The sequence below is a fragment of the Ignavibacteriota bacterium genome, from assembly GCA_019637995.1.
In the GTDB taxonomy this organism is placed as follows: Bacteria; Bacteroidota; Ignavibacteria; order Kapaibacteriales; family UBA2268; genus JANJTB01.
Window position 1 is genome coordinate 1,211,100 of the sequence record JAHBUQ010000001.1, and the last position, 115,343, is coordinate 1,326,442.

At 34.4% G+C, this 115,343-nt stretch carries 88 protein-coding genes, 1 tRNA gene and 4 pseudogenes (2 of these 93 cut by a window edge); 50 read left to right on the forward strand and 43 right to left on the reverse strand.

Features of this window, described 5'->3' with window-relative positions:
• The 3 genes in view from KF896_04720 to KF896_04730 are tightly spaced (at most 14 nt apart) and all read right to left on the reverse strand, a layout consistent with a single transcriptional unit that may run on beyond the window.
• Window positions 1–417, reverse strand: partial view of a gamma-glutamyl-gamma-aminobutyrate hydrolase family protein gene (locus tag KF896_04720; protein ID MBX3043003.1) — the 5' portion only. The gene continues 363 nt to the left of window position 1, outside the view; only the first 417 of its 780 coding nucleotides appear in the window; it begins with the start codon at window positions 415–417; its stop codon lies beyond the left edge, outside the window.
• A gap of 14 nt (window positions 418–431) precedes the next feature.
• On the reverse strand, window positions 432–1,001 hold the full coding sequence (locus KF896_04725; GenBank protein ID MBX3043004.1) for a hypothetical protein: 570 nt from the start codon (window positions 999–1,001) through the stop codon (window positions 432–434).
• Between the two features lie 5 nt (window positions 1,002–1,006).
• Window positions 1,007–1,576, reverse strand: a complete 570-nt coding sequence (locus tag KF896_04730) for a TIGR00730 family Rossman fold protein (GenBank protein ID MBX3043005.1) — start codon at window positions 1,574–1,576, stop codon at window positions 1,007–1,009.
• Window positions 1,577–1,742: 166 nt separating this feature from the next.
• Between KF896_04730 and KF896_04735 the strand changes: the two genes are divergently transcribed.
• Together KF896_04735 and KF896_04740 are read left to right on the forward strand one after the other, a co-directional pair.
• The gene (locus KF896_04735; protein ID MBX3043006.1) at window positions 1,743–2,033 is read left to right on the forward strand and encodes a hypothetical protein; all 291 of its coding nucleotides are present in this window, start codon (window positions 1,743–1,745) and stop codon (window positions 2,031–2,033) included.
• Between the two features lie 60 nt (window positions 2,034–2,093).
• Window positions 2,094–2,178: transfer RNA gene (locus KF896_04740), tRNA-Leu, on the forward strand.
• Between the two features lie 140 nt (window positions 2,179–2,318).
• On the opposite strand, the gene KF896_04745 is transcribed toward KF896_04740, so the two are convergent.
• The 3 genes from KF896_04745 to KF896_04755 form a co-directional block, all read right to left on the reverse strand.
• Window positions 2,319–2,711, reverse strand: coding sequence for a YeeE/YedE family protein (locus tag KF896_04745; GenBank protein MBX3043007.1), 393 nt, complete (start codon window positions 2,709–2,711; stop codon window positions 2,319–2,321).
• 80 nt (window positions 2,712–2,791) lie between these two features.
• Window positions 2,792–4,954 (reverse strand): TonB-dependent receptor, encoded by a 2,163-nt coding sequence (locus KF896_04750; GenBank protein MBX3043008.1) that lies wholly within the window; start codon window positions 4,952–4,954, stop codon window positions 2,792–2,794.
• 158 nt (window positions 4,955–5,112) lie between these two features.
• The gene (locus KF896_04755; GenBank protein MBX3043009.1) at window positions 5,113–5,643 is read right to left on the reverse strand and encodes an NYN domain-containing protein; all 531 of its coding nucleotides are present in this window, start codon (window positions 5,641–5,643) and stop codon (window positions 5,113–5,115) included.
• On the opposite strand from KF896_04755, the gene KF896_04760 reads away from it, so the two are divergent.
• Window positions 5,634–7,598, forward strand: a complete 1,965-nt coding sequence (locus tag KF896_04760; protein MBX3043010.1) for a hypothetical protein — start codon at window positions 5,634–5,636, stop codon at window positions 7,596–7,598. The two genes, KF896_04755 and KF896_04760, sit on opposite strands and share 10 nt — an antisense overlap.
• A gap of 97 nt (window positions 7,599–7,695) precedes the next feature.
• A complete protein-coding gene (locus KF896_04765; GenBank protein ID MBX3043011.1) occupies window positions 7,696–8,697 on the forward strand; it encodes a Gfo/Idh/MocA family oxidoreductase in 1,002 nt (333 codons plus the stop codon).
• 163 nt (window positions 8,698–8,860) lie between these two features.
• On the opposite strand, the gene KF896_04770 is transcribed toward KF896_04765, so the two are convergent.
• Both KF896_04770 and KF896_04775 read right to left on the reverse strand, forming a co-directional pair.
• Window positions 8,861–9,415 carry a hypothetical protein gene (locus KF896_04770; protein ID MBX3043012.1) on the reverse strand — a complete coding sequence of 185 codons (555 nt, stop codon included), beginning with the start codon at window positions 9,413–9,415 and terminating at the stop codon, window positions 8,861–8,863.
• Window positions 9,416–9,455: 40 nt separating this feature from the next.
• Complete coding sequence (locus tag KF896_04775) at window positions 9,456–12,347, reverse strand: S8 family serine peptidase (protein ID MBX3043013.1); 2,892 nt, start codon at window positions 12,345–12,347, stop codon at window positions 9,456–9,458.
• Window positions 12,348–12,604: 257 nt separating this feature from the next.
• On the opposite strand from KF896_04775, the gene KF896_04780 reads away from it, so the two are divergent.
• On the forward strand, window positions 12,605–15,412 hold the full coding sequence (locus tag KF896_04780; GenBank protein MBX3043014.1) for a hypothetical protein: 2,808 nt from the start codon (window positions 12,605–12,607) through the stop codon (window positions 15,410–15,412).
• A gap of 20 nt (window positions 15,413–15,432) precedes the next feature.
• Window positions 15,433–15,906 (forward strand): IPTL-CTERM sorting domain-containing protein, encoded by a 474-nt coding sequence (locus tag KF896_04785; protein MBX3043015.1) that lies wholly within the window; start codon window positions 15,433–15,435, stop codon window positions 15,904–15,906.
• 261 nt (window positions 15,907–16,167) lie between these two features.
• Here KF896_04785 and KF896_04790 read toward each other — a convergent pair whose 3' ends face one another.
• A complete protein-coding gene (locus KF896_04790) occupies window positions 16,168–16,722 on the reverse strand; it encodes a hypothetical protein (GenBank protein ID MBX3043016.1) in 555 nt (184 codons plus the stop codon).
• Window positions 16,723–16,840: 118 nt separating this feature from the next.
• Window positions 16,841–18,535 carry a TlpA family protein disulfide reductase gene (locus tag KF896_04795; protein MBX3043017.1) on the reverse strand — a complete coding sequence of 565 codons (1,695 nt, stop codon included), beginning with the start codon at window positions 18,533–18,535 and terminating at the stop codon, window positions 16,841–16,843.
• A 205-nt stretch (window positions 18,536–18,740) separates the two neighbouring features.
• Here KF896_04795 and KF896_04800 point away from each other — a divergent pair, with 205 nt between their 5' ends.
• The 4 genes from KF896_04800 to KF896_04815 all read left to right on the forward strand — a co-directional run bounded on the left by KF896_04800 (window position 18,741) and on the right by KF896_04815 (window position 23,022).
• Entirely contained in the window at window positions 18,741–19,085 is a 345-nt protein-coding gene (locus KF896_04800; GenBank protein MBX3043018.1) for an STAS domain-containing protein, read from the forward strand.
• 65 nt (window positions 19,086–19,150) lie between these two features.
• Entirely contained in the window at window positions 19,151–20,461 is a 1,311-nt protein-coding gene (locus tag KF896_04805) for an AAA family ATPase (protein MBX3043019.1), read from the forward strand.
• A gap of 51 nt (window positions 20,462–20,512) precedes the next feature.
• Window positions 20,513–21,826: a glycosyltransferase gene (locus tag KF896_04810; GenBank protein MBX3043020.1), complete on the forward strand. Its 1,314-nt coding sequence runs from the start codon at window positions 20,513–20,515 to the stop codon at window positions 21,824–21,826.
• Window positions 21,827–21,864: 38 nt separating this feature from the next.
• Window positions 21,865–23,022 (forward strand): aminotransferase class I/II-fold pyridoxal phosphate-dependent enzyme, encoded by a 1,158-nt coding sequence (locus KF896_04815; GenBank protein ID MBX3043021.1) that lies wholly within the window; start codon window positions 21,865–21,867, stop codon window positions 23,020–23,022.
• 102 nt (window positions 23,023–23,124) lie between these two features.
• Here the strand turns inward: KF896_04815 and KF896_04820 are convergent, their stop codons facing one another.
• Window positions 23,125–23,775 (reverse strand): peroxiredoxin, encoded by a 651-nt coding sequence (locus KF896_04820; protein ID MBX3043022.1) that lies wholly within the window; start codon window positions 23,773–23,775, stop codon window positions 23,125–23,127.
• A 144-nt stretch (window positions 23,776–23,919) separates the two neighbouring features.
• Here KF896_04820 and KF896_04825 point away from each other — a divergent pair, with 144 nt between their 5' ends.
• Window positions 23,920–24,423, forward strand: a complete 504-nt coding sequence (locus KF896_04825) for a hypothetical protein (protein ID MBX3043023.1) — start codon at window positions 23,920–23,922, stop codon at window positions 24,421–24,423.
• Window positions 24,424–24,615: 192 nt separating this feature from the next.
• Window positions 24,616–26,808, forward strand: a complete 2,193-nt coding sequence (locus KF896_04830; GenBank protein ID MBX3043024.1) for an SBBP repeat-containing protein — start codon at window positions 24,616–24,618, stop codon at window positions 26,806–26,808.
• Between the two features lie 181 nt (window positions 26,809–26,989).
• Here the strand turns inward: KF896_04830 and hppD are convergent, their stop codons facing one another.
• The 12 genes and pseudogenes from hppD to KF896_04890 form a co-directional block, all read right to left on the reverse strand.
• Window positions 26,990–28,120 carry a 4-hydroxyphenylpyruvate dioxygenase gene (gene hppD / locus KF896_04835; protein ID MBX3043025.1) on the reverse strand — a complete coding sequence of 377 codons (1,131 nt, stop codon included), beginning with the start codon at window positions 28,118–28,120 and terminating at the stop codon, window positions 26,990–26,992.
• Window positions 28,121–28,476: 356 nt separating this feature from the next.
• Window positions 28,477–32,997 (reverse strand): Cache 3/Cache 2 fusion domain-containing protein, encoded by a 4,521-nt coding sequence (locus tag KF896_04840; GenBank protein ID MBX3043026.1) that lies wholly within the window; start codon window positions 32,995–32,997, stop codon window positions 28,477–28,479.
• A 303-nt stretch (window positions 32,998–33,300) separates the two neighbouring features.
• Entirely contained in the window at window positions 33,301–35,313 is a 2,013-nt protein-coding gene (locus tag KF896_04845) for a PAS domain-containing protein (protein ID MBX3043027.1), read from the reverse strand.
• Between the two features lie 126 nt (window positions 35,314–35,439).
• Window positions 35,440–35,883 (reverse strand): annotated as a pseudogene (locus KF896_04850) (chemotaxis protein).
• A gap of 108 nt (window positions 35,884–35,991) precedes the next feature.
• Window positions 35,992–37,455 (reverse strand): annotated as a pseudogene (locus tag KF896_04855) (PAS domain-containing protein).
• A gap of 78 nt (window positions 37,456–37,533) precedes the next feature.
• Window positions 37,534–37,911 (reverse strand): annotated as a pseudogene (locus KF896_04860) (CZB domain-containing protein).
• Between the two features lie 606 nt (window positions 37,912–38,517).
• On the reverse strand, window positions 38,518–39,156 hold the full coding sequence (locus KF896_04865; GenBank protein ID MBX3043028.1) for a YbhB/YbcL family Raf kinase inhibitor-like protein: 639 nt from the start codon (window positions 39,154–39,156) through the stop codon (window positions 38,518–38,520).
• A gap of 145 nt (window positions 39,157–39,301) precedes the next feature.
• On the reverse strand, window positions 39,302–40,651 hold the full coding sequence (mgtE, locus tag KF896_04870; protein MBX3043029.1) for a magnesium transporter: 1,350 nt from the start codon (window positions 40,649–40,651) through the stop codon (window positions 39,302–39,304).
• 150 nt (window positions 40,652–40,801) lie between these two features.
• Window positions 40,802–42,046 (reverse strand): glycine C-acetyltransferase, encoded by a 1,245-nt coding sequence (gene kbl / locus KF896_04875; GenBank protein MBX3043030.1) that lies wholly within the window; start codon window positions 42,044–42,046, stop codon window positions 40,802–40,804.
• A 166-nt stretch (window positions 42,047–42,212) separates the two neighbouring features.
• Window positions 42,213–43,487: an NADH-quinone oxidoreductase subunit D gene (locus KF896_04880; protein ID MBX3043031.1), complete on the reverse strand. Its 1,275-nt coding sequence runs from the start codon at window positions 43,485–43,487 to the stop codon at window positions 42,213–42,215.
• A 111-nt stretch (window positions 43,488–43,598) separates the two neighbouring features.
• The gene (locus KF896_04885; protein MBX3043032.1) at window positions 43,599–44,495 is read right to left on the reverse strand and encodes a cation transporter; all 897 of its coding nucleotides are present in this window, start codon (window positions 44,493–44,495) and stop codon (window positions 43,599–43,601) included.
• On the reverse strand, window positions 44,492–45,295 hold the full coding sequence (locus KF896_04890; protein ID MBX3043033.1) for a hypothetical protein: 804 nt from the start codon (window positions 45,293–45,295) through the stop codon (window positions 44,492–44,494). The genes KF896_04885 and KF896_04890 overlap by 4 nt, the downstream gene beginning before the upstream one ends.
• A gap of 152 nt (window positions 45,296–45,447) precedes the next feature.
• Here KF896_04890 and rlmN point away from each other — a divergent pair, with 152 nt between their 5' ends.
• Together rlmN and KF896_04900 are read left to right on the forward strand one after the other, a co-directional pair.
• Window positions 45,448–46,515: a 23S rRNA (adenine(2503)-C(2))-methyltransferase RlmN gene (gene rlmN / locus KF896_04895; GenBank protein MBX3043034.1), complete on the forward strand. Its 1,068-nt coding sequence runs from the start codon at window positions 45,448–45,450 to the stop codon at window positions 46,513–46,515.
• A 16-nt stretch (window positions 46,516–46,531) separates the two neighbouring features.
• Window positions 46,532–47,437, forward strand: a complete 906-nt coding sequence (locus KF896_04900; protein MBX3043035.1) for a hypothetical protein — start codon at window positions 46,532–46,534, stop codon at window positions 47,435–47,437.
• A 201-nt stretch (window positions 47,438–47,638) separates the two neighbouring features.
• Here the strand turns inward: KF896_04900 and KF896_04905 are convergent, their stop codons facing one another.
• A complete protein-coding gene (locus KF896_04905) occupies window positions 47,639–49,072 on the reverse strand; it encodes a tetratricopeptide repeat protein (GenBank protein ID MBX3043036.1) in 1,434 nt (477 codons plus the stop codon).
• Window positions 49,073–49,243: 171 nt separating this feature from the next.
• Here KF896_04905 and KF896_04910 point away from each other — a divergent pair, with 171 nt between their 5' ends.
• Window positions 49,244–50,341, forward strand: a complete 1,098-nt coding sequence (locus KF896_04910) for a DegT/DnrJ/EryC1/StrS family aminotransferase (GenBank protein MBX3043037.1) — start codon at window positions 49,244–49,246, stop codon at window positions 50,339–50,341.
• A gap of 63 nt (window positions 50,342–50,404) precedes the next feature.
• On the opposite strand, the gene KF896_04915 is transcribed toward KF896_04910, so the two are convergent.
• The gene (locus tag KF896_04915) at window positions 50,405–51,019 is read right to left on the reverse strand and encodes a thioredoxin family protein (protein MBX3043038.1); all 615 of its coding nucleotides are present in this window, start codon (window positions 51,017–51,019) and stop codon (window positions 50,405–50,407) included.
• Between the two features lie 28 nt (window positions 51,020–51,047).
• Window positions 51,048–51,881: a hypothetical protein gene (locus KF896_04920; protein MBX3043039.1), complete on the reverse strand. Its 834-nt coding sequence runs from the start codon at window positions 51,879–51,881 to the stop codon at window positions 51,048–51,050.
• An 81-nt stretch (window positions 51,882–51,962) separates the two neighbouring features.
• On the opposite strand from KF896_04920, the gene KF896_04925 reads away from it, so the two are divergent.
• Window positions 51,963–53,861, forward strand: a complete 1,899-nt coding sequence (locus tag KF896_04925; protein MBX3043040.1) for an alpha-amylase — start codon at window positions 51,963–51,965, stop codon at window positions 53,859–53,861.
• A 175-nt stretch (window positions 53,862–54,036) separates the two neighbouring features.
• Here the strand turns inward: KF896_04925 and KF896_04930 are convergent, their stop codons facing one another.
• Window positions 54,037–55,113 carry a mannose-1-phosphate guanylyltransferase gene (locus KF896_04930; GenBank protein MBX3043041.1) on the reverse strand — a complete coding sequence of 359 codons (1,077 nt, stop codon included), beginning with the start codon at window positions 55,111–55,113 and terminating at the stop codon, window positions 54,037–54,039.
• A 220-nt stretch (window positions 55,114–55,333) separates the two neighbouring features.
• Here KF896_04930 and KF896_04935 point away from each other — a divergent pair, with 220 nt between their 5' ends.
• From KF896_04935 to KF896_04985, 11 genes are all read left to right on the forward strand, one after another.
• Window positions 55,334–55,747 (forward strand): hypothetical protein, encoded by a 414-nt coding sequence (locus KF896_04935; GenBank protein MBX3043042.1) that lies wholly within the window; start codon window positions 55,334–55,336, stop codon window positions 55,745–55,747.
• 14 nt (window positions 55,748–55,761) lie between these two features.
• Window positions 55,762–57,636 carry a hypothetical protein gene (locus KF896_04940; protein MBX3043043.1) on the forward strand — a complete coding sequence of 625 codons (1,875 nt, stop codon included), beginning with the start codon at window positions 55,762–55,764 and terminating at the stop codon, window positions 57,634–57,636.
• An 8-nt stretch (window positions 57,637–57,644) separates the two neighbouring features.
• Window positions 57,645–58,748 (forward strand): hypothetical protein, encoded by a 1,104-nt coding sequence (locus tag KF896_04945; GenBank protein ID MBX3043044.1) that lies wholly within the window; start codon window positions 57,645–57,647, stop codon window positions 58,746–58,748.
• 40 nt (window positions 58,749–58,788) lie between these two features.
• Window positions 58,789–59,922 (forward strand): hypothetical protein, encoded by a 1,134-nt coding sequence (locus tag KF896_04950; GenBank protein MBX3043045.1) that lies wholly within the window; start codon window positions 58,789–58,791, stop codon window positions 59,920–59,922.
• A 32-nt stretch (window positions 59,923–59,954) separates the two neighbouring features.
• Complete coding sequence (locus tag KF896_04955; GenBank protein MBX3043046.1) at window positions 59,955–61,103, forward strand: hypothetical protein; 1,149 nt, start codon at window positions 59,955–59,957, stop codon at window positions 61,101–61,103.
• 15 nt (window positions 61,104–61,118) lie between these two features.
• Window positions 61,119–62,222, forward strand: a complete 1,104-nt coding sequence (locus KF896_04960) for a hypothetical protein (protein MBX3043047.1) — start codon at window positions 61,119–61,121, stop codon at window positions 62,220–62,222.
• 303 nt (window positions 62,223–62,525) lie between these two features.
• Window positions 62,526–66,128, forward strand: a complete 3,603-nt coding sequence (locus KF896_04965; GenBank protein MBX3043048.1) for a tail fiber domain-containing protein — start codon at window positions 62,526–62,528, stop codon at window positions 66,126–66,128.
• Window positions 66,129–66,140: 12 nt separating this feature from the next.
• On the forward strand, window positions 66,141–67,694 hold the full coding sequence (locus tag KF896_04970) for a tail fiber domain-containing protein (GenBank protein MBX3043049.1): 1,554 nt from the start codon (window positions 66,141–66,143) through the stop codon (window positions 67,692–67,694).
• Window positions 67,695–67,706: 12 nt separating this feature from the next.
• Window positions 67,707–69,962 (forward strand): tail fiber domain-containing protein, encoded by a 2,256-nt coding sequence (locus tag KF896_04975; GenBank protein ID MBX3043050.1) that lies wholly within the window; start codon window positions 67,707–67,709, stop codon window positions 69,960–69,962.
• Window positions 69,963–69,971: 9 nt separating this feature from the next.
• Entirely contained in the window at window positions 69,972–71,366 is a 1,395-nt protein-coding gene (locus tag KF896_04980) for a T9SS type A sorting domain-containing protein (protein MBX3043051.1), read from the forward strand.
• 335 nt (window positions 71,367–71,701) lie between these two features.
• Window positions 71,702–73,009 (forward strand): T9SS type A sorting domain-containing protein, encoded by a 1,308-nt coding sequence (locus KF896_04985; GenBank protein ID MBX3043052.1) that lies wholly within the window; start codon window positions 71,702–71,704, stop codon window positions 73,007–73,009.
• A gap of 82 nt (window positions 73,010–73,091) precedes the next feature.
• On the opposite strand, the gene KF896_04990 is transcribed toward KF896_04985, so the two are convergent.
• A complete protein-coding gene (locus KF896_04990; protein ID MBX3043053.1) occupies window positions 73,092–73,340 on the reverse strand; it encodes a 3-oxoacyl-ACP synthase in 249 nt (82 codons plus the stop codon).
• A complete protein-coding gene (locus KF896_04995) occupies window positions 73,318–73,596 on the reverse strand; it encodes a BrnT family toxin (protein MBX3043054.1) in 279 nt (92 codons plus the stop codon). The genes KF896_04990 and KF896_04995 overlap by 23 nt, the downstream gene beginning before the upstream one ends.
• Window positions 73,597–73,742: 146 nt before the next feature.
• Here KF896_04995 and KF896_05000 point away from each other — a divergent pair, with 146 nt between their 5' ends.
• The 3 genes from KF896_05000 (at window position 73,743) to KF896_05010 (ending at window position 75,686) form a co-directional block, all read left to right on the forward strand.
• Window positions 73,743–73,946, forward strand: a complete 204-nt coding sequence (locus tag KF896_05000; GenBank protein MBX3043055.1) for a hypothetical protein — start codon at window positions 73,743–73,745, stop codon at window positions 73,944–73,946.
• Window positions 73,924–74,253 carry a type II toxin-antitoxin system PemK/MazF family toxin gene (locus KF896_05005; protein MBX3043056.1) on the forward strand — a complete coding sequence of 110 codons (330 nt, stop codon included), beginning with the start codon at window positions 73,924–73,926 and terminating at the stop codon, window positions 74,251–74,253. Before KF896_05000 ends, KF896_05005 begins: the two co-directional genes overlap by 23 nt.
• 128 nt (window positions 74,254–74,381) lie before the next feature.
• Complete coding sequence (locus tag KF896_05010) at window positions 74,382–75,686, forward strand: T9SS type A sorting domain-containing protein (protein ID MBX3043057.1); 1,305 nt, start codon at window positions 74,382–74,384, stop codon at window positions 75,684–75,686.
• Window positions 75,687–75,693: 7 nt separating this feature from the next.
• Here the strand turns inward: KF896_05010 and KF896_05015 are convergent, their stop codons facing one another.
• Both KF896_05015 and KF896_05020 read right to left on the reverse strand, forming a co-directional pair.
• Window positions 75,694–76,011 carry a nucleotidyltransferase domain-containing protein gene (locus tag KF896_05015; GenBank protein MBX3043058.1) on the reverse strand — a complete coding sequence of 106 codons (318 nt, stop codon included), beginning with the start codon at window positions 76,009–76,011 and terminating at the stop codon, window positions 75,694–75,696.
• 345 nt (window positions 76,012–76,356) lie between these two features.
• On the reverse strand, window positions 76,357–78,234 hold the full coding sequence (locus KF896_05020) for a 5'-nucleotidase C-terminal domain-containing protein (protein ID MBX3043059.1): 1,878 nt from the start codon (window positions 78,232–78,234) through the stop codon (window positions 76,357–76,359).
• Window positions 78,235–78,405: 171 nt separating this feature from the next.
• On the opposite strand from KF896_05020, the gene KF896_05025 reads away from it, so the two are divergent.
• The 11 genes from KF896_05025 (at window position 78,406) to KF896_05075 (ending at window position 90,186) form a co-directional block, all read left to right on the forward strand.
• Window positions 78,406–80,829, forward strand: a complete 2,424-nt coding sequence (locus KF896_05025; GenBank protein ID MBX3043060.1) for a hypothetical protein — start codon at window positions 78,406–78,408, stop codon at window positions 80,827–80,829.
• Between the two features lie 3 nt (window positions 80,830–80,832).
• Complete coding sequence (locus KF896_05030) at window positions 80,833–81,342, forward strand: response regulator transcription factor (GenBank protein ID MBX3043061.1); 510 nt, start codon at window positions 80,833–80,835, stop codon at window positions 81,340–81,342.
• 27 nt (window positions 81,343–81,369) lie between these two features.
• Window positions 81,370–81,525, forward strand: a complete 156-nt coding sequence (locus KF896_05035; GenBank protein ID MBX3043062.1) for a winged helix-turn-helix domain-containing protein — start codon at window positions 81,370–81,372, stop codon at window positions 81,523–81,525.
• Between the two features lie 107 nt (window positions 81,526–81,632).
• Window positions 81,633–82,256 carry a hypothetical protein gene (locus KF896_05040; GenBank protein ID MBX3043063.1) on the forward strand — a complete coding sequence of 208 codons (624 nt, stop codon included), beginning with the start codon at window positions 81,633–81,635 and terminating at the stop codon, window positions 82,254–82,256.
• Between the two features lie 66 nt (window positions 82,257–82,322).
• On the forward strand, window positions 82,323–82,883 hold the full coding sequence (locus KF896_05045; GenBank protein ID MBX3043064.1) for a hypothetical protein: 561 nt from the start codon (window positions 82,323–82,325) through the stop codon (window positions 82,881–82,883).
• A gap of 285 nt (window positions 82,884–83,168) precedes the next feature.
• Window positions 83,169–84,395 (forward strand): peptidase C1, encoded by a 1,227-nt coding sequence (locus KF896_05050; protein ID MBX3043065.1) that lies wholly within the window; start codon window positions 83,169–83,171, stop codon window positions 84,393–84,395.
• Window positions 84,396–84,470: 75 nt separating this feature from the next.
• Window positions 84,471–86,033: an acyl-CoA carboxylase subunit beta gene (locus KF896_05055; protein ID MBX3043066.1), complete on the forward strand. Its 1,563-nt coding sequence runs from the start codon at window positions 84,471–84,473 to the stop codon at window positions 86,031–86,033.
• Complete coding sequence (locus KF896_05060; protein MBX3043067.1) at window positions 86,014–86,679, forward strand: hypothetical protein; 666 nt, start codon at window positions 86,014–86,016, stop codon at window positions 86,677–86,679. The genes KF896_05055 and KF896_05060 overlap by 20 nt, the downstream gene beginning before the upstream one ends.
• Before the next feature lies 1 nt (window position 86,680).
• Entirely contained in the window at window positions 86,681–87,349 is a 669-nt protein-coding gene (locus tag KF896_05065) for a hypothetical protein (protein ID MBX3043068.1), read from the forward strand.
• 273 nt (window positions 87,350–87,622) lie between these two features.
• A complete protein-coding gene (locus KF896_05070; GenBank protein MBX3043069.1) occupies window positions 87,623–88,987 on the forward strand; it encodes a hypothetical protein in 1,365 nt (454 codons plus the stop codon).
• Window positions 88,988–89,118: 131 nt separating this feature from the next.
• Window positions 89,119–90,186, forward strand: coding sequence for a WG repeat-containing protein (locus KF896_05075; GenBank protein MBX3043070.1), 1,068 nt, complete (start codon window positions 89,119–89,121; stop codon window positions 90,184–90,186).
• On the opposite strand, the gene KF896_05080 is transcribed toward KF896_05075, so the two are convergent.
• On the reverse strand, window positions 90,187–92,526 hold the full coding sequence (locus KF896_05080) for a BamA/TamA family outer membrane protein (protein MBX3043071.1): 2,340 nt from the start codon (window positions 92,524–92,526) through the stop codon (window positions 90,187–90,189).
• A gap of 56 nt (window positions 92,527–92,582) precedes the next feature.
• Window positions 92,583–92,822, reverse strand: coding sequence for a DUF2795 domain-containing protein (locus KF896_05085; protein MBX3043072.1), 240 nt, complete (start codon window positions 92,820–92,822; stop codon window positions 92,583–92,585).
• Window positions 92,823–93,148: 326 nt separating this feature from the next.
• Here KF896_05085 and KF896_05090 point away from each other — a divergent pair, with 326 nt between their 5' ends.
• The 4 genes from KF896_05090 to KF896_05105 all read left to right on the forward strand — a co-directional run bounded on the left by KF896_05090 (window position 93,149) and on the right by KF896_05105 (window position 99,652).
• On the forward strand, window positions 93,149–95,782 hold the full coding sequence (locus KF896_05090) for a T9SS type A sorting domain-containing protein (GenBank protein MBX3043073.1): 2,634 nt from the start codon (window positions 93,149–93,151) through the stop codon (window positions 95,780–95,782).
• A 162-nt stretch (window positions 95,783–95,944) separates the two neighbouring features.
• Window positions 95,945–96,748: a TIGR00282 family metallophosphoesterase gene (locus KF896_05095; protein ID MBX3043074.1), complete on the forward strand. Its 804-nt coding sequence runs from the start codon at window positions 95,945–95,947 to the stop codon at window positions 96,746–96,748.
• Complete coding sequence (locus KF896_05100) at window positions 96,735–97,736, forward strand: aspartate-semialdehyde dehydrogenase (GenBank protein ID MBX3043075.1); 1,002 nt, start codon at window positions 96,735–96,737, stop codon at window positions 97,734–97,736. Before KF896_05095 ends, KF896_05100 begins: the two co-directional genes overlap by 14 nt.
• Before the next feature lie 32 nt (window positions 97,737–97,768).
• Window positions 97,769–99,652 carry a tetratricopeptide repeat-containing sensor histidine kinase gene (locus KF896_05105; GenBank protein MBX3043076.1) on the forward strand — a complete coding sequence of 628 codons (1,884 nt, stop codon included), beginning with the start codon at window positions 97,769–97,771 and terminating at the stop codon, window positions 99,650–99,652.
• A 4-nt stretch (window positions 99,653–99,656) separates the two neighbouring features.
• On the opposite strand, the gene KF896_05110 is transcribed toward KF896_05105, so the two are convergent.
• Genes KF896_05110 through KF896_05120 form a run of 3 tightly spaced genes read right to left on the reverse strand, consistent with a single transcriptional unit; the run spans window position 99,657 to window position 102,913 of the window.
• Window positions 99,657–100,844 (reverse strand): T9SS type A sorting domain-containing protein, encoded by a 1,188-nt coding sequence (locus tag KF896_05110; protein MBX3043077.1) that lies wholly within the window; start codon window positions 100,842–100,844, stop codon window positions 99,657–99,659.
• 41 nt (window positions 100,845–100,885) lie between these two features.
• Window positions 100,886–101,404 carry an acetyl-CoA carboxylase biotin carboxyl carrier protein subunit gene (locus KF896_05115; protein ID MBX3043078.1) on the reverse strand — a complete coding sequence of 173 codons (519 nt, stop codon included), beginning with the start codon at window positions 101,402–101,404 and terminating at the stop codon, window positions 100,886–100,888.
• A gap of 9 nt (window positions 101,405–101,413) precedes the next feature.
• On the reverse strand, window positions 101,414–102,913 hold the full coding sequence (locus KF896_05120) for an acetyl-CoA carboxylase biotin carboxylase subunit (GenBank protein MBX3043079.1): 1,500 nt from the start codon (window positions 102,911–102,913) through the stop codon (window positions 101,414–101,416).
• Between the two features lie 303 nt (window positions 102,914–103,216).
• Between KF896_05120 and KF896_05125 the strand changes: the two genes are divergently transcribed.
• From KF896_05125 to KF896_05140, 4 genes are all read left to right on the forward strand, one after another.
• Complete coding sequence (locus KF896_05125) at window positions 103,217–104,452, forward strand: threonine ammonia-lyase (GenBank protein MBX3043080.1); 1,236 nt, start codon at window positions 103,217–103,219, stop codon at window positions 104,450–104,452.
• A gap of 123 nt (window positions 104,453–104,575) precedes the next feature.
• The gene (locus KF896_05130) at window positions 104,576–105,766 is read left to right on the forward strand and encodes a DUF3883 domain-containing protein (protein ID MBX3043081.1); all 1,191 of its coding nucleotides are present in this window, start codon (window positions 104,576–104,578) and stop codon (window positions 105,764–105,766) included.
• A 178-nt stretch (window positions 105,767–105,944) separates the two neighbouring features.
• Window positions 105,945–107,327: an ADP-ribosylglycohydrolase family protein gene (locus KF896_05135; GenBank protein ID MBX3043082.1), complete on the forward strand. Its 1,383-nt coding sequence runs from the start codon at window positions 105,945–105,947 to the stop codon at window positions 107,325–107,327.
• 259 nt (window positions 107,328–107,586) lie between these two features.
• Entirely contained in the window at window positions 107,587–108,123 is a 537-nt protein-coding gene (locus tag KF896_05140) for an SRPBCC family protein (GenBank protein MBX3043083.1), read from the forward strand.
• 3 nt (window positions 108,124–108,126) lie between these two features.
• Here the strand turns inward: KF896_05140 and KF896_05145 are convergent, their stop codons facing one another.
• The 7 genes and pseudogenes from KF896_05145 to groES all read right to left on the reverse strand — a co-directional run bounded on the left by KF896_05145 (window position 108,127) and on the right by groES (window position 114,265).
• Complete coding sequence (locus KF896_05145; GenBank protein MBX3043084.1) at window positions 108,127–109,464, reverse strand: ABC transporter permease; 1,338 nt, start codon at window positions 109,462–109,464, stop codon at window positions 108,127–108,129.
• Window positions 109,461–110,729: an HlyD family efflux transporter periplasmic adaptor subunit gene (locus KF896_05150; GenBank protein ID MBX3043085.1), complete on the reverse strand. Its 1,269-nt coding sequence runs from the start codon at window positions 110,727–110,729 to the stop codon at window positions 109,461–109,463. Before KF896_05150 ends, KF896_05145 begins: the two co-directional genes overlap by 4 nt.
• A gap of 291 nt (window positions 110,730–111,020) precedes the next feature.
• Window positions 111,021–111,200, reverse strand: a complete 180-nt coding sequence (locus KF896_05155; protein ID MBX3043086.1) for a hypothetical protein — start codon at window positions 111,198–111,200, stop codon at window positions 111,021–111,023.
• A gap of 264 nt (window positions 111,201–111,464) precedes the next feature.
• Window positions 111,465–111,785 carry a nucleotidyltransferase domain-containing protein gene (locus KF896_05160; GenBank protein MBX3043087.1) on the reverse strand — a complete coding sequence of 107 codons (321 nt, stop codon included), beginning with the start codon at window positions 111,783–111,785 and terminating at the stop codon, window positions 111,465–111,467.
• Window positions 111,736–112,131: pseudogene (locus KF896_05165) on the reverse strand (HEPN domain-containing protein). Before KF896_05165 ends, KF896_05160 begins: the two are co-directional and overlap by 50 nt.
• 170 nt (window positions 112,132–112,301) lie before the next feature.
• The gene (groL, locus tag KF896_05170; protein ID MBX3043088.1) at window positions 112,302–113,939 is read right to left on the reverse strand and encodes a chaperonin GroEL; all 1,638 of its coding nucleotides are present in this window, start codon (window positions 113,937–113,939) and stop codon (window positions 112,302–112,304) included.
• Window positions 113,940–113,977: 38 nt separating this feature from the next.
• The gene (gene groES / locus KF896_05175) at window positions 113,978–114,265 is read right to left on the reverse strand and encodes a co-chaperone GroES (protein MBX3043089.1); all 288 of its coding nucleotides are present in this window, start codon (window positions 114,263–114,265) and stop codon (window positions 113,978–113,980) included.
• A 393-nt stretch (window positions 114,266–114,658) separates the two neighbouring features.
• On the opposite strand from groES, the gene KF896_05180 reads away from it, so the two are divergent.
• Window positions 114,659–115,343, forward strand: the 5' portion of a protein-coding gene (locus KF896_05180) for an acyl-CoA dehydrogenase family protein (protein MBX3043090.1). 458 nt of this gene lie beyond the right edge of the window; the window shows 685 of its 1,143 coding nt (coding positions 1–685); the start codon lies at window positions 114,659–114,661; the stop codon falls past the right edge of the window.

Below are 115,343 nucleotides of genomic sequence, written 5' to 3' on the forward strand. Positions count from 1 at the left end.
AATAAGAGAACCACCATAAGCAACATTGAAAATCTGAGCACCACGACAAACGCCCAATACCGGCATTTTCAATTCCTCAGCGACGCGAATCAGAGCAAATTCCAAAGTATCACGGTAATTATCAATACTGCAACGAGAGGAATCTTCTTCACGTCCGAAGAAAACAGGATGAACATCAGGACCACCTGTTAAAACGAGTCCATCGCACTGCTTAAGCATCTCAACAGCATCATCAGGAGTTAATCCATATAAGTTTATTATTTCAATTTTTTCATTCTGTGAATTAAGCCATTTACTATATAATTCATAACTTGCAGAGCCTGCTCCTTTAGACAAAGCAATTTTAAGAGCTTCGTCCTTAGAACAAGAGCATATTATAAATGAAAATACTATAAGAAGTATGACCTTATTTTTCAATTCTCAAAGTCCATTTAAAACCATAAATAAGTCAATCGAATAACTGCACCTCTTTGAGTATGGAAACCGGCGCCGACATTTAAATTATCCTGCAACACATACTCTGCACCAACACCGAAACATAAACCTGATTGAGGTTCATTTCTGTAAATATATCTTGAGCCTGTATCAATATTTTTAGCAAGAATACTATCATTTTTTGAATAGAAACCAACCGATGCATTTAAACTTAGTGTCTCGAAAAAGTCGAAGTAAAACATAGCATCAACATTAATCATCATTGACATAAATTTTTCTTCCGTATATCCAACAGGTAATGGTTCATTACGATTTATAGTAACTCCTGGAGGATATTGTAAAGCATAGGTAGGGCTATTATTGAGGATTCCTGTGAGTCCAAGATTTAAACCAAACATCATATATCTGCCACCGGCTCCAATACCAAATCCGTCACTACCAACACTGACATCGGCAAATGCACCTTTGATTGGCATAAAAGGATCCCATTTGTAGTCCTGAGCTACAGAAACCGTTGTTATGCTAAAAACCGATAATATAAGCAGTAGGGCTGTAAACTTTTTCATACTAATCACGCTATATCAAATGGAACAAAACTATTTTTTTCATGTAAAGTTCTGACTGCAGAATCTATATCATCAACAACAGTCCACAGTTCAAAATGTTCTTTACGCATAAATCCCTCGTCTATTGCTTTATTCAGTGCAAAAATTAAAGTATCAAAATAATTATTGATGTTGATAATAATAATCGGTATAATAATTCTCCCTAATCTCTTCCAGGTAACAGCCTCAAAAAGCTCTACAAAAGTACCTGAACCTCCAGGCAGTACAAATATTGAATCAGCCAAATCCATCATCTTTCTTTGCCTCTCGTGCAAGTCTTTTGTAATGATTAGCTTGCTCACTCCGCTATGTCCAAGCTCTAAATCCATAAGAAAATCCGGTATGATTCCAGTCACTTTTCCACCTTTTCTCAAAGCTCCGTCAGCAAGTTTCCCCATCAATCCAACCTTGCCACCACCATAGACAACTTCGTGTCCACTGAGAGCAATCATTTCTCCAAGTTTGGATGCAGATTCTAAATATATTTCATTAATATTGCTGCTTGAAGCGCAATAAACTGTTATTTTTTTTTTCATAGAAAAAATTATTTTGATTTAAATTATTAATTTCGTATTTTTACAAAGGTTATTTAATCATTTTATAAAAAAGCATAAAAACGTTTCTCAAATATATAAAGAAAAATTGTTTTGCAGTTAGATGTATTTAATTTATCCCAATAATTTAATTTAAAGAGTAAAAATTGTGACAAAAAGTCCTGCAAAAAAGAAAATTAAGCAAAATCATATTATCAAGCATCAGAAGTTAGAACCACGCGATTTTGATATTTTAAAATCTTTACGTAATGGTTCACTGGATGTTATAAATATTCATGAAAAATTATCCCAATATTCGGATCAGGAAATATCATTGACTTTGTCCTCGCTCGAAACCAAAAATTATATTAAAAAGATTCGGTTTACTCATCCTTCAGGCGTTCAAACAGTATCATACCAATTGGACTCATTGGGACGGGATTTAATTTACAAGAAATAAGTTTTTTTTGATTATTAAGTTTTTTTTGCTATTTTTGTATTCTTTTTTAAGCCAATAATTGCAGAAGTGGCGGAATTGGCAGACGCGCTGGACTCAAAATCCAGTGGGCTCAACACCCGTGCGGGTTCGACTCCCGCCTTCTGTACTTGAAAAATCAGCATTTAGCTAATTTTTTTTATAGACTCGAAATCCTCAACGGAAACTATACAACATATATCTTAGTGTTTTCCTGTAAGTTAATATGTAAGCACTTTCCGAGTAGTATTATAAATTTTTGAAATCACTTCAAGAATTTTTATAATACAATCTACCTACACTAAGGAATGATACAAATACAAAAATCGCAAATATGTAACTGCTGACTGCAAACTGCAAACCGCCGGAAATTACATGACCGCTTGTGCACCCGCCAGCTAATCTTGCACCAAATAAAAGTAAAAATCCACCAATAAATGACCAAACCACTCTTGAAATATTTGAGTTGTTTTTCATTTTTGACCAATTATCATGAATTAATATGGGTTTAAATTCTTTTCTGATGGCAGAATAAATTATAGCAGACAGGAATGCACCCAACAGAAACCATACTTCAAATTTCCCGGATTTTTGTACTTCTAGAAAATAAGAATTACTTGTATTGCCTGCAAATATATTGGAAGGATACGAATAAATAGATATTGATTTTTAAGAATTATTTAGTAAAAAAAACTCCGGAATACAATTAGTAATCCGGAGTTAAAGTATAATAATTTTCAATTTTATAGATGATAATCTATACCAAATGTTATCAGCCTTGGTATTCCGGCTCTTATTCCCTGAGGTCTTCTTGTAGCTATATAACGCTCGTCAGTAAGATTTTTTACAGATATAAACAAATCTGATTTAGGATTTAATTCATAAGAAATTGTAAAATCAACAAGATAATATTCAGGCATAAGTCCAATTGTACCATCAGAACTTGGAATGAGAGTGTTCAATTCATCGGTAAATTGTTGCCCAACATAAGTAGCATTAAGATTCATTCCAATGCCGAAATTTGTTTTGTACTGAATCATTGATGAAATCGTATATTCCGGCGCATAAGGAAGCCTATTTCCATTAATATTTTGGGGATTATCACCCCCACCAATAAACCTGTCAGAATTAAACTTTGCATCCGTATAAGTGCCATTCAGACTAAAAATAATTGAGTTGTTATGATTTAATGCTCTGCCAATATCAGTCATCAACGAAAATTCTAAACCTCTATGCATTGTGCTGCCACCATTTACCAAACCAAATCCTAAGCCACCGGCAGACTCAGCAACTGGAATAACCTGATTTGAAAAATCCAGCATGTATGCAGTTAATTCAACATAAACATAATTTGATAATGATGAGCGAAGACCAAGTTCGTAGTTCCAGCTTAATTCAGCAGCTAAATCAAGAGCTGCTCCTTGGTTTGTAATAGCATCTTTGGTTCTTGGAGGAGCAAAGCCTCTGTGAGTACCGGCAAATAGTGTAATTCTATCGTTGAAATTATAATTTATACCGAGTCCGGGTATGAACTCTCCAAGTGATTGATTAGCAATAATTGATGTATCCTTACTTGAGATACGGCTTATATCACGTTCATAGTTGAAATGCTCAAATCTTATACCCGGAGTTACAACAAGTTTATCACTGAGATGAATTCTATCTTGAATAAATGCACTCAGAGCGACGCCGGTCCTGATTTCATCATCTACCAAATTACCTGAAGTTGCTCTGAAATTTGTGCCGTTAATTCTTTGTTCAAAGGCTTTTTCAATTAAAAATCTTGCACCAATATTTACTTCGTTTTCAATACCGAACAAATTGACATTCGAAATTAATTGAGGCTGTATCCCGAAAACATCAAAAGCTCTGTCACGATTACCTGTAGAATTACGCATATAAATTGCACCACCTGCAACCGATGTATCTCCAAATATTGTACCGGTTTGATTTGAAGCTGTAGAATTACGTGAGAAATCCTGCCTTCTCCAAAATCTTGAAGTACTGTAAGCAAATACAGATGTATTAAAAACCATAGATTCACTCAGTACAGACTGATAATTCAAACTTGCCGAGTAGCGTCTGATGTTCAATTCATCATTGGGAGCAATAATTTGGAAATAATTTCCTGCGTCATACATATTCTGAGTCAAGCCTACATAAGTAGAGTTAGAAGATTCATCATATACGCCAAGCTTAGCACTTACAGAACTTCTTTCATTAATAGTAAATTTAGCTTTTGCCATAAAATCATAAATATTATAATTTGTGATTCCAATCCTATCAGCTCTTTTATGGTGCATTTCAGCCATAAATCCGGTTGCTCCCTGACTTGCTCCATATCCGACTTTAGCATTCAGTAGTCCGCCGCCTCCGGCAGTAAAATGGAAATCAGTTTCAGGTGCAATTGGAGGATCACTTGTGATGTAATTGAGAACTCCGCCGATAGTTTGAGGGCCATATATAATTGAGCCACTACCTTTCAGAACTTCTATCCCACTCATTCTGTCAATTGAAGGAGTATAATACAATTCAGGCTCCCCATATGGGGCAAGAGCCACAGGAATACCGTCTTCAAGAACAAGTAATGCGCGGCTTCTATCGGGGTCAAGCCCTCGAATACCCATATTCATTCTAAGCCCGGCTCCTTCCTCGTCAACGACATTTATACCTGTCATAGTGCGTAATATTTGATTACCACTTATACTTCTCATTGAGCGTAGTTGCTCCTGATCTATAATTACCGCAGAACCGGGGATATTTCCTAATACTGCACTTCTGTCACTTATTATACTTATACCTGATGTTTCATATTTTTTCAAAGTATCACTTTCCTGTGAAAATGTTTGTTCTGAAAATATAACTAAAGCAAACAATATTAATAAGTATTTTTTAGATCTTATCATTTTAAACCTCGAATATTTTATTTATAACTAAACAATTATTTATTTTATATATTTATCTTATTAGTTATTCAAAAATATTCAAATATTAATTATTAACAAAATAAATTTGATATTTTGTATCATAAATGTGGGTCGTAGAATTCTAAATCTATGTTATACTAATTGAATAAATCTTCCAATTCACCAAAATCAAAATCTTCTTTAAAAAGAGATTTCAACTCATTTATTTCTTTTTTTGAAGCATTACTTGGTTTTTCTTTGTTTTTATTCTTTTTAGTTTGCCGGGAATTTACTATTTTTGATTTATGTGGCTGTGTAATGAGGCTTAAAAAGTTTTCTGAAGTCATTGCATCAGTTGCATTTGCTCTTGCGAAGTTGTAAACTTCAGTATCTGAGCTGACTATAGTTAAATTTGACTTTTGTTTGTAATTACTAATTAGTTCTTTGATTTTCAAATCTGCTATAATATCAATAGAATTAATCAAGCTGATATTCGGACTGTATTTACTTAATTGTCCTGTGACTCCATCAATAACAAGTATCATTTTGTAGGACTTATAAGACAGAAGATAATCCGAAAGCATACTGCAAAAAGCCGATATACCAGCTTCTTTTGACTTGTTTAAAGCAGCTTTCAAATCAGAACTCTTGTTTATAATATTCAGGGCATCAAGTATAAATGTCTTCATTACGGGCTAAAATAATTATGATTATTATCTTCCTGACGATTAGGTCGGTATTTTATGCGCAGGAAGAAATTACAATCGAGAATTTGATTGAGAATATCGGAGAAGAAACTTATTCTGCACCGGATTTAGACATAATAGAATATTACCGCGATAATCCGATGAACCTTAGGAGCGTTTCTGCTGATGAGCTTGCACTGCTGCCCGGAATATCACTTATGAACGCTCAGATTATCCTGAAATTAGTAAAAGATGACCCAAAAATTAAAAATCACAAGATTGCAGATTTAATTGGGCTTAGTCCTGAAGGAGAAATTTTACTTGATATCTGTACTGTCAATCGTGAAGTCAAGGAAGTCAAAACAAGACAGGGATTTAACTCAAGGAGCAGACTTCGTAACCGATTCGAAGATGTCAGAGGCTTTTCTAATGAGCGATATATCGGAAGTAAGGATGATATTTATAACAGATTAATAGCATATTATTCAGATTTTGAAATCTGCGGAATAACAAATAAACACAGCGGGGAGCCGAATCTTAATGAATTTTCCTCCGGATATATAAAATACGATAATGGCAATAGCAGATTAATAGTTGGAGATTATTTCGCTGATTTTGGAATGGGCTCATTACTTTGGCGGCAATTTGCAGGTAGAAAAGGGTCGGAAGTTATTTCACCTGTAATAAATCTTGGCAATGGCATTTCACCATATCGGTCGACATTGGATTTTGCTCATTTTCGGGGAGTTTCGGCTCAGACAATTCAAAATTTAAGCAGCTCATTATCTTTGAGATTCTCGGGTTTTTACTCCGACAGAGATAAATCAGCCACACTTGACGATTTAACAAATGAAATTTCTTCGATGTATCTTTCAGGATATTATCGTACTGAGAATGAAATTAACAAAAAAAATGTCGTGAATGAAGAAGCAATCGGAGCAAATGCAGAAATTAAGTCAAGCTCCGGCTTTACTTTAGGATTTACTGGGCTAAGGCTGAATTACTCTCACATAATCAATTCAAAATCTTCAATTGCGTTCTCAGGCAAGGAGGGGAACTTACTGTCCGGATATTCTACTTTTCAATTTGACAAGAACTTATTAGCTACGGAATTATCCTTTGATGCAAATTCTAATCGTATGCTCAGAGCCGGATATGTTAGAAGCGATATAAATCTTGATTTCGCAATCTCTGCAAGATATATTGACCAAAATTTTCGCTCACCTTATGGTTATCACTTCGGAGAATTTTCATTCCCGGCAAATGAACAAGGGCTTTATGCCGGAATATTCATCAAGCCAAACCGGAATCTTCGAATATCATTCTTTGGTGATATATTTTCATCAATAGGCAGAACATACACTGTTCCCGGAATTGTAAGAGGTCTGGACCTTTTCTCTGAAATAAATTACTCGCCTGAGAGAAAATCCAATTACACTATTAGAATTAGAAGAGATTCCAAATCTGAGGCGTTTACAGTTGATAATTCCAATCGCCAAATCGGGATGGGAATTAAAAATTCAGTTCGAATAGAGCATACACGCGAAATTGTTAAGGAATTAACTTTAAGAATAAGAGCAGAATATACAGACTATAAAGACGAATTCTCAGTACGTGATGGTGATGGCATAATGGCTTTTATGGATCTTAAGTGGAATGCACTGAAAAATCTTAAGTTAGGCGGTAGATATACAGTATTTTCAACAGACAATTTCTCCTCTGCGATTTACCAGTATGAATATACAATGCCCGGAACTATGCGAACCACAGCACTTTTTGGTAGTGGCAGCCGGATTATACTCATTGCTGAATATATGCCTGCAAATTTTATGAAAATTTATGCAAACATATTTTCCACATTCAAAAATGATACTGATTTTCTTGGTACCGGCAATGAAATCATTGATGGCAATATAGACAGCAGAGCTATTATACAAGTCGAATTTTTCCTAAAATAAACATTTTGCAAATATTTCATCAAATCTTTATAATATTATTTCAATTATTACGATATAATAATTTTATTTTAAATACAGCTATTCAGGATAATTAAGCATGAGCACAGTCAATATTGGAGTAATCGGAGCAGGCGAAGTAGCACAAAATTTTCATCTGCCAATACATCATAGATTACCAAATGTGAATCTTTTTGCAATTTACGACCGAAACAAGTCTAAAGCCGGTCTGATTGCAGAAAAATATGGTATTCCGCATGTGTGTAATTCTGTTGAAGAAATGCTACTGCTTGATGGACTGCATGCTGTTGATATTTGTACTTCAACTGATGCCCACGCCGAAACTGCAATTTCTGCCATTGAAGCAGGCAAACATACTTTAATCGAAAAACCCGTAGCAAGAAATTACAAGGAAGCTATCAGCATCAAAGAAGCAGCTGATAAAACTGACCTGAAAGTTATGGTTGCTACTAATCAAAGATTCAGATATGATGCAAAAATGCTGAAAAGCTATGTCCAAAATGGTGACATCGGAAACATTTTCTATGTACAAGGAAGCTGGCTTCAGCAGAAACGCAGTAGTGAATGGAAACAACAAATCGAGAAATCAGGAGGCGGGGTACTGATTGACCTTGGTATATCTTTAATAGATTCACTTATGTGGATTTGTGATTTCCCTGAAATAAAGAGTGTTTCAGCCAATACTTTCTCGCATTTAACAAAGAAAGTTGAGGATGTGTGCGTTGCAAATATAAAGTTCCAAAACGGAAGTATTGCAACTATGGAAATGAGCTGGTCACTTTTCAGTTCAAGAAACAGTTTTGCATTTAACGTTTACGGAAGCAAAGGTGCTGCAAAAATCAATCCTGTAAAACTTTACAAAGTCAGCGGCGATGTTTATCAGCCTGTAACAAACACAGATTTACACTCAAATCTTGAAATTTTCAGGAAATCATTTGAAAGTGAAATCAAGCATTTCATAAATTCAGTTCAGGGCTTCTCACCTGTAGTATCAACTGTTTCAGAAGCTGTAATAATTATGAAAATCATAGATGCAATGTATAAATCTTCAATTTTAGGAACCGAAGTTGAGCTTGATTGATTATTCTTATTTCCGGAATGTCATATCAATGTAAAAACATAGCTTAAGCATTTTTTATAGTTATAAGATAAATCAAATCTATATAAATGAATAATCCTGAGGGCTTTAATCCTTCAGATGTTTTACATATTAATTATCGAAAACAAGTACTTAATTCACTTTTTTAAAATATTCTTTTAAATTTTCTTCCGTCAGGGTATTCGTAAGATAGAAATCCTGATTTTATGCTGTAAGCCATTTTTAGAATATTCAGCCCATCATAGTGAAGCAAATTATTCTGCCAGACATCATCAAAAATATTTCCATCCAAGTCATAGCTTCCTATAGAGTAGGTATGAAAATTATCGCAACTAAAACCATCCAACTCTAGTCTCGAACCTGATGGATTGATATTTATACCAGTACTGTAAACCGAGCTATTTTGTGATTTAGGGAATTTCTCAAAAAATAGGTCGTACATTTCATCTTCGACAAGGTCACAACTAAATTTTTCATGTCTAGGAACTGTATCATGAAACAACGACTGAACCAAAAAATACTCTTCTTCTCCCCCATCAGTTTTAAAAAACAGGGTATCGGTTTTGGAGTAAATCATATAGTCCCTTAAACTATCTTCGATAAAGTTAGTTTTTTTATCTTTTCCACCTAAACAACAGCCTGATATAACGAACAAAACTAATAATAAAAACGGTATCAACAAGTTTTTCATACTTTTCATGACAACCTCAAATCAGTTATAAAAATTTCAAATAATCTTTTTAATCAAGCTTGATTATTTGTTTATATATAACGCTATTATCATAATTATCTTTTAATTCTATATCTCCAAAAGTCTTAAATCCATCCGGAGCAACAAATATCGGATTTGTAGTTGAAAATTTGATTAAATTATCAGTTCCAGGATAAATTTTCATGTTTGGACTATCAAACTTTAGAGAATTACTCTCACTATAGTAATATTTTTCAGTTAGATTGAATATCCATGGTTCAGATTCAAACTTACTATGAGTAAATCCGGCTTCAAATTCAATTCTGTACGTTCCGGCTTTTGCTGCTCTGAAATTAATCTCGGCCGACTTTCTTCCTAACCCGCTGCTGACAATAGATTCGCCCTTTTCATCAAAAATATTAAATGAAATGTCAGTAGATTTGTTGTATTGCTCATCACTCATTTCAACAATAAATTTGCATTGTGAAATCTCGTTACCAATTTTAAATGTTTTTTTAAAAATCGAGCTGCCCGTGTGTTTAATCTCTTTCTCAATCATATAGCCCTCAATACTTCCGGAAAGAGTAGAGTTAATCAATCTACTTCCAAGATTCATTACAGAAAAGCTACCTGACGGCATACTTCCGGCAATATTCTCAAGTTTAGAGATAACCGGTTTATCGCTTTGAAGCATATAGAACTGAACAGAAAGGTCAAAATATGAATCATTTAAAGACTGATAATGAGAAGCCGGTATAATCTCCCAAATACCGTGAGTCATTTTTTCACTTGTGATAATTAACTCAATATCTTTTCGCATACTCTCATCAGTTGAAATGCCGGTTCCACTGTTCCTTCCGTCAGGATTATAAAGATATGCCATAAGTCCGAAATTTTTCCCATCTACGGGGCTTAGAGTTATTTTTGCAGTTGAGGCACCTGTCGGAGTTTCTATAAAAAACCGTTTGATATCACCAATTGATATTTTTTCGCCCTTAATTTTTAGAGAATAATGATTTTCCGAATTGAATTTATAAGGAATAATTATATTTGCCTGCACATCAAAATCAGCATATTTAGAGCCCGGCTCTGACTTCGGATATGCCGAAATTCTCCCACTGTAAAGCCCTGGTTTAGTAATTTTCGAACTATCGAAAATCATCCCGAACGAGCCACCAAGCTCACCTCTGAGATAAATTTCACTTTTATCGGTTTTTAGCCATGGTGAATCACTCACAAGATTATAAATTCTGTAGAAATTGTGTTTAGTTTCAGCCGGAAGTTCCTTATAAAATAATGGTTTTACTGCAACAGTCTGCTTTTCACTGCCGGTTGGGAAATATCCGGATGCCTTCCAGAATGCAGCTGAACCTTTTTTATCAGAATAATAACTATTAGCGGTTTCAATACTGTAATCAGCCGACTTATCAAACTCTCGGCGTTCATTCATTGCCGTGAGATAGTCAAAAGAATTTTGAATATTGATAAGCCCAATGCCCTGGTCAAGATGACTGTATCCAGCAAGTGGTTTGGCTCCGAATTTCAGTGCTTTTTTTAGCATTGCACCTGTAGTCTTAATATTGAAATGATTTGCAGCACTGAATAGAATCGCAGCTGCCCCTGCTGCCTGAGGACATGACATACTTGTACCCCAGAAGGCATCACCACGTTCGAATGCCGGAACAGAAGAAGACGCTCCGCCCGGAGCTATTACATCAGGCTTGCCTGATTCACCACCGCGTGAACTAAAATTGGTAACCCAAGGAGTATTTCTCAGAGAACCATATAAATTTTTGAGAACATCAACCGGTAGCATAGCGCCGACTGATAGAATATTATTAGCACCTGCAGGATTTCCTGTAGAATTTATTCCGGGACCATTGTTGCCATTTGACGTAATTACAATTACATTCTCGTGTTTGAGTGCAAATTCATTTAAATATTTTTCAATTTCGCTTCTGCCGGGTGTTTCTGATCCGATACCATAACTCATAGAGTAAACGCCATACTTGATTCCGGATTCTTTTAAAAAATCTATACCGTATTCATAGGCTTTTTTCATTGCTTCAGTTGTCGTAGCTCCACCTGAGAGTAAATTTGAACCGATTTTGAGAGATACAATAAATGCACCCGGAGCCACACCATTATTGCCTTTTTTATTGTAAATTTCATAACCACAGGCAATACCACCGCAATGAGTTCCGTGAGAACCGTCACAAGTATTAATGACCATTTTATGAGAATCCGAAGCAAGATTTGCTGACATCACAACCAGTGGACGCTTTCCTTTATCACCTGAGTAAAAATTGAAATAATCAAGATTATATTTATAAGTAAATCTCGGGATTTCGTCATCTATTGAACCATTACTGTTTTCATCAACATAGTAAACCCATTGCATCGAGCCGATTTCAGGCTTTACCATCCCTATAAATTCTCTAACGATAGACTCAGTAATTTTAATTTTAAAAGCAATCACTGCAAACTTGTCGTCCTTTCTGCCATTTGAGTTTAAATCACTGACCGGTGAATTCATAAAATGCTTTTTTTCATCAATTACACCATAGAAATATTTCTCATCAAAGGGTTTGAATTTCAATTTATCTGCACCAGAAATCATTATATCGCCAGCCATCAGGACCTGAAGGCTATTATTAGTTTCAAATTCAGCTTCTTTCAAATTCAGCACAAGTTGATTAGAGAAATCCTGCATATCAATGACTTTCGGTTTACTTGTTGAAGTAGAAATCATTCCGGGAATTGACGGGTCAACCGAGTTATCCAAAATGAAAATCACCACTCCCCTGCCGTCGCAATCAGGATTTTGTCTAATAAATTCGTGAGCTCCCATTGATTTTATATCCAAAAAAGGAAATGTATCTTCCTGTCCGATAACTAAGCTCATATTCAACATCAACAACACAAAAATAATTTTGTACATAAATTTTGACCAAATTTTAAAATATAAAATAATTATCTACAAAAGTATTAAAAAATATTCAGATTATCGCAAAATTGTATCATTATATTTTATATAATTTAGTAAAATATTTAAATTACTGGTATCCGAACAAATCTAAAAATTTTAATTATTTAAAGTATATATTAAATATATTTTAGGTAAATCTAATATATATTTGTATTTTTAAGAATTAATTTTTACAAAATATATTTTTATTATTTAAATAGGTATAATTTATGAGAATTATATTTCAAATTTTTTCAATAATGGCAATTCTATTCACAAGCTCATATGCTTTAAGAGCTCAGTATTCCGGTGGCACAGGCACTTCAGGCGACCCGTATCAAATCGCTACAACTGATGACTTAATCGAGCTATCAAACTCCTCTGGAGATTGGGATGATTACTTCATCCAAACAGCAGACATCACTTTTGATGAAAATGAGCAACTTGTTGATTGGGATGGCGACGGCACAGCTGATTGGGATGCCCAAGACCAACTCGGCTTCAGCCCAATTGGTAATGATGTAATTAGTTTCACTGGTGAATACGATGGGCAAGGACATACAATTAGTAATCTCTTTATCAACAGACCTGCACAGGAATATGTTGGTTTATTTAGAAGAACCAATAACTCTACAATTTCAAATATTGGTATCGTAGATTGCAATATCACTGGCTTTTTTGCTGTCGGAAGTTTGGTAGGACGATGTGATTCGAATAGTGAGATTATCAACTGTTATAGTACTGGAACTTTAACAGGAACAAATCTTATCGGAGGTTTGGTAGGTTCAACTTATGATACAGAAATTATTAACTGTTACAGTAATGTTACGGTGACTGGAGAAGATGTTGTCGGAGGTCTGGTAGGTCGTAATGAATGGACAAATTCAAAAATTAATAACAGCTATAGTACCGGTGATGTAAGTGGTGATGATATTGTCGGCGGTTTGGTAGGAGACAATACAAATTTAGCAGAAATCAATAACAGCTATAGTACAGGCAATGTAAATGCTGATTATCAAATCGGAGGTTTGGTAGGTGTGAATTCTACCGACGCTGTAATCAATAACAGCTACAGTACAGGCAGTGTAGATGGCAATGATGCTGTCGGCGGCTTGGTAGGATTCAATACTGCTATAGTTACCAACTCCTTCTGGAATACAGATGTTTACCCTACAAGTGCGGGTGGTACCGGCAAAACCACAGAAGAGATGCAAGACCTAGCTACATTTACAAGTGCAAGCTGGGATTTCGACGCAACTTGGATAATCGGCAATAACTTAAATAACGGTTATCCTGCTCTTTGGGATGGCTTTGAGGCGAGCTACGAACCAACAGATACAGACAACCCAACAGACGGAGTAATTAACATACGCAACATAGCTGAACTCCGCTGGGTTTCTGAAAATAGCAGTTCTTGGGGCGATGACTTCGAAATGGATAACGACATTAATGCCGTTGTTACAGAATACTGGAATGCCGGAGCCGGCTTCAGCCCAATAGGAAATCTTGCAACACCATTCGAAGGTGAGTATGATGGTCAGGGTAATGAAATTAGCAATCTCTACATCAATAGACCTTCTCAAGATGAAATCGGGCTTTTTGGTAGGACAAATGGTTCCACAATATCAAATATTGGAATTGTGGATTGCGATATCTCTGGTGATGAATTTGTCGGTGGCTTAGTGGGATATAATATTAGTAGTTCTGAATTCAACAATAGCTACAGCACTGGAAGTGTGGAAGGTATCAATTATGTCGGTGGCTTGGTGGGACTTAATAATGGAAGTTCTCAAATCAATAACAGCTACAGTACTGGAAGTGTGGAAGGTAATTTCTCGGTTGGTGGTTTGGTGGGATTGAATCAATCAAGTTCTGAAATCAATAACAGCTACAGCACAGGTAGTGTGGTAGGTTCTAATCGTGTCGGCGGATTGGTGGGTTTAAATGGTGGAAGTTCTCAAATCAATAATTGCTATAGCACTGGAAGTGTGGAAGGCACCTCCATTTATGTAGGCGGCTTGGTGGGATTGAATTCTAATAGTTCCCAAATCAATAATAGCTACAGCACCAGTAGCGTTGAAGGTGCTCAATGGGTTGGTGGCTTGGTAGGGTTAAATTATAACTCTTCCGAAATCAATAACAGCTATAGCACCAGTAGTGTGGCAGGCACCAGTAATATCGGAGGCTTGGTGGGAGAGAATAATTTATCAACTGTTAATAACTCTTTCTGGAACATTGATATCTACGCTACAGATAATGGAATTGGTACCGGCAAAACCACAGAGGAAATGAAAACATTAGGTACATTTACCGATGTTATGTGGGATTTTGTGCATATATGGCGTATTAATGCACCAACAAATGATGGTTACCCATACTTCGCAAGACAAGACCCCTGTCAATCTCAAACGTTTGTTGACGTAGCTTTTAATAGTTCTTCGCCCGGCTGGCAAGTAACTCAATTTGATAACCTAAATGATGCTTTAGACTTAGCTTGCGAAGATGCTACTATCAACATCTCAAACTACACTCACACCGGAAATATTGACATGACCGGATATAGTTACATCGTTGATGATGGAGACTTTTTACATGATGGTAATCTCAGCGACGGTCTTATCCAAACAACCGGTACCGGTCGCCTGATTCAGACTGCTGTACAGAATATACCTCGCACCTTCCCGATTACTGATGGTACAAACAACTTTACTGTAACTATTACTCCGACAAGCGGATCAACAAGCGGTGTGCTTGGCGTTAAACTCAATACAGGAAAAGAAGTAGAGGGAACGCTGGTCTCACCTATGACTTTCTGGGATATTTATGGCGAAGAAGACCTTGATGCTACAGTTATCCTAAGAATTGATAAAGCAGCATTGGGCACTACTTCAATTCCTGCAAACGGCATAATCCGTTTCTGGAATGGAAGCCGATATCAGCCAATTCCTACAGAAAGAGTAAGCATTGTTGAGCATGATACTTACTACATAATCACAATCACAAATATGAATTATTTCAATAATCCAATAATTGACTAAGCATAAGGAGAATAATAAAAATGAAAAAATATTTAATTTTAATTATAATAATTTTAGCATCTGCAGCAGTTTTGAAGTCGGATATGGGTCTTTTCGATGGCGTACTGACGACAACACCTGTGTTTAATATAAATCTTGACAACGCAACATCAGGCGGCTATGTTGAACTCACTAATGACGACCTTGACGTTACACAAAAAGGCATAGTTTGGAGCACAAGTACTGAGCCAACTCTATCTTCCAACACCGGCTTCACGCAGGAAGGTGCAGGTCCAAACTCGGGAGCCTCTGCAAATTTTACATCCGAAATGAGCAGTTTGGTCAATGGAACAACATATTACGTACGAGCATATATCACAAATGGTGATGGCACTTTCTACGGAAATGAGGTTAGTTTCGTCTCAGTTCCAACTCTCGGAGAGTGGGGTATGATTGCTCTGGCTACCTTACTTGCGGGCTTTGGTGGCTGGTTTGTATGGAGAAGAGTAGTTTAAATTTCCTCAATAAAATACTTGAAAAAATAGCCCATTGCTGAAAAGTAGTGGGCTATTTTTATTCTTCTCAACTATATTTAAACAATTACATCTGATTTAAAGTATATATTAAATGAGAATTATTCGTGTTTATGCTTATGGGAAAGCATCAATTTATTTTGCCGTTGATGTTTTTCAATAGTCACAATTATTTTGTTAAATAAATTGCAAAGGCATCCTTCGACAATTGATATTCAATGCATAAATCAGAAATGATTCTAATTAGTATTTGCTATTAAAAAAATCCAAAACTTCATTATGATTATATGTATCGAATTGAAATTTTCCATCTGAGAATACTATGTAATATCCATATCCAAGGTATAATTCGGTAAGAGATGAATACAAATCTAGAGCAAAATCATAATATCTCCTTTTGGCATTGATTAATCCGCCATTTGTTTTGTAAATATTATAGTCTATTTGATACACTTTTGAAGTGATTTGAAATTCGTCTATCATATTTTGTAAGGCTATTTCGTGGGATTTATCATTTGGAGAATCATTAACTATAAAAAAACTTATATTTGCGGAAAGCAGTATATTTTCAATAGCCTTAACTTGTGGCATAAATGTGCTTTTTCCGGGGCAGTTCACGCTAATAATTGCTACAACAAAATCATCAGAATTGGTTTTGATTTCATCAGCACTGATCCTGTCAAAAGTAGAAATATAATTTTTATTATCTTGATTTACAAAAACTTCAAATAAAAAAATAATTATGAATAGAATTATCACTGTATATGCAAAACTTTTGAGAAATAGATTTAACCTCATTTCATATACCAGTAATTGATTGTTATTACAATGTAGTAAATAGCTAAAGTGAAGCCTGTTCCGACAAGGATTCCTAAAATCGCAGTCAGTAATTTTTTGAACTTTTCCATTAAAACATTTATTTTATAAATTTCTCTAAAGTTTCCATAAGTAATTCACCTCTTAGTCCTTCAGTAGCGATAATTTTTCCTTCAGGGTCAATTAAGAAAGCTGTTGGGACACCAACTACTTCAAAAATGGAAACAATATCACTTTCCCAGCTTCCACCATAAGAATGTAGCCAAGGAAGATTAGTCTCGATTTGTTTTTCTTTTGGCAACCATGGCATTTTATTCTTACTATCCCTGAACTTTTTAACTTGTGATGCAGAAGCATCAATCGCCACACTATATATTGTAAAATTCATATCTTTGAATTTATTATATGCCTCAACCAAATGAGGAATCTCTAATAAACAAGGCATACACCAAGTGCCCCAAACATCAATTAGTACATACTTTCCACGAAGTTTTGCAGGTGAAATAGTCTCAGAATCATCGTCAAGATTTTTCAAACTGAAATCAGGTATTCTTTTTTCCAATACGATATTTTTATCTTTACCAAAATTTGCGCGTGTTCTTGCAGCTTCTTTTGTATCCGGAAATTGCTTCATCAACATATCATAATACTCATCTTTCAAATCTTCAAGCTCGTTATAATGACAATAAGTTACAAGAAGCGAAAGAATGCCTGCTTTCGTGTCGTTGGGTTGTTCAGAATCTATAATTTTCAACAAATACTCCGGTCTCTGAACTTTTCCCAAAAGTATCTCAGCAAATACTGCCTGATAATATTTTGAACCTTTGCTCCAGAGACTTGAAGAAGGGCTTACAGAATAAATTTCCTGAATCAATTTTTTATCAACTAAGTCTTCAACTCCTCTTACATTAACTCCGTCATGGGCAATGTGAAGATATTCCAAAATTCCCGTAATTCTTATGTTTGGATCACTTATTTGATTGGTTAATTCGCTCACACGACTCATATAGTCTTTCTTTAATTGGAGACTTTTTGCTGTTTTTTCTTCATTTGATAATTTCTGGTCTAAGAATACCATTGATCGATCGCCTAAATAGGCATCAAACTCACGAAGGATTTTGATATAGTTATTGTGCCAATCAGCATAATCTTCATTTTGAAAATCAACCAAAGAAAGAAATTCTCCTGAAGGAAAATATTTCGGGTCAAACTTTATCTCAAATTTGCGTGAAGGATTTATTATTACCGACCTGTAATCTCCGGCTCCATCATATTCATAACTATCTGACATCGAACCATTAAATGTACGGTTTGAAGGGCTTTTCAGAAATTTTGGATAAATTTGGTATTTCAGTGTGTCTGAATCATACTCAACAAGATACGAAAAAGTATTATCTTCATTTTTTCTCATTTCAACAGCTGTGTCAAAATCAAATCCGTTGAACGAACCTACCAGATAAATTGCTTCTAAATCATTATATATTTGATTAGGAATTAATTTTGCCATTAGGTTAATTGTATCGAGATTAATTGGAATAGGGAATTTTTGCGAAATACTAATATGGTCAACAGCAGAAAATGTAAGTTCTACAAAATATTCCGAGTCAACAAAAACTCTTATTATACCCTCATCATCAGGTTCATTTGATACCGTCTCACCCACTTTGTTAGTATAACTAACTAATGATTTTTTGGGAATTTTCTCATCTTGAGTTAAAATCTGACATTGGAAAAGCACTTTGCTTTCTGCTGAAAAAGCAGCTATCATGAACATGAATAGAATGAGTTTTTTCATAATTGAAAATAGTTAATAATAAAACTCTATAGACTGATAAAATACATAATAAGTGTTTTATACAGTTCATATTAAGACTTTAATAAACTTACATCAATCTGCACAGAACATAAATTACAAAATAAAAATTAATTATCATAAATTAAGCAAATAAACGTTTTTGTAGTAAATTTAAATACATTCAATATTAATAGGATTTTTATTTATGAAGAATATTCAGGTCGAAGTATTAGACACATATACCATTATGAGACTATCGGGACAATACACAGGCGGAACAGAGACAGATGATTTAGTAGTACAGTTTGAGAAAGTACTAGCCCAAAATCAACCAAGATTAGTGGTTGATTTCGAGAACACATCATACCTCAGCTCAATATTAATAGGTATATTGGTCAGAATGCACGCCAAATTCAGTGAAAAAGACGGCTTGCTAATTTTCTGCTCACTCAATACGACTCTTAGAAATGTTCTAAAAATGACCAAAGTTGATACTGTGCTTTATATAACTAATACATTTGATGAAGCAATAGAAAGAATAACCAGGTAAATCTTGACATATTTCATTAAAATTTATATTTTGTTAAATACGAGAAATTTTAGTGAGTCTTAAATATGAATTATCAGAAATTTACACTAAAAGCACAAGAAGCCTTAGAGACAGCTCAGGAAATAGCCGCAGGTTATAATAATCAGGCTATTGAACCTGTTCATCTTTTTGCCGCCATGATTCAAGACCAAAGCGGCTTAACACCTGAAATCATTCAGAAGATAGGTGCTAATTTATCAACTATAAAAATTTTAGTAAATAAGCAACTTGAATCATTGCCCAAAATAGCAGGCTCTACCGTAACAAATCAATATTTGTCAAATAATTTGTCGGCTATTTTGAATATTTCACTCACCGAAGCGGTAAATATGAAAGACGACTATGTAAGTCTCGAACATATTTTGCTTGTAATGTGCGAAGAAAAAGGCGATTTGGCTGAATTACTTGCCAAACAAGGTATTACAAAGCCGTTAGTTTTAAAAGTTTTGCAATCAATTCGAGGCGGATCACGTGTTACTGACCAGAATCCTGAAGATAAATATCAGGCACTCAAAAGATATGGCAGAAATTTGACTGATATGGCTCGCTCAGGCAAGCTTGACCCTGTAATTGGAAGAGAAGATGAAATCAGGCGTGTACTTCAGGTGCTTTCACGCAGAACAAAAAATAATCCTGTTCTGATCGGTGAACCGGGTGTCGGCAAAACTGCTGTCGTTGAAGGTATAGCTCAGCGAATTGTAAGTGGAGATGTACCCGAAATGTTGAAATCAAAGAATATTATTGTTCTCGATACAGCTACACTTGTTGCGGGAACCAGCTTCAGAGGTCAGTTCGAAGAAAGACTGAAATCATTAATCAAAGAAGTGAGTGATTCAAATGGAGAAATCATCTTGTTCATTGATGAGTTACACACTTTAATTGGAGCCGGAGCTACGAACGGAAGCATGGATGCTGCAAATATCCTTAAGCCGGCACTTGCCAGAGGTGAGCTTCATTGCATAGGTGCGACAACACTTGATGAATATCAGAAGCATATTGAGAAAGATGCAGCTCTCGAAAGAAGATTCCAAAAAGTATTGATTTCAGAACCTGATGTAGATGATACTATTTCTATCCTAAGAGGACTCAAGGAGAAATATGAAGTTCATCACGGCGTTAGAATCACTGATTCAGCAATAGTTGCTGCTGCAGAGCTTTCTAATCGCTACATAACTGACAGATTTCTACCTGATAAAGCTATTGACTTGATTGATGAATCGGCAAGCAAGCTGAGAATTGAGATTGATTCGATGCCTGAGGAAATAGATAGTCTTAACAGGAAAATCAGACAACTTGAAATTGAAAGAGAAGCTCTTAAACGTGAATTATCATCATAATTCCATATACTTGATTTTTAATATATTTTAATTATTAATACAAACAATCTGTTGAAAAATTTACTTGTTATAGCTTACTATTTCCCACCATCCGGCGGTCCGGGAGTACAGAGAGTACTCAAGCATATAAAATATCTACCCGAATTTGGTTGGAATCCAATAGTTTTAACTGTTTCTAATGGTGATTTTCCTGCGAGAGACGAATCTTTAATGCAACAAATACCGGAGAATATTAAAGTTATAAGAACTCATATTCACGAACCTTATGATATTTACAGATTCTTTACCGGCAAAAGCAAAGATACTGCAATTGATGTAAATGTAATAAAAAAAGAAGGTCAAAAAGTAACTTTAACGGAAAAAATTGCTGAATTTGTCCGTGCTACATTTTTCATACCAGACGCGAGAATCGGATGGTTTTTTACAGCTAAGAAAGCCATTGAAGAACTGATGAAATCAGAAAATATTGATGCTGTTTATAGCTCTTCACCACCTTATACCTGCTCATTAATCGCAAGATATGTCAAACGTAAATATAAACTACCTTGGGTGGCAGGATTTCGCGACCCATGGACTGAATTCATCTCATCTCCCAAAAGGTGGTTTATTCCCAGATCCATAGATAAGTCAATGGAATTTTCAGTTTTCAATGAAGCCGATTTTATTGAAGCAGCTTGGGAAGGTATTATAAAAGATGCTATTTTCAAGTATCCGAATCTTGATTCAAATAAATTCCACCATGTCCCTAATGGATTTGATTCGTCGGACTTTCCAACCGTCGAAGCTCAAGTAAATTCAAAATTTACAGTAACTTATACCGGCTCAATGTATGGAAGACGCAATCCTGCTGCACTATTTGAAGCGGTTGAGAAACTAATCTCTGAAAGTAAAGTTGATGCTTCAAAAATTAAATTCAGGTTCATTGGCAGATTTGGAGCAGAAATTCATGAGATGTTTGAAAAAGCAACTTTCAAAAGCAACATTGAAGTTATATCATATATGTCGCACAAGGAAAGTATTGAAAATTTGATGAAATCTGATTGCCTGCTGCTTGTAGTAGATGAATCAAAAGAAAGTGAAGAAATAGTGCCCGGCAAAGTTTATGAATATATTGGTGTCGGAAAGCCTGTAATTGCTGTCGGTCCTGTTTCAGGAGCTGTTGGAAGGCTTATACATGAAACCGAAGCCGGCGAGATTGCGCATCAGACTGACATAAGAAAAATTAGTCAAATTTATTTGAAATATTACCGTGAGTTTATTGGTAACGGCATAGTTTATAAACCCAAATCATCAGTTATAAGTCAATTTGAAAGAAGAAATTCAGCAAAAAAATTATCTGAGCTTCTAAATTCATCAATAATTTAAACAAATTTAATTTTGAAAATTAAAATCTGGAATAAAAAATGAAATACGAAATAGCAAACAGAATTGCATCAATGAGCACATCAATTTTTGCTACTATGGGCAAAATGGCAATCGAACATCAGGCGGTCAACCTTGGACAGGGCTTTCCTGATTTCGACGGACCTTCATGGCTAATGGACGAAGCTTATGGAGCAATGAAATCAGGTAAAAATCAATATGCACCTTCTCCCGGAATATTATCATTAAGAAAGCAAATTGCTGAAGTTCAGAATAAATATTATGGAATGGATTACGATTCAGAAACTGAAATTACAATAACTGCAGGTGCTACAGAAGCATTATTTGCTGCAATACATGCATTTATTAATCCGGGTGATGAAGTAATTCTTTTTGAGCCATTTTATGATGCATATCAGGCTGATGTTATTCATGCGGGTGGGGTTCCAAAATACATTACATTGCAGAAGCCTGATTTTTCTTTTGATATTGAGGAAATAAAAAAAGCTATATCTTCTAAAACCAAAATGATGATTTTAAACAGTCCTCATAATCCTACAGGCAAAGTATTTACAAATGATGAACTTACATCAATTGCCGGTCTTGCAATTGAGCATGATTTTTTGATTTTATCCGATGAAGCTTATGAATTTTTAACTTATGATAATGCCAAACATATACCAATCGCAACCCTTCCTGATATGAAAAAGCGAACTATAACAGTCAATTCAACCGGAAAAACATTTGGAATGACAGGCTGGAAAATAGGATATGCTACCGCTACTCAGCAAATTACTAATGCAATTCGAAAAGTCCATCAGTGGACAACTTTTGCTGTGAATACACCGATGCAACATGCTATGGCACATGGCTTCAAAGTACTTGATGATTATCTTCCTGAATTTCGCAATTTATATCAGGCAAAGAGAGATAAAGCATTGGAATTATTAAGCAATACAAACTTCTATCCTCATATACCGCTTGGGAGCTATTTCATAATGGTGGACATTCCCTCGGGAAAATTTAATGACGATGTTGATGCTGCTACGAGACTTGTTCGTGAATTTGGAGTTGCTACAATTCCACCATCGGTATTTTACTCACGCTCAGACGAAGGCAAAACTATGCTCAGACTCTGCTTTGCCAAAAGTGATGAAACACTTGAATCAGGCATCAAAATACTTGAGAATATTGTATAATTTCATAAATGACATCTCGTTTGCAGATGCACACCAATAAAAAGCTGTCTCAAACTAAAATACATTGAGACAGCTTAATTCTATTTCCAATACACTTCAGAATCACTCTTTAGAGCCCAATTCTCGATAACAAAACCACCAATCATAATTATCATACCGGCTTTGTTTGTATTTGGCAGATTTGATGTCCATTGCAGGCGGAACGATTACTTTATCGCCTATAAGCTCGTTATTGGGCCAGTTTGCCGGCATTGCTACATGTTCTTTATCCGCAATTTGTAGGGCTTTGACCATTCTAAGAATTTCATCGAAATTTCTACCAAGCTCTTGTGGATAGTACAGAATTGAACGTATTTTGGAATCTGGATCAACAAAAAAGACTGCTCTGACAGTATTTGTACCACGACCGGGATGAATGAAACCTAAAGTTTTTGATATATCTCCATTATCAGCAATAATTGGAAATTCGATATCAACATTTAGGTTATCATGAATCCAATCATGCCACTTGATATGTGAAAATACCTGATCAATACTCAGTCCGATAAGTTCACAATTAAGTTTTCTGAATTCTTCATATCTTTTTTGAAAAGCAACAAATTCTGTAGTACATACGGGTGTAAAATCTGCCGGATGGCTGAATAAAATGTACCATTTTCCTTTGAAATCATCTGGCAGGGTCATTTTTCCATGTGTTGTAACCACTTCCATTTGAGGAAATAAGTCACCGATTAATGGCATTCTTTGTTCCATTTTTTTAACTCCTTTTTTGAGTAAATATGTTATTAAAAGTGCATGAATACACAGCAATATGAAGTTCAAAATTGAATATTATTGTAATGATAATTAAATTGTTTCGTTTAGTATTTTATGTACAATGTTATAAAAATATTTTATATGATTAGAAAACTATTATTATCACTTGCCTTATTGTTATTACTTGGCTCTTCATTGCATGCTCAGGGACCAAGAAATAAAGATTTCGGATTCGGAATTATACTTGGTGACCCAACCGGTTTATCCGGCAAATACTGGCTTGACAGAGAGAATGCCATAGCCTTCAGTGTTGGCAACTCTTATTTTGGTGCCCTAAGGATTACAGGTGATTATCTTTGGCACTTTGACTCTTTTAAATCCAAAGCTCTCAAGCTTTATGCCGGACCAGGTCTGGTTCTTGGCATTGGTGAAAGCGGTGGCTGGATATATGAAAAAAAAGGCAATAAATATTGGGTCAGAAAAGATAATGAAATAGGGGTTGGGGTTAGAGGTATTTTTGGACTGAATATCATCCCCAAGAATGCACCACTTGAATTTTTTATAGAACTTGGTGCAATGGTAGGAATGGTACCGGCTTTTGGATCAAGCGCTGAAGGAGCTATTGGTGTAAGATTCTACCCATAATCAAATATCAGAATCAGTCTTTCATAAATCCATCTCAAAAATTCAAAATGAGATGGATTATTTTTTACAAAATTATTATTTTGTTATGAATAAATAAATAATAATTTTTCACTCATATAATAATTTGCTTATATCAACATCTTTATTATACAATTAAATATATTTTTCTTATTTTTTATAAAAGGAGTTTTTATGGTCAAATATTTATTTACCAACAAATTTACAAAATCGCTGACTTTAGCTGTTTTGTTTGTATTTTTCGGATTTTTAAGCAGTAATGACTTATCAGCACAGGATTTGTCTTGGGCAAAATCAGCCGGTGGATCTTCTACTGATGTGGGAAACGAAGTTGGAATAGATCCTGATGGTAACGTTATTATTGCAGGAACTGCTACTAACAATACAATAGTTCCACCTGTATTTGGTGAAGGAGAAGCAAATGAAACAACAATAAACAGACAAGGAAGAAATATATACATTGCAAAATACAATTCTAATGGTTCATTTATTAACTTATCTACAGTTTATGCATCAGGTACACTTGTTGATGTAAGAGATATGCACATTGATGATTCCGGTAATATTTATATAACTGGAGTTTTTAATAATACATTAATTTTTGATGAAGGGGAATTAAACGAAACTACTTTAACATCAGCTGGCAGTAATGACATTTACTTAGCAAAGTTTGCAAATAATGGTGATTTTATTTGGGCGAAAAGCGCCGGTGGAACAGGCTCTGACGCAGGAACAGGTATTGCAGTTGATGATAATGGCAATGTTTATGTTCATGGTGGAATAACAGCAAGTGCTGATTTTGATGGTACTATATTAACCTCAAATGGTGGTTTAGATATTTTCCTTGCAAAATATAATAGTAGCGGAGTTTTGTTGGATGCTAAATCATGGGGTGGAAATTCAAATGATATTGCATTTAAATTGGAAATTAAAAATAATAGCCTATTTGCAGTAGGATACCACTTATCAAATTCAATTGATTTTGATTCATTCCTACTTACAAAATCTACTGGAGCAAATGCTTATATTGTTAAATTTGACACAGACCTTTCTCCTGTTTGGGGAAAATCTTTCGGTTCATCATCAATGAATCAAGCAAGAGCTGTTGATTTTGATGGCTCCGGAAATATTTATGTTACAGGTTTGTTCCAAGGAAATACTACTTGGGGTGGTTTTAGTCTTGAAACTTTAGGTACAAGTGATGAAATTGTTGTCGCAAAATTAGACAGTAATGGTGATATAGTTTGGATTAAATCAGCTGGCGGTAATGGTGGCGAACTTGGTCAGGATATATCTGTAGATAATTTTTGCAATGTATATATTACTGGTAACTTCAGTGAAAGTGTTACTTTTGAATCAGGTGAAAGCAATGAGGTAACATTTACAAGTGAAGGTTTGTCAGATATATACCTTGCAAAGTATGATAATTCAGGTAATTTAGTTTGGGTGAAAGCTAACGGCTCAACAGATAATGATGGTGGAGCTGGTGTAGCAGTTGACAACAGTGGCAATATTTACAATACCGGACGATTCTCCAATACTATTACTTTTGGTACTGGTGAAACAAACGAAACTACATTTACTTCAAATGGTGCTTTTGATATTTATGTTAATAAATATGAAACTCCATGGGTTGAAAATGTTTGCCCAAGAAATTTTGCTTACTGGAAACATAACGAAGATGAATTCCCTTCATCTGTTATTCCAATGACACTTGGAAATAATAGTTATTCAGCTTCGCAACTTACCGGCTTATTAAATGCTCCAGTTAAGGGTGATGCAAGTATCTTACTTGCTCGCCAGCTAATATCTGCAAAACTTAATATCGCAAATGGTGCAGCGGTTCCAAGTGGTTTGCTTGATTTGATTTCTGATGCTGATAATGCAATTGGAAATGGATATTTACCAATGAATGTAAGGATGAACTCCTCTCTTGGTAAAAGTATGCAAAACTTAGCTATTGAATTAACTAAATTTAACAACGGTGCACTGACTGCGGGTTGCGAATCTGAAGATAATTCAATCCGCCTGATAGATGAATTTTCATCTTATGAAGAACATAAGATTGAAGGTGTTACTTCTGTAGATGACTTTGAAGCTGCAGGATTTAATTTGTCCCAGAATTATCCTAACCCGGCTGAAAATGTAACTGCTATTGATTTTTATCTACCGGAAGTCTCAAATGTCAAAATTGAAATTTACAGTATACTCGGCGAAAAGATTATGACTATCCTTGATGACAGTAATCTCGGTATCGGTAACTATATGATTAATTTACCTACGAATACTCTAGAAAGTGGTTCTTACATATATAGAATGACTACGAATAATTTGAGCAAAATTAAGGTAATGCAAGTAATCAAATAAATTATTTAGTTGAAATAAAAAATGAGCCGGCATCAAAAAATATGAAGCCGGCTTTATTTTTATGTTAATTTGTAACTATGGAAGAATTCGATTGATAATAATGATATTTATAACTCCAAATCCCCTGTTTGCAAAATTGAGATTTTCACTCTTTAAAATTCGTTAAATTTTGCATTATCAATTATAAATTACCTCGTCGCTCCTGATCTCGCTCAATAGCTTCGAAAAGTGCAAGGAAGTTGCCTTGCCCGAAACCGCTTGCACCCTTACGTCTCTGTATAATTTCGTAAAAGAATGTTGGGCGGTCAAAAAGCGGTTTTGTGAATAATTGCAATAAATATCCACCACTATCAACTTCAACATCACACAAAATACCAAGTCTTTGAAGTTCGGAAATATCTTCTGTTACTAATCCTCCTCTTTCCTCGCTCTTGCGTCTGATATCATCATAATATGTTTGTGGTGCCGGATCGAGAAATTCGACTCCATTTAATTTCATATTTTCAACTGTCTCGATTATATTAGTTGTCACAAGTGCTACATGCTGAATACCTGAGCCGTGATACTGCTCTGTAAACTCATCTATCTGAGATTTCCTGGCGCTTTCAAGAGGTTCATTGATTGGATTTTTAATGACACTATCCTTTGAACGAACAACTTTCGATAATAAAGCTGAATATTTTGTCGAAATGTCACCCGGACCAAATGATACAAAAGTCTCAAAATCAAGGGAAGTATTGATATAATTAGCCCAATAATCCATTTCATTTATGTGAACATTCCCTACAATATGGTCAATGATTTTCAATCCTGTTTCTTGTCTTGATATATTGATTTTTTGCACAGGAAATTCATAGCCGGGCTTGAAAAGCCCCTGATAATTATCATAATTAATAAAATTAATTTCAGTATCATCATAAAGTCTTATTGCGGCTTGCTCTACAAATCCGTCTTTATCTTCCAAACGATAAGGCTTCTTAACAGGTACGCCACCATTTTTCACTGCTTTTTCAAATGTTTCAGCAACGTTTACAACTTCAACTGTCCAGCGCTTAACGCCGTCGCCGTGCTTACTGACAAATGATTGTACCTCATAAGTTGTTGGTTGTAGTGCTGAAGTAATCACAATTTTTAGATTAGATTTTGTTGCTAAAAGGTATGATACTCTGTCTCTGTGCCCAGTTTCAGGTCCCATGTATGCAACTACATCAAGCCCCAAAGCTTTTTGATGCCAGAAAGCAACTTGCTTTGCTGAGCCAACATAGAATTCAACATAATCATAACCTCTGATGCCCATTGAATTTTGAGGTATTTTTGATGGAACGCCTCCGTAGCAAATATCCATATACATAATCGTAAGTCTCCTGTTTTAAAAAAATCAAATTTCATAACACTTTAATAAAGTATTTGTTTGAAACTTATTTTATAATTTTATAAGAAAAATTATTTAATCCCATCTTGTTAAATATTTAGTGGTTATTAAAAGTATAAAATATTATAAAAATTTTGGACTGTTGCAAAAATATCTATTTTTGTGTTCTTGCTTTAATGAATTGTTATGATATGTTATTTCAACAATTGTTTAAGTTCATGATTTTGATTAAACAAAAAAGGGCTGCAAAATTTTTTGCAACCCCTTAAATGATCAGGAATATAATACTTAATCAATTACCAAGCTGAAGTAAGCTGTTTGCCTTTATTTGTACCTAACATATTGCTTGAACTGCCGCTAAAGCCCTTTCGACCGTCATCTACTTTGAATGATGATATCAAATCTCTTAATTGCTCAGTCATTCTGGCGAGTTCATCAGAAGTCTTGGCTACATCTTCTACTCGTGATGTAGAATCTGCAGTTACCTTTGAAATAGCTATTACGTTCTTACTGATTTGCTCACTCGTTGCTGACTGCTCTTCACTTGCGGCTGCAATCTGATTTACCATGTCAAGCACTTCATGGGTAGATGTCAATATCTGTTTTAATGATTCACCTGCTAAATCTGCAAGTTCAATACCGCTTTGCACTTCTACAGTACCCTTGTTCATTGCGATTACCGCCTGCTCGGTTTCATGCTGAATACCTTTTATCATTTTAGCAATTTGCTTAGTTGCTTCAGTGGTGCGCTCTGCAAGTTTGCGGACTTCATCAGCAACAACCGCAAAACCACGACCCTGCTCACCGGCACGGGCTGCTTCGATAGCTGCATTAAGTGCAAGCAAGTTTGTCTGGTCTGCGATATCATCAATTACAGAAATTATCTCACCAATTTGCTTGCTTGATTCGCCAAGTTGTTCGATATTTGTTGCTGAATTTTTCACCACAGTTGCTATGTCTTTCATCTTGCTCACAGTTTGTTCAACTACTTTGCCGGATTCAGATGCCATCGAACTGTTTTTAGTTGCTACATCTGCGGTACGGCTGGCACTCATTGCATTCTCTGTAATCGTCCTGCTCATTGCCTCTACTGCATTTGCTACTTCATCTGCTTGTGCTGACTGCTCCTGAGATGCTGCAGCAAGTGATTCTGCTGTGCTGGATATTTCGTGGGCGGCACTGGCTGTATTTTGTATCGAATCACTTAGCTGAGTAATCAAATCGCTCAATGATTCTGCAAATGCATTGATATCGTTCTTTAATCTCGCAAAATCTCCCTGATATTCACTTAGAATTCGGGATGTAAGGTCGCCGGTTGCAAATATGGACATTACATTGCTCGTCTCTTCGATTGGTTCGACTACTAAATCAAGAGTTCTGTTGACTCCTTCTACTATTTTACGGAAATCTCCATGATGGTGGGTGACTTCGGCTCGCGTCTGAAGTGCGCCTGATTCTGCAGCTTCTACAAGCATTAATGCGTCTTTAACCAATGAATCTACGGCATCTATACAACCATTGAGATTATTCTTAATTTCGTTGAAATCACCGTTATAATTGTCAGTAATTTTTGGAGGTATATCACCTTTTGAAATGCGGTCAACATATTCTGCAGCAACATTCAATGGTCCAATTACGTTATCAAGTGTTTTATTTACACCATCTATTATCGAACGGAAATCACCATTGTGCTTAGTTGCATCTGCACGGGTATCAAGTTTGCCGTCTATTGCAGCGTTAGCAAGCATATTGGCATCTTTTACCAATTCTTTGATGTTTTCTCTAACTTTTTCAATTGTTTCATTGATAAATACTTTCTTGCCCGGGAATACTTCAATTTTGGCATCTAAATTACCATTACCGAATTCTTTGAAACAAGCCATAGCTTTCTTCTTAACCGAAATGTGACCATTGACCATATCATTCACGCCATGTGCCATTTCATTGTAAGCGCCTGTGAATTTATCAACATTAATTACAACATCAATATCACCTAAGTCATGTTGCTTAGACATGTAGTTCATTTCATTGATTAATCCATTAAGACTATCAATACACTGATTAAGATTATTCTTGATTTCGTTGAAATCACCGTTATAGTTATCTGTGATTTTCGGAGGTATATCGCCCTTCGCAATTCTGTCAACATATTCTGCTGCTACGTTCAGTGGTCCGATTACATTATCAAGTGTATCGTTTACACCTTGTACGATTGCTCTGAAATCGCCACCGTGTCTGGTTACATCTGCACGGGTATCAAGCTTACCTTCTACTGCTGCTTTTGAAAGCATTCCGGCATCAGCTACAAGTAAGTTTACGGCATCAATACATGTGTTAAGGTTGTTTTTAATTAAATTGAAATCACCATAGTATTCTTTGGTGATTTTCTCAGGTATATCACCTTTTGAAATTCTATCAACATACTCAGCGGCGACATTCAAGGGCCCAATTACATTATCAAGTGTATCGTTTACTCCCTGAACAATAGCTCTGAAATCACCCTGATGTTTTGTAACATCAGCACGTACATCAAGTTTACCTTGAAGAGCGGCTTGTGCAAGCATTTTTGTATCTGAAATCAAATTGATAATATTTTGTCTCAATAAGTTTATTCTTTCTGTAGCAATAATTTGTTTACCTGGCAATACAGGCATTTCATGAACTAAATTACCTTCAGAATATTCAAGTAAAAGATTTAACATACCAAAAATTGCATCTATATGAATTCGCATACCCTCGTTATAGCCGAATATTAATTCTTTATATGCTCCTTGGTATTTGTCAACATTTGCATAAGCTTCAATATCTCCTTCTTTTTGAAGTCTTGTCGTCAATGACATTTCGTCAATTAATCCGTTAAGACTGTCGATACAACCATTAAGATTATTCTTAATTTCGTTAAAATCTCCATTATAATTATCTGTAATTTTCGGTGGTATATCACCCTTTGAAATTCTGTCAACATATTCTGCTGCTACATTCAGTGGTCCGATTACATTATCAAGTGTATCGTTGACACCTTGGACGATTGCTCGGAAATCACCACCATGTCTTGTTGCATCGGCTCGAGTATCGAGTTTACCGTCTATTGCTGCAGTTGCCAACATCTTGGCATCGGCTACAAGTAAATCTACCGCATCGATACAGCCATTAAGATTATTCTTGATTTCGTTAAAATCGCCGTTGTAGTTATCAGTAATCTTAGGAGGTATATCACCTTTTGAAATTCTGTCAACATACTCAGCGGCTACATTGAGTGGTCCAATTACATTATCAAGTGTATCATTTACTCCTTGAACTATTGCACGGAAATCGCCACCATGTCTTGTTGCATCTGCACGGGTATCAAGTTTTCCTTCTAATGCGGCTGTTGACAACATCTTGGCGTCTTTTACAAGTAAATCTATAGCATCTATACAACCATTGAGATTATTCTTAATTTCATTGAAATCGCCGTTGTAGTTATCAGTTATCTTAGGAGGTATATCACCTTTAGAAATGCGGTCAACATATTCTGCTGCTACGTTCAGTGGTCCGATTACATTGTCAAGTGTGTCGTTCACACCCTGAATAATTGCACGGAAATCGCCCTGATGCTTAGTAGCATCAGCACGCGTGTCAAGCTTGCCCTGAAGAGCAGCTTGCGAAAGCATATTTGCGTCTGTTGATAATGCTTTTACAGAATTTACCATTTTCTTCATAGCATTAGCAAGTTGTCCTATTTCATCTTTCTGGTCAGTATCAATTGTGATATCCAGATTTCCAATTGAAACTTTTTCAGCGATGTTCAGACTGCTATTTATGCCTTTTACAACACTTCTAACAATTATGAATAAAACTAAAAGTACTATAAATAATGAAACAACAGTCGAAATGATAAGAACAAATCTTAATGTATTAAAAATACTGTTGTAATCTTCAGTGTACCAACCGACTGTAACATAACTGTCAATTGATTCCTGATATCTATAATATTGAGTCTTTTCTCTGCCTTCCCAATCATAAGTAACAACACCATTTTTCGATTGAGTCATTTCCTTGAAGAAATCATAATCGGCAATACTTTTACCAACTGTAGATGCGACGGCATGAGCTGTCACGATACCTTTTGAATCTACAATATACGGGTATCCTGAACCGAAGAAACTCTTTTTGCTGAAATAATCTGATAAGGAATTATAGTTAACATCAGGAACTCCGACATATATCATTCCTTTAATTATGCCATTTATTCTGATTGGTTCGTAAGCAGTAATAAACCATTTATCAACTACCCAAGCCCTACCTATAAAACGCTCACCTTTCTCAATAGATTGAACAACAGGGCTATCATAACCGAGTAAAGTACCTTCAGCTCTTTTACCTTCCAAGTTCATAACATTGGTTGATACCCTTAAGTAACCTTGGGGAACTTTTTGGAATATTGTTGAAGTCGTTATACCCATTCCCTTAATCGAATCAACAATATCATAATTTTGTTGTACTTGTTTTCCGTTTAGAGTCCACTTATTCACACTGTTACCATTAATTGAAACAGTTTCGTTAGCAGATTCAAAGATAGTTCCCATAGACTTTAAATAAGTAGAAGCAAGGTTAATACCTACTTCAATTCTACCTTTCTTTCCCTCAACTTCCAAATCTATCATTTTCTGATAGCTATCCAAATATTCAGTTATGCTTTCATCATAAACTCCATGCAATGTATCGCTAACGAAATTATTGATGTAGAAACTGAAAACTAGGAAAGAAAACAAAACTATTCCACCGACTAATATGTACAGCCGGTTTCCAATCTTCATATTGTTAATAAAACTCATATTTAAAACTCCGTAAATTAATATTAATTAATTGATTTTATTTTTTATTTTTGTATATTGCAAGTTGCAATATCAAAACAACAAATTTATAAATACGTTAAACACACAAACAAAATTAAGAAAATTTTCAATATTATTTCTGATTTATTTATAATTTTGTTGTTTTTTTTGATTTTTACGTACATATATTACAAAACCTAATATCAATTAATAATTTCAAAGTTCTTCAACACAAAAACAAAAAAGGGCTGCAAAATTTTTTTTGCAACCCCTTAAATGATCAGGAATATAATACTTAATCAATTACCAAGCTGAAGTAAGCTGTTTGCCTTTATTTGTACCTAACATATTGCTTGAACTGCCGCTAAAGCCCTTTCGACCGTCATCTACTTTGAATGATGATATCAAATCTCTTAATTGCTCAGTCATTCTGGCGAGTTCATCAGAAGTCTTGGCTACATCTTCTACTCGTGATGTAGAATCTGCAGTTACCTTTGAAATAGCTATTACGTTCTTACTGATTTGCTCACTCGTTGCTGACTGCTCTTCACTTGCGGCTGCAATCTGATTTACCATGTCAAGCACTTCATGGGTAGATGTCAATATCTGTTTTAATGATTCACCTGCTAAATCTGCAAGTTCAATACCGCTTTGCACTTCTACAGTACCCTTGTTCATTGCGATTACCGCCTGCTCGGTTTCATGCTGAATACCTTTTATCATTTTAGCAATTTGCTTAGTTGCTTCAGTGGTGCGCTCTGCAAGTTTGCGGACTTCATCAGCAACAACCGCAAAACCACGACCCTGCTCACCGGCACGGGCTGCTTCGATAGCTGCATTAAGTGCAAGCAAGTTTGTCTGGTCTGCGATATCATCAATTACAGAAATTATCTCACCAATTTGCTTGCTTGATTCGCCAAGTTGTTCGATATTTGTTGCTGAATTTTTCACCACAGTTGCTATGTCTTTCATCTTGCTCACAGTTTGTTCAACTACTTTGCCGGATTCAGATGCCATCGAACTGTTTTTAGTTGCTACATCTGCGGTACGGCTGGCACTCATTGCATTCTCTGTAATCGTCCTGCTCATTGCCTCTACTGCATTTGCTACTTCATCTGCTTGTGCTGACTGCTCCTGAGATGCTGCAGCAAGTGATTCTGCTGTGCTGGATATTTCGTGGGCGGCACTGGCTGTATTTTGTATCGAATCACTTAGCTGAGTAATCAAATCGCTCAATGATTCTGCAAATGCATTGATATCGTTCTTTAATCTCGCAAAATCTCCCTGATATTCACTTAGAATTCGGGATGTAAGGTCGCCGGTTGCAAATATGGACATTACATTGCTCGTCTCTTCGATTGGTTCGACTACTAAATCAAGAGTTCTGTTGACTCCTTCTACTATTTTACGGAAATCTCCATGATGGTGGGTGACTTCGGCTCGCGTCTGAAGTGCGCCTGATTCTGCAGCTTCTACAAGCATTAATGCGTCTTTAACCAATGAATCTACGGCATCTATACAACCATTGAGATTATTCTTAATTTCGTTGAAATCACCGTTATAATTGTCAGTAATTTTTGGAGGTATATCACCTTTTGAAATGCGGTCAACATATTCTGCAGCAACATTCAATGGTCCAATTACGTTATCAAGTGTTTTATTTACACCATCTATTATCGAACGGAAATCACCATTGTGCTTAGTTGCATCTGCACGGGTATCAAGTTTGCCGTCTATTGCAGCGTTAGCAAGCATATTGGCATCGTCACGTAAGGATTTAACAGCATTTACAAAAACATTTATGGCTGATTTTATTTCAAAAAGTGTTTTGTAAGCGAGTTTCGTATCGGCATCAGGTGTTGTAAAATCAACTTCTGCAGTTAAATCGCCACTTGCTAATTGTTTTAAACCGGCTACTAACTTTTTAGTTTCTCCATCCTGATACGAAGCTATCTTCTCTATCTTACGCATATTGTTCTTTATTTCGGTCTGATCCATAACCACTTCAAACGCTCCTATTGCTTTTCCGCTCTTATCACGGATTGGTATAGCAGAGTATTTGATTTCTAAGTCATGTCCACCAGGATGAGCGTCGGTTTCTTGAGTTACATTCTTATTGCTGTTCATTGTCATAGCACAAGCACAGTCTTTAGTTTGACACTGTGACGTTTTGAAATGATTGAAACATTTTGAACCTTCAAGTTCTTTGCCTTTTTTGTTATCAAGACTTGCACCAAGCTCATTCATGTAAAGTATATTGAAGTCATTATCAATTGCCATTGCCGGTATTGGAAGACTATCAATAAGGGTAGTCATTGAATCCATACTATCATTTATGCCTTCTATGATTTCGCGGAAATCACCACTGTGTCTGCTTGCTTCAGCTCTGTATCTCAACTTGCCAACTGCAATGTTTTTTCCTAAATCCTTTGTATCTTTTATCATTGAGTTCACGGCATCTATGCAACCATTGAGATTATTCTTAATTTCGTTAAAGTCTCCGTTATAGTTATCTGTAATTTTTGGTGGTATATCACCCTTTGAAATTCTGTCCACATATTCTGCTGCTACGTTAAGTGGACCGATTACATTGTCAAGTGTATCATTCACGCCTTGTACGATTGCTCGGAAATCGCCACCGTGTCTTGTTGCATCGGCTCGAGTATCGAGTTTACCGTCTATTGCCGCATTAGCAAGCATCTTGGCGTCTTTTACAAGTAAATCTACGGCATCTATACAGCCATTAAGATTATTCTTAATTTCGTTAAAATCTCCATTGTAATTATCTGTAATTTTCGGAGGTATATCACCCTTTGATATTCTGTCTATGTATTCAGCGGCTACATTTAAAGGACCTATAATGGCATTTAACAAGTCGTTTATACCTTGTCTTAGCTTCAAATAATCACCTTTCGCATTTCCAAGCTCAATACGTTGGTCAAGTTGACCTGCTTGGGCAGCAGCAATCAAATCAATTATTAAGAAGATAGTATTTTTCTGTGCAGTTATATCTGTAGCAAATTTTACTACTTTGAATACATTGCCGTTCTGGTCTTTTACTGGAGTATAAGATGCCTGTATCCATATTTCTTTGCCACCTTTGCCAAATCGCTGGAATTCTGCGGTTTGGGCTTCGCCACGTCTTAATGCTTCCCAGAATTGTTTATATTCAATTGAACTTGCAAATTCTTTATTCACAAAAATTGAATGATGCTTGCCTTGTACTTCTTCAAGAGCATAACCCACTGCACCCAAGAAATGATGATTTGCACGCAAGATGGTTCCATCCGGCTTAAATTCAATTACTGCCTGTGATTCATTAATACCGCTGATTTGTCCTTCGTAATCAGCATTCTTTAGTTTTTGAGCTGTGATGTCAGATGCATATTTAACTACTTTGAATACCTTACCACTCATATCTTTTATTGGAGTATATGATGCCTGTATCCAAATTTCATTACCGCCTTTTCCAAAACGCTGGAATTCACCGGCTTTTGTAATACCTGCTCTTAATTCTTCCCAGAACTGTTTATATTCATTTGAGTTTGCATAACTGTTATCAGCAAAAATTGAATGATGTTTACCTTGTACTTCTTCAAGAGAATAGCCGACAGTACCTAAGAAATGATGATTTGCACGAATAATTGTACCATCAGGTTGGAACTCGATGACCGCCTGAGATTGATTGATCCCGCGTATTTGTCCCTGATAATCAACATTTAAGTCAATATTGGCATTCAAATTATTCTTGATTTCATTAAAATCACCGAAATATTCATCAGTAATCTTTGGAGGAATATCACCTTTGGAAATTCTGTCAATATATTCTGCAGCTACGTTGAGTGGTCCAATTACGTTATCAAGTGTATCGTTTACTCCCTGAATAATAGCTCTAAAGTCACCACCGTGTCTTGTTGCATCTGAACGGGTATCAAGTTTACCAACACGTGCTGCATCAGATAACATTTTGGCATCTTTTACAAGTAAATCTACTGCATCAATACAGCCATTAAGATTGTTCTTAATTTCATTGAAATCGCCGTTGTAGTTATCAGTTATCTTAGGAGGTATATCACCCTTAGAAATGCGGTCAACATATTCTGCTGCTACGTTCAATGGTCCGATAACAGCATCAAGAGTTTGATTTATACCAACAACTATATCCCTAAACTGAGAATTAATTGTATCAGGATTGCCCCGTGTATCAAGTTTTCCTTCAACAGCAGCTTTTGAAAGTCTTTCAACTTCGTTAAGCATTGATTTAATTATGCTTAGAATTCTTTTTGTCATAAATACAACCAATAAAATAGCTCCTAGAATAGCAACAACAGTAATTATTATTATTGTTGTTGTTGTTGTTCTTGCGGAGTTTACCATAACTTCATCTGTTATTATATTTGCCTCTGTTGTCTTAATAATATCTGTAAGCAAATCTCCCACTCTTTCAAGTGATACCATTGTTTCATTTTCATATACATCAACAATTTTTTTAGATTTTTCTTCTTTTGTTAATGTATTATCCTCATGAATTTTGGCAATTTTTGTTGACGAACCATGAAGAGTTGTATGGTGCGATTCAATTTCCTCAAATATTGGCTTTAGCTGTGGAATGAATTCTTCCGCTTTCGTTCTGTCCTCGCTGTAATACCATTTACCAAAGTCACATAATCTATGGTCTTGTTGTACATTCATTACGTAATGTTCCTGGTCAATCACAAACTTAGCCAAATTAAGAGACCATTTTAAATGGTCAACATGTTTTTGAGTTGTAATTGCCTTCAAATCATTTCCACGCACAACTAAATCTGCATTAGTTACAATCTGGTTGATACCATATATTGCTATCAATGAATAAATAGTGAAAAATACAATCATCACTACAAAAGTGATTTGCATCTGTTTTGTTAACTTCATAGCACACTCCAATTTTATTGAACAAAAATTATTTCAAAAATCTTTTTTTTAAAATAACATTAACAAGAATTTAATATACAATAAATATTTTAATTTTTTGATTTATTATTTTTTTTTTGAAAATATAATATTCATTTTTTAAATATATTTATTTTTAAATAAGACTAATATATTTATTATGGTTACGATGATTATATTTTAAAATATAATCATCGTATTTTATTAATTATGAAATACAAAATTCCTGCTATGCTTAAATCATATATTAATGTTCACTTAATAAATTACAAATTAGATTAAATATAATCAATATATACTTCATAATTTAAGTGATTCAGAATTTATCAATTATAATAATAATTAACATGTATTTCAACTATATGAAGTTATTTATTATCAAAACAGTAGATTTGGGAAAGTTGATTACCAATTATTCAGGAAGTTTTCAATCAATTTAATATGAGCAATTTTTTCAACTATCATATCACAGTTTTATATAGCCATTCTGAGCGAAATCTAAGTATGTAAACAATTGATTAACATACGTTTCGACTTCGCTCAGTCTAACTATTAAAAAATGAAGATATTGAATTATAAAAAGTTTCTTTACCCAAGTAAAGAAATCAAATTTTTATTTAAAGTATATTGTCCGACCCACTGGGCTTCAGCTAAAACATGTCCCTGAATTGAACTTATCAGTTCTCTGCCTGTAAAATTACCACTTAGTCCTAAAGTTTCTACATCCAGAGCAAATACTTTAAAATGATAGTGATGTATTCTTTCGTCATTCCATGGAGGACAAGGACCATCATAACCGCCATAAAAACCTTTCATGTTTTCATCATTGGCAAACCAATTTGTATAATCATTAATACCTGTTATGCCACCATAATGAGTTTTTCCGGGTGTCTTGCCTCTTTCGGTTACTCCTGTAGAGTCAGCACCACTGTCAATTTTTGTGACAATAGCGGGAATATCGGCAAGGACCCAATGATAAAAGTCAACACGAGGTAAATCAGCAGGTACTGTTTTCCCTTCAACATTTACATCATCTCCAACTGAAGGGACATCAGGGTCAACGCAGACCAAAGCAAATGATTTAGTATTTGAAGGAAAATCAGACCAGTTAATAGCAGGATTAATATTATTTCCCATAGTAATGCCGCCATCAGCTGTAGGAACACATAGTGCATGTTTATACGAAACTCTTGCACCGTGTTCAAATGTTGGTATATGTACCTTCATCACATTCTCTCCTAAAATATTTTAACAAATTTTTGATTTATACTGATTTTTAGAAGATATAAACAAAGTAATATTGTATTAATAATGTTTATAATTGTCAAACTCATAAAATGACATGATAAACACAAATAAATATAAAATATAATTATAATCCTAAAATCCAAATAGAAAGATTGAAGTAAATAATCATTCCTGTAAAGTCAATCAATGTAGCCATAAATGGGCTAGAAATAACCGCAGGGTCAAATTTCATTTTGTTCAGAAATAGTGGCAGCAGACCACCGACGAGATTTGCCCATAGCACCATCACAACCATCGAAAGCCCTACAATTATTGCTATTTTATGACCCGGATCATCTATAAGATATCCTCTTAAAAATGCAATTGCTCCAAGTGTCAACCCCAGTAACAAACCTACCATAATCTCTTTTTTCATTACTTCAAACCAATGATCGAAATTAAGACCTTCAACTGCAATAGAACGGATAATGAGGGTAGCAGATTGAGTTCCCGAGTTTCCTGCTGTGCCAATAAGCATTGTAGGAAATAACGCCAAAGCAACCATTTGCATATAAACCCAGTCAAAATGCTCAATTGCTTGTACTGTTAAAAAGTTAGCAAACAAAAGAGCAATGAGCCATGGAACTCTTTTAAACCACAGTTTGAATACTCCGGCAGATTGGTAACTCTGCTCAACAGGATTCATACCACCGATTTTCTGGAAGTCTTCTGTTGTTTCTTCTTCAGATATGTCCATTACGTCATCAAAAGTAACAATTCCAACAAGCACTCCTAAAGAATCTACAATAGGAATAGCTATTAAGTCATACTTTTCCAGCATTTTTACAGCTTTTTCCTGGTCGTCAAATGCTGATAAAGAAACAACATTATAATCCATCAAATCTGATATTGAGGCATCTTCCTCAGCTAAGATTATTGAACGAAGCTTAATATCATCTAATAATTTTCCACTTTTATCTGTTACATAAACTCTGTTAATTGTTTCAGAATCTTTTCCAAATTTACGAATATGATGCAGCGCCTTATGAATTGTCCAATACGAACGAACTGCCACAAAATCAGGTGTCATTCTTCTGCCGACACTTTCCTCCGGATAGCCCAAAAGTTCGCGTGCTTCTTTCAAATCGTCCGGATCAAGAAGCGACATAAGTCTTCTGGTTACTTTGGAGGGTAGCTCTTCAAGAAGTTCAGTTCTATCATCAGGCGGAAGGTCGGCAAGCAAATTACGGGTCTCTTGATCAGTCAAATCCACAAGGAATGTATCTTTCTGATCGCCATCAAGATATGAAAAAACCTCAGCCGCTACTTCCCTTGGTAAGGCTCTGAAAATTAGAACACGATCTGTCTTTTCTACATCAAGAAACAGGTCAACTATCTCAGGAGGAGGCCATGAACATAGAATCTCCCTGAGATCTGTCCAATTTCTTGTATAAATCAGTTCGTGTATTTCTGGTTTTAACAATTCTTTAAGCATAAAATTTCTATTTGCTTTAACAGAAACATCTAAAATAACATCTATTTCTTAATATATGAAATTTTAATTTCATAATTAACAAAATCTTTTAATAAAAAATGGGTTCTAAATTTAAAAATTTAGAACCCTGTTCTTAATCCTTATCGAAAATTAAATCATTTTCAATTCTTTTCCAACTTTTATAAACGAAGCAATTGCTTTATCAAGATGATTGTCGTCATGAGCCGCTGAAATCTGCACCCTGATTCTATCTTTCCCGCGAGGGACGACAGGAAACGAAAATGCGATTACATAAATTCCTTCTTCAAGCATACGATTAGCAAATTCAACTGCTAAAGCAGAGCAATTATCATACTTACCGAACATTATCGGTGTGATTGGATGGTCACCCGGAATAATATCAAAACCCGCTTCAGTCATCTCTTTTCTAAATCTTTGTGTATTTCTTTCCAGTTTATCACGTAGTTCGGTGCTTGCAGTAAGAATTTCAAGACATTTTAGAGTTGCTCCGACTATCGCAGGCGCAAGTGTATTTGAGAATAAATAAGGTCTTGCTTTATTTCTCATCCATTGGATAATTTCTTTTCTACCTGAAATGCAACCACCCGATGCTCCACCCAATGCTTTTCCGAAAGTAGTTGTGATAATATCAATTCTGCCCATTACATTGCGATATTCATGTGTACCTCTGCCTGTTTTTCCAAGAAAGCCTGAAGCATGACATTCATCTATCATTACCAACGCATCATATTTTTCCGCCAAATCACAAATTTCATCAAGTTTGGCTATATCACCATCCATGGAGAAAACACCATCGGTAGCAATTACTTTAAATCTGCATCCCTTTTCATTAGCTTCTTTCAGGCATCTTTCCAATCCTTTAAGTTCTTTGCCGGAAGCAATATCCAATTCTTCAATATCACGCATATCAGCATGTTTATATACCCAACGTTGAGCTTTAGAAAGCCTTATACCATCAATAATTGATGCATGATTCAATGCATCAGTAATAATTGCATCATCAGTACCGAAAAGTGGCTCAAAAACTGCACCATTAGCATCGAATGCAGCACAGAAAAGGATAGTATCTTCAGTACCTAAAAATTCTGAAACCTTATGTTCGAGCTCTTTGTGAATATCCTGAGTGCCACAAATAAATCGCACTGATGAAAGTCCGAATCCTCTGTGATCAATCATTTCGTGAGCAGCTTTTATAAGTTCAGGATGTGATGACAAACCCAAGTAATTATTGGCACAGAAGTTTAATACAGTTTTTCCGTTAACAACTATTTCAGCTCCCTGAGGTGATTCAATAATTCTTTCATGTTTGTATAATTTTTGTTCTTCAAGTGACTTGAGTTCACTTGCAAGAAAGTCTTTCATTTTTCCGTACATTTTTTATCTCCGTACAAAATAGTTTTTTAAAATTGTAATTTTTAGCAAAAATAAAATTAAGCAATTTTCACAAATTATAAAAATTATATTTCTATTTAGAAAAAAAAACTGCTGTATTATTATTAAATACAACAGTCTTCAAATGGTTATCATTTTTTTGTAATTCTTATTTGTCAGCTTCGCCCATAACGGGGTCAATAGAGCCAATACAAGCAACAACATCAGAAAGCATTGAACCTTCAATCAAGTAAGGTAAAGCCTGTAAATTTGAGGAAGATGGGCTTTTGATTTTCATTTTCCATGGATGTCCTGTACCATCTGATACAATAAAGAATCCCAGCTCGCCTTTTGGTGATTCAATGGCTGTGTAGGTTTCACCCGGCTCGGGAGCTGCACCAAAATTTATCAGCATAAAGTCATGAATCAGCTCTTCCATCTTAGTGTAAACTTCAGCCTTTCTCGGAAGCACTTTTTGTGGCTCTTTCGCAAGGATAGGACCTTCAGGCATTTGGTCAAGTATTTGATTAATCATTTTAATACTTTCTTTCATTTCCTGAATTCTAACCATATATCTTGCCCAGCAATCACCTTCATTGTATGTAATAACATCGAAATCCAGTTTATCGTAAACAAGATAAGGCATATCTTTCCTTAAATCACGAGCTACACCTGAACCACGAAGGCACGGACCTGTAAATCCAAGCTGAATAGCTTTTTCCTTATCAATAACCCCAATACCCGCTACACGATTTATAAAAATTCTGTTTCTATGAACTAATTTTTCGGTTTTGGTTAATTGTGCCGGAAATTGAGCTGTCCAGTCACGAATCATTTGAAGTGTGCGATTATCAATATCATTAGCTACTCCACCAATACGTGTATAACTGGTTGTAAATCTCGCACCGCAAATCAATTCAAATATATCATACAGCTTTTCACGCTCGGTAAATGTCCAAAGCAGTACTGTCATAGCGCCGACATCCATACAAGTAGCACCCATTGCCATCAGATGTGATGATACACGAGCCATTTCTGCAACAAGTGTCCTTATCCATTTTGCCCTTTCAGGTATATCAATTCCCATAGCATTTTCGATTGCCATCGCAATTGCTACGTTATTAGACAAAGGTGATAAATAATCAAGCCTGTCAGTATGAGGTATAAATTCATGATAAGTAACATTTTCAGCTAATTTTTCATAACCGCGGTGAAGATATCCGAGCTCAGGCACACATTTCATTATTGTTTCACCGTCAAGTCTGAGTAAAACCCTTAGCACGCCGTGAGTAGCAGGGTGCTGGGGACCCATATTGAGTATCATATCATTTTCAATTGCATCTTCAAATGATACGGTTGTATCGCCATCCATTAATTCGCGATAGATTTTGTCCTGTCTTATCTCAGTTAGTCTTTCGACTGCTTCTTTAGTTCTTAAATTCATCTAGTTTTCTCCGACATCCAGAGCTTAATTATGATTTTTGAAATTATACTTTTTACAAATGTCAAATATATGATTTTTTGACGAAATATCCGCACTTTTGGTGATAAAAAATTAAAAGTAATTTGAATTTTTTAGATAAATGGAATTTAATCCCGGTTCTACATGTACTGTTGTTTTCATTTTCAATTGAAAATAAATTGATTTTTCCACAGCACTTGCTATTACATGAGCATCAAGTACACTCATTTCCGATGGCAGACGAATATCAATATTGAGCTCTTTGTGCTCACCGTAATTATGAAGCCTAAAATGATGTACGCTTGTAATCGCAGGATTTACATCCTTAGCAATACGCATAATTTTTTCTTTTAACTCATGATTCGGATTCTCTCCAAGCAAAGTATTTGCTGATGTACGAATAATTTGATAAGCAACCCAAAACAGCATCACCGAAACCATAAATGTCATTGCACTGTCGAGCCACCAAATACCGCCACCGAATATTGCCCCAATGACAATAATCACTGTTGATATCGCATCTGTTCTGTGATGCCAGCCATCAGCTATTAAAGACTCTGATTTAACTTTCTTTCCAACATAAATTGATGTTAATGCCATCAATTCCTTAATTACTATCGTAATTGAAAACATAATGACAGATGATGTGGAATAAGTGACTATCTTATATTCCTGAATTCGGACTACTGCATCTTTAATGAATTCAAATCCAATTACTCCCAGCAAAGTGGCAATCATTATAGCTACAACAGGCTCTGCCCTGCCGTGTCCGAAAGGATGTTCGTAATCTGCCGGTCTACTTGCATACCAATAGCCGAACAACACCAAAAATGAAGTTATGGAATCTGATAATGAATGCCATGCATCTGCAATCATTGCAAGTGAATCGGCTTCTATACCTGCATAATATTTAAATGCAAATATTATAACATTTAATATTATAGATGCCCATATTACAACAAAAGGTAATTTTTTTAAATCAAAAGTCAAAATTTCATTACCTTTGCGATTGTAATAATCAAATTCTCGGAAAACAGCTCATCCAAACTAACTGATTTATTCTTTCCTTTAGTTTTCACTTTGACTTTTGGTTTAGGAGGATTAACTATTAGTTCAGTAGAAATATTTACACTTTTTAAAGGTATATTGTGACTGGAAAGTATCTCTTCTAATGCCAGTTTTCTTTTGTCAAGCAAATCATTCAACTGAACTTCAGTTGTTACCGTTTTATCCCTAACTTTCTTTTTCCCTTTTTTGTCCAAATAATTTTCTTTAACCTTGTAAGACTTGAAATAAGAGTCAGCTGAGCTGATTTTTGCCTCAAGAATAATTCCCTTTTGGTGTTTAAGGAGTTTTTTTAATTCACTTACAACTTCATCAAAATTTGAATTAAATTTCTCAGAATTTTTTTCAAAAAAGGCTCCGGACGCAAGACTAATTCCTTGCTTTAATGGAGTGAGAAGGAATTCGTAGCCTAATTCTGAGTAAGAGTTGTAAACAGGAATATCAATTTTCTGAATATCTTTTTCCTGTAACCATCCTTCTATGATCACATCATATTTTTTTCCGGAAGGAACAACTATTTGAAAATCACCTTCACCGGAGTTTGATGATGATGTTATTTCTTTACCTTCATCATCAATAAATTTTATTTTGGTACCAATCGGCTTGTTGTTTGATTTATTAATCAACTTTCCCTGCACCAATACTACGGAATTCGAGTATAAGGGTAGCAGTGAAGTGATTGTAAAAAATACTATAACTAAATTTATAAAAGTGAAATTATACATATTTTAACCATAAGATTACACAATAACAATATGACGTATTACCCATAATTAATATTAATAGTATTTGATAAATAACGTATTTTCGTTCTGGAACGTCAATAAAATTCAAATCAAAACGCATTATAAATATATATAAATTAAGTATGATACAATTGAATAAAAGAAATAACATAAAAAATTACGATATTGAGGAACTCGAAAACTATTTAACTTCTAAAAATTTCGACAAATTCCGTGCAGCGCAGATATTTAACGGTATTTATTCGGAAAAATTTGAGAATTTTAATAAGATAACTACATTACCATTGCAATTAAAAAATCATCTGACTGAAAATTTTTCAATATGGTCCCTTAAAACAAAAAAAGTCCGAGAGTCAAGCGATGGCTCAATTAAATATCTTTTCGAACTGTTTGACGGTAAATCCGTCGAAGCAGTTTATATGCCTTGGTACGACGAAACAGACGGCGAAATTGAGCGTGTTACACTTTGCATTTCATCTATGGCAGGCTGTCCGGTGGAATGTGCTTTCTGTGCGACAGGAACAATGGGTTTTCAGAGGAATTTAGAGACTTCTGAAATTATTGACCAGATACTTTTCGTTGAAAAAGATTTAGGAAAAAAAATAACAAATATTGTTTTTATGGGTATGGGAGAACCACTTCTGAATTTCACGAATGTTGTCAGAACAATCAGCATTCTGACACATCCGGCAAATAAGTTACTGACAAGAAAAAAAATCACTCTTTCGACAGTCGGTATAACAGCAAAAATAAAGCATTTAGCATCCACGAAAAATCCCGTAAAACTTGCAATATCACTACATGCTACAACAAACGGTTTCAGGGAAAAAATCATTCCAATGGCAAAAGGTGTCAGACTTAACGAACTGATGGATGTGGTGGAATTTTACTACCGTAAAACCAAAATGCCAATTACTTATGAATATATACCATTTGAGAGTATGAACGATACAGACGAAGATGCAGTAAGGCTTGCCAGGATTCTAAAGCGTGTACCATCGAGAGTTAACATCATTCCGTTTAATGATATATCTTTCACTGGTGTAAGCGGATTTGCAGCATCACTTAAACCTACAAAAATGGAGAGAGTACTTGAATTTGGAGCTCTGGTACGTAGAAACGGGGGTGCTGTTACAATTCGGGACACCTTCGGAACAGATATTGAAGCCGCTTGTGGTCAATTAGCTTTAGCCGAATAATTAAGGGAGAAAATTTATGAAAACATTTTTTTTGAGCATATTACTTATTCTAATTTTTTGCGAAATCAAAGCCGATGTACTTGATAATTTTGTTGGAAACGCTAATACTATTTATGTTATAAGACTTAAAAACGGAGATTTACTAACAGGGCAGCTCATAGATATTATTGAAGACTCAGGCGAAATGGGCAGTTCAATCAAATTTCGAACTCAGATTGGTACAACAACAATTTATGGTTCGGAAATTATTGAAATTATCATAAAAGATGATTTAAACCGACATTCGCACAGAGCATTTATAATGCCAACGGCAGAACCTATTGGCAAGAACCATTTCGTAGGGAATTATATGATTGCTTTGTTTTATGCGGGATTCGGCATTTATGATTATGTTTCAGTAACCGCAGGAAGAAGTGTAATTCCAACTGTTCTGAGGCAGGACCAAATCTCTGTACTTAATGTTAAAGCTACTTTATATACCTTAGATTGGGAGTCAATGAAAGGTGGTATGAGCATAGCTATTGGAGGGAACCTTGCATTTATAAATGACAGAAACAGGTTTTCGCATCTTTTTACAAATATTACTTTTACAGGTGACAGAACTGATATCACAGGTATGGTTTTCATGAAAACAGGGCAGGATGAACTGTATGAATACCGTTTCGCAGAAAGAGTTTATAATTCATTTTATGCGAATAATTCATTCGGTATTGGAATGGGTTTGACAACTAAATTTTCTGAGAGGCATGATTTATATTTTGTTGGCGAGTTATGGAATACAGATATTGCAAAAATCACAAATACCGGACTCATAGGTGCTATCAGATTGCAAAACAGTTCATTTTCTGCTGATTTCGGATTAATGTATTTCACACCATTCACTCTTATTCCGGTAGTAAATTTTATATGGACTCCATTCTAAATTTACAAAATATTAACTTTTACTGTAACTATTTTAAAGTTTTAAACGTCTATATATATGAACATAATTATGAAAAAAAATAAAACGGTCATTGAATAGCCTTAAAAAATGAATTAGATCACTTGTTCTCTTCATAGCACTCCCTTTCTTAAGTTTAGTTCATAAAATTCAATGACCGTCCTTTTTTCAAAAATCTAAAATTTAAATCAATTTCTCAAGTTTTGCATGATAAGACAAAAATTCTTCGCAAATACTTGGAAAATCTTTTTTAAATTCATCATATTTAGTAGAATCAATTTTTATTGACTCTACAAGACACTTGAGAGATTTCTTGATATTATCTCTTTTGAGGTAAATCTTGGAAAGCAAATACCAGGCATCAGAATGTGAATATGATGAATCTAAGATTTTATTTAAATAAATTTCCGAATTTGCATAATCCTTTAATTCGTAATAAATATAGGCTACGTCATAAAGACTATGTTCGTCGTGGGGTGAAAGCTCAAGGGCTTGAATGTAAACACTTAATGAATCATAAATCCTGCCCATATTATAAAGTAAATCTGCTTTTGCCTGCAAAATATATTTAGAATTTGGTGTATATTTTAAGGCAAAATTGTAATCCTCAAGAGCTTTTTCGTAATTATCCAGAAAATCATAACAAAAACCCCTTGAATAATATGCCTGATAATATGACGGATCAAGTTCCAAAACTTTAGAATAAGATTCAATTGCACTTAAATACTGTTTATTATCTGTATATGTAGAACCAAGATTATAAATAGTATCTATGTCGTTGGGTGAATAATTTAATATTTCCGTATAAGCTTCAATCGCCTCAATCAAACGTCCTTCGACTGTGTACATAGTACCAAGATTAAAAAGTGCAGCAAGGAAATCATTTTTCAAAGCAAGACAATTCAAGTAACAGTCCATAGCTCTGTAGCTTGCACCTTTATTGCCAAACATTACACCAAGGTTGTACCAAATCAGATGATCCATTGGCTTTAAATCCAAAGCTTTAATATAATAATGTTCAGCTTCAGAATAATTTTCAAGTGATTGATAGCAATTAGCCAGTTCCTGCCAGATTTCATCAGGATTAAATGAAATATTATCTAAATATTTTAAAATATCAAGCGCTTCCCTGAAGCGACCTAAAGATTGCAAAAGTAACGACTTCCTAAAAAGTGCTTCTTCATTTCCCGGTTCTGTTGATAAAATATTATTCAGTAAATCCAAGCCTATTTTTGCATTACCGGTACGTTCAAGCACTAATGCCTTAGTCAATAACACCTCATTATCAGCAGGAGCTAATCTCTCAGCTTCATTAATACTTCTTAGAGCTTGCCCCGGGCTATTTAACTGGTAAAATATTACTGCCTTCTTATGGTGAGCTTCATAAGAATCAGGTAAATAATCTGTCCATATATTGCAGAACTCAAGAGCGTCCTTATACTTTTCAGTCGAAACACAGTAATCAACAAGAGTCTCGATAATATCAACTCCGGGCCATTCTCTCTTGCTCTTCGCAGGATTCCGGATAATTTTTTGATAATATTTTATCTTATCCTCTATATTGCGAAAGCCATCATTGTCATCATCTATAGAGTCGTTATATTCTAACCAATCCACTTTTTTAAATTTTGTAATAAAACATAATACAAAGATTAAAAATATTTCTGACATTTTCCAAATATTTTCAAAAAAATATCTGTATTTTTGTAAATATTTATTTTGTTAATAATTTTTTTAATGAAATTAGCTATAAAAAATAGTCCTATTATACTAACTAAGAAGAAAAAAATGGTAAAATTTCTTGATTTGAAAAAGCAGTACTTCTCAATAAAAGGAGAAATCAATAACGCAATCAATTCCGTAATCAACGATACAGCTTTCGTCGCAGGAAAATACGGCAAACAATTCGAAGAAGCATTCTCAGATTTTATTGGATCTAAGCATTGCATAGCTGTAGGCAATGGAACTGACGCCCTTGAGATTGCCTTGGAATCGCTCAATCTACCTGCTGACAGTGAAGTAATTGTACCGGCTAACTCATTTATAGCTTCTTCTGAAGCTGTTACAAGAGCCGGTCTTAAGGTAAGGTTTTGCGACCATAATCAATATTACACTATGGATATTGATGACCTGCAAAAACAGATTAATCAGAATTCATCAGCTATAATGCCTGTTCATCTATATGGACAACCTGCTATGATGGATGAAATAATAGCTATAGCAAAAAAACACAATCTGAAAATAATCGAAGACTGCGCGCAGGCTCATGGTGCTGAATACAAAGGTAAAAAAGTTGGTACTTTCGGAGATGTGGCTTGCTTTAGTTTTTATCCCGGGAAAAATCTCGGTGCTTATGGTGATGCAGGAGCTATTGTAACAAATAGTGATGAAATTGCAGAAAAATGCAGATTGATAAGCAATCACGGATCGAAGGTAAAATATCTTCATGAGTTTGAAGGGAGAAATTCAAGAATTGACGGCATTAATGCTGCAATTCTATATGTAAAGCTTAATCATTTGCCCAAATGGAATATGATTCGCAATACAGCTGCAAATTATTATATTGCTTCTATGAGGGATTTCAATGGTATTGTTCTGCCGGAAATTATGCCCGATGTATTTCATGTATTTCATCTTTTTGTCATCAGGCATCCTGAAAGAAATAAGCTTGCTGAACATTTAAAAAACTCAGGAATTGAGTCGGGAATTCATTATCCTGTAAGTCTCCCAAGACTTGATGCTTATAGTTATCTTAATCAATATACAAATCATATGAATGCGGTCAAATTCGATTCTCAATTGTTAAGTCTTCCTATGGGGGACCATCTTACAAATGCTGAATGTGATTTAGTGGTGGATTCGATAAAAGAGTTTTTAGTTAAATAACTTAACAACTAATGGGCTGCCTCAATTTTTTGCAATTAGAAGGCAGCCCTAAAATTTGTATTTTTAATTGCTATACTTAACTGAGCAACCGTAAGGCTGCGAAGTTGGGGTTGATACTTCCTTACCTAAAAGGAGTTCATCAAGAGCCGCCTTCACAAAATTCTTTGAATTTGGAATATCAGCTTTGTCTGTTGATTTTTTATCATCAATGCCACCCTGATAAACAAGTTTTCCATCCGGATTTATTATGTACATGTGAGGAGTAGTTCTTGCATCATAGAGCTTTCCAACTATGCCGATTTCATCAATCAGATAAGCTGTCATAGCTGATTTGCTGTCTTTGATACGTTTTTTGATTTCATCGTTATCGAAATGTCCCTGCTTTCCGGGTGCTGATGAGCAAATCGCAAGCCAGACTATGCCTTTTTCAATATACTCTCTTTGAAGATTCTGCATATTCTCACCACTGTAATGCTTAACTACAAAAGGACAATCGAAATTAATCCATTCAAGAACTACATACTTACCCTTAAAATCGTCCAAATTGTGCATCTTGCCATCAACATCACGTAATGAAAAACCAGGGGCGGATTTGCCAATTGCAGCGACATCCTGTGCAATTACACCGGCAGTCATTATAAGCACTGCTAATACCGATACAAAAAAATATTTCACCATATCAAGCCTCATACTAAATATAAAAAAATTACTCAATTTCAAAATTTAATTCAAAAGCATCTTTATTCTTTGCTTTAGAATTTTTGTTTATAATGATTCCAAAAATTTTCTCAGGATTTCCCTCTCTGTACTTGTCATATTTCAATTTTACTTCATATTTCGGATGCTTTATTAAATATTCCTGATCAGCTCCATTATCTAAAAATCCTGAATCATAAGGATAAAAAACCGGTATCTCAAGTGGTGAAATATCATCAGGAATTATAAAACTGATAGTAAGTCCATCATCAGACTTTTCTGTTATATTCCCTTTAGTTGCTATATTTTTTAGAGCTCTTTTAGATTCAGAATCTGCAAACAAGGGTAATGCTGAAGTATTTAGAACAGCGATATCACCAACCGGCAAACTAAATGTAATCCTTCTTGAGCCCGGAATACATTCTTCCTTACAAACAAGCCAAGAAATTTTTATTTGAATTGTAAGTACTGAATCCTTGAAATCTTTTCCGACTGTAATAGGAATTTCAAGCAAATGCCTATTCTTATAACCATAATTAGCCATTCCTGCAAAAGGAATTTTATCGGGAACTTCCCAAATAATTTCACCCGAACTAATATATTTCGGCAAAACTGCATCAATCACAGTTGGCAGTCCTGCATCACCCGGGTTAACCCAATAAGTGTGCCAATCGCTGTCAGGCACTATAATAATTCCTAATCTGAAAGTCATTCCCGGCTTTACTGACAAAAAGTCTGAGATAACTTCAGTTTTGACAAGTTTATTGCCATCATTATCGGTAGCAAAAGTCTGACTTGAAAAAATTGACAATATAAATATATATAAGATTATATATTTCTGCATTAATAATCTTTATTTAATAATTAATAGTTATCTTATAATTACGTTCATAAATAAATGATATTTTGTAAAAGCGGAAATAGTATGAAGAACTTAACATATTTTAATATCTTAAATGAAAGAATACAACAACTTAAAAAGAAAAAGTATAAGGATAGGTTTTCTGTACCGGGGCTTTGGCTTGAAAAGGAAGCAGTAGAAATAGAAATCAAACCATTTGATTTTTTCTCAAATAGAATTGAACGTATTAAAGACCTTTCAGCTGAAAAAGTCAGCCACAAGGAACCCAATGTGTATAACATGTTAGTCAGACTAACAGCTGCTTACGATCACAACAGCGATGGTAATCTTGAATTTAATTCAGGTAGAATCAGAAAGACAGGTACTTTTCTCAAAGCAATAGCACTGCTTCCATATATACACAGTTTGGGTGTAAATACTATTTACCTCCTCCCTGTTACAGCGATTGGTGAAGATGCAAAAAAGGGAAATCTCGGCTCTCCTTATGCTATACGAAACCCTTATAAACCTGATGAAAATTTGTCTGAACCAATGCTTGAACTTGATGTTGAAACAGAATTTAAAGCATTCTCGGAAGCTGTACATTTATTAGGTATGAAACTGGTTTGCGAATTTGTATTTAGAACTGCCAGTATTGACAGCGACTTGTCACTTGAGCATCCGGAGTGGTTTTACTGGATTAATTCTAAAACAAAAAATCGTGAAGCAGGCGAAAGTCAGGAATCAAGATATGGCTCTCCTATTTTTCTCAAAAGAGAACTTGATTTAATTAAACAAAAAGTTGAAGATGGAGACTTCGAAAATTTACCTGCTCCACACGAGCAGTTCAAAAAAATGTTTACTGAAGTTCCAAAAAAAGTTGCAAGAGTAGAAGGCAAAATCAGAGGGCTGCTTGCCGACAAAAAAACCGAAGTTCGTATTCCCGGAGCATTTGCTGACTGGCCTCCTGACGATAATCAACCTGCTTGGACTGATGTGACTTTTTTGAGAATGTATGACAGCAGTAAATTCAATTATATTGCTTACAATACTATCAGAATGTATGACAAAAATCTTGCAAAACCTGAGCTTAAAATTATTGAATTGTGGGAATACATCTCCGATATCATACCGCATTACATTGATAATTATGATATTGATGGCGTGATGATTGATATGGGACACGCTCTGCCATCTGACTTAAGACGAGAAATAGTAAACCGTGCTATCAGAAAAAGAAACGATTTTTTCTTCTGGGAAGAAAATTTCAGTTTGAGTGTTAAATCAGTTTTAGACGGCTACTCAGCTGTATTAGGATATCTGCCTTTTGATGCTCACAAGCCTGATAAATTAAGAAGCCTGATTGAAAGATTTGATAAGAAAGATATTCCTGTTAATTTCTTTGCAACTTCTGAAACTCACAATACACCGCGCTCTTTTTACAGAGTCACAAATCCTGATTATCTAAAGGCGATTTATGCATTCAACCTGTTTCTGCCTGCGATTTCTTATATTCATTCAGGTTTTGAACTTGCGGAAAGCAATCCTGTAAACACAGGTCTTGATTTTACAACTGAAGAGATTGAAAGATTTACTACTGATAAACTTGGTCTTTTTTCATCAGTTGCATTGAATTGGAATAACGAACAAAATATTGTCGGGTTCATTCAAAGATTAAGACTTTTAAAAAATGAAATCCTATTTGAAGCTGATGATATAAATACTTGCGAAATTCACTCGGTTATGGTAGACATTCCTGAAATTATCGGATTTATTAGACGAGAAAAATCAATCCGGAGAGAAATTCTTTTCATATCAAATTTTAGTGAAAAAGCAATTGATGAATGTTTTATTGATGTTTATGCCGGCATTTCTTGTTTGCGAAATTCTGTTTCAGGTGATATAATCATGACTGAAAACGGGAAATTTAATATAAGTTTCATGCCTTACGAATTTTACATATTTGAATTTATGATGATATAATTTTATTATTAGAATTCAAAAATGAATATTGCTGAGAAAACCAATAGTTTTCTTATAATTTTTAACTAAGAAAATTTGCAATTGACTTAATATTAAAATCAAAATAATATTATATCTGATTGCAACTTTGTAATGTTTTCACTTTAATCATATTAAAGTATTCCAAATATTGAATTTACAGGTATTTGTGAATATTTTTTCTCCGCATAAAATCTACAATTTCCTGTACATTTTCTGATTGCCCTCGTTTACAAATCAGCAGAGCTTCATCAGAGTCAATTACAATTACATCATCCATTCCCACTACTCCAATTAATTTTCCATCAGAAACAAGAAAAGAATTCTTATTGTGAATTGAAACAATATCTCCCATAATTACATTGTTATGAGCATCCTTCATTTGCAATCTAAATAGTTCATCCCAGTTTCCAAGATCGCTCCAGGTGAATGAAGCCCTGATACAATATACGTTATCAGCTTTTTCCAATATACCGTAGTCAAGCGACAAGCTGTTAATTTGTTTGTACATATAACGCAATTCTTCGATATACTCTTCTTTTCCAAAAAATTTATCTAAACTTTTAAATTTTGAATTATATTCTGGAAGGAATTTTTCAAAAGCATTTTGAATTACTTTGACTTTCCAGATAAAAATACCACTATTCCACATAAAATCACCTGACTCTATGAAACGTTCAGCAGTTCCTGCATCAGGCTTCTCAGCAAAAGTCATACAATAGCTCAAGTTTGAACCCGGATGGTCAGGATTATCAATCTGAATATAACCGAACTGAGTTTCAGGTCTTGTTGGTTCGATGCCAATGGTTAAGATAGAATCATTATCAGTAGCATACTCGAATGCTGTGTCCAAACTATTGTAAAACTCCCCAAGATTTGAAATAATATGGTCTGAAGGAAAAACAGCCATCAATGTATCTTCGTCATAACCTTTTTGGAGGAGATAATTTATAGATAATGCAGTACATGGAGCAGTATGTCTTCCAAATGGTTCAAAAATCAAATTTTCTTCAGGTATTCCGGGTAACTGCTTGATAGCAAGCAATCGGTGAGAATAATTGAGAACAATAAAAATATTCTCTCTTCCGAAGTAGCTGAGTAATCGGTTATAAGTATTTTGAAGCAAGGTTCCTTCACCAATCATGTGAGTGAACTGCTTAGGTTTATTTTCAGTACTCTTGGGCCAAAATTTTGAACCAAGTCCACCTGCCATTATCAATGCAACTTTTTTCATATTAATTTCGCTTCCTGATTCTATTCAGGTATTATGAATAAACTCTTTTCAAAATTAATCATTTTTATTGAAATATAAAAGAAAAATTGTATAAAATATGTAGATAAAAATAAATATTTCATTTTTTTTTTGAATACTCGTAATTTTATTATTTTTATTTGGAATCAGAAAGAAAATGTATTATGTTGCAATTGTTTTTGAAACAATTTGGACTTATGTTATGGAAAATTTAAAAGTTTCTGCCAGGTTCATAATTGCAGGTTTTTTATTGGCATTCCTGCTTTCTTTCCTGACTCATTGTCCCGAAAGTAATCCATCAGGTCCGATAAACGAAGACCCTGCAGTAGAGACACCCGACATCAAGCAATTCTCGAATGATGTAATTGCCGCCTTTGAGAGCCAAAATCCTGATGTTGTTCTCAATTTAATGTACGACGAATACAAAGAATTTCACTCTGAAGGTTTAAAAGCAACAGCTGAAAAAATGCAAACCTTTGCAGAAGCACTAAAGAATCGCAAAATTATATTTTCAAGTGAACTTTATGCTGAATACGAGGTAACAATTGATGGTGAAGTATTTACAATTGCTTATTCCAATTACGGTGATGGTAATTGGATGCTACATAGGTTTTAGAGGAGATATGAACCATGAAAATCAGAAATTTATTATTTTTGTTAGTAGGCTTCTGCTCATATTTCTTTTTGCAGTATGCACTTGTAAGCTATGACCACCTTAAATCTCACAAATCATTCAATCGTCATATTGTTGACAAATTTGAAAAACATTTTAAATGGGGCACAAATGACGAAAAATTCAAGAACTATCAGTTCATTTTCACTGACAACTCTGCTATCGGATTAGGCGATAAACACAAGATTGTTGGACCGGCATTAACAAATTCCGGCTATTTTCACTCAACTGTTGAAAATACTGATGTAGCTATGTTGCCAATCGAATGGATTGAACACGGTGGCTTTTCTGCAGATGAACCTCAAATTCCTGCTGCCACAAGGCATTTTTATGACCCTGTAAAATTAAGCGGACACCATTATCTGACTAATCGTGGCACGTATTGGGAAGGGATTTATCCAAATCCGGGGATTGATGCCATTGAATGGGCTTTAGGTGATACAGAAAATGGCAAAGGCAATCCATATAATCTTGATATGGGTAAAACTTACATGATATTAGGTCTTATTGAAAAGGATTCGGTAAAAAGGAACTTGTATTTCGCAAAAGCTTACAGGTGTTTAGGCGAAGTACTTCATAACACTGCTGATATGGGACTCCCCTCACACGTTAGAAATGACAGCCATGCCGCTCCGGTAGGTCTGACTCTTGGAAAGCTTTCCAATTTCGGAAGTCCTGACCCGCATGAAGAGCTATTTGGTCCATATCTGGTGGAAAGATTTAAAGATGATAATCCCGACCCAAATTTATCAGCTACATTCAGTAATGCAAGCAAAATCAGAACAATTAATACGGCACTTGCTACTTTTACAAACGAAAATTTCTTTACTCATGAAACAATAAACGGCATGCAAAAATTTTCTGATGGTACAAGTAAAACAATAGAACCATATAATGGTAAAGATGGCAAGTATCCTAAGCCACGACTTGAAAATCTTGATTATGAAAGCTATAACTACAGCTACTCGAAAAAATTTCCAAGTGGAAGAACTGTTATTTTAGCACGCGACAGATGGTACTTTAGCTATGGTCAGGGTTATCCTCATGTTGATAAAGTTTCAGCTGTATCACAATCATCTGAGCTTGTACCTAATATTCTACATGCCGGCATTAATGTTATGAGATTATTCTTTCCGCATTTGGAAATTGAAATGAATAATGTGGATGATTTGTCAGATACAGTTACCATTGACGTAAAACATATTCAAGATAGTGAATATACTGATGAGATTTGGTATTACGGACCTGTTCGTTTTATGGTCAATGGAAAACTTCATGATTCAATTTTAGTAATTAACCATGGTGAGTTCAAAGGAGTATTACCTTTTCAAGTTAAAAACGGTGATAAAATTAAACCGTTCTTAGATTTGCCAGGTTTCATGATTAATGCTGAAAAAGAAACTATCATAAAGATGAATCCGCTTTGGGGAATCTGGTACATCCGTGAAGTTTTGGATTCATCAAATGACCCTGCTGCACCTGCAAAAGGGACAGTTTTTACAGGAATCAAGTTTTATAAAGTTCTGTCCAATGGTATGGTTAGAATTACAAATCTTGACGGTTCTCAATTAATGCAATTAAAACTCGAAAATACAGGTCTGCATTTTTTGATTACCGGAAATTCCTCTACTCAATCATATTATCAAGCAGGAGATCTAAATTCAAATCAAGAAACATGGTCTGCATATACTGTCAGCGAATACAGGCAAGGTGATGTTTATTATAACAGGAAGTATAATACAAACGGAAGCCGAAAACCGATTGGCTCGAAAGTCAATCATAATCTCGACTCTGATGAAATCTTAGATTTTTCTCAATTCTCAGGAAAATGAGGTAAAAAATGAAAAAGGTACTATTCATCTTTGCATTCTTATTTATTTTAGCATCCTGTGATGAAACAAATAGCCCAAGCTCGGATTATTTGATAGAAAAGAATGTAACTCCGAGCTTGGAAGAACAAGTTATTGAATCAGGTAGTGATTTCAAAATGATATTTCCTGCAAATTCAATATCGAGCAACTTAGAAGTTAAAGTAAAAAAAGAAGGTTCAGTGCCTGCAATGAGTATTCCAAATCTTAAAGCAGGAAAGAATTTTTATCGAATCAAATTTAGCGGTGATGTTGATTTTCTAAAGCCAGTTAATATCATAATCAATTATGATAAATCTGCAATTCCTGCCGGGAAAACTGCTCAGGAATCAGTATTCGGCTACATTTATTCATCAGGCAGCTGGAAACTTGCTGATTATCAACTTGATGAACCAAACGGAAAAATCATCATTAGCATCTCAAGTATTAACGGAAAAACCGATAAAGATGAACCAATTCTGCTTGATGATGGCGAGATGATTTTAGGTTCTTTTACTCCTACTGATACAGGCAATAAGGATGATTTATTAAATTCAATGATTTATTATGAAGGTGATTTGTCATTTTCTGCTGTAATTAATGATAATTTAAGTAGTCCCTTTGGATTTAGCTATGACAATTTAAAGTCTGATACCAAAGGAACAATCACTTGGGGAGGAAATAAGTTCGTAATCCAGGAAAACATTACAAGAGGAGCATATCAAAAAACATATCAAATTACAGGTGAAGTTGATACACTTAATATGATATTGAAAAATGTAGCAATTGTTTGTGAAATAGTTGGTACATTCTCAGATTATTCAACTCGCGAATTTTTTACAGCAACTTTTGATAATATCCAAGGTGATAAATTAGAATGGTTTGATAAATCTATATGGTTATATTTTGATACAGCTCCTTATGATGATGAGAACAAAAACAAAGAAATTTTCAAAAATAGTTTGAAAACTATTAGTTTCAAATATACGAATACCGATAAGGATGGCAAAGTAACTGAGCAGACTCTAAAAGGTATAGACTGGTCTTATTTTCACAATCATTTTTACTTATATTTATATCAGACTAAAATTCGATAAATTAAATTGGCAATCTATATTTAAATTTAAAGGCATAACTATGAGAGTAATAGTTATATTCGTCACAGTATTATTGCTGTCATCTTGTGATGAAATCAATAAATTGATTAGTCCTTCAGATGACTATCTTCTTGATAGGTCAATTTCAGTAAGCTGGACCGAGCAAACAATTGAATCAGGCAGTGATTTCAAAATGATAATCCCTGCAAATTCAATATCGAGCAACTTAGAAGTTAAAGTAAAAAAAGAAGGTTCAGTGCCTGCAATGAGTATTCCAAATCTTAAAGCAGGAAAGAATTTTTATCGAATCAAATTTAGCGGTGATGTTGATTTTCTAAAGCCAGTTAATATCATAATCAATTATGATAAATCTGCAATTCCTGCTGGGAAAACTGCTCAGGAATCAGTATTCGGCTACATTTATTCATCAGGCAGCTGGAAACTTGCTGATTATCAACTTGATGAACCAAACGGAAAAATCATCATTAGCATCTCAAGTATTAACGGAAAAACCGATAAAGATGAACCAATTCTGCTTGATGATGGCGAGATAATTATTGGTGATGCTTATACAACAACAGATACCGGACAAGGTGACCACCCTCTTGCAAAATTTAAATTCCTGGAATTGGGTCTTGTTTTTGATTTGGTTTTTGATAATGGAGATATTGTGAAAGAATACAATATGGATTCTCCTGGTTATGGAGTTAATTATACTTGGTCACAAATATCTTGGAATGGGAATTATTTTACAGTCAAATTTGAAAAAAATGATACAAATTTGACACCATCTGATTCTACTGTCATTGAAATCAGCGGTGAAGTCAGACAAATTGATAATGATGTAATAAACAATGAAATTACAATTATTAAACTCAATTATGACAAGTATCATCAAAGTAGAGGAGTATTAGGCAACATTGATATTTATAAAGATTCATTTGTTTTATATAATGTTAAATTAACTATCCCTTCAAAATTTGATCCTGATAATTGGCCCTGTAGTGAGTGGATTACCGGCACCGATATCGAAAAATATTTGAAGGATATAAAATCATATCGTTATTTAAGTACATTGCAATCAGACCAAACTTATAAGATTACTGAGATATATTCCAAATCCTATAGCTTTGAACAATCTTCTCAGATTTATATTCAATTTAATGCAATTTAAAATTAATTATGATAATCAGAAGGATTAAATCTATGAAATTTTGTAACATTAAATTTGCATTGCTTGGTCTTCTAATGATTTTCACTTCCTGTGATGAAACAAGCAAGCCAAGTTCATCATATTTGATTGATAAAAAGATTCAGGCAAGTTCGGAAGAACAAATTATTGAATCAGGTAGTGATTTCAAAATGATTTTTCCTGCTAATTCAATTTCGAATAACTTGGAAGTCAAAGTCAAAAAAGAAAGTTCATTACCGGGTTTGAATATTCCTAATCAGAAGCCAGGCAAAAACTTCTATCGAATAAAATTCAGCGGTGATACTGAATTTCAAAAGCCGGTTAAGCTCATTATCAATTATGATAAATCAGCAATTCCTGATGGAAAAACTGCTCAGGAGTCAGTATTCGGCTACATTTATTCATCCGGCTCATGGAAACTTGCAGATTATCAACTTGATGAAGCAAACGGGAAAATCATCATAAGCATTTCAAGTATTTTAGGTAAAACTTATAAAGATGAACCGATTCTGCTTGATGATGGAGAAATTATTATTGGTGATGCTTATACAACAACAGATACCGGACAAGGTGACGATTTGCTAGCAAAATTAAAATATTTCGTTTGCAAAGTTGAATTAGGCGATTTTATTGTTGTCAAACAAAGTACAAATCAAGAGCATCATTTCGAGTATTCTTCAATTTCATCATCAAGTGCATTTGAAACCGGTCCGGGTTATATTGATACAGTATTTGTTAAATGGAATGGAACAAAATTCAGCATACAAAGAGATTTTCAGGAAGTCAATAGGCAAATAAGATTAACAGTAAGTGGAGAGATAAACAAACAAACCTGGATTAGTAATAATTTAGTTTATCAATATACAAGTATAATGCAGGTTGGTGAAAACGATACACGCACTACAGATATAATGATAAAACTGAAGCCAATTCAATCATTTTATAAGGACTTCTGGGGAAGTATTCAGACATTGGATATAGATACTTATAAGGTTTTTGAGCAGGGGAAATATGACCATGACTTGATTAAACATGCAGAGGAAGTTAATTTTACATTAACATTCAAGCAGGGTGATAATACTGTTGATATTTACACACTTAAGCAACTAAATGACAATCCAAAACTAAATAAATTTAGTTTAAGTTTAAGAAGTAACCCATAATGTAAGAGGTCAAATATGAAAAAGTTATTTTTTGTTATTATTCTAAGTGGATTCTGCCTTTTTTCATGTGATGAAATTGATAATATTATCAATCCGAAGTCGGAGTACTTAATTAATAAAACACTTTCTCACACAACAGATGAGCAAATCATAACTCATGGTAATGATTTGAAAATCATTATTCCGGGCTCGTGTCTTCAGGGTGAACTAACAATCAAAGTAAAAAATGAGGAAAATCCACCGGGATTTAATATCCAAAATATCACTTTGGGAAATAATTTATTCAATGTTAATTTCTCTGGAAATATAAATATTCTGAAACCAATTCAATTTACTATCAATTACGATGAAAGCCGCATAAAATCCGGTGCAAATGCAGATGATGTTGTCAAAGGTTTGATTTTTTCCGGCGGATTTTGGAAGATTGCGAGCTATTCTATTGATAGAATTAATAAAAAGATTGTCTTTGAAATCAGCAACTTATCCCAACCGTCAGTTAATAAAGATATACCGGTGCTTCTTGAAAATGATGGTGTTGTCTTTGGTGACGGATACTCAACAACTGATACCGGAAATGACGATAATTTACTTAAAATACTCCCTAATTGCCTTGTAACGATGTATAGTGCCCGATACCCCAACGGTTACCCTATTTTTGTTAACAACAAACTTTCCGGCAATTATGAAAGTAGTTTGAATCCATTTACTTTTTCAGGAGATAATTTTTCCATTGACTATAACTCAAGACCTGACATAGACCCATCTACAATTAATCCAAGTATAACCTTTTGGTTTCAATATTTAAAATATAAAGCTTCCGGACAAGTAAAAAATAATTCTCACTCAGTATTGACTCAATTTAACGTTCAAGACTACAGATCTTATCATGCATCTCAAATTGATTGGAATGATTTAAATCTAAACTTCACACTGTCTGATGTGAAATTGTCCTATCAAAGCAAGGAAAACGACACTTTAATTTATTATTTGGATAAAAATGAAGTTAACAGATGCCTGAAATCATTTTACTTTAACTACAATCATCTTTGGGAAAGCAAAGTATATACACAGACAAAATCTGACATTAATGTATTAATAATTAGGTTCACCTTAAAATAATTCTTTTCAAAATATTTTCTGATTCATTTTCTTACATTTTCAAAAGCAGGATAGAAATTTAGTCTATTCTGCTTTTTTGCAATATTACAAACCATACCTTAAGCATGATTGGTTATTATTTAATTTTAAAAGAAGCAATTTATAAGTGTAATATTCAATAATTAATAGCATGTAAAATAAATATCATTTTATGCATAAATATTTTATCGTTTTTTCAAAATATTATTTTTGTATTTCCTAAATTATTATTATATTACACATTATTTATTACTAAAATCCAAAAATAATACGGAGTTAAAGTTTATGAGAAATCTTATACTTTTTTTTATACTATCTACTATTATTTTGCAAGTTAATCATTTAACAGCTCAAGTGCCAAATACACTAAGCTGGCAAGGTATTTTGCAAGAAAGTAATGGAGATAATCTCGATGGTCAGTATAATATTACCATGAGATTATTCGATGTTTCATCGGGTGGTACGGCTCAATGGACAGAGAGTCAGAATAACGTTCAAATTAGCGATGGTCTTGCTAATCTCACACTCGGTGAAATTACACCGCTGAACATTAGTTTTGATACTCAGTTATGGCTTGAGATTCAGGTTGGTGACGGTACACCACTTCCAAGAATAAAACTTACATCAGTTCCTTACGCACTTTCAGCATTATCAAGCATTGAGTATGATCCCACATGGAGTGGGTCAAATGACACAACTGGAAATATTTACAGACACGGCAATGTTGGTATCGGGACTGAAATACCTACAGAGAAATTATCTGTAGTTGGTAATTCATATTTCACAGGAAAAATTGCAATCGGATATGAAGGGCTACCTCCAAACCCATTCTTTTTTGATGTATTATCTGGTGCTTCAAAGAGATTTACGATATTCAATTTCGGAGGAGGACTTGTTGGATCTTTCCAAAATGATGGCTCAAAAGATGGTGCTGTTGTACGCTACAGAGGATTAACCGATGAAACAAAATTCTGGGATGTAGGTCAAACAGACCTTAATTCTTTTTCTATTAATGGCAGAAATAATGCAACGTTAAATATATTAGACAATGGAAATGTTGGAATTGGAACCGATAGTCCTACAGCATTACTACATACAAATGGTTTAGGTACAAATGCTGGAAATGTTTTATTTACAGGTAAGTTTAAATCTTCAAATCCTGCTGACCCTCCTGCATCCAGCTCAGGCACTCGCATGATGTGGTATCCTGATAAAGCAGCATTCAGAGCAGGAGAAGTTGAAAATTCAGAATGGAATAAAAGTAATATTGGTAATCATTCAACAGCATTTGGTCTTAATAATACTGCATCAGGCATTGCTTCATTTGCAAGTGGATCTGGATCATTAGCATTAGGCAACTTATCATTTGCTTTTGGTCTTTCAAGCATTGCTTCCGAAGATAATTCCATCGCTATGGGAAATAATTCTTCAGCTACAGGTACTTATTCAACTTCAATTGGTTATTACACGGAAGCTTCAGGTTATGCTGCAACTGCTTTAGGAGAAAGCTCCATAGCTTCAGGTAGCATTTCCACTGCAATGGGATTTAACTCAGAAGCCACAGGAAGTGTTTCAACAGCTATGGGAAATAGCACGGAAGCCTCTGGTGATTATTCTACCTCTATGGGTGATTTTACAACTGCATCAGGTTACATTTCCACTGCAATGGGTTATAATACTGATGCTGAAGGTGACTATTCTACCGCTATGGGTTGGCTTTCCAAAGCTGCTGGAGATGTTTCTATTGCAATGGGATTTAATACTAAGGCAACAGGTAATAATTCTACTGCTTTTGGTTCTAACACAACTTCATCAGGATTATTTAGCACTGCTATGGGTGTCGAAAATGTGGCTTCTGGAAGGTTCTCTTTAGTAATGGGGCAAGGAAATAAGGCAAAATCCTCATATGAAACTGTCGTTGGAGCATGGAGTACAGATTACACTCCAAATGATACTATGTTTTGGAATGCCGATGATAGATTGTTTGTTGTAGGAAATGGATCGGGTCCTAACGATAGAAGCAATGCTATAACTATTCTAAAAAATGGCAATATTGGATTTGGCACTGATTTACCAACAGCTCTACTTCACACATCTGGATCAGGTACAGGCGAGGGAAATGTTTTATTTACAGGTGAATTTAAATCTTCCAATCCAGGAGCTCCACCTGATTCAGGAGCAGGTACACGTATGATGTGGTATCCGGACAAAGGGGCATTTAGAGCTGGAGCTGTAAGCGGAACTCAATGGGATAAAGATAATATAGGAAGCTTTTCAGTTGCAATGGGAGTGAATAATATAGCTTCAGGTTATAATTCATTGGCTTATGGCCAATCTACTACTGCATCTGATACATTGACAACCGCTATTGGTTTTTTAACCAATGCTACAAAGGATTTTGCTACAGCAATTGGATATGGTACAACTGCTAGTGGAACTGCTTCATTGTCAGCTGGTATACTGTCAACAGCTTCTGGTGAGTATGCTGCCGCAATTGGATATAATAATAATGCATCAGGAATTGTATCTGTTGCACTTGGAAACGAAACAGTTGCATCAAATACATATTCAACAGCATTAGGATACTTTACAATTGCTTCGGGTTATAATTCGACTTCATTAGGTTCAAATACAGAAGCTAAATCAGGTTTTGAAACTGTTATAGGCAGATGGAACACGGACTATACACCGATTGAAACAAATGGATGGAATAATAGCGATCGCTTGTTTGTAGTCGGAAATGGAACAGCGAGCGATTCTCGCAGTAATGCTGTGACAGTCTTAAAAAATGGTAATACGGGAATTGGAACTGATAGTCCTACAGCATTACTACATACAAATGGTATAGGTACTAATGCCGGAAATATTTTATTTGCAGGCGAATACGTTAGCCCAAATCCTGCTGACCCTCCTGCATCCGGCTCAGGTTCACGAATGATGTGGTACCCAAATAAAGGAGCATTCAGAGCAGGGTTTGCAAATGGCAGCCAATGGGATAAAGATAATATCGGCTATTTTTCTGTAGCAATGGGTGCTTCTACAACTGCATCAGCTCTTAACTCTACTGCACTTGGAAGAAATACAACTGCTTCAGGTCAATTCTCTACAGCGATGGGAAATGAAACAAACGCTTCTGGTACTACTTCTACTGCTTTAGGCTCTAACACAATTGCTTCAGGCGATAATTCATCATCATTTGGTGCATTTACAACAGCGTCCGGAAGCAGCTCTGCAGCTTTTGGTGATAATACAAGTGCAAAAGCATTTTGTGAAACTGTATTTGGAAGATGGAATGCTGATTATACACCAGGGGGTGGGGGTGGTTGGAACACTACTGATAGATTGTTTGTAATTGGTAATGGTACTGCTTCAAATACCCGCAGCAATGCAATGACTGTTATCCAAAATGGTAGAATTGGCTTGCAAACTGTAACTTCTCCTACTTATGCCCTTGAATTACCAAACAGTACTACAAATGGTATTGGTAGAGGAAGAGCTAATCTATGGGCTACATACTCTGATGGAAGGTTAAAAACTAATAGAACTGAAATTACTTATGGCTTGAATGAAATTTTGCAATTAGAGCCTTTGAAATATTTTCACCATAATTCTATAACTGAAAATGGTGTAATCAATATTTCAAATGAAGGTGCTAATGATATTGGATTTATCGCACAGGATTTATTCAAGATTTTACCTGAGATTGTAAGCAGACCAGAAGATGAATCATCAGACTTATGGTCTGTATCATACTCAAAATTGACTCCTGTGCTTGTAAAGGCAATTCAAGAGCAGCAAAGCGTAATTGAATCTCAACAAAATGAAATAAATGAACTTAAAAATCAACTAAGCGAAATTAAAACTTTATTATTAAACTTAAATAAATAGGAGGAGTTATTTATGAAAAGATATTTTATACTGATTTTGCTGACAATTATGCAAATCAGCCTATATTCTCAAGTACCTAACACTCTTAGTTGGCAGGGTATTGTACAAGATAATAATGGTGCTAATCTCGATGGTCAATTCAATATCACCACGAGATTATTTGATGTTTCCTCTGGAGGAACTGCTTTATGGACAGAGACGCAGAATAACGTTCAAATTAGCGATGGTCTTGCTAATCTCACACTTGGCGAAATTACACCACTAACCATCAGTTTTAATAATCAGTTATGGCTTGAAATCCAAGTTGGTGCAGGAACGCCACTCCCAAGAATAAAACTTACATCAGTTCCTTATGCACTACATTCTGCTTCTAGCGTAACTTACACCGAAGGCGCAGGTATAAATATATCAGGAAATACAATATCTGCGGCATTAGGCACATCAATCAGTACAGGAGAGTTAGACGACTTAGCTGTAGCAAATGACAAGATAGCAAATGCAACAATTACAAGTGCTAAATTGAGTAGTATGGGTGCAACCAACGGAAATTTATTGGGATATAATGGCACAGCTTGGGGTCCTGTTGCTAAAAACACGGTCAGCCCTTGGAACATTAAGAATAACGGTGATATAGAATTTCCTAATGGGAGGGCATTTATTGGTCCAAGTTGGGGGGCATTACCTGACAACTTCAATCTTGCAGTAATAGACACAACGCCGACTTACATCGTAGTTGGGGGCACAACGTACAACTCCGGAGTAGCTGGGGGTATCGCGTTTACTGAAGGATGGAACTCATTAGGTCCTTGCGGGTTTATGTTAAACGTTGATGGTAACGCATTTGGTGGTACTGGATTAATTTTAACTGGCGGATGTCCGACTCAATCAGATACAATTTTCGAAGCATCACGTGGTGGCGAGATTATTTTTAGGGATGTAGTTAAAATTCATCATAACATTGGAGGAAATTTTGAAAATACTGCAGATGCCGATCTCCATATCAATATGAGAGAGTTTGCAAATACGACAACTACAAGTACAAACAGGCGTAGGGGTATAGCTATCCGACACCGCAGTTCTTCTACAAGACAGTGGAATATAGCAACTCGCGATAATAATAATCTAGAATTTTTCTATAACGGAACTCTGAGAGGCACATTTAGCTCAACCAATGGAGTTTATACTTCAAGTTCCGATAGGAAACTGAAGAAAGACATTGTAAGTATGCCCTCCATATTATCGAAAGTAAATTCACTTGATGTTTACTCTTATCGCTTCAAGTGGCAAACTGAGGATGAAAAGCAACGCAGCATTGGTTTTATGGCTCAAGATGTTCGGGAGTTATTTCCTGAATTAGTCTATGAATCAACTTTTGATGATGGTGAAGAAAGCTGGCTTCAAATGGATTATGCCGGTATGAGCGTTATTGCAATTAAAGCAATTCAAGAGCAGCAAAGCGTAATTGAAAACTATAAAACAGAAATGACACAACAGAAACAAAGAATAGAAGAACTTGAAAGTCAATTAAGCGAAATTAAAACTTTATTATTAAACTTAAATAAATAGGAGGAGTTATTTATGAGAAGATGTTTTATACTGATTTTGCTGACATTTATGCAAATAAACCTATATTCTCAAGTACCTAACACTCTTAGTTGGCAGGGTATTCTGCAAGATAATAATGGTGCTAATCTCGATGGTCAATTCAATATCACAACGAAATTATTCGATGTTTCATCGGGTGGTACGGCTCTATGGATAGAGACGCAGAATAACGTTCAAATTAGCGATGGTCTTGCTAATCTCACACTTGGCGAAATTACACCACTAACCATAAGTTTTAATAATCAATTATGGCTTGAAGTTCAAGTTGGTGCAGGAACGCCACTCCCAAGAATAAAACTTACATCAGTTCCTTATGCACTTTCAGCATTATCAAGCAATGAGTATGATCCTACATGGAACGGATCAAATGACACAACTGGAAATATTTACAGGAACGGCAATGTTGGAATAGGAACTGCAACACCCTCAGCACTTCTGCATACAAGCGGTACCGGCATAGGTGCTGGAAATGTTTTGTTTGAAGGTGAATTTAAGGATACAGACCCTGGCAACCCACCAGTTTCAGGTGAAGGAACACGTATGATGTGGTATCCCGATAAAGCGGCTTTTCGAGCAGGTTATGTAGATGGAGCTCATTGGGATAATGATAGCATTGGTGATTTTTCTGTGGCTATGGGCAATAACAGCAAAGCATTATCAAGCCATGCTTTAGCAATCGGATATGAAAATATTTCTTCTGGATCAGCATCTACAGCTATTGGTCAAAACAATACAGCCATGAGTTTCTCCTCTATAGCTATTGGTTATGAAAATATCGCTTCTGGATTTGTATCAACAGCGATTGGTTGGAATAATAAAGCTTCCGGTTATTCTTCAACTGCAATAGGAAGCAGTTTACTTTCCTCAGGCGACTATTCTACGGCACTTGGTAGTAGTACAATAGCTTCAGGTGCTTTATCCACAGCATTGGGTGCCTCAACCAAAGCCATCGGACCGTATTCTACTGCATTTGGTATTGGCACTACAGCTTCGGGTAAAAGATCCACAGTTTTTGGCTCGAATACAACGGCAAAATCCGGATTCGAAACTGTAATAGGAAGGTGGAATACAGATTATACACCTATTGATACAAGTGATTGGAACATTAGTGATCGCTTGTTTGTTATTGGAAATGGCACTTCTTCAAATGCTCGTAGTAATGCACTGACGGTTTTGAAAAATGGTAGATTAGGACTCGGTACTGATATTCCAGATGCACTTTTGCATACCAATGGCATAGGAATCGGCGGAGGAAATGTTTTATTTACAGGTGAATATAAATCCACAAACCAAGGCAACCCACCCGCTACAGGAGGAGGTACGCGTATGATGTGGTATCCTGATAAAGCAGCATTTAGAGTAGGCATGGTGGAATTTAATAATTGGAACAAAGATAGTATTGGTAATTATTCTATAGCATTGGGGCATAATCCCAAAGCATTAGGAACGGCATCAATCGCATTAGGTTTTTCGTCAACGGCATCTGGCATTTATTCTAAAGCGATGGGATATATGGCAACAGCTTCTGGAGGTTATTCCACAGCGATGGGATATTTTACAAATGCTTCAGGAGCAAATTCCACGGTTTTGGGTCTTAATAATACTGCAAAATCATTTGTTGAAACAGTAGTAGGTAGCTTCAATACTGATTATTCTCATGGAGGAACAAGCGCATGGGTTTCTACTGACAGATTATTTGTTATTGGTAATGGTACTGCTTCTAACTCTCGCAGCAATGCAATGACAGTTCTTAAAAATGGAAGGGTTGGATTGCAAACAGTGACATCACCAACTTATGCCCTTGAATTGCCAAATACTACAACTATTGGTATTGGAAGAGGGCGAGCAAATGATTGGGTTTTATACTCTGATGGAAGACTTAAAACAAATAGAACTGAAATTACTTATGGCTTGTATGAAATTATGAAGTTAGAACCGTTGAAATATTTTCACCATAATTCTATAACTGAAAATGGAGTAATAAATATTTCAAATGAAGGTGCTAATGATATTGGATTTATCGCACAGGATTTATTCAAGATTTTACCGGAAATTGTAAGCCCTCCTGAAAATGAAGCATCAGATTTATGGTCAGTTTCATACTCAAAATTAACTCCTGTGCTTGTAAAAGCAATTCAAGAGCAACAAAGTATAATTGATAATCAAAATCAAAGAATTGAGGAATTAGAGCGGAAATTGGAAATTCTTTTAAACAAAATCGGAAATTAAGGTGTCAAAATGAAATATATAATTCATATTTTAGTATTCTTTTTTGTGATATTGCAGGTTCAATCACAGACTTACAGTATTAAAAAATATGTCATAGGAAGTTCAGCAACGACTGTTGAAAATGGTGATTTCAAAGTCAGCAGTACATTAGGTCAGTATGCCATTGGTAAGCAGGAAAATCAAAACAATATATCCTATTCGGGATTTTGGTTTCCGGCTTCAGGTACAACTTTTGCGATTCATAAGATATTTCTTGCTGAGGGATGGAATATAATTTCTTCATTTGTAGAGCCGGAAAATACTTCTATTCCGGTTGTCTGGGATGAAGTAAAAAACAATATTGTTATTGTGAAAAATAGCACTGGTGGAACATATCTTCCTGCATTTAGCATAGACAATATTATAAACTGGAATAAACTTGAGGGGTATCAGGTTTATGCTTCTCAATCTGATACACTTGCTATAACAGGTAATCAGCTTAAACCTGAAGATAATCAAATCACTCTAACTTCAGGGTGGAAAATCATTTCTTACCTTAGAAACAGTCCTATGAATGTAAAAGATGCACTCAAAAGTCTAACTGATGATGATGCCCTTGTGATTGCAAAAAACAATTCCGGAGGTACATATTTACCAATGTTTGATATTAATACCATTGGAAATATGGTTCCGGGACAAGGCTATCAAATCTTTTTGAGTAAAAATTCATCACTTACTTATCCCGCAAATTCTTTAGGAAAACGTGTATTCCCAGATGATTTCATCATTAAAAAACCGTCAATTTTAATACCCGAACATTCAAGGACAGGTAATAGCTCAGTGCTTCTTGTTTTAGCTGATTATCCTGATGAAACAGAAATTGGAGTTTATACCGATGATGAAATATTAGTCGGCTCCGGAGTATTTGCTAATAGTAAAGCAGCAATTACAATTTGGGGTGATAATCCCCAAACGTCTCATATAGATGGAGCTAAGCAATATAATCTTTTAAAAATCAAAACCCTTAATTCAAATTCAAAAATTATAATGGATTTGAATTTAATTGAAATATTTGACGGAATGTCGGGAGAAACTGTATCTGAACTAACTTACAAACAAGATGCATTTTATATTGCCAGGTCAATTTATGAGACGTATGACAATGAAAGTTTAAGTCTTACAGCAAGTCCAAATCCTTTCAGGGAAGATTTGGAGATAAAATTCAATCTGCAATCAAAATCTGATGTATCTATAAATATTTATAGTCTTGAAGGTTCTCATGTTAGCGCATTATTCAGCGGCAGTCTGAATCAGGGTAATCATATTTTCAACCTTAGTGGAGGAAATCTTGCAAGTGGTGAATACACTGCAGTTCTGAATATTGGAAGTGAAAGATTTGTGAAGAAAATAATGAGATTAAAATAGCCATTTTTAGTATAATAAAACTAATTCGAACCCCTCTGAATTGTTAGATTTTGAGGGGTTAAATTTATTATTTCTTTTATAACTCAATCTCTCAATCATTTCTGTTGAAATGTTCAAAATAAGTCAGTTTACATCATGATATAATGAGAAAATTCGTAAAGATTAAATTATGCACAGATATTAGTCTATTATAAGAATTTTGCAAAATAATTTACAAAATTTGATTATTTTTGAGAAAAATCACTTGTTTTTGAGACGATTATGATTTTGATGTGTTATTCTTAGTATGTAGAATTACAAATTTGAAAAACTTTTTCTGAAAATGGAAAAATAATATGAAACACAAAATGTTTTTAATCGTGGCGGTTTTGGTGCTGCTATTTGTTCAATCTGCTTTTGCTCAGACTGAGGAACTGCCCGACACTGTCTGGACTAAGTTCACTTATCCAAATGCTGTAAATGCAGTAAAATTCACTCCTGACGGCAGGTATCTGGTCTCGGGTGGCAGCGATAGTATCCCACGGCTTTGGGATGCAGAGACGGGGCAGCTAATTAGAGAGTTTCCCAAGCAAAAATCTGAAATTTTGGATATTGAGGTTTCATCCACATTTATAGCGGTTGCCTGCCCGGGTATTGGCGGCTTAAATATTTATGATTTAAAAGATTTCAGTTTGATCAAAACTCTGGATGGTGGGTTGGTTATAGCACTTTCATCAAATGCTAATTATTTAGTTACAAGCAGAGGAGAATCAGGAGCCGGACTTACTGTAATTGATACTCAAAGTTGGGAAATAATTCATCAATTCGGCTTTACAAAAAGCAGTTATGATTTATGTATTTCACCTGATAACAAGTATTTAGCAAGGTCGGAAAATTATGCAGATGTATCAACTGAAAATAAAGAGGGCAGTATAGAAATTTACAGCTTCCCTGATTTAAAACGATTGAAAATTCTTGAAAAGAAAGAATATCTTGCCTGCATGTCTTTATCTTTTTCCCCAGACGGAATGTACCTGGCCGGTGCTTTTGATTCATCTCCAAACAAAATCTGGAATACATCCGACTGGAGTGTAAATAAAGAATTTGGAAATGCTTCATATTCAAAATCAATTACTTTCTCGCCCGAAAGTAAGTATATTTTAGTTGGTACAGGTGGCTCTTTAAATTGGAATCTTAGTATTTGGGATATTGACAAGGGAAGTGAAACCAATTCAATTAAATTAGATTGGCTCGCAAAAAAATATTTAGATTTAGACGAAGGAGATACTCCGCTTTCAATCTCTGTTGATAAAAATGCTAAAAGAATTGGTATTGGAGGAGTTGCCGGAGTATATATGCTAAATGCCAAATGGAATCCGACTTCAGTACAGGAAAATCCGGTGCAAATAATTGAACCGCTTGTTTTTCCAAACCCGACAAACAGCACTGCAAATATCAGATTTGACCTGCTAAATTCAGCAACAATTAATATTCAGATTTATGATATTAATTCCCGTTTAATAGCTCATATATTTGATGGGTTTCTTGATGCCGGAAACCACAATTTTGAGTGGAACACAGCTCAAGCACCATCCGGCTCCTACTTTGCACGAATAACTGCAAACGGTACAGTTTCAACAATTCAAATAATCGTAAATAAGTGAGGTGGTCTGGCAATAACAGAAGGCAATAGTTTAATACAAATCAATAACTATCCCTCTAATTGTGATTAATGTTGCAAGTTACTTAAGAATTTACCAAATAGTATGCTCTGAGAATATTATTTACAGCTTCATTTGAGTCTGAACCTAATTGTAAAAGCCATTGAGCAAGGTCTTCATCAATTTTAAATGTATAATCAACTTTATTTGTAAAAGACTTTATTTCTGCATCAGCCCAAAAAGCAGCGTCTGTTTCGGGTATGTCAGAGTAATCAATTAATGTATCATCATTCCTATTTACTCTGTTCCAATCAGTTTTGGATGGCTTTTTCATTATAAATTTTCCTTTCATTTTTATTTGCAATACGAGCTGAAATAATTCTTATTCTATTGTTTCTTAAAGTCCAAACAACTACAATTGTTTTAGTAAATATTTTTCCAATGCCTATAAATCGAACTTCATTATAATCAATTCTATTATCCTTTTTTGTCAAAACAGCTGAGTTAAAAGCTAATACTGCATCGTTAAAGTCAATACCATGCTTTGCAATATTGATAATATTCTTATCTTCATCCCATTCAAAATTCATAGAATCATCATATTATAAAATTTAATAAACGTAATTATTCATAACAAATTTTTGAAAAATTTGGAGGTGAAATTTTTGGGTAACGGAATTATGAATGAAATATATAAATACTATTAACGTTTTTACAAAATAAAGGAGATGAAATAATGATTAATACTATAAATGCAATATATAAAAATGGGCGAATAATTTTCGACTCAGACATAGCAATACCTGATGAAACCAAGGTATTTGTCAGTTATTTGGAAAATGGAAATGACGATTTTTATTTAAACAGTTCCGAATATTCTCTGGACAAAATCTGGGCAAACGAAGAAGACGATATTTATGAAGAATTACTCAAAAAATGAAATTGTATTAATTAAATATCCATTTACTGACTTAAGTAATTTTAAAGTCAGACCTGCAGTAGTGGCAAATAACGACTTTCCATCTTACGACTTGATTATAATACCTTTAACAAGTAAAATTACTAATCTGCATCCCGGTGAATTTTTAATAAATGATTATACAAAGTCCGGTCTGAATGTACAAACGGCAGTAAAACGCGGGTTTTATACAATTGATAAACGGCTTGTAGTGCAATCAATAGGGTTTCTTGGAGATTCAGACTCCACAAAACTAACTCAGTCCATCTGCTACTGGTTAGGTCTTTAACTGTTTTTTGCCGTATTTGGATAAATTAATTATTGTATAATTGTTTATGACTAAAATCTTTTTCTGAAAATGGAAAAAAAATATGTTACATAAAAATGTTTTTATTCGTGGCGGCTTTGGTGCTGCTATTGTCTTACTCAATTCCGGTACGTGCCGGAGAGATTACGGTAAACTGGAGGACAATTATTGATTCTACACAAATAAACGACCTTAAGTTTATGCCGGGTGAAGAACAATTTATTGTAGGCACTGGTTTTGATGTTCAGGTTCGCTCTTGTGAAGATGGTGGTAAAGTTACCGTGTATCCTTTCGGAGCTTGGAGAATTGAGTTCACTCCTGATAGTAACAGAATTGTTTCAATTTTACCTATAAACGGCTATAAAACATTGCAATTACGCAATGTGAATGATATGAGTTTAATAAGCGAATATGTTATTCCTGAAGATGAAGAAGGTTACGGAGTTTCTTTTTCTGAAATGAAAGTTGACCCTGTCAGACCCTACATTTATACTATACTAAAAGGGGATAAGGATGTTATTGGAACTTGGGTTCGTTACAGGAAAATACTGATATTTGACAGGGAAACCTTGCAGCCAGTTGGAGAACTGACAACAGCAGAGGACGAAAAACTGTTGCTTGTAAATCTTGCGGTTTCCAAAGACGGCAAGTACTTGGCAGTAATGAATGAAGGAAGAGTATCTAAACTTATGGTTTGGTCGCTTGATTCTCGGCAGAAGATTGTTGACAAATATATTTCCGACCCATCAAGTAAAGAATGGAGCGATCCGGCAGATGTAAAATTCTCTGAACTGAATACTGATAAAATCTTCTTTACAGGACAATTTGAACAAGAAAATAACAATGGACTTTATGGTTTATGTATTTTCAGCATAAGTGAATATCGAATCATTGATTCTACTTTTGCTTTTATTTTAGGTGGAAAAGCGATTGGCGCAAGTTTATTTTCATTTTTTGAAAATGAATCAAAAATGATTGTATCAGCACCTGTCTATTTATATATTCTTGATTTAGTTGGTAAAAAGCAGGAATATAAAAAGTTTTATTTAGATGGTGAATTGGTTTTTGCAGGTAATGCAATTTACAATTCAAATAATAAATATTTTATTGGCAGTTCAAGAGGAACAATTAATAAATTCTCCTATTTCCCTAATACGAGTGTTCCCGAAAAAAAAATAAAAGAAACAATTTACCCGAATCCGACAACCAGCATTGTATACATTCCGATAACTTGCATCAATACAAGCAGATACGAGATTTTCGGGCAAAACGGTAATCTACTGTTTAAATCTAATGTAAATGATGCGAGAGAAATACTAACAATAAATTTCGAAACATACCCTTCTGGTGTATATTCTGTAAAAGTTTATTGTGGAAAAAGTGTTTTGAGTTATCAGGTAGTGAGAGGAGAGTGAAAATAATTTAAATAATCCTTATACCTTTGCTGATAATCTCATCTTTTGCAAACTGGCTGAATTCAAATTCGGATACTCTGTAAGGCATAGGAGAAATATCCCACGATACAAGAGATTTATACTCACGCAGGGTTCTTTTATCCTCCCATAAATCTCCGGTGAAATCATCCGACACAAGAGCTAAGTCTATATCCGAATAAAGATTATTGCTTCTATTTGCGAATGAACCATATAGATACGCTTTTTGGATATTGATTTTATTCTTAGCAAGCAAATCAAGGAAATCTTTAATCAAATCTAATGTTTTATCTCTGACTTTATCCATTTGTATAATTCCTTAATTCTGGTCATCTTATTCAATTTATGTTCGAAAAACACTTATATTTGACATTTTTATACGTCAATTATTTTATTTTCATTGATTTTTATCAAAATGTAAGAAAAAATCACTTATTTTTGAGACGATTTCCTTTTGATGTGTTATTATTATTGAAAAGTATATTATTTTTGAAAAAGTATTTTTGAAATAGGTAAAAAATCATGAGACGCAAAATGTTTTTAATCGTGGCGGCTTTGGTGCTGCTATAGGACAATAATTATCAGAGCCAATCTATTTTTAGTTAAAGACTGACTCTGATAGCAATGAGCTAATCATGCGCCACTTAATCAATTATTTCAATATAATTATACGACCAAGTAAAGTGTTATCTCCATTCTTTAGTCTTACTAAATAAGTACCGGTTGGTAGGGAACTAATATTTATAGGGATTATTTCTGTATCTGTATCAAGGAATTGACTGCCGAAATTGATTTCGCTCAATTGACTTAAATTGAATATATCGATAGAATACAATCCAGGATTATCAATTTCAACTTCAATATTGACAATTTCATTTGCCGGATTAGGAAAAGCTCTTATGGAATTTGTATTAGGACCTTGGGATTCTGATTTTACAGGAGCAATAACATTTTGGCATGATTCATTCATCGGTGTAATAATTTGCTTAGCCATAATATAATCTAATAAAACCAAGAAATCCGATACATCATCGAAAAGTTCTGTATCTTCGACAGGGAATTCCAGCATTTGAGCAATATAATACCAAATAAACATTGAAGATGTTATGGTGTATGACCTTTCAAAATCAATCGGCTCATCATTGACATTAACAGAAATAAGGCTGCAATCGCCAGTATAATATTCAATTTCAATGCCGGCTAATTGTGGTAAGAATTCATCATCTTTATCATTGCAAACAATACTTAATGCATAGGCAATACACTGATACAAATATTCTCCTTTAAGTTTGAATTTTGTCATATTGTATCCGATACCCGTGGTTTCATTTACTCCATAGCCCAGAATTCTGAAAACATCATTTCCTACAACAGGTCCTTCATAAAGAGGTTGAGAAGTTAGTCCTGATGTTGTAAATCCAATTTCAGTTCCACCCCACTCCTTGAATGCTGTTGCTACAAGACAGCCAACTCCTGTTGATTTTATACCTGGGGCTAATGGCTCATCAACTTTTTCGGTAAATGTTGCTGTCGCCTGTGCTAATTGAATACTAAACAAAGCATGAGTTTCTTCATCTTGTGTAGCAAGTAAATTATTTATGGCTTCAACAATTGTCGGCTCTTCAGGAATAGTCTCATCCAATTCAATTATTGAGCTTTCAATACCCATAAATTGTCCATCTTGAACTATTATTTTTATTGAACTTAAACTATGAAAATACTGACCTGAATGAATGATATAAGTTTTATTCTGATGTTCGTCTGATACAATAACCGGCTCATAAGTTGTAAGGTGGTCATGTCCACCCAGAATAAGATTAATACCCGATATATTTTGTGCTACATAATAATCAGCCATCATACCAAGATGCGAGAGAAATATAATCACACTGCATCCTTCTGCTTTCAAAGCACTTACTTGCTGTTCAGCAATTTCAAGATAATTATCAGACACAATTATATCAGGTCCGGGAAGGGAAGTAAGATTAGCAATTGCAGTTGTCATACCAAAGATTCCGACTTTAACACCTTTTACATCTTTAATAATATTGTCTTTGACTCTGTTTTCAAGCTCAACACCATAAGCACCTTCACCGGCAATAAGGTTTGCACTCAGGAAGTTGATTTCGCCGGCGAGTGTTTGTGCATTATCTAAAACACCGATTAAGGTTTCAGTCATTGCATCAAACTCATGATTGCCAATTGTGATTGCATCAATACCGAGCTGTTTGTAAGCAACTAACTCGGGCACACCATAAAATAAATACCACGATAAATCACCGACAAAAATATCACCACTATGAAGGAATAACATTTCGTCATCCATGTATTTACCCATTCCAATGACACTCGCAGCCCGAGCTAATCCACCGATTTTTCCATTTAGATTCTCATCCCTTCCACAGCCGGGAAGCATATTGGAATGAGTGTCACTTATGTGCATGACATTAATTACTACCTCTTCTGCGGTTACCTTATGTGCCGATAGGAAGTAAGTAATAATAATAAAAAAGTAAACTAAATTTTTCATAACAAAACCCTTTTTAGAAATTATAACAAATTACAATTCAAAAATATGATATTGTCAATTGCTTATTGTCATTAATAAGTAAAATAATTGTCATAAAAATGTCATAAAATATTTTTTTTGATTCTAATTTGATTTTTTTTCTTTATTTTAAATAAAATAATATGATATGATATGAAAAAGTTTTCTCATATATTTTTATTAATACTTACAGGAGATATAATTCTCCTTGCAATTGGCTTGATAAATATCTCATATATCGCAGAAAAAGCCGATTTTCCTGAATTTTCAGGACCTTTTAATCAAAATTGCATAGATTGCATTTATGAATCAGATAAGATAATAAAAATTGCAGGTTATGAAGTAAAAAATAATTCAATATATGAGACTATACTTGATTTTCATAAAGCCGGTGAACAAATTGATTTAGTAGTTCTCAGGGAAAATGAGTCTGTAGATATTCAAATAACTCTTGTAAATTATTATAACTTCTCCTTTTTATTGATAACAATAATAGTATCTTTATTTTTTTTAATTCCTGCAATTTTTATTTTTTACAAATTAACTGACAGACTTCTTGCGAATGTATTCCATTGGATGATGATTTCAGTAGTTATAATGTTATTTTTTACTTTTGGCACAATACCGGATGATAGAAAATATTTCATAATTCTGACAAGAACAATTGATTTAATAAGTTATTTACTGCTTTCCATTACATTTTTGCACTTTAGTTTACTTTATCCATTTCGTAAATTTATTAATACAATAACAAGATTCAAATATTTTTACTTCCTAATTATACCTTTATTTATTGGCATTTTAATTTTGAATTATTTCTACATAATACATCCCGGAGAAGTAATTTTTCGATTATATAACCAAATACTGATATATTTCATTAAACCTTTCTTTATACCGTTCTATTTATTTGTTGTTATAAATACTTTACATTCATATATAAAATCTTCCAAACAAATTGAGCGTGATAAGCTCTTATGGATTTTTATCAGTGTACTTTGGGGACCATCAATTTTTATTATACTGTATCTTCTTCCCGGGATAACATTAAAAAGTCCTGCTATTTCAGAAGCAACAATGCAAATATTGATTATTATTTCACCAATAACACTCTTCATAGCTATATATAAATACAGTCTTTTCGATATTAAATTATTTTTGAGGAGAAGTGCTGTTTATGGGTTCTTCTTTACAATATTATTAATCTTCTATTTAAGTCTGATTTACTTTTTTGGTGCATTTTATTTATCAGAAACAAATCAGATACGTTTAGCGGGACTTGTCACAATTCTACTGACAGTATTGCTTTATAAGCCGGTAAAAGGTAGATTGCAAAAATTTGTAGATACAAACTTCTTCAAAATTGATTTAAATTTAAGTACGAGTGAAAAAATCATAAAAAGTAGAATTTGGAATAGTGTTACTACAGGACAATTATTGGAAGTTCTTGATGATTTTTTTTCAAAATTTGTGAAAGTTGAATCATATAATTATTTGCATATTTATGACTCCAATGATTTACAACTTATCAAAACAAAGAATTCGGAGCTTAATAGTCATCAAATTTATAATATCAACGAATTTGCAATCATTCACAAAGGAATTAAAGTAATTGCTTATCCATCAGTATTCTCAGACAATATTCAGCATTATGTTGATCGGGAACTTTTAAAGCTGATTAATGCAGAACTTGTTATTTACTTTTACTCAGAATCAGGATTTTTAAATTCAGCAGTTGTACTTGGAATGAAATCCAATGGCATAGCATATACAATAGAAGATTATGATATCATTACAAGTATTATAAATGAAATTGCGATCAAATATGATTTTATAGAAATTCAGAAAGAACTGCTTTTTAAAAGTGAAGAAATAAAGAAACTTGAAGAAATTAATACTGTAAAAAACTATTTTGTTTCAAATGTTTCCCATGAATTTAAAACCCCACTTACAGCTATAAGTCTGTTTTCGGAATTTATTCTCAATAATACTGCACTTTCTGAAGAAAAAAGAAAAGAATACTTGACAATTATTATTGGTGAGTGTCAAAGATTAACGAGGTTAATCAACAATGTCTTAGATTTTTCAAAGATTGAAAGAGGAGCTAAGGATTATAATTTTGAAGTCATAGACTTGAATATAATAGTGGAAAATGTGGTCTCCTCAATATCATACTTACTTATAAAGGGAAATTTTTTGGTGAATTATGAAAAGAATGGAAATGAATATATGATATATGGTGAATCAGATTCTTTAAATGAAGTTTTTTACAACTTGATTGATAACGCAATGAAATACTCAGGCTCCAGAAAAGAAATAAGCATTTCTACTTATGAAAAAAATAACAAATATATTTTTGAAATTGAAGATAAGGGAATTGGCATTAAAAAGGAGCATCAACAGGTAATTTTTGATGCATATTACAGAGTTGTAAGTGAAGATACGAAGAGTATTAGCGGTACCGGCTTAGGTATGTCTATAGTCAACAACATTATAAGAGCTCATAAAAGCTCAATATCACTTGAAAGTGAATATGGAAAAGGTACAAAAATTATTATAGAATTTCCTGGAGTATAAGACATGAAAAAAATTCTAATTGTTGAAGATGATTTAGCTATCTCTATGGGGCTGGAAGTCGTCCTAAAAGAAGAAAATTATGATGTCATGACAGTAAATGATGGCAAATTGGCTTACGAAATAGCGATGAAAGAGCCATTTAATTTGATTATTTTAGATGTAATGCTCCCAAATAAAACAGGCTTCGAGATTTGTAAAGATTTGAGAAAGAATAAAATTTTAATACCAATCTTATTTTTATCAAGTAAAAATGAGGAATTAGATAAGATTGTTGGGTTCGAAACAGGCGGAGATGATTATATGACAAAGCCATTCAGTCTAATTGAACTTAAGCTCAGAATAAAAGCAATTCTCCGAAGGGCAGATTCTACTAATAATGAAATTTCAGCAGATAGCTACAAATTGGGAAACTATGAATTAATATTAGATAAGTATGACCTTTATCTCGATAACAAACCAATTGGTTTATCGGTTAAAGAATTTAATCTCATCAAACTTTTAATGGAACGATGAGGTGCAGTCATTTCAAGAGACGAAATTTTGGATAAAGTCTGGGGCTATGATAATTATCCTACGACAAGAACTGTTGATAATTATGTACTTGCATTAAGAAAGAAAATCGAACCCGACCCTGCTAATCCAATTTATTTAATTACAGTTCCGACAATTGGATATAAATTATCAGAAATAATTTAGCTTACATTTATTTTACAAAATATTGACATTTGTATGACAACTTAAATTTTGCATAGATATACTTTTGCATTGTATTATTTTTCAATTATGTAAAAGGAGTTTTTGAAATGAAAAAGCTAACAAAATTTCAGTCAGTCATATTTTTGACTATTGTAATCATCGCATTATGTTCAGTAAGCACGAAATCTCAAGAAATTGACACACTTGTGAGTTCAGATGAGTTTGATGGAATTTATAAGAAGATGTCAAATTTGTTTGATAACTCAGTGGGAGTATCTTATTCAAATTTTTCCGGTTACGGAATCAGTTTCTCCCGAAGGTTTGCAAAAGATTATACTGTTAGAATTACAGGTATCGGTACATACTACGAAGTACAGGAATGGAAAAGCCTGTCAAAAGAAGATCTCACAGTAGATAAAAAGGACATCAGTATGAATGTTGGAGCCGAATTTCAAAGAGACTTAATAGTTAGTACCAATACAAGAGTATATACTATGCTTGGTTGTTCATATTTCAATATTGATAACAGGAACTTGTCATCAGGTAATCTTACAATTCAGTACTCAGCAGGTTTTGGCTTTGGATTTGACTTGTTTATTCATGAAAATTTTTCAGGTTTTTTGGCACTCGCATATAAATACGACTATATCAATGAAGAAATTTCACAAAGACCAAAACTTACTAAAAAGACTGATATTGGGTTTGGCTTAGGTATAAGTTTTTATTTTTAATACAGATTCTAAATTTTGGATTATGGTTCATCTTTTAGAATTAAATCTATTAAGGAGTATTATAAAATGAAACTAATTATTTTGATATTAATGGTTTTCCTGTATTTAAGCGAATTAATATATTGCCAAGAAATCAAAAGTACGGATTTTGCTAATACTATAGGTATAAAGCATTCAAACACAACAGGATACGGAGCTTTTTATAATCGTCGTTTAAGCGAAAATATAAGTATTCAGTTTTTAGCGATGTATTTTTATTATTTCCGTCAAACTGATGAGCTGGAACACAAAAATATTAATTATTCATTAGGTACGGAGTTACAAAGAAATATTATCAGGAACGAAAATTACAGGGTATATTTTCTTATGGGTGGTTATTACTATTTTGATGATGATTATAAAGATTATCAAAATAGCCAAACCTTAACTATCTTCAATAATTCATACAATGTCGCAATTGGTGTTGCATTTGAATATCAATATAAAAGATTTATATTTAGTGCTGAAATAGGGTATAAATTTTATGAGGACAACAAAACTATCACAGAGCTTGACAAAAATCCTTATCCAGTCTTGTACAGGGAAACCAAATTAGCAGGTGGATTAACAGTAGGATTTATCTTTTGAAGTACTTTTTCGCGTAAGTCTTGGAAATGATGATACTAAACTGATGAAAATATAAATATTTTTTTTTCTTATCAATACTACCTTGAGTATAACATCAGGTGTTGTCATTCTTGAGTTAATTCTATATAAAATTTTTATAAGTTTTCGATAAGTCAAAGATATAAATACATTATTTTTGTTTTATGAGTAAGCTAAAGTAAATAATATTATTATTTTGACTCCAAAATGTTTAATTTTGTAATTGGTATAATTTAAAAATTAAAAATATTTTTTTGGAGTATTTGTATGCGTTTATTATTGTCAATTGCAATCATTATTTTTCTTTTGACTTGTCAAAAAGAAACTTTTGCCCAAAAAGTCAGAAAAGATAAGGGTGTTTTTATAGAAAGGAAGAATGAAGCCTGGGATAATATCAAAAAAGAAGTCGAAGAATTTGAGAAAAAGGAAGAGCCCAAGAAAAAATCGTTCATGCTTGATTTTTCCGGGATTGAAATTCCTAAATCAATAAGTGAATTTAAACCATTATGGCATAATGAACCTGTAATGCAGAGCTGGACAGGGACTTGTTGGTCATTTGCTTCAACATCATTTTTAGAATCGGAGGTTTACAGAATTAATAAAATTGAAATAAAACTTTCGGAAATGCACACTGTTTATTATGAGTATCTTGCTAAAGTCGAACGTTATATTGATGAGAGAGGAAATTCACTGGTTAGTGAAGGTTCGCAGACAGCAGCGACTCTTCGTATGTGGAAAATGTACGGAGCTGTCCCTGTTGAAATTTACAATGGTATGAAAAATGGTCAAAATCACCACGCTCACGAGAAAATGGAGAAAGAAATCAATAATTATCTGGATAACTGTAAGAAAACTTCTTTTTGGAATAATGATGTAATTTTGGGCAATGTCAGGTCAATTCTGAATCACTATATGGGTGAGCCACCTGTAAAATTTGATTATAATGGCAAGAGCTACACTCCAAAATCTTTCGTAAATGATTATTTGAAAATTAATCCTGATGATTATGTGGATATTTATTCCATGCTCGAACCCGGCTACTGGAAAAAGGTAGTTTATGATGTACCTGATAATTGGTGGAAGGCAGAAATTTATTACAATGTCCCGCTTGATGATTTTATGAGTATTTTAAATAAAGCTATTTCAGCTGGTTATTCAGTAGCAATTGGTGGCGATGTTTCTGAAGCAGGCTATTATTCCTATTCAGATGCCGCAGTTATTCCAAGCTTTGATATTCCATCTGAATATATAGATGAGTATGCGCGTCAATTCAGATTTTCTAATAAAACAACCACAGATGACCATGCAATTCATTTAGTAGGTAAAACTAAAAACTCTTCTGGCGACTGGTTTTTGATAAAGGATTCGGGTTCTGGTGCAAGAAATGGAAATCACAAAGGCTATTATTTCTATCACTCAGACTACGTCAAGCTTAAAATGACAACATATATGATCCACAAAGATGCAGTAAAGGATATTTTATCCAAATTTTGAAGATTTTAATAAATAAATCAAATAAAATATTTAAGTATCTGTTATAAATATTTTTATAATCAAAACAAAGTAAATATGAGCGATAAAGAAATTATAGACGCAAAAATCAAGAAAATGAAAGACCTCAAATCTAAAGCTGAGCTTGGTGGTGGTCAGAATAGAATAGATGCTCAGCATGCAAAGGGCAAACTTACTGCCCGCGAGCGAGTCAGTCTGCTTTGTGACAAAGGTTCATTCAGAGAGATAGATGCTTTAGCTCATCATCATTCGAACCAATTAGGTCTTGACAAAACAATACCTCTTGGAGATGGTGTTGTTACCGGATTTGCAGATATTCTTGGCAGAAAAATGGTACTCTTTTCACAGGACTTCACAGTATTAGGTGGCAGCCTTGCTGAAATGCATGGTAAGAAAATCTGTAAAATTATGGATTTGGCAGTGAAAAACGGTGTCCCTGTAATTGGTCTTAACGATTCGGGAGGTGCAAGAGTTCAGGAAGGAGTTATTTCACTTGGTGCTTATGCGGAAATATTTCTTCGAAATACAATGGCATCCGGTGTCGTACCTCAGATTTCGGTAATAATGGGTCCTTGTGCCGGTGGTGCTGTTTATTCGCCTGCTATAACTGATTTCATCATTATGGTTGAAAATACTTCGTATATGTTTGTTACCGGTCCAAAAGTAGTAAAGACTGTTACTCATGAAGACCTTAGCTCAGAAGACCTTGGTGGTGCTATGACTCATGCATCAAAAAGCGGAGTTGCTCATTTTGTAGCACAAAACGATATGGAAGCTATCGAAATTGTAAGAACACTTCTTAGCTATATTCCACAAAATAATGCTGAAGATCCACCTTTTGTTCCGAACAATGACCCGATTGACAGAATAGATGAGGATTTGAATTATGCGATTCCGGCAAATCCAAATCAACCTTATGACATGCGCGATATTATTTCAAAGGTTGCTGATAATAATGTATTTTTTGAAGTTCATAAAGATTATGCTCCTAACATCATTGTCGGCTTTTGCAGATTAGGTGGAAGGTCCGTTGGAGTTGTAGCCAATCAGCCGGCAGTACTTGCCGGTGTGCTTGATATTGATGCCTCAAAAAAAGCGGCAAGATTTATTAGATTTTGTGATGCTTTTAATATTCCTATACTTACTTATGAAGACGTTCCCGGATTTCTTCCGGGTTCAGACCAGGAATGGCGTGGCATCATTACAAATGGTGCAAAACTTCTATACGCTTATTGCGAGGCAACTGTACCTAAAGTTACGGTGATTACCCGTAAAGCTTATGGTGGCGCTTATGATGTTATGAGCAGTAAGCATATCAGAGGCGATTTGAATTTTGCGTGGCCTACATCTGAGCTTGCTGTTATGGGCGCTAAAGGGGCGGTTGAGATTATATTCAAAAAAGAAATTGATGCAGCCGAGAATCCGGCAAAAAGAGAAGCTGAATTGATTGAAGAATATAATGAAAGATTTGCAAATCCTTATATTGCTGCTTCTTATGGATATATTGATGATGTTATCGAACCGAAAGAAACAAGAAGGATATTAATTGAAGCATTCAGTATTCTTGAAAATAAAGTTGATAAAAATCCACCAAGGAAACATGGCAATATCCCGCTTTAATAATGCTGCGATAATTTTGATTTTTACATTACTAATATCTTGTAGTGAAGATAAGAATTCATTGCAGGATATTAGTAATGATAATGTATCCGCAAATCCAACTACTCAGGCTCAGGTTCAAAGTGCATCCCAAAATTTGGTTGATACTCTCAACAGGAAAGAAACTCCTCAGCCACAAAATGACACAAATAAATATATTCAGGTTCAGGTGCCTGTTGAAGACATCGAGCCTGTTGAAATTTCCGATGATGATTTGAAACTGCTTAAAGAAACAGGAAAAGCTCCTTTTGTTGCAAATTTTAGAAATGCATTGAATGACTTCTTCAACGGAAAACGCGAATCTGATTATTTCGAGAGATCTGCTGTGGATGCATTAGGTGATAATTTAAGTACATTCAATCCAAATTATTACAAAAGTAAGTTTTTCATTTTGTCAGTTAATGAAGATTATCCCGTAGGTGGCATTTTTATGGATGTACTGTTTAAAGATATGCCTGATAAGGTATTTACTATCTGGATGTTTGAAACAGATAATACTTACAAACTCAGAATGTTTGAACAAAATATTTCATATAATGACGCAGAAATCAAAGCTACACTCAGACTTTTCGGAAATGTTTTTAAACATAAAGATATAGCATTTTAAAATGACAAATAACAATTTCCAAGTCGAAAAGAGGAATACAAAATTAATCGTCTTAAGCTATTTTCTTCTTGTTTTGATTTATGCATATATTAGATATGTCCTTTTCAAAGGTCTTGATTTTGCTGAAAGCGGTACTTATATCATCAATAAAGCGTTTGCAGGAGCAGCGGTTTTATCAGTAAGTACAGCTTATTTAATATCCTCATTGAGCAAAGCCGGAAACCATACAGCAAGAAAACTATCAAAATACAAGAGATACTTCGGGCTATCCGGATTTTATTTTATGTGTCTTCATGTATTTTTTGGATTAAGAATAATCAATCCCCAATTCTTCCCTGCTTTTTTTGATGATTCTTCAATGATGAATAATTACGGCTATACTATAATTTTTCTTGGAATTGCAGGATTTGCAGGCTTTTTAGTTCCGGCAGTAACATCAATTTCAAAAGTTATGCAGGGTTTAAGTCCAAAAAGCTGGCTAAAACTTCAAAGAACAGGATATTTTGCATTTTTTATAATATTTATCCATTCATCTTGGATGGGAGCAGTGAATTGGACAAAAATAGAGAAATGGCCCGGTTTGATGCCACCAATTACAATGATTTGCTCATTAATTATCATCACTACAATCATATATCGAATATTTGTATTTTTTAAGTATAAAAAGTAAATTGATATCATTTTATAAAAAATAGATAAAATTTTGATGAAATAATTGCAAATTGTCATTTTTTTTTGATTTTCTGATAAAAATGAATTAACTTTGAAAATGAAAAAAGTTTAATTTAAAATATTGTTAAAAAAATAAACTTTTTTTCATAATTTTAAAAAAAGATTTGTGCTAATACAATTTTTTTTTGTAGATTTGAATTTGTAAAAAGTATGAATTAAAAAATAGAAATATAAAAATTGGTTTATTAATGTAATATGGAGTTATACTCGAATGACAAATAAGAATTTTTCTACCAAAACTAAGAAGTACAAGGTTGGGCTTCAACAAACATTGCTATTATTTATTATGGCAGGTGTTTTTTCATACTTCTACTTCTACAGTTTAGTTCCAAACATGATTGCCGGTTTCGTCGTTCCTCTTTTCCAGCCAACTCTTGAACAACAGGTAAGAATTGGTTTTGTTGATTTCGACGGACTTGTTTGGGGTTCAACTTCTAAGGAAAAGGAACTTCAATACTCTGGCGGAAAAGACATCGTTAAAGATGCACTTAACCGTGATTATATTTTCGACTTTTCATGGGAGTTAAGAACTGAAGAAGAACACGGTTATTCCAAAGCAAAAGTTGAATGGTATGTAAAAGCACCGGTACTTGGTGAAGAGGCAATCATTCTCGAACCTTATATTGGATTTACCATTGTGGCACTTGTAATGGCATTTGCCACTGCATTGCTTCTTACAATGTTTATGCCATCGGGTATAGGATTCATGGCAGTATTATTCGACCGTCAGATAGATAATACAAAGGTTAAGCTTCGTCTTCAAACCGGATTTTCAGATGATGTAATCGAGCTTCTCATTATGCCTGATGACAAACTTGCCGAAAAAGATATAAGTGAAGTGCGTTCAGCATTCAGATTAATCTGGGACAGAACTATGACTGAAGATATTGCTTCACCTTTCCAATCAGCAAGATTTGAAGATGTATTTGACAATGATACAGATATCGTATTCTTCAGAAATGAAGCAGTTTATACCCGTATCAAGGAATTCTTCTCAGACTTCGTGGTAATTGAAATTGAAGATACCAAAAATGCACTTTTATGGAGACGTAACAGACTTCTTATTTTGAAAGGTTTCAGACTTTATATGTCTCACCACTTTACAGAAAAATATTCTAACTTCGTTACAGGTCTTGCTTACGGCGGTGCGGCATTCCTTATTGTGGCAGTAGGTATTCGTGGTTTGAAATTTATTCCTGCGGCTCGTCCTTCATTTATCTTACTTGCGATTGCACTTGAATTTACGATGCTTTCCCTTCTTGCATTAACACTTATCTATACTGAAGAAGAAGAACGTATGGACAGAATGCTTAAGAAAATGGAAGATGCCAACCGTAGCCAGCTTGAAGCACTTCGCGGACAGCAAGCTGACATTCATCAGCTTTCTAATGCACTTGTTGGACAGACAGCTGAAATCATTCGTGCAAGAGTTGAAACTGCAATTGAAGATTATATGACAAGTGGTGACCAGATTCAAAAGGTTGTTGCTGAGGAAATTGCCAAGAAAATTATGTTCAGCCTGAGAGAAGAGAAGCCTAATTCTTATAAAACTTATGGTGGCGACTCAAGAAGATAATTTCTTGAACTAATTCAAAGTAAATATGAATCTGTCCGGTTTTAATTATCGGACAGATTTTTTGTTTAAATTGTTATTTAATTTAACGATTATTCGTCTAATATTTATTTTATAATATTCTAGTGGAAGTTTTGAAAAAGTTAGTATATATATTATTAATATTATTTCCGGTAATATTATTTGCTGAATTATTTCCTGTTGTTGACGGAAAGAAAATTGGATATATTGATATAAAAGGCAATCTGGTTATTCCGTTTGATTTCGAGTGCAATGTAGAATATGCAGAAATTGTTTATCAAAACAGAAAACTGAAAACTTTTAATCTGCCTGCATCAGCATACTTTAATGAGGGCTTGGCAACTGTAATCAAAAAAAGTTATTTTTGGTTTATACCACTCGGAGCTGATAATGTACTTATTGATAATAAGGGCGAAATCGTTTTGAATTCTAAATCTTTAAATTTAGGTAAATTTAGTTGTGGTAGAATTCCGCTTGCAGTCAGGAACAAGATTGTTGATGTTTATGTTGAGTATTACTCCTATTGTGACAAGTCAGGTGCATTTACTGATAACAACAGCTATGATTTTGCGGGAACTTACCATGAAGATTTTGCAGTCGTAATGAACGATAATCTTTTTTATTTTATTGATAAGTATGGCATTCCACTTGGTAATAGTGCCTACGAACGAGCTGAAAGATTCTCTGAAGGAATGGCAGCAGTAATGATAGATGGAAAATGGGGGTACATTAATACAAACGGTAAGATGCTCATAAACCCAAAATTTGATATGGCAGGAAACTTTAAGGATGGAGTCGCCAAAGTATTGACTGGAAACCGCTTTGCCTACATTAACACCAAAGGTAATTTCACTTATACAATTTTCAGTAGAGCAAATGACTTTTCGGAAGGACTTGCATCAGTTGAAAATGAATCAGGATATTGGGGATTTATAAACACCAATGGTGATTTTGTTATCAAACCTGATTTCATTTCAGCAGGAAATTTTGTAAACAATCTTGCTCCGGTTGATATCGGTGGAAAATTCGGCTATATCAACAAAGATGGCGAAATGGCTATTAAGCCAATATTTCAGTTTGCTGATAATTTCAAAAATGGAATAGCAAAAGTATGGTATGAAGATAAATTATTTTATATTAATACATCAGGTGAGGTTATCTGGAAATTCGAATTGGACTGATTAGAAGCTGTGACCAATTCCAAAGTGAAACTTCATATCGCGAAAAATTGCTGAATCGTCCCATATTTGATAGTCTGGCAAGTTGTATCCCGGTTTATAAACCGGAAAACCAAAATCCAGCCTGATTGGACCGATAGGAGTGTCGTATCTGATGCCAACACCGGCAGCCCAAGCCATTTTTGTGAAATATTCATACCATATCATATTATTAGTTTCATCGCCTTCAGCATACCAATGATAGGCATTTCCGTAATCCACGAAAAATGTTAATCCAATTTTTGAGATTTGCTCAGCAAAAGTTTCGTCAATTCCTTTAGGCATAGGAAAAGTATAACGCCATTCTACACTTCCTTCAAGTATAGCCGAACTACCCAGGACATTCGAAATCAACTTGTAAGAGCGTGTATCAAGCACCAAATCGCTTGTTTCTCCGACTTTGGCGTATTCAGCAGATTCAATTGGTGAATAGTGCAGTTCTCGTGAGAGCCATCCTCGCACGCTATTTGCCCCACCCGCGAAAAATTGTCTTTCAAAAGGTACATAAGCATTATAATCATCAACCAGATTTATTACACCTGCACGAAACTTGAATGCAGAGACTGCATTTGCACCTGTTTTAAAGAACATATTATACGTTGTCTGCAATCTCAAATATTTTGCAATTCCGGAAATCCAAGGGTGAGCCAGAAATACATTCCAACCATCCATCGAAAAGAAAAAATGGTCACCGGAATTAGGACTAAATGGATGATTTCTACTGTCACCTATAAGCGAAAGACCAAATACGTTTGATGTTAAAAGAGTAATTCCAGGTCCGTTGAGATAATCATACAAATTCTGATAAAGAAGTAATGCTTGAACTAGTCTTGCCGTCTCTGTCTGATTGTCATTTGCAGGATTGTCCTGATTCTCAAAATCTCTTACTACATCTACAAAATTTACAGGATTTTGAAATTCAAAATTAAAATCTATTATAATCTGGTTCAAATAGGTTTCGTTAGTAAGTTGAATTGGGAATCTTATGGGTAGATACCATGAAGATATATTAAATAACCTGTCAACAGTTGATAGGGAGTAATAAAAGCTACCTGTTGCTCCAATTCGCATATTTTCGATAGACCAAACAAGTGGCTGAGCGATTCTAAAACCAATCTGTCCCTCAAATTCACCAGCCTGACCAGCGAGAAAACGACTGATATTTCTAAGTCGGGCATTAGCAAAAATATTACCTGATTGTGCTGCGCCTCCCCAATTGCGGTGCATAATATTGGCTTCAACACCAACATTAGTGAAATTATCAATTTGTGTATTATTTACAAACATCCCTACGCCCCACTCTTTTTGTTTTCTGTATTGTGTATAAACCAACATTGAAAGAGTAGAATCTGTAAAAGGCATAAAAACACTACTTGTATCAATTGATACTAAATTAAATGTTCCGAGAGTGTGCAAATTATTAATTGAGGATTGAACTCTGCTTCTGTTGTACCAGTCACCCTCTTTAATATCAATTTGCAACATTTTCATATTCCGGACTACAATATTTTGATTATTGAGACTATCAACGAAATCAAGTTTTGTTATTCTCTGGCGTTTTCCGGGGTTGAATATTACTGTTATGCTATCACTAATAGTTTCAGTATTGATAAAAACAGGCTCAACTTCTAAAGCGGCATAGTAGTATCCGTTATTTAAAAGTAAGTTCAAAACGATATTAACTTCATCAACAATCTGCTGCTCGCTGTAGGGCAAACCTTTGCTTATTTTCTTAACCGCATTTATTTTTTTCAAAGTGCTTTCATCTATAGAATCCAAACCGATATATACAAGAGTATCTATCGAAAATCTTTGATTCTCAATGATGTTGAACTTAAGAACATTATGTTTGTCCTCAAAATCAGGATAAAACGAGTAACTTACTTTTGCAAAATGGAATCCGTTAGTATTGTAATAATGCCAAAGTGTCTGAACATCCATTTCCGCGGTAGTTTCATTAAAATATTTGATTTCATGCGAGAGGTTTTTCAATGCAGCAATTAAGGACTCTTTAATTGCATCAGGAGTCTCAGGAATTTTTTTAAAATTATCCAGATAATATTCAAACAAATGATGTTGAATACTCATTGAATTTTTCTTTGAGTTAACTGCATCAATTAATTCATTCGGAGTAAATGAAGAGTTACCACTAAAAATAATATCTCCGACTTCGTTGAGAAATTTATCGCGTCTTGCCTGATAAAGACTGTCAGAAATGAAGTTTTGAGAGTATAATGAAGTTGTTAAAATCGGAAATATTACCGACAATAATAGTAAAATCAAAATATATTGTATATTAGTCATAATATTTCATAGCAGGAAGTTAAAAGGAACTTCCTGCACAAGACTTTCGTCATAAATTAAATGTACTGTTCTTCTTCGTCATCGTTATAAAAATACTCTTCATTTGTTATATCTTCGTATTCGGGCCACAAATCCTCCATACCTTCTATCAACTCATCATTATCTTCAAGCTCGAAAAGATTATCAACCACCTGAAGCGGGCAACCGCTTCGATTGGCGTAATCAATTAATTCATCTTTAGTAGCAGGCCAAGGTGCATCTTCCAAGGTTGCCGCTAACTCAGGAGTCCAAAACATATAATATCCTTAACTATTTATTGACATAATTGCAATTTAATTTTTGCAAAAATAACATTCTTTTTAACCTAACAATAATTTTATTTGAAAATTAAACATTTTTTTCAATAATTTTATGCTTAGGACTGTTATTTCTGACTAAATGCGTATATCGTAATCAATTTCACTTTATTTTAAAAAATTTTCGTTTTTTAAAAAATACTATATTTTCAAAACTCTATTACTTTTACATAGAGTATTATATCCACAAATTATTATAAATTATTTGATATTATTCAAATTTTTAGTTAATTTTGTAAATTGTTAATTTTTAAAATAAATAAATCATGAAAAAGCTGAATTATCTGTTGTTAATATTAATCGCTTCATCAGCATTTGTATTTTCTCAAAGTTCAACGACATCACATTTGCCTGAACTCAATCGTGAGTCAGACCCTGACTATCATAAAGCTCGGAAATTTTGGCTTGAAAGTATGCATCTCACAGAGCCGGATGTTGATTATAAGCTTCTAACAAAAGAATTCAAATCGAAACGTATGAATCTGAAAAATTACACCAAGAGTAAATTTCAGCCAAATTCTCCAGAACTTCTTAAATATATTTCCGATGACGGCAGAATATCTGGCACATGGAAAGAGCGTGGCAGCAACAACCAATCAGGAAGAATACATACTGCTGATGTTGATTTAAACGCCGGATTAATTTATGCTGCCTCAGCCGGTGGTAATGTATGGCGCGGCACTATTAATGGCGAGAACTGGACTTGCCTTAACAACTCCATGCAGTTTTCAATCCGGTCAATTAAAGTTGAAATAGTTAATGACAAAAGAAGAATTATAGTTTTCAGTGAAAAAAATGTTTACTATTCAGAAGATGAAGGATTTACGTGGATTCCATCTGTCGGGCTTGAGAATATTGCAAGATGGGGCTGGATTCAAAGAGGTGTAGTGATAAATGATAATGATGGTAGAAATTTATACCTATTAGCAAATGAATGGGATTATGATGCCTGGAAACAAATACGCTCAATTTATTATTCTGAAGATAATGGTGAAAATTTTATAAAAGTATTCAGTGTTAGCAACAATCAGCTAATGGATATTTGGGGAATCGAACACAGCATAGGAGAATATGGTTATGAAAATGATGGCAATATCTCATTAATATATAACAAATTAATTTGTGTACATCGTGATACTGTTTTTGCTATATCACAAAATAACAAAGAAATCCTTAGCATTAATCCAAGGATAATTTTTAATAATCCAAATAATCTTAAGTTATCCGGTTCGGACGCAGGCGGAAAAGTTCGGATTTATTTCAATACGCGAGATAATAACAGCGGTAATACATTCGTACAAATCAGTGATGACTTCGGACAAAATATATTAGAAAGCGGGCTTTCATCAACAGATTATTTTATGCACAATAGTTTTGGTGTATCTAAGCTTGATGCAAATCTTTCCTATCTTGGCGGCGTAAATTGTTTTGTCAGCTATGATGCAGGTATAAACTGGAATTTGATTAATAACTGGGCGGAATACTACCCTGACCCTCTGAATAAACTTCATGCAGATATTCCGGGCATCAAAAGCTTCAGGACTGCTGCTAATAAAGAATTCTTCCTTATATCCACTGATGGTGGAATTTACAAAACAAGAGATGATTATTCTGTTGAAAATATTTCACTTGAAAAATTAAATGTATCCCAATATTATTCAATTTACACACATCAGAACCCTGAAGGCAGTGTGATATTTGCTGGCAGTCAGGATCAGGGATTTCAAATAAGTGAAACTGTAAGCGATAAAATACTGGATTTCGAGCAAACAATAAGTGGCGATTACGGCTCACTTACTTCTGGTGACAGCGGCAGAACAATATGGACAGTTTATCCCGGATTTGCGATGTTCTATCCGGATGCTCTGAGCAGTCGTAAAAACTCTACATGGAATTTCAGAAACTTATCTAATGCAAAAGTATGGATGCCACCAATTGTAACCACTCCCGGTAAGCCATATGAAGCATATATTGCCCCTGGCTCATCAAACACAGCTGAATCAAAAATCTGGAAACTTACTTATGACACACAAACAGAACGCATAATTCCTAAGGAACTTAGCTTTAGGTTTAACTCTGACGATGAGCAGGATAATTATGTAACTGCAATCGGAATATCGCCAATTGATAATAATTACTTATACGCATTGACCCGAAAAGGGAAATTCTACAGCTCAACTGATGCAGGCTCAACCTGGACTGAAACAATCGAATTCATTGGTCCCGGATACAATTACCTTCATGGCACAACAATTTATGCTTCAAAAGTAAATCTGGGAGAAGTATATATAGCAGGTAGTGGTTACTCAAATCCGGGCATATATTTTTCTGAGGATAACGGGGTTACATTTCATCCAATTGAGGGCTTACCACCTATTATGATTTATGAAATAGATTTAAACCCTGAGGAAGATGCCATTTTTGCTGCAACATCACTCGGACCATTTGTTTATATCGTTAGTGAAAACAAGTGGTATGACATCGCCGGTTTGGACGCTCCTGACCAGTCTTACTGGAGTGTGAATTACATCCCGGAGATTAACACAGCAAGATTTGCAACTTACGGCAGAGGGATATGGGATTTTGAAATCGAAAAGCTTAAAACAGACATTCTCGGAGAGGCTCCTTCAAATAATATTTCATTCGATGTATACCCAATTCCTGCAAGCGATATAATAAATATCAGCATAAGTGATATTGACGGAGAAATAGTTTCTATCAAGATGTTCGATATTGATGGAAGATTGGTTGATATATATCACGATGGGCTTATTAACGGTAATAATTTTGAATTAAAAATAGATATATCTAAAAACAAATCAATCAGAAGCGGCAACTACATCCTGATAGTGAGCACTGATAAATCTATGTTTTATAAGAAAATATCAGTAATTAATTAGAAAATTGCAGATTTATAGCCTAAATATTTAGTTGATTAGGTTTGTATCTTTTTAAAATAAATCAATATGAATAACTATTTTAAAAAGATAAGTTGTATATAATCGTATATAAAAAATTATAATATTTTAGATTAAACCGGAAAAAATAAATTGTCGAAGAAAATCAAATTACTTTTTATAGGTGATATTGTTGGTAGAAATGCCCTAAATTACCTATGCGAAAATATTGAAGAATTAATCAAGAAACATTCAGCTAATTTAGTTGTTGTAAACGGTGAAAATACAGATGAGGGCAAAGGTTTGACTGAAGAACAGTCTGATATGTTGTTTTCACGTGGTGTTGATATAATTACAACAGGTAATCATATCTGGGATAACTGGAAATCCCGCCCATTACTAATTAAGAGTGACCGGGTTCTGCGACCAATGAACTATCCACCCGGAAATCCCGGAAGAAGTTTCAAAATCTTGGAAGTGGCAGGTTTTCAGGTAGCAGTACTTCAGCTTCAGGGTCGTACCTATATGCAAACAATAGATTGTCCATTCCGGGCTGCTGACAATGCATTGAAGATTTTATCTGAAAAAGCTAATGTCATCATCGTTGATTTTCATGCTGAAGCTACAGCCGAGAAAATTTCAATGGGCTGGCATCTTGACGGAAAAGTATCAGTAGTAATAGGAACTCATACTCATATTCAGACTGCAGATGCATGCATTATGCCCGAAGGAACTGCATATATAAGTGATGTAGGTATGACAGGTCCTTATGATTCTGTTCTCGGTATGAGAAAGGATATTGCACTCAAAAGACTACAACTTCAAACTGCCCATAAATATGAAATGGCTGACGGAGATATGAAAATTGCAGGAGTTGTTTCAGAAATTGATGCTGAAACAGGTCAGGCTATTAGTATTGAATCATTTATGTACCCAAGTTTTATAAAATCTGTATATGAACAATTATAAATCCGGCAATTCATTGCCAAATATCGGAATTATCGGAGCTACAGGATTAGTCGGGAGGACTTTTCTTAAAGTTATTGATGAACGTGAGCTACCCTTTAACGAATTATCACTTTTTGCTTCTGCAAGGTCAGCAGGAATGGAAGTTGAATTTTCAGGTAAAACATATATTGTAAAGAAGGCAGACCCAAGTATATTTGAAAATTTAGATATTGCTTTGTTTTCAGCAGGTGGCAAAACTTCAAAAGAGCTTGCTCCGTTTGCCCGTGCCCAAAAATGCATTGTAATTGACAATAGCAGTGCATGGAGAATGGATACTAAAGTACCACTGATTGTCCCTGAAGTAAATTCACATCGAATTTCCGAGCATAACTATATCATAGCAAATCCAAACTGCTCTACTATTCAGCTTGTTGCAGGTCTCAAACCCCTTGCTGATAATTATGGATTAAAACGTGTAGTATGCTCTACTTATCAGTCTATAAGCGGTGCAGGGCAAACCGGTATTGATAAACTATACCGTGAGCTCGAAGGAAATTTCGATGAATCCAGACCAATTGCTTACAGCACAACTTTCCACACATTTGAGGGCGAGGAAGGTTTTACGAATGAAGAAATCAAAATGATTAATGAAACTCGTAAAATTCTTGAGATTCAGGAGTTGCCTATTGCTGTAACATGTGTTCGGGTTCCGACAATCGGTGGTCATTGCGAATCAGTTAATGTCGAACTTGAAAAGGAATTTAACATTTCGGATATCAGAAAATTATTGGCTAATACAACAGGTTTAGTCCTGATGGACGATCCAAGTCGTGAAATCTACGCTACACCAAATGTTGTTGATGATACTGATGCAGTTTACATTAGCCGATTGCGTCGGGATGATTCAGTGAAAAATGGTCTTTATCTTTGGATCGTAGCCGATAATATTCGAAAGGGAGCAGCTACGAATGCTGTTCAAATTGCCGAAATGATAATTGGAAAAAGTTAATTTGATATTTTATTATCGAGGATTTGATAATTTTGAGCATATATTATTTCATAAATATTGTAGTTGTAGTTTTCTTTTTGAGCATTACTGCCTTAAAAAGTCAATCTGAACTACAAAATTATGATACTTTACCAAAAGATATCAAAACTGTTGATAAACTCCTTGAATATTGTGATAATATTGATAATATTGATTCAAATATTATTTATGCTAATACTGCCCTCAAAATTTCCGAGTCTATCAACTACACCTTAGGAGCTGCAAAAGCATTGCATTCACTGGCTTCTAGCCATTACTATTTTGCTGATTATGAAAAAGCATTATTCTTTCTGAAACTTGAAATTGAAATATATTTAAGTACTAATTCAATCAATAATTCAGATCTTTTAGGAGAGTCGTATCGTTTTTCTGGTGAAGTATATCGAGCCCAAAAAGACTATGATAACGCATTACGATATCTTGAAAAAGCAGAAACGATTTTCCACAAGACTCAAAATCAATTTTTGCTATCTAAAACATATAACCGATATGCTGCAGTTATACTTGAACAAACAGGGTATGCTAAAGACCAAAGGGTTCCGGATTATATTCATAAATCTGATGAAATTGCAAAAAAGTATAATTATTATGATATCATAGCTAATAATATAAATATTTATGCAAGTTACTCTCAGTTCTATGTAGAATATGACGAGATAATTGCTAACTATAAATCTGCTATTGAATATTTGAAAAAGTTTGAACAGCCTTCTGAAATTCCAAATATTTATCGGAATCTCGCTTATGCTTATAGAAATGGCGGCAAAATAGATTCAGCCCTATACTATGCTCATAAATCTTATGAGATTTCAAAAAAATACAATATAAATGTATATATATACAATTCTGTTGGATTGCTTTATTCTATTTATCATGAAGATTTAAATAATAATGACTCAGCGATTGTATATTTGAAGTATATGATTGAGTATGAAGGCTTGATGTATGATGCTGAGAAGATGCTTTACCAAACTCAGATGGAATATAAATTTAAATCCCAAATTAAAGATGATGAAATTAAGTCTCAAAAAGTAATTATGTTTTATCAGATTTTAATTTCTATTGTGCTTATTATTATATTAGCAGGTATTGGATATTTCTTCTATTTTAGAGCTAAACATCAAAAACTTGCTAACGAAATAATAAACAAACAAAAGGAAGAACTTGATGAACTTAATTCTGCAAAAGATAAATTCTTTTCAATAATTGCTCACGATTTAAGAAATCCTGTAAGTTCGTTTCAGAATATTACAAGCATGATGTATGACGATTACCAAGATTTTTCGGATTCAGAAAAGCACGACATTTTAAGATTACTAAAAGAGTCTGCAAATAATTTATCCTCCCTGCTTGAAAATTTATTAACCTGGTCAAGAAGTCAAAGTGGTAAAATTAATTATGAGCCCGATTCCTACAATATAAATTATATTATTAACAACATTATACAGGAACATCAATCTATTGCTAAAAATAAAAATATTAATTTCATTAACAATTTGAAGGCAGATACAAAAGCATACTATGATGCAAGTTTGATTAATATTGCTATTAGAAATATCGTATCAAATAGCCTGAAGTTCTCACCTAATGATTCAAACATTTATTTTTACAGCGAAACTATAGTTGAAAGTAATAATGAATTTCTGCAAATCGAAATTAAGGATGAAGGCGTTGGTATGAGTCCTACGCAAGTCCAAAACATCTTTTCTTTAGATAAAAATAAATCTACCAAAGGATCTTTGGGCGAGAAAGGAACTGGACTTGGTATGATACTTGTTCATGAATTTATCATCAAGAATCAGGGTAAAATATGGATTGAAAGTGAAATTGGAAAAGGAACTTCAGTTTATATCCAACTTCCTGTAAAAAAATATTAAAAATTTATTTTTTTATAAATTTATAATTTTCGCTATCTATGCTTAAAAAATACATTCCACTCGATAGGTGTGAAATATTTATTGAATTTCGTCCGATAAAAACATCTTCTAAAACTTTATTTCCCAATATATCATAAATACAAAATTTATCTGAATTTGAGTTTGAATTTCCTGAAATGTATAATATTTCATCAGACGGATTGGGAAATATTTGAATTTCTGCAACTTGAAAATCCTGAACATTTGATAATAATTTCAAATTATAACGGTAAATATTTGACCCTAAACCTAAAAACATATACTTATCGTTTGAAATAAAATTTTGAAAAGATAAATACCGGTCAAATGATTCAAAATCCAATGGATCAATACCACCGGAAATGATTTGCCAGTTCAAACCCTGATTATGACTATAATGAATTTCTTTATCAGCAGTAATTACAATCAAGTTGTTATTGTAAGATTCAACAGCACGAATCGAATCATTATACGAAAGTACTAGCTCAAATTTACCGAGGGAATAATCTGTTCTAAACAATTTGTAACCTGTAGAAACGAATACATAGTCATCGCTAAAAGCAATATCAAGAGCAATTTCATTCGGAATAGATATACTTTCCCATGTCATGCCCTTATCTTTTGAAAAGGTAAAAGGACTTGCAAAAAGTAAATTTTGGTTTGAATATTGGAGTTCAAAATTGCTTCCCGGCACCACAAAGGCTGAGTGTTCCCACGACTGCCCGTAATCTTCCGAAAAGTATATGCCTGAATCAGTATAAGCATAAGCGGTATTGCTGTCGCAAGCCATTGATTTTATGCTATTTCCATCTATTGTGAATATCTGCCATGTTTTGCCGGTATCTTGCGAATAGAATGAATCATATTCAGGAAATTTTGGATAATTAACCCATAATGCAAATATATATTTACCATTGAAAAATAGTTTTTCCATTCCTTTGATTTCATCAGGTTTAACCCAATTATCACCGTTATCATAAGACCTTGAATAAATATGACCGAACTGTCCACCAACAAAAATATCATCACCCAATGCAAGTATCGTTTCTGGACCTAAGCCAAAGCATAAAGTTTCAGGTGGGTTATTAATTAAACATGTATTCTCCCAGTCTGCATAACTTGATCTAAGTTGAACAATTAATAAAATAATAGGTATTATAAAGAAATATTTCATAGATGATAAAAAATACAAAAACTATAAATAAATAATGATAACTAAACTTCAATTTCAATTAATACAGCACCTTTTTCAACTGCCTGACCTTCAATGACTTTGACTGATTTCACAACTCCCGTAACAGGTGATTTCAAAGTATTCTCCATCTTCATAGCTTCGATAACAATTAATTTTTCGTCTTCTACGACCTGCATACCTTCCTTAACAAGTATTTTTACAACAAGTCCGGGCATTGGAGCTTTAACAGTTCCGGCACCGGCTTTTCCTGCACCACCGTTATTGGCGATATACCGTCCTAATACTTTTTTCATTTCATCAGTAGAAGCGATACTGTAAGTAAGTCCATCGAGACTTATTTCGAGATTGGAATCATCTCCAAAATCAAGCCCAACCTGAAATATCCTTTGGTTTACAAGAAAAGAAAAAACGTCAGAGCCGAATGTTTTAAGAAGTTCAACTTCATAAGGTTTATCATCAATATAAATTATGCTGTGATTATCTTTATCATAATTTACAGAATATTCATTGCTTCCAATATTTAATAAAATGTTATCCATCTTAGCTCCCTAAACCAATCTTCTTAATAATAAATTTTTCTCTTTCCATTTGCTGACCTGTGGCTGACTTTTGGCAGGTTTTTGTGCATTTTGTGTCATTCTGAGGCCATAAGCAGCTATTGCAGCAATGATTTCCTTATGCTCGGATTTCATTTTTTCAAGTGTTTTAAAATCAAATGAATGTTCGATAAATCCAGTATCAAACCAACCGTATCTAAATTCAGGGTGCTGCATAACCGCAAGCAAGAATGGTATTACAGTTTTGACACCTTTAATTCTATAGTTTCTTAATGCCATTTCCATACGGCTGATAGCTTCAATTCTGTCCTTTCCGTAAGTGATTAATTTTGATAGCATTGGGTCGAAGTGAATCGTAACTTCCGAACCGGCTTCCACTCCGCTATCAACGCGGACACCATAACCAGCAGGCTGGCGATGGTAGTTTATTACTCCTGTATCGGGCATAAAATTATTAAATGGGTCTTCTGCATAAATTCGGCATTCAATAGCATGCCCGCTGATTTTCACATCTTCCTGTGAAAAACTTAACGGCTCGCCCCATGATATTTTAATCTGCTCTTTTACAAGATTTATTCCGGTAACCATTTCAGTAACGGGATGTTCAACCTGCAAACGTGTATTCATTTCAAGGAAATAGAAATTTTTATTCTTATCAAGCAGAAATTCAATTGTTCCTGCATTGTGATAATTACATGCTTTTGCTGCGTTTACAGCCACCAGTCCCATAGCTGCTCTTAAATCCTCATCAAGCACGGCTGAAGGCGCCTCCTCAATGACTTTCTGGTGCCGTCTTTGTATTGAGCAGTCCCTTTCACCAAGATAAACATAATTTCCATGTTCATCAGCAAGTACTTGAATTTCTATATGCTTGGGGCTTTCGATATATTTTTCGAGATATACTGCATCATCACCAAATGCTTTTAGAGCTTCCCTTTGGGCAGCAAGGAATGACGGCTCAAGCTCACTTGATTCAAATACCTTTCTCATACCCTTTCCACCACCACCTGCTGATGCTTTCAAAAGTACCGGATAGCCGAGTTCAGACGCAATTTCTTTTGCACGCTCAATATCCGTAATTTTTTCTTTTGTGCCGGGTACAACCGGAACACCGGCATCAATCATAATTTCACGTGCTTTGGTTTTACTGCCCATCATTTCGATTGATTCAGCAAGTGGACCGATAAATTTAATCCCTGCTTCAGTTACAGCTCTTGCAAATTCTGCTCTTTCAGATAAAAATCCGTAACCCGGGTGAATAGCTTCAGCACAGCTTTTCTTCGCAACATTGATAATCTGCTCAATGTCGAGATATGCAGATTTTGGGCTGTCTCCACTAAGACGATATGCGTAATCGGCATAATGAACAAATAACGCTTCTTTATCAACTTCGTGATAAACTGCAATTGTCTCAATTCCCATCTCACGGGCTGAACGCATTACTCTGACTGCAATTTCGCCCCTGTTAGCAACAAGTATTCTTTTAAACATAAGTTATCAAACCATCTTCATATTTATATTGTTTCATTAGTCGAAGTATTAAAAATATTATTTGAAATTTTGCTCTTTTTCTTAAAGTTTGGTGTTCAATAAATTTCATTATATTCATATTACCGAATTTGAAAGTATTAAGTAAGGTAAACGTCTAAATAATGAAATTATAAGATAATCAAATGTTATTAACTAACATTAGGATTCTTATATGTTAGTTTGTAGCATTTAAACTAAAATATAAATATTTTTTTGTTACTTTTACATTTTTATAAAACACTATTATAGAAACTGAAAAATCAAATGAAAACTATAGTATCAAATGAAAATTTACCACAATTGCCTGATATTTTTAAGGCGCAGGGTGAGCTTAGAAATGTAGTGAAATGTACCCCAATGGAAATCAGCACCTCTTTTTCTCAAATGTCAGGTGCTGATGTATATTTGAAACTTGAGAATCTACAGAAAACAGGTTCTTTTAAAGTTCGCGGTGCATATTACAAAATATCCAAACTAAATGACGATGAACGTGCTAAGGGTGTTTTGTGTGCCTCAGCCGGCAATCATGCTCAAGGGGTTGCTTATGCGGCAAATCAATTGAAAGTTAAAAGTAAAGTTTTTATGCCAATTTTTGCACCTCCGTTAAAAGTTATTGCTACAAGGGCTTACGGTGCAGATATTGAGCTTGTTGGAAATACTTTTGACGATGCGTTTTCAGCAGCTATGGACTATGCAGAAAGCAGCGGTGCGACTTTTGTACATCCATTCAATGACCCTAACATAATTGCTGGTACCGGAACTATCGGGCTTGAGATTTTCGAACAGCTTCGGGAGGTAGAATATGTATTTGTTCCCATTGGTGGAGGCGGTTTAATATCAGGTATTGCAATAGCACTCAAAAATTTGAACCCAAATATTAAAATTATCGGCGTTGAGGCGGCAGGTGCTGCAAGTATGAAGACTTCTATTGAAAGTGGCGAAATAGTTCCCCTAAAATCTGTCAATACTATTGCTGATGGAATTGCTGTAAAATCATGCGGAAATTTGAATTTTGAAGCAGCAAAGAAGTATGTTGATGATTTTGTGGTAGTTGATGATTCTGAAATTGCCCGTACTGCATATTTATTGCTACAAAGAGCTAAAATATTGGCTGAACCTGCCGGAGTTGCCGCAATGGCTGCTGTACTTTATAAGAAAATTGACATAAAAGGTAAATTAGTCGTTCCTGTGATAAGTGGCGGCAATATCAATATGAGTATTTTGGAACAGATACTTGATAAAGGTGCAATGGATGAGGGATTTCGTGCCAGAATTGAGGTTCTCGTTCAAGACCAGGCGGGTATGTTGAAAATGATTTTGGAAATACTTGATAAAGTCAGAGCAAATGTTAACGATATTATTCACGAAAGAACTACGACAAGTGTACCAATCGGGTATGTGAAAGTAATCATAACTTTCAACTTGCAGGATTTATCACAGCTAACAATTATAACAGACGAACTTAACGCAAATTGTCTGAATTTCAAAGTCTTGAAGTGATAATTATTGATAAATTATTTCTTTGTTTTTAATTTATTGACATTCCTTATTTTTGTAATAAATTTATTGAGAGTTCGTAGATAAATGAGTTACCTGCAACCGTAAATCGACAACTGCATAAAAATGAATAGACAGATTTTAAGACAATATATTGACGAATACAAAATTGGCTTTGCACGTGTAAATCAACAAGAAATTTACAAGTGGAAAGCCGTGAAATGTTTCCAAGACAATTGGAACATAGAAGCAACAAATTTTCTTGAAGTGCTTTCTCAATCAATTCGTCTTACTCAAAACTTATTAAAATCAGGACAGTATTTTCCTTTGCGAATGTTAGTACATTACGCAACACAAAGACCAGAAGAACTAAGGCAGTTGTTTAGAAATTTATATGACGAAGAAAACGACATATATCAAAGAATTAATGACTTTCAAAACGGAACAGAAACAATAAACAACAGTTTGTTTCCGGGCAAGAATACATATCAAGACCACAGAGCAATTATTGTTTATTTGACACTTCGCTATCCTGAACGATATTTCTTCTATAAATTTGAAATGTTTAAACAGTTTTCCGAAAGACTTGAATTGACTTACAGACCAACAAAAGGACGAATTGAAAACATTGGACATTTCAATAGTTTATGTGAAATAGTAAAGTATGAGCTATCCAATGACCAAGAACTTTTACAACTACACAAAGACAGAATAACAGCAGATTGTTATAACGACATCAGCCTAAACATACTGACACAAGATTTTATTTATGCTGTTGCACGACACTTAAACCAACAGACACCAGTTCCTGTAGCTTCAACTTTCCAAACTGCAAACGAAGTTTCTGCAACTAATCTTTCCACTTCAACAGACCAATTGACGTTTAGAGGCAGGACAGTAAATTTCATTCAAAACAACATTGACAATAAACGAATAGGAGACTTAGGCGAACTTTGGGTTTTGAAATACGAAATAGAGAAATTAAGGCAAAGTGGACTACATAAATTGGTTGACAAAATCAAACATACAGCAAAAGACGAAGGAGACGGGACGGGTTACGACATCGAATCATATGACGGAAATGGACAAAAAATTTACATTGAAGTCAAGACAACAAAAGGTGGAAAAAATTCAACATTTTACATCACAAGAACTGAACTTGAAAGAAGTAAAATAGAGAAAGAAAATTTCTATTTGTATAGACTTTATAACTTTAACGAAGATAACGACACGGCAGAAATTTTGATAATTAAAGGCGACTTGACAAACTTGTGCGAGTTTCCGACAACATATAAAATTATCTTGACAAATGACTAAAACGGCAGCTGGTAACAGGCGTTTGGCTCCATGGCGGGTGACGTGGTTAATTGAACATTCTACCTCGCATCAACTTTTGTAGTGCATTGACAGTTTTGTGCTTCAAAATCCCCCACTGCGGCAAGTGGCAAACTGTTAGTGGCAAGCAAATCTTACAAACCGTATAAGTGAAATACAGATGATTGAATTAGAAAAACTTCAAGAACATTTAAGGACATTAACAACAAATGACTGGAATAGACTTTTTTCGTTATTGCCAGAAATTGAAACAACAAAAAAGTTTGGTGAAGTCAAAGGTGGCGAAGAACTTGAAAACGGTTCTTTTACTTTTCCTTATTGGAGTTCATTTGAAATAGTTGACAAAGTATTTAACTTAATCCACGAATTAGGTATTGTTCCTATTTTTGATTGGACAAGTTGGGCTGATGGAAAATCTATCCTTAATGACCAAGATTTTAATTACTCAAATCTTGATACAATTACATTGTGCAAACTTCTTACAACAATAGTCAGAGCAGATGGATTTAATGATGGATTTTTTGTTTTGAACTTTGAAAATGGAGTTATCCCAAAAATCATCAAAGCCATAAAACAAAATGAAATCAAAAGTTTTAAAATCACTTTACCACAAATAAAATCTGCACTTTTTGGAGTTGCAGTAGGCGATGCTTTGGGTGTTCCTGTTGAATTCAATAGCCGACAATCAATTAAAAAAAATCCTGTAACAGATATGATTGGTTACGGAACATACAATTTACCAGCAGGAACTTGGTCGGATGACAGCTCGCTAACGTTTTGCCTTTCCGAAGCATTGACACAAGACTTTGACCTAAACACAATCGGACAAAATTTTGTAAAGTGGTATCAACACAATTTTTGGACACCAAGAGGAAATGTATTTGACATTGGTATTGCCACACGGCAAGCAATTTCAAGACTTGCACAAGGCGAAAAACCAGAATTTGCAGGCGGTTTTGACGAAACCGACAATGGTAACGGTTCACTAATGCGAATTTTACCGTTGCTTTTCTATATTCAAGACAAATCAATAAAAGAACGCTACGAAATAACAAAACAAGTCTCATCAATTACTCACGGACACATTCGTTCGGTAATTGCTTGCTTCTACTATCTTGAATTTGCAAAGCAAATTTTGGCTGGTAAAGACAAATTTGAAATTTACGTAAACTTGCAAACTGAAATTCCAAATCACTTGACAAGTCGCGAAATCAATCCGACAGAAATTGCAAAGTTTGACAGATTGCTAAAAGGTGACATTTCCAAACTTGACGAAGATGAAATTCAAAGTAGTGGTTACGTTTTGCATACACTTGAAGCAAGTATTTGGTGTTTGCTGACAACAGACAATTGCAAAAATGCTGTTTTGAAGGCAGTCAATCTTGGCAGCGACACAGACACAACAGGTGCTGTAACAGGCGGACTTGCAGGACTTCTTTATGGACTTGATAACATTCCTGAAAAATGGTTACAACAATTAGCAAAATATAGTGAAATTGAAAACTTGGCGAAACGAATTAACGACAAAATTGCCAGCCTCTAACAGCGTGTATTTGACAATATGGCGGTTCAGTGCTCCGCATCAACATTTGTGGTTAATCAAAGTTTTGTTCTCCGCATCAACATTTGTGGTAGAAATCGCCACTTTCACCAAGCGAAAGCAAATTCTCTGAACAAAGAAATATTGAATTAATCTTACAAAGAGTATTTTACATGTATGAAGAAAAATATTTTCTGCTTTTATGAAATATATTAATGAAATTTCGTTATTAAATTTATTTTAAAAACATTTCGGAGGCAAAGTGAAATACGTTAAAGCCATTTTGTTAATAATAGTTTCTATGTTAATATTATTCCTTGTTGTAGGAATATTTATGCCCGATAAATATGAAATTGAAAGGTCCATCATCATAGATTGTCCGGCTGAAGTTGTTTTTTGGCAGGCAGCTGATTTAGAGAATTTCAACAAATGGAATACTTGGTACGAGGAAGAACCTTCAGCATATTTTCCAATTTCAGGACAGCCCGGCGAGGGTCAGTCTTCCGAATGGAAAGGCGATATCGTTGGAAGTGGCAAACTTACAAATACATCTGTCAAGGAATTTTCAAGGATTGAGCAGGAGCTTGTCTTTACTGAGCCATTCGCTTCTGAAGTTTTTACCTGGTATGATTTGAAAGAAATAAACGGTAAGACCGAAATCAGCTGGGGTGCATCCGGAAACTTGTCTTATCCAATTGAGAGATATATGAAAGTAATGATTGAATCAGGTCTCAATAAGTCATTCAATCAGGGACTAGCAAATCTCAAAAAACATTGCGAAGAGATTTGTAAGCAATAATGATTACTCATATCTCAGTAGTTCGATAGTATCCTGCATTGATGCTCGTCTTGCCGGAGTAATTCCAAATATTAACCCAACAGAAATTGAAACTACAAACGATAGTATAACTGAAAATGGTGATACTATCGTTTTTATATCAGTCAGAAGTTCAATTACAACTCCTGCAGAAACTCCAAGAATAATTCCGATAATACCGCCACTTACTGATATTGCCACAGCTTCGCTCAGGAACTGTAACATAATATCAGCTCTTTTAGCGCCAACTGCTTTACGGATACCAATTTCCTTTGTTCTCTCAAGCACGGATGCAAGCATAATATTCATAATTCCAATGCCACCGACAATAAGTGAAATTGATGCAATTGCACCAAGAACAATATTGAAAATACGTTTGGTAGACTGTTCCTGCTCGAGCAGAAGTTCGGGGACTACAATCTCGAAGTCCTTTACTGTATTGTGCCTTCTATCGAGCAAACGACGAATTATTTCAACTGCCGGCTGAACTTCTTCACTGCTTCGGAATGCAACTGTCAGCTTATCAATTTGATGATAATTTTCATCTGTAGGTTGATTTCTGCCACGCCTCTGCAGGTCTGCTTTTGTAACAAGAGAGCGGTTATTGAATCTCATCAGCATCGTAGAAATAGGAATATAGACATCCAAATTATAATCCCTTATTCCGAGATTCTGAATATTATCTTTAGAGATGTTTTTCTCGTTAATTTCACCAATAACAGTAAGCCACTGCTCGCCGCATTTAATTATCTGACCAATCGGATTATCAGTCGGAAACAGCCTTTTGCTGATTCCACTTCCAATTATGCAAACATTTTCAGATTTCTCAAAGCTGAAACTATTAAAATTAGTTCCGGAAGTAATCGAGAAATTGTTAATTACGAAGTAATCGCTATTGACTCCAACTAAATTTACATCCCTCTTTTTGCCCTCTCTCATAGCCGTAACTTCGATAACAATTTCCGGTGCTATATGGCTGATGCCGGGAATAATTTTCTTAAGAGACTGCATATCCAATAAATTCAATCCAGGTGAAAACCTGTTACTGGTTGACTTCTGGTCAGAGTTAGCTTCATCATTTTCTTCCTCTTTTTGAATTTCAGCCATTCTTTTACTGTCAAGAGGTTTTATGATAATGTTATTCGTTCCCAGAAGTTTCATTTTTTCGAGAATTTCTTGTTCTGCCCCACTGCCAATTGCAAGCATTGAAATGACAGAAGCCACTCCAAAAATAATACCAAGCGATGTCAGAACAGATCGCACTTTATTTTGGAGAATTGCTTCAGCAGCAATTTTTAGATTATATCCAAGACTTGCAATCATTTTTCCTCTGACTTGAGTCTAGATAATTTATAATCATCTGGGTTGCCTTCCGGAGATGAGAGCATAATATTATCGTTTTGTGAAATTCCTTTCATAATTATTACTTCATTATCATTCATCTCACCTATTTCTACTTCCTGCCTGAATATTGTAGCGCCGTCTTTTTTAAAGACATAGTATGTCTTCTTTTCATCTTTGTCAAATACATGAAGACATTCCAAAGGAATAAATAAAACGTCAGCTACTGTTGAAATAAGTATTTCATTTCCTGTGGTCATTGAAGGAAGAAGTGTTGTATCCTTTTCATTAACAGAAATTATCACCTCAAATACTTTTGCGTTTGAGCCACGCTTTTGCTCCCCGATATTTGCGACTTTTTCAACAATACCTGAGATTTTCTTTTCGGGATTTGCATCAAGGCTAATTTTAACTGTCTGTCCTGCTTTTATTTTCTGAATATCAATTTCATTTACATAAGTAACAGATTCCATTGATGTTAAATCAGGCAGAGTAGCTACAATAGGATACCAAGCATCAATAGTTGAACCAACAACTTTTCGCCTGCCGTCCCATTCACGGGCATAAATGACCATACCTTCGGCAGGTGCCATTATATTAAACATATCAAGGGTTTCCATATACAAAGCAAGTCTTTGCTGCTCTTTCATCATATCAGTAAGAATTATATTAATCTTTGTGATTGACTGCTGTACTTTTGTTTCATAATTTTTTTTCGACTGAGCAAAACTCCGCATTGTGCGCTCGTAGTCAAGCTCTACTTGTCTTATAACAGACGGTGCTTCATACATTGATTGCTCCATCTGAAGTTTCTTTTCCTGAAGGTTAAAATCTATATTTTCGAGTTCATCTCTTGCTTGCGATAGTGCAAGTGTACTGTCAAGTTTTGCCTGAGTAAGTTGTGATTCAAATTTTTGAATATTAAGCTGAATTTCCTTTACTTCACGCATAATTTCTGTTTTATCAAGCTCAGCAACGAAATCTCCTTCTTTGACAATAGTACCTTCATCTACAATTTTAGTAATTTTCATTTGCCAAATACCAAGTGCCCTTGCATTATTCGGACCCCGAACATCAATACTGTTCTTGGCTCTTAGCTCACCTGTATTATTGACAACAGAGCGAAATTCTCCATAGGTCGGATTAACTGTTATAAATGTACTTTTGTCATCACCTGAGAAAAAATAATAAACTAACGCTGCGACAACAATTAAAACTACTGAAATTACTATTATTTTGATTTTCATAAACTAATTCGATATTTTCACTAATTATGAATGTAAAATTAATAAATTTTGTTTAATAATAGAAATTATAATTTATAAAAGTCAGAATTTGTGCTAATAAATATAGCTTTTTTTGTAATTTCGGTAATTAACGACTCGCTTCTCAATGATTAAGATACATTCTAATCCGGTAGTATATTTAAGTATCTGACTGATTAAGAAAATGAAAACCATAATTTATGAATGAAATGTAGCGAGAGTATAAACATTTTCACGTGCTTTATACTCATTTGTAAATGATGATGGGTTTTGTTATTCAGTTTGGAATGAAGTTGAAATATTACAACCGGACATCATAAAAGTAAATCGAAAATTGAAAATACACAATATTTTTTTATAAACTTTCAATCTCAGATTTGCGAATACATCTGAATTTTCTATCATTTCACCATTTTGAATTGCAGATTCGGAATGTTTTATCAAAGTCAACATATTCATAGTATCATTAATTTATTGATATGATTCAATATCAAGCAGAACGCAACGTGGCTTATCATCTTCACTTATTTATAGCGGTTTATTGATATTAGCCAGTAAAGATAATAGCTGGGTGGTAGTTAAATTATTACTTGAAATAGTTCTTAATTCAGAAATTTGTGTCATAATGGCAACTCGATTTATTAAACTTTAGCTATAGACGAAGTAAAATTTTAAATAATTTCAAAAAAAAATCCCCGCCTCTTTCAAAGCAGGGATTTAATTCACTTCTATACCATATTTTTGTATTTCACCCAAAAATCCTGAGAAATCATTTTTGTTTTCAATCAACACCGGCTCGATTCTAATATCTATCTGTCTTCGCAATTTCCAAAGAATCGGAGTGGTTTTAAAGAAATCATCATCTAATTGATTTACAACAATTGCAACATCTATATCACTATCTTGAGTATAATTACCCTTAGCATAAGACCCAAATAAATAAACCTTGTCAAAATCAATTTCTTCTTTTAGTAAATTTTTGTATCTTCTAACTAATTCTATAACTTCGTTTAATCCATGTTTGGAGTTCCCTGGTATTGTTGATTAAATCATTACATTTATCTTCATTTAGATTTTTTAGTATTCTATCTTTATGGATTGGGTAACGGGATTCAATATTAAGTGGCTCTAAAATATCAATAAAATTTATAAATTCCGCACTAAGGATATCATAAAAATCTCCTTTTTTTGCGATGTTTGATAAACTATGAATGAAAGGAGGGGTTTCATTTTTCAGCTTAAAATAAAGTGCTTTGAAAATTTTTTCAATAACTTAATGACACATAAAACCAACTTATATATATCTCTTGCTAATTAGCATAGCATTAGCAGTATCTAAATCATAAACCGATAGTTCAATCCAATATAAAACTTTTTCATTCATATTTGTATTACAGAAAATATATGAAATTTATTGTAATTTATGTTAATAGTTAAATTCAAAAATAGTTGATTAATCAGATTCGACCAAATAATTTCAAAAAAAAATCCCCACCTCTTTCAAAGCAGGGATTTAAAATAATTGTCAATTGCAAATTATCAATTGTCAATTGATTAGTACATTCCGTCCATTCCGCCCATACCACCCGGCATTGGAGGCATTGGTGATTCTTTCTGTGGAGCTTCAACGATTGTACATTCAGTTGTAAGGAGTAAACCAGCAACTGAAGCGGCATTTTCAAGAGCTACACGACTAACCTTAGTCGGGTCAATAACACCCATTTCGTATAAATTGCCATACTCACCGGTTGAGGCATTATATCCGTAAGCACCTTCACCGGCTTTGATTTCATTTACAATAACTGAAGCTTCTTCACCGGCGTTAGTAACGATTTGGCGAATTGGTTCTTCAATAGCGCGGCGAATAATCGCAACACCTGTTTTCTGGTCTTCGTTGATTGTGTTTAATGAATCGAGTTTAGTTAAAGCACGTAGGTAAGCTACACCGCCACCAGGTACGATACCTTCTTCTACAGCAGCGCGTGTGGCATGAAGAGCATCTTCTACACGTGCTTTTTTCTCTTTCATTTCTACTTCTGTAGAAGCACCGATTTTAAGAACAGCAACACCACCGCTTAATTTAGCAAGACGTTCCTGTAATTTTTCGCGGTCGTAATCACTTGTAGTTTTTTCCATCTGAACGCGGATTTCGTTTACGCGTTTCTTGATATCATCACTTGAGCCGGCACCTTCAACAACAGTAGTATTATCTTTGTCAATAATAATAGTTTTAGCACTGCCGAGATATGAAACCTGAGCTTGGTCAAGTTTGAAGCCCTTTTCTTCGCTGATTACAGTACCACCGGTCAATACTGCGATATCTTCGAGCATTGCTTTTCTGCGGTCGCCAAAGCCCGGAGCTTTAACTGCTGCAATACGTAATGTACCGCGTAATTTGTTTACAACTAAAGTTGCAAGTGCTTCGCCTTCCAAATCTTCAGCAATGATAAGCAATGAACGTCCGTGCTGAGAAACTTTTTCCAAAATTGGAAGAAGTTCTTTGATAGCAGAAATTTTCTTATCATAGATTAAGATATAGGGATCTTCTAATTTTGCTTCCATTGAATCAGCATCAGTGATGAAGTAAGGTGATAAATAACCGCGGTCGAACTGCATACCTTCTACTGTTTCCATAGAAGTTTCAGTACCTTTAGCTTCTTCAACTGTAATTACGCCGTCTTTACCGACTTTTTCCATTGCTTCTGCAATAAGTTCGCCGATAGTAGAGTCGTTATTAGCTGAAATTGTTCCAACCTGAGCGATTTCTTTTTTGCCTTCAACTTCACGGCTGATTTCTTTCAAACCTGCTGTGATTGAAGCAACTGCAAGGTCAATACCGCGTTTGAGGTCCATTGGATTTGCACCCGCTGTAACATTCTTTAAGCCTTCACGGTAAATTGCCTGAGCAAGAACTGTAGCAGTTGTAGTACCGTCACCGGCAACATCTGAAGTCTTTGAAGCAACTTCGCGAACCATGTTAGCGCCCATATTCTCGATTGGGTCTGCTAATTCGATTTCTTTGGCAACTGTAACACCGTCTTTAGTAACGGTAGGAGCGCCGAATTTTTTGTCAATGATTACATTACGACCTTTTGGTCCAAGTGTAACTTTTACTGCATCTGCAAGCTGGTCAACACCTTTTTTGAGGGCTGAACGAGCTTCTACATCATAATTAATTAATTTAGCTGACATCTAAATAATCTCCTTTATATTTTAATTGGTTTACAAAATTAGTCAATAATCGCAAAAACATCACTTTCGCGCATGATGAGTAACTCATCACCGTCAACACTTACTTCAGTACCGGCATATTTGCCATAAAGTACTACATCGCCAACTTTAACCTGAAGCGGCGTGATTTTACCGTCTTCTGATACTTTGCCCTGACCAACAGCAAGAACTTCGCCCTGCATTGGTTTTTCTTTAGCGGTATCGGGAATGATAATTCCGCCTTTAGTAGTTTCTTCAGCCTGAGCTGCTTTAACGATAATGCGATCGTGCAATGGTTTTAAAGCCATGATAAATCTCCTTAAAATTTGTTAAAAAAGTTAACAAAAAAATGTATAAAATTAACTTAAAATTTATTTTTAGATTTCAATTTACAAAGAACCACTCAATGTTTCTCGGAAATAAGTTAGCACTCATTTGCATTGAGTGCTAATGCTATCACGAAACATATTTTTTATTATTGTGCAGGTACTTAAAAAAAAATTAAAAAGATAATGATTGAGATATGATTTGTATTACAAAACAATATTTTCCAATTAATAAAAATTTCTTATTCATATAAATGTCATAATTTTCATATTTAACTTTATTTTTTTAATACTTAGAGAAAAAATGCTATTTTTGTTATTTTTATAAAGTAGTAATTAAAAATTATTTTTTTTTAAAACTTATATGGTGATTAAATGTTTGAATTAGTTTTTACAGAAGAGCAGAATATGCTCAGAGACATGGTTAAGGATTTCGTTAACAACGAACTTAAACCAATTGCGGCTCAAATAGATGAAAATGAAGAAATTCCCCGTGAAATAATTGACAAAATCGGAGAATTAGGTATCTTGGGTGCGGCATTCCCGATTGAATACGGTGGCTCAGGATTTGGCGAGGTCGGTTACTGTCTGATACAGGAAGAAATTGGCAGGGCTTGCTTATCAACTGCAACATTTATTGGGGCACATGTTTCGATTGGTACAAATTCAATTTATATGGGTGGAAGCGAGTTTATTAGGAATAAGTTCGTAGTTCCTCTGGCAACCGGAGAAAAAGTAGCTGCATTTGCATTAACTGAAGAACGTGCAGGCTCAGATGCATTCGACCTCAAAACCAGAGCAGAGCAAGACGGAGATGAATGGGTTATAAACGGAGAAAAATTATGGATTACAAATGGTCCTTTTGCCGATATTTTCTCGGTATTTGCTCGTACATCCCGTGGAATTACAGGTTTTGTCGTTGAAAAAGGCGCAGAGGGCTTTTCTGCAGGAGCACCGGAAAAGAAAATGGGTATTCGTGGTAGCAAGACTTCATCTCTGACTTTTGATAATGTTCGGGTTCCTAATGAAAATATGCTTGGCACTGATGGCAGGGGATTTT

What these genes read in the sequence shown, in the direction of transcription:
- KF896_05130 (MBX3043081.1), top strand. Translation starts at nt 104,576, where the DNA reads ATGAATAGACAGATTTTAAGACAATATATTGACGAATACAAAATTGGC.
- KF896_04760 (MBX3043010.1), top strand. Translation starts at nt 5,634, where the DNA reads ATGTCTTCATTACGGGCTAAAATAATTATGATTATTATCTTCCTGACG.
- KF896_05150 (MBX3043085.1), bottom strand. Translation starts at nt 110,729, where the DNA reads ATGAAAATCAAAATAATAGTAATTTCAGTAGTTTTAATTGTTGTCGCA.
- KF896_04950 (MBX3043045.1), top strand. Translation starts at nt 58,789, where the DNA reads ATGAGAGTAATAGTTATATTCGTCACAGTATTATTGCTGTCATCTTGT.
- kbl (MBX3043030.1), bottom strand. Translation starts at nt 42,046, where the DNA reads ATGTACGGAAAAATGAAAGACTTTCTTGCAAGTGAACTCAAGTCACTT.
- KF896_04825 (MBX3043023.1), top strand. Translation starts at nt 23,920, where the DNA reads ATGATTAGAAAACTATTATTATCACTTGCCTTATTGTTATTACTTGGC.
- KF896_04750 (MBX3043008.1), bottom strand. Translation starts at nt 4,954, where the DNA reads ATGATAAGATCTAAAAAATACTTATTAATATTGTTTGCTTTAGTTATA.
- KF896_05090 (MBX3043073.1), top strand. Translation starts at nt 93,149, where the DNA reads ATGAAAAAGCTGAATTATCTGTTGTTAATATTAATCGCTTCATCAGCA.
- KF896_04840 (MBX3043026.1), bottom strand. Translation starts at nt 32,997, where the DNA reads ATGAGTTTTATTAACAATATGAAGATTGGAAACCGGCTGTACATATTA.
- KF896_05110 (MBX3043077.1), bottom strand. Translation starts at nt 100,844, where the DNA reads ATGAAATATTTCTTTATAATACCTATTATTTTATTAATTGTTCAACTT.
- KF896_04775 (MBX3043013.1), bottom strand. Translation starts at nt 12,347, where the DNA reads ATGTACAAAATTATTTTTGTGTTGTTGATGTTGAATATGAGCTTAGTT.
- KF896_04945 (MBX3043044.1), top strand. Translation starts at nt 57,645, where the DNA reads ATGAAAAAGGTACTATTCATCTTTGCATTCTTATTTATTTTAGCATCC.
- KF896_04960 (MBX3043047.1), top strand. Translation starts at nt 61,119, where the DNA reads ATGAAAAAGTTATTTTTTGTTATTATTCTAAGTGGATTCTGCCTTTTT.
- mgtE (MBX3043029.1), bottom strand. Translation starts at nt 40,651, where the DNA reads ATGCTTAAAGAATTGTTAAAACCAGAAATACACGAACTGATTTATACA.
- KF896_05050 (MBX3043065.1), top strand. Translation starts at nt 83,169, where the DNA reads ATGCGTTTATTATTGTCAATTGCAATCATTATTTTTCTTTTGACTTGT.
- KF896_04790 (MBX3043016.1), bottom strand. Translation starts at nt 16,722, where the DNA reads ATGAGGTTAAATCTATTTCTCAAAAGTTTTGCATATACAGTGATAATT.
- KF896_04820 (MBX3043022.1), bottom strand. Translation starts at nt 23,775, where the DNA reads ATGGAACAAAGAATGCCATTAATCGGTGACTTATTTCCTCAAATGGAA.
- KF896_04925 (MBX3043040.1), top strand. Translation starts at nt 51,963, where the DNA reads ATGAAGAACTTAACATATTTTAATATCTTAAATGAAAGAATACAACAA.
- KF896_05015 (MBX3043058.1), bottom strand. Translation starts at nt 76,011, where the DNA reads ATGGATAAAGTCAGAGATAAAACATTAGATTTGATTAAAGATTTCCTT.
- KF896_04910 (MBX3043037.1), top strand. Translation starts at nt 49,244, where the DNA reads ATGGTAAAATTTCTTGATTTGAAAAAGCAGTACTTCTCAATAAAAGGA.
- KF896_04880 (MBX3043031.1), bottom strand. Translation starts at nt 43,487, where the DNA reads ATGAATTTAAGAACTAAAGAAGCAGTCGAAAGACTAACTGAGATAAGA.
- KF896_04970 (MBX3043049.1), top strand. Translation starts at nt 66,141, where the DNA reads ATGAAAAGATATTTTATACTGATTTTGCTGACAATTATGCAAATCAGC.
- KF896_04890 (MBX3043033.1), bottom strand. Translation starts at nt 45,295, where the DNA reads ATGTATAATTTCACTTTTATAAATTTAGTTATAGTATTTTTTACAATC.
- KF896_05125 (MBX3043080.1), top strand. Translation starts at nt 103,217, where the DNA reads ATGAAAACTATAGTATCAAATGAAAATTTACCACAATTGCCTGATATT.
- KF896_05155 (MBX3043086.1), bottom strand. Translation starts at nt 111,200, where the DNA reads ATGTTGACTTTGATAAAACATTCCGAATCTGCAATTCAAAATGGTGAA.
- KF896_04930 (MBX3043041.1), bottom strand. Translation starts at nt 55,113, where the DNA reads ATGAAAAAAGTTGCATTGATAATGGCAGGTGGACTTGGTTCAAAATTT.
- KF896_04725 (MBX3043004.1), bottom strand. Translation starts at nt 1,001, where the DNA reads ATGAAAAAGTTTACAGCCCTACTGCTTATATTATCGGTTTTTAGCATA.
- KF896_05055 (MBX3043066.1), top strand. Translation starts at nt 84,471, where the DNA reads ATGAGCGATAAAGAAATTATAGACGCAAAAATCAAGAAAATGAAAGAC.
- KF896_04995 (MBX3043054.1), bottom strand. Translation starts at nt 73,596, where the DNA reads ATGAATTTTGAATGGGATGAAGATAAGAATATTATCAATATTGCAAAG.
- KF896_04915 (MBX3043038.1), bottom strand. Translation starts at nt 51,019, where the DNA reads ATGGTGAAATATTTTTTTGTATCGGTATTAGCAGTGCTTATAATGACT.
- KF896_05060 (MBX3043067.1), top strand. Translation starts at nt 86,014, where the DNA reads ATGGCAATATCCCGCTTTAATAATGCTGCGATAATTTTGATTTTTACA.
- KF896_04935 (MBX3043042.1), top strand. Translation starts at nt 55,334, where the DNA reads ATGGAAAATTTAAAAGTTTCTGCCAGGTTCATAATTGCAGGTTTTTTA.
- KF896_04865 (MBX3043028.1), bottom strand. Translation starts at nt 39,156, where the DNA reads ATGAAGGTACATATACCAACATTTGAACACGGTGCAAGAGTTTCGTAT.
- KF896_04785 (MBX3043015.1), top strand. Translation starts at nt 15,433, where the DNA reads ATGAAAAAATATTTAATTTTAATTATAATAATTTTAGCATCTGCAGCA.
- KF896_04805 (MBX3043019.1), top strand. Translation starts at nt 19,151, where the DNA reads ATGAATTATCAGAAATTTACACTAAAAGCACAAGAAGCCTTAGAGACA.
- KF896_05080 (MBX3043071.1), bottom strand. Translation starts at nt 92,526, where the DNA reads ATGACTAATATACAATATATTTTGATTTTACTATTATTGTCGGTAATA.
- KF896_05135 (MBX3043082.1), top strand. Translation starts at nt 105,945, where the DNA reads ATGATTGAATTAGAAAAACTTCAAGAACATTTAAGGACATTAACAACA.
- KF896_04780 (MBX3043014.1), top strand. Translation starts at nt 12,605, where the DNA reads ATGAGAATTATATTTCAAATTTTTTCAATAATGGCAATTCTATTCACA.
- KF896_05085 (MBX3043072.1), bottom strand. Translation starts at nt 92,822, where the DNA reads ATGTTTTGGACTCCTGAGTTAGCGGCAACCTTGGAAGATGCACCTTGG.
- KF896_04800 (MBX3043018.1), top strand. Translation starts at nt 18,741, where the DNA reads ATGAAGAATATTCAGGTCGAAGTATTAGACACATATACCATTATGAGA.
- KF896_04765 (MBX3043011.1), top strand. Translation starts at nt 7,696, where the DNA reads ATGAGCACAGTCAATATTGGAGTAATCGGAGCAGGCGAAGTAGCACAA.
- KF896_05120 (MBX3043079.1), bottom strand. Translation starts at nt 102,913, where the DNA reads ATGTTTAAAAGAATACTTGTTGCTAACAGGGGCGAAATTGCAGTCAGA.
- KF896_04845 (MBX3043027.1), bottom strand. Translation starts at nt 35,313, where the DNA reads ATGACTACCCTTATTGATAGTCTTCCAATACCGGCAATGGCAATTGAT.
- KF896_05045 (MBX3043064.1), top strand. Translation starts at nt 82,323, where the DNA reads ATGAAACTAATTATTTTGATATTAATGGTTTTCCTGTATTTAAGCGAA.
- KF896_05000 (MBX3043055.1), top strand. Translation starts at nt 73,743, where the DNA reads ATGATTAATACTATAAATGCAATATATAAAAATGGGCGAATAATTTTC.
- KF896_04940 (MBX3043043.1), top strand. Translation starts at nt 55,762, where the DNA reads ATGAAAATCAGAAATTTATTATTTTTGTTAGTAGGCTTCTGCTCATAT.
- KF896_04730 (MBX3043005.1), bottom strand. Translation starts at nt 1,576, where the DNA reads ATGAAAAAAAAAATAACAGTTTATTGCGCTTCAAGCAGCAATATTAAT.
- KF896_05005 (MBX3043056.1), top strand. Translation starts at nt 73,924, where the DNA reads ATGAAGAATTACTCAAAAAATGAAATTGTATTAATTAAATATCCATTT.
- KF896_04900 (MBX3043035.1), top strand. Translation starts at nt 46,532, where the DNA reads ATGAAAACATTTTTTTTGAGCATATTACTTATTCTAATTTTTTGCGAA.
- KF896_04830 (MBX3043024.1), top strand. Translation starts at nt 24,616, where the DNA reads ATGGTCAAATATTTATTTACCAACAAATTTACAAAATCGCTGACTTTA.
- KF896_05025 (MBX3043060.1), top strand. Translation starts at nt 78,406, where the DNA reads ATGAAAAAGTTTTCTCATATATTTTTATTAATACTTACAGGAGATATA.
- KF896_04980 (MBX3043051.1), top strand. Translation starts at nt 69,972, where the DNA reads ATGAAATATATAATTCATATTTTAGTATTCTTTTTTGTGATATTGCAG.
- KF896_05030 (MBX3043061.1), top strand. Translation starts at nt 80,833, where the DNA reads ATGAAAAAAATTCTAATTGTTGAAGATGATTTAGCTATCTCTATGGGG.
- KF896_04990 (MBX3043053.1), bottom strand. Translation starts at nt 73,340, where the DNA reads ATGAAAAAGCCATCCAAAACTGATTGGAACAGAGTAAATAGGAATGAT.
- KF896_04985 (MBX3043052.1), top strand. Translation starts at nt 71,702, where the DNA reads ATGAAACACAAAATGTTTTTAATCGTGGCGGTTTTGGTGCTGCTATTT.
- KF896_04965 (MBX3043048.1), top strand. Translation starts at nt 62,526, where the DNA reads ATGAGAAATCTTATACTTTTTTTTATACTATCTACTATTATTTTGCAA.
- KF896_04795 (MBX3043017.1), bottom strand. Translation starts at nt 18,535, where the DNA reads ATGAAAAAACTCATTCTATTCATGTTCATGATAGCTGCTTTTTCAGCA.
- KF896_04955 (MBX3043046.1), top strand. Translation starts at nt 59,955, where the DNA reads ATGAAATTTTGTAACATTAAATTTGCATTGCTTGGTCTTCTAATGATT.
- KF896_04920 (MBX3043039.1), bottom strand. Translation starts at nt 51,881, where the DNA reads ATGCAGAAATATATAATCTTATATATATTTATATTGTCAATTTTTTCA.
- KF896_05115 (MBX3043078.1), bottom strand. Translation starts at nt 101,404, where the DNA reads ATGGATAACATTTTATTAAATATTGGAAGCAATGAATATTCTGTAAAT.
- groL (MBX3043088.1), bottom strand. Translation starts at nt 113,939, where the DNA reads ATGTCAGCTAAATTAATTAATTATGATGTAGAAGCTCGTTCAGCCCTC.
- KF896_05100 (MBX3043075.1), top strand. Translation starts at nt 96,735, where the DNA reads ATGAACAATTATAAATCCGGCAATTCATTGCCAAATATCGGAATTATC.
- KF896_05020 (MBX3043059.1), bottom strand. Translation starts at nt 78,234, where the DNA reads ATGAAAAATTTAGTTTACTTTTTTATTATTATTACTTACTTCCTATCG.
- KF896_05145 (MBX3043084.1), bottom strand. Translation starts at nt 109,464, where the DNA reads ATGATTGCAAGTCTTGGATATAATCTAAAAATTGCTGCTGAAGCAATT.
- KF896_04770 (MBX3043012.1), bottom strand. Translation starts at nt 9,415, where the DNA reads ATGAAAAGTATGAAAAACTTGTTGATACCGTTTTTATTATTAGTTTTG.
- groES (MBX3043089.1), bottom strand. Translation starts at nt 114,265, where the DNA reads ATGGCTTTAAAACCATTGCACGATCGCATTATCGTTAAAGCAGCTCAG.
- KF896_05070 (MBX3043069.1), top strand. Translation starts at nt 87,623, where the DNA reads ATGACAAATAAGAATTTTTCTACCAAAACTAAGAAGTACAAGGTTGGG.
- KF896_04815 (MBX3043021.1), top strand. Translation starts at nt 21,865, where the DNA reads ATGAAATACGAAATAGCAAACAGAATTGCATCAATGAGCACATCAATT.
- KF896_05040 (MBX3043063.1), top strand. Translation starts at nt 81,633, where the DNA reads ATGAAAAAGCTAACAAAATTTCAGTCAGTCATATTTTTGACTATTGTA.
- KF896_04755 (MBX3043009.1), bottom strand. Translation starts at nt 5,643, where the DNA reads ATGAAGACATTTATACTTGATGCCCTGAATATTATAAACAAGAGTTCT.
- KF896_04975 (MBX3043050.1), top strand. Translation starts at nt 67,707, where the DNA reads ATGAGAAGATGTTTTATACTGATTTTGCTGACATTTATGCAAATAAAC.
- KF896_05065 (MBX3043068.1), top strand. Translation starts at nt 86,681, where the DNA reads ATGACAAATAACAATTTCCAAGTCGAAAAGAGGAATACAAAATTAATC.